Source organism: Haloterrigena sp. H1 (assembly GCF_005938085.1).
In the GTDB taxonomy this organism is placed as follows: Archaea; Halobacteriota; Halobacteria; order Halobacteriales; family Natrialbaceae; genus Natrinema.
On record NZ_SMZK01000003.1, the window covers coordinates 1 to 113,300 of the forward strand.

Here is a 113,300-nt window from a genome sequence, read left to right on the forward strand (position 1 = left end):
CTGGTCCGACTCAGATCGATCCGTGGACGACTGTTCGTCGGCCGGTTGGGCCTCGAGGTCGGTTCCCTCGACGGCGTCGGGATTGCCATGGCAGCTGGGACAGAACGTAGTGCCGTCCATCTGGAACAGCGGGTCGCCACAGGTCCCACAGTGAGTGTTGGTCATCGTCGCACCCTTGAGTAACAGATCGCTCATTCGCTGGGTGGCCTTGCGCTCTTCTTTGTCGCGTTCGTACTTCTCACGGAGTTTCTCGCGCTCTGCTTCCTTGTCGAAGTCGCTCATGTCCAGCTAGAGGTGTCGGAGCGTCGAAAAAGCTGCGACAGCGAGATTCCAGGGCCGTGACAGGGTCGATTACGCCTCAAGTGCGGCTTCGACGGCGTCGACAGCCGCTTCGGGAGTGTCGACAGGCTCGAGGTCGACGCCGGCGTCGGCGACGTCGTGGGCCGCAAGTCCGACGACGAGTCGGTCGTAGATGCCAGCGAAGCCGAGTTCGGAGAGGGTTCCGACGCCGCCAGCGAGCGCGATCACGGCGTCACCGTTCAACGGACGAGCGCGTTTCTGGCGTGACCCAGTCCCGTGGCGATCGGGATATCGACGTAGTCGTTGGCCTGTGCCCGGCGCTCGCTCGGCAGGATGCCGATCGTCGTTCCGCCCTCGGCTTTTGCGCCACGACAGACCGCCTCCATGGTGCCGCCGCGACCGCCACAGACGACTGTGTGGCCGCGCGCGGCGAGTTCGCGGCCCACCGCCTCGGCGCGAGCCGATTGTTCGTCGGTGATCGGTTCCGCCGCCGATGACGCTGACGCGCATAGTCGAACGGGCGCAGGCATCGGCCATGATCGGTTCGGTCTTGAGGAAAGGAAAAGGAACGACAGTCGTCGAACTCTCATATCATCAAACTTGTGTGAGGCTGGAAATTCCGACGGATTTAACGTGTGGGATGGGGAAGCATTACGTGGTATGACGAAAGTTAGTGTGGTCGGCGCGGCTGGCACCGTCGGGGCCGCTGCGGGCTACAACATCGCGCTTCGGGACGTTGCGGACGAGCTCGTGTTCGTCGACATTCCGGACAAGGAAGACGATACGGTCGGACAGGCCGCCGACGCCAACCATGGCGTGGCCTACGACTCGAACACGACGATCCGACAGGGTGGCTACGAGGACACCGCTGGATCGGATGTCGTCGTCATCACGGCCGGCATCCCGCGCCAGCCCGGTCAAACCCGGATCGATCTGGCCGGCGACAACGCACCAATCATGGAGGACATCGGCTCCTCGCTGGCCGAGCACAACGACGACTTCATCACCGTCACCACGTCGAACCCCGTCGACCTCCTCAACCGGCACCTCTACGAGACGGGCGACCGCGCCCGCGAGAAAGTAATCGGCTTCGGCGGTCGCCTCGACTCCGCGCGCTTCCGATACGTGATTTCCGAGCGCTTCGACGCCCCCGTCCAGAACGTCGATGCGACCATCCTGGGCGAACACGGCGATGCGCAGGTCCCCGTCTTCTCCAAAGTGCGAGTCAACGGCCAGGACCCCGAGTTCGACGAGGACGAAAAGGAAGAACTCCTCTCCGAACTCCAGACCTCGGCGATGAACGTCATCGAGAAGAAAGGCGCGACGGAGTGGGGCCCGGCGACCGGCGTCGGCCACATGGTCGAGGCCATCCTCCGCGATACGGGCGCAGTGGTGCCCGGCAGCGTCAAACTCGAGGGCGAGTTCGGCCACGAGGACACCGCTTCGGCGTCCCGGTCAAACTCGGCTCCGACGGCGTCGAAGAGATCGTCGAGTGGGAACTCACCGAGTTCGAGCGAACCAGCTCGGCGAGGCCGCCGAGAAGCTCTCCGAACAGTACGACAAGATCGCGTAATCGACGGTCGGCACGGAACAGTTTTTGCTTATCGTCAGGGGATCAGCTGCTCGCCGTCGTCGTCGTAGACTGTGATCGCGTCGACGGGACAGGTCCGGGCGGCGAACTTCGCATCGAGTTCTGCGTCTTCGGGTACCTCGCGGACGAAAACGCCGTCCTCGACCTCCTCGCTGTCCTCGAGGACGGCCTTGCCCTTCGATTTGTCCTCCTCGAAGGCGTCCCATTCGGCGACACACTGGAACATCCCAATACAGGTGTTCTCGTCGTATTCGATCTTCATGGGCGGTGATTGGCACGGTTGCGGTAAATCGGTAGCGGTCGTCGGTTCGCTCGAGGCAACGCTTTTGCGGCCGGTCACCGAACGAGAGACAAGCCGAAATGGTCGCATTCTCCTTCACTGCCCTCGTCGGAATCGCCGTTCTCACTTGTCTGTTCATGGCGTGGGTGCTCGGTGCGAACAGCAACTCGCCACCCTTTGCCCCCGCGATCGGTGCGAACGCGATTTCGACGATGCAAGCGGCGTTCGTCATCGGACTGCTCGCGGCCGCGGGAGCGCTCATGCAAGGTGGAAGCATCTCCGAGACGATCGGTGCGGACCTCATCAACGGCGTGACGATCACGCCGCTTGCGGCCACCGCAGGACTGCTGACCGCGGCTGGCTTCATGTCGATCGGCATCTACACGCGGTATCCGATCCCCGCGGCGTTCGCCGACGACGGGCGCGATGGTCGGAGTCGGCCTCTCGCTTGGCGGCGACCCGGCGATGGCGACCTACCGCCGGCTCGGCATCTTCTGGCTACTGGTCCCGATCATGTCGGGCGGGCTCGCCTACGCGACGGCGACGATCCTGCGACGTGACGACGTCCCCGAGACGGTCGGCGTCCCGCTGTTGGCCGGTATCGTCGGCGCGATCGTCGCCAACGTCCGCCTCGGTGTGATTCCCGATCCGACCGCCGAGCAGGGCACGCTCGCGGGCTTCGTCGCCCGGCTGTTCGGCGGCGGCCCGACGCTCGCCGCCGGCATCGATCTCGGGACCGTCCTCGTGACGATCGCCGTTGGACTGCTCGCGTTCGCCTGGGTGCGACGGCAGGTCCGCGAGTCAGTCGAAAGCGGGATCCGCTCGTTCCTACTGGTTCTCGGTGGCATCGTCGCGTTCTCCTCTGGCGGCTCACAGGTCGGACTCGCGACCGGCCCGCTCGAGAACCTCTTTCGAACCGAACTCGGCCTGCCGGGGTTCCTGTTGCTCGCGATCGGGGCGGTCGGCATCCTCGCGGGGGCCTGGATGGGTGCACCACGGCTGTTACAGGCCACATCCAGAGAGTACGCCCAGCTCGGCGTACGGCGATCGATCGCGGCGCTGGTCCCGGGATTCATCATTGCCCAGCTGGCGATCGCACTCGGCATCCCGATCTCGCTGAACAACATCATCCTCTCGGGGTCATCGGCGGCGGACTGGCCGGCGGCTCGGCCGGCGTCTCGCGGCGCAAGATCGGCGTCACGATCACCTTCTGGCTACTGACGCTCGGGAGTTCGGTCGTCGTCAGCTACGGTCTGTACCGGCTGTTCGTGACGATAATAGGCGGCTGATTCTCTCGAGGTCACTCGAGGACTGTCACCGGCTGCGTCGTCCGTTCGACGACCGTGGTGGCGATATCGCGACCGAGAAATCGCCTAATGAACCCGTTCGATCGGGTTCTATCGCCGGCCATCACGACGTGGTCGATCCCCGCTTCCGACGCGTACCGGGGAACGACAGTGCCGGGTCGCCCCTCGCCGAGTTCGATCCGAACGCGGTCTCTTGCGTCTGGATCTGCGATCGACGCGAGCAATTCCTCGGCGCTGGCTCGCGTCTGTGCCATCCGCTGCTCGTCGCGCTCCAAGACCCCGCCTTCGCTAAGCGGCGCGTCGAGCGGCGTCACGACCGCCAGCAGCGTGATCTCGGCGTCTGGGAACGTCTCGAGGGCATACGGGAGCGCCTCGTCCTCTCGTGGTCGGCCGAGTGTGGGGACGAGGACGCAGTCGGGATCGGCCATGGGGTGGGCTTCGGGTGCCGGTCCCATCGGTCTATCGCCGTCGACCCCGCTCTCGCCCCAGGGCGGGTCGCGGATGCATCGATACCCAACTAGATAATCAGTCACCGATCCGGATATAAAAGGAATTTCTGACAAACGCTTTTCATCAGTGGCGGCGGAGGGACAATCATGGGCACCGAAACAGGCATGTCGTCGTCGGCACGATCACTCACGATCAGCGACCTGACACGAGCGGGGGTAGTCGCGCTTGCAGTATCGTTGGGCATCAACTTGCTCATCGTGTTCGTGGCCAACGCCGGCGGTATCGCACCACAACTGGAAGCACTGAATTACGGACCAGTAACGTTCTTTACAACTCTTGGCGTCATCGGTGCGACCGTCACGTACGGGCTGCTCGCGCGATTCAGTGCCAGCCCTGATCGACTGTTTCTCATCGTCGCAGCGATCGTCCTCGTGCTCTCGCTCGTGCCGGATTTCACGGTCATCCCCAATCAACCCGGTGGGAGCCTCTTCGCTGGCGCGATCCTCGGGCTGATGCACGTCACGACAGCGGTCGTCTGTGTGGGCGTCCTGACCGACCGCAGTGCTGGCCAGTGAACTGACGCACCGCGCTCGAGAACACATAGTGGCTCCGACCGACGGAGTCCGAAAGACGATACTTTAAACCGCAAACGGGCCAAGGACGGACAATGAATTTCGAGGAGCTGTCGGGGCTCCCACCCGGTGCCATCGACCACTTCCACAGCGAGGGCATCGAGGAGCTCTACCCGCCACAAGCCGAGGCGGTCGACGCCGGCGCGACCGATGGCGAAAACCTCGTCGCCGCCGTCCCGACCGCCAGCGGGAAGACGATGATCGCCGCCCTCGCGATGCTGTCGGCGATCGAACGCGGCGGGAAAGCACTGTACATCGTCCCGCTGCGAGCGCTCGCCAGCGAGAAAAAGGCCGAGTTCGAGGCCTACGAGCGCTTTGGCGTGACCGTCGGCGTGACCACGGGCAACTACGAGTCGACCAGCGACTGGCTCGCAACGAAAGACATCGTCGTCGCAACCAGCGAGAAAGTCGACTCGCTCGTCCGGAACGGCGCAGAGTGGCTCTCCGAGCTCACCTGCGTCGTTTCCGACGAGGTCCACCTCATCGATGATCGGAATCGGGGGCCGACGCTCGAGGTGACGCTGGCGAAACTCCGCCAGCTCAACCCCGGACTGCAGACCGTCGCACTCTCGGCGACGGTCGGCAACGCCGACGAGATCGCCGACTGGCTCGACGCCGCACTCGTCGACACCGACTGGCGGCCGATCGACCTCCAGATGGGCGTCCACTACGGGAACGCGTTGAACTTCGACGATGGGTCGACACGGGAGGTGCCCGTCGAGGGATCGGAAAAGCAGGAGGCCGCGCTCGTTCGCGACATTTTACAGGAGGATGGGTCCTCGCTCGTGTTCGTCAACTCCCGACGAAACGCAGAAGCCGCCGCGAAACGGTTGGGAGGTGTCTCGAGAACGGAACTGACTGCCGAGGAAGAAGCCGCGCTCGCAGAACTGGCCGCCGACATCCGCGACGACAGCGACACCGAGACGAGCAGGGACTTAGCCGACTGCGTCGAACGGGGCGCGGCGTTTCACCACGCCGGTCTCTCGAGCACCCAGCGGAGCCTCGTCGAGGATGCCTTCCGCGACCGCCTGTTGAAGGTAATCTCGGCGACGCCGACGCTGGCCGCGGGCGTCAACACGCCCGCACGCCGCGTGATCGTCCGCGACTGGCGGCGCTTCGATTCCAGCGCCGGCGGGATGGCACCCCTGGATGTCCTCGAGGTCCACCAGATGATGGGCCGGGCTGGTCGCCCGGGGCTCGACCCCTACGGCGAGGCCGTCCTGCTGGCCAAAAGCCACGACGAGAGTCAGGAGCTGTTCGACCGCTATATCTGGGCCGATCCCGAACCGGTCCGCTCGAAACTGGCGGCCGAACCCGCCCTGCGAACGCACGTGCTCGCAACGATCGCATCCGGCTTCGCCCGCACGCGAGCGGGCCTCCTCGAGTTCCTCGAAGCCACCCTCTACGCCAGCCAGTCGACCGAAGCCGGCCGTCTCGAGACGGTGACCGACACGGTCTTGCAGTACCTCGAGTCGAACGACTTCATCGAGCGCGACAGTAGCGACGATTCCAGCACTGCGGATGGCAGTGCGTTCACATCGGCTGCTGATCTCGCCGACGATGACGGCCGCGAGGAGACGCTCGAGGCGACCAGCCTCGGTCACACCGTCTCGCGGCTCTACCTCGATCCGATGAGCGCCGCCGAGATCGTCCACGGGTTAGAGCGTGCGGACGAACGGCCGACCGCACTCGGCCTCTACCAGCTCGTCTCGCGCACGCCCGATATGTACGAACTCTATCTGCGGTCGGGCGAGGACGAGAAGTTCGGCGAACTCTTCTACGAGCGCGAGGCCGAACTGCTGGGCGACACGCCAAGCGAGTTCGAGGAGGAGCGCTTCGAAGACTGGCTGGCCGCGCTCAAGACGGGTAAGCTGCTCGAGGACTGGGCCGACGAAACCGACGAAGAACGGCTGACAGACCGATACAAGATCGGGCCGGGCGACCTGCGTGGCAAAGTCGACACTGCCGAGTGGCTGCTCGGCGCGGCCGAGTCGCTGGCCGCCGAAATCGACAGCGAGTGGACCGTCGCCGTACGGGAAGCCCGCGCCCGCGTCGAACACGGCGTCGGCGAAGACCTCCTCGAGCTCGTCTCGGTCGGCGGCGTCGGCCGCAAGCGCGCTCGCCGGCTCTACGAAGCGGGGATCGAGGAGCCTGCCGACCTGCGAACGGCCGACAAAGGCGTCGTTCTTGGCGCACTCAAAGGCGAGAAGACAGCCGAGAACATCCTCGAGAGCGCCGGTCGCGAGGATCCCTCGATGGACGGCGTCGAGCCGGACTCAGCAAGGTCGGGCGACGGCGGCGTGATAGCCACCTCGAGCGACGGCGACGGGACCGACGACGCGACAGCAACAAACGGAGCAGACGACAGCCAGTCGAGACTGGGTGATTTCGAATGAAGCTGCTCGAATGCCGACTCGAGGTCGACGATATCGATTCGTTCGTCGCCGAACTCGGCGATCTCGGCGACCGCCATGACGTGACGATGCAGGCGTTCGACGCCCGCTACGTCGCCGGCCGCCGGCATCTCGAGCAAGCCGTCGAATTCGCGGATCGCGCGATCGACCGCGGTGAGAACGTCGCTCGTGACCGCGCCGTCGAAATTTTGCTGTACGCCGCCGGCCGTCGACAGATCGATCGTGCGCTCGCGATGGGTGTCGACGACGGCGAGACTCGGGCGGTGGTGCTCGTCGACGGCGATTCAGACGAGGACGAGGCGGCAGCGCTCGAGGCAGTCGAAACGCTGGACGCGTTCGTCGACCGCGAGCCGACGCTCGAGACACAAGACGTCGAAACGCTGTGTGACTTTTTCGACGTTCCTGACGCCGAACGCGAGGCCACCGACGCGCCGCTGTCGGCGCTGGTTCGCGAGCGGGTGGCGCTACTCGAGGTCGAGAAGTAACGCGCAATTCGCGAGCGTCGTCTCCCGCGACGACGGGGCGGGTGCGCTCGAGGCTCTCGAGTCGACCGACGACGTACGCGTCCCGTCGGCGACGAAGACGGAACGGAAGTGTTTAAAATGCGTCACTCTCCTCTGTCGGAAAAGGATCTATGAACCCGAATATCGGTCGGTTGCGATCGCTGGTCGCGCAGTTCGACGACACCGGCGGCTCCGTTGATCGATGGCGCTTCTCGATCTAGCACTCCGGGTCGGCGTCGTCATCGTCGCAGTCGGCGTCGCCGGCGTGTCGCTGCAGTGGACTGCTCGACACGCTCGAACAGCCCTTCGAGCGGCCCGGACAGACATGACAGCCCTCGAGACGCGTCCGGCGGGCGTCGTCGCAGCGACCGGCGTCGCTCGTCCCTCCGCCGATCAGGGGATGCTGGAAGCACCGGTCACCGGAACCCCATGTCTCGCCTACGCTTATCGCGTCTCCCGGGACACGTTCAGGGACGGCCTCAGCGACCTCGCACCGAAGCGGAAGGGTGCCGAGGCCGTTCCGTTCCGCCTCGACGGTGCGACCGGCACTGCGCTCGTCCAGCCGGTCGAACGGGACGGATCGGGCGAGCCGACCGACACGTGGGAGCGGATGCAGGTTCCGGGGATCGAGTGCCCGGCGACGTTCGACGAGGACGTCTACCAGATACTCGGTCAGGAGGTCCCCGAGCGTGTCACGGAGATGGTGCCGGAAGCGATCGAGCAGAAACAGGAAGTCTACATCCGGGAGGAGCGACTCGAGCCCGGTACCGAGGTATACGTCCTCGGATCGGCTGCCCCCGCTCCCGAGAGGGGCGACGAGCCCGTTATCCGGAATCGGGCGGGCGATCCGTTCACCGTCACGGCAGGCGGTCGGAACGCCACGCTCCGGCGGTACGTCCTCGCCGCGGCGGGCAACGCCGCGTTCGGGCTGGCAGCCGCGTTCGTCGCCGTGGTCCTGGCGACGCCAGCGGGGACGGTCCTGCCGCCGCTCTGACGGCGACGTACTATCGACGCCGGCACCACGCTCTTGAAGGGGCCGTGAAAGCGCCGGATCGCACGGCTCAAGGGCGAAAGGGAGGGCCATGGCGACGACAAAGATCGGAACACGACGAAGGTGGTCGATCCCGATACCCTCCGGCTCCACCGCCGTCCCGTCAGTCGTCCGCGCTTCACTCGAGCCGGCCCTCTCGTGCCTCCCGAAGGCCGTCACAGATGCCGCCCTGACTCGACATGTTGACCTGTGCGAGGCGGCCACGTCGGTGGACGAGATCGAACGAGTCGGGATCGATCGGCTCGCCCTCCGGCGTTCGAAACAGGCGGTCGGCCGGGGCCGAGACGAGGCCGATTTCGCGGGCCTTCTCCAGGTAGCGCTCGAGCGGCGCTTCCGGAACGGTGACGGCAAAGGAGCTGTCGCGGACGTAGATCGAGACGGAATCAGCTTCGTCGACGTACTCGAGATCTCGCAGTCGAACGTCGACGATCGCCTCGGCGTCGAGTCCGGCCTCGAGTAGCGCTTCGACCGCGTCGTACTGGCGAGCGACGCGGGCCTTGTCGTCGAGTTCGGCGCGAACCGCAGCGACGTCGCCGTCGGCGTCCGGGAACGCCTCGGCGAACGAGAGGTCCTCGTTGACGCCGCGGTTGATTTCCGTCTCGTGCATGTGCTCGTGGAGCGTGATCCGGACCTCCTCGACCGCCGGCAGCGATTCGATCTCGTCGCGGGCGTCGACGGCCATCATCCACGCGAAGGCCGGCGAACACCACGCGGTCGGGAGCGTGAGGTCGACACTGACGTAGCCACCGTCGATCTCGATCGCGTCGACGTACTCGAGTGCGACGATCGAACGGTCGAGTTCCGGATCGGTGACCCGATCGAGTCGGTCGCGGACGGCCGCTCGCGCGGGCGCAGGGCCGTCGGATGTCTGCGTGCTCATCAGTCGTCTGCGGCTGCGGGTTCTTCGCTCGCGTAGTGGTCCTCGAGCCCGAACTGCTGGCTGATCTCGTCGTCCTGGAGCGTCTGCCGTTTCGCCTCGATGTCGATGTCGTAGAGGTCGGCGATGTTCTCGCCCATGACCTTCTTTTTCGTCTCGAGGTCCCACTCGACGCCGTACTCCGCGCGGTGTTCCTCGGTGAGTTCGGCCTCGAGGACCTCCTCGACGAGCCAGTCGGGGTTCCACAGCGCGTAGTCCGAACCGAAGAGGACGCGATCCTCACCGAGCCACCACAGCAGTTCGGACATGATCTCGGAGAACTTGCCCGGCCGGTTCTGGGCGAACGGTGCGGCGACGGCCAGTCCGCCGTAGACGTTCGTCTCCTGGGCGGCGATCCAGCAGAAGTCGTCCAGCCGTGGCAGGCCGACGTGCTCGACGATGAAGTTGAGTTCCGGGAACGACGAGGCCGCATCGTCGACGTCTTTTACGTCGAACGCGTCGCGGTTGAGGGGGCGGATCGTCGGTCCTTTGTGAGCGTGGATGTTCTCGATCCCGAGTTCCTGACACTTCTCCAAGAACTCGAAGGCGTCCTCGTCGTCGAGTCGCCACCCTTTCGAGTCACCGCGCCACTCGGCGGTATAGAGCTTGACGCCGGGGATATCGTATTTCTCATGGAGTTCCTCGAGGTACTCGAGACCCTCCTCGCCGTCACGGGGATCGAAGGTACCGTTCAGGATGAACCGCTCGGGGTGTTCGGTCGCGAGTTCGGCGTTTTGCTCGGTGGTGTTGAACCCGTCGTCGTAAAAGTCGGTGAGGTACGTCGGCTGGAAAATCGCCATGTCGGCGGCGGCGTTGCCGAACAGGTCCTCGACCATCCGGTCAGCGCCGTACTTGCGGTACTCGTCTATGTCCCACTCGCGCTCCTCGGGTGTGAACGTCGTGTGATAGTCGTAGAAACACTGGATGAACTCTTCCCCTCCCTGGTGTTTGATATTCTCCTCCGTCGCGTCCCACAGGTGTACGTGGCCATCGATGACGAAGATTTCCTCTCCGTTGTGCTGATACATCGCACCATGCACATCGATACCACTACACATTACTCTTTTTCAGGAGGAGATGAATGCTACACTCGGATCGGTTTTCGCGGCCAAAATTAACGGCTGTGGATAGTAGTATCAAATCAAAAATACTCACGCGACACGAGATGCGAGGGGAACGTTATCACGGATGACGATGAACTGTGTGTCAGTCCCATGCAAGCAGCCAGACTCCACGAATACACCGACGACATGAGCAACGCGCTCTCGATCGACGATATCGACCGGCCGGACATCGAGCGATCCGACGGCGTGTTAGTCGAGGTCGAGGGCGCGGGTTGGTGTCAGACAGACAATCACATCATCGAGGGATGTGGGAAGAGTACGCCCCACAGGATCTGCCGATGACGCTGGGCCACGAAAACGCGGGGATCGTCGCCGAAACTGGCGACGAGGTGACGCTGGTCGAAGAAGGCGATCCAGTGATCTGCCATCCCGTCCAGACCTGTGGTATCTGCCGACCCTGCCGGCTCGGCGAGGACATGTACTGCAAAAACAGCGCGTTCAACGGCCTCACGACCAACGGCGGCTTCGCCGAGTACCTCCAGACGAACGAGCGCGCCGTGATTCCGCTGCCCGACGGCGTCGATCCGACCGACATCGCCCCCCACGCAGACGCGGGGATCACGGCCTACCACGCCGTCAAGAAGGCGGTCGACGAACTGAATCCCGGCGACACCAGCGTCGTGATCGGCGTCGGCGGTCTCGGCCACATCGGGCTGCAGTGTCTCGAGGCGATGAGCGCCGCGGACATCGTCGCCGTCGACATCAAAGACGAGGCACTCGAGCTGGCCGAGGACCTGGGTGCGCGCCACACCGTCAACACCGCCGACGAGGACCTTCCGGACGTCATCGCCGATCTGACCGATGACGATGGAGCCCAACAGGTCATCGACTTCGTCGGCGGCGACGAGACGACCAGCTTGGCACCTGAAATCGTCGCTGCCGGCGGCGACCACCACGTCGTCGGCTACGGCGGCCACATCCACGAACCCAGTCAGGCCCTGGTCAACGGCGAGTTCGCCTACCGGGGGACGCTGGTCGGCAAGTACGCCGAACTACAGGAACTCGTCGCCCTTGTCGACCGCGGCGAGGTCGAACTACGTACCGAACGCCACGATCTCGGCGAGATCAACACGGTCGCCGAACGCCTCGAGCACAACGAAATCGAAGGCCGGGCGGTCATCCTCCCGCCCTGAGCCAGCCGGTGGGTGCGACGCTGACGGCTCGTCTCGAACCGGCAGCCGCGAAGCCGACCGGCACTACACTCTTGCCGGAGCACGTGATACGGCACCCATGGCGACGCTCGAGGAACCCATTGAGATCGGCGGTGTGACGGTCTCCAACCGGCTCTATCGCGCACCCTTACTCGAGTGTGCGGGCAACGGTCCCGGCGCGGTCGAGGCGCTGATCGACGACCTCGAACCGGCCGCCGAGTCGGGTGTCGGGCTCATCTGCCAAGGCGCGACGATCGTCCGCGGCGAGGGCGGCTGTGCCGCGCCGGGGATGACCCGCGTTCACGATCCCGACTTCGTCGCCCGGCTCTCCCGGCTGACCGACCGGATTCACGACCACGGAAGCCGGATTTTTATCCAGCTCGAGCACGGGGGCCTGCGAAGCATGGAGACCTGGCACGCCGAGTACCGGACGGAGCATCCGGGCCTCGAACAGCTCGCGGTGTCGGAACCGCCGTGGCAGTTGCAACTGCTGGATCGGATCGGCTTCCTCGAGTACGATCCACACGTCCTCTCGACGGCGGAGGTGTACGACCTCGCCGCTGACTTCGGCCGCGCGGCGGCTCGCGCCGTCGACGCAGGCTACGACGGGATTCACCTCGCCGGGGCAAACATGGGGATCGTCCAGCAGTTTCTCTCGCCGTTTTACAACCGACGAGACGACGAGTTCGGCGGCTCACCCGAGGCTCGTCTCGCGTTCCTCGCGGTCGTCCACGACGAGATCCGCGAGCGGGCGGGCGACGTACCGGTGGTGACCAAGGTACCCGCCGAGACGCCCGCCCCGCCCGCGCCCATCGTTCGGCGGAAACTCTCGCTCGCGGATGGGATCGAAATCGCCCGCCGACTCGAGCGGATCGGCTACGACGCGGTCGTCCCGGTCCAGACGTCGGTCACCTGGGACATGAGCATCGTCCGCGGGGCGTATCCTGCGAGGGCATGGGAGAACGAAGCGTTGTGCGAGGAGTACGACGCCGCGTTCGGCGGCCCGACGCGGCGGCGACTGGTCGCACTGGCCAACCGGATCCAATCGTTGCAGTACGACTTCGAACCCGCGTGGAACGAGGCGTTCTGCCGGCGCGTCCGCGAGCAAGTGTCCATCCCGGTGCTGGCGGAGGGCGGGATCCGCGAGCGGCGACAGATGGGTCGATTACTGGGCGACTCGAGCGAGGATGAACCACCTGCCTGCGACATGGTCGGGATGGCCCGGCCCTTCTACGCCGAGCCGCGGCTGGGGGCGCGACTGCTCGAGGTCGAATCGAGCGGCGAGAACCCGGGCGTCGTCTGCGAGAGTTGCAACAACTGTACAGTGCCACAGGTGACCGGTGCACCGGGGATCTGTCGGACGCCAAGCGTGCTGCGAAAGCGGGGCGACCTCGAGCGAGCGGGGGCGTACGAACGGCCCGAGCAGTAGCCGTTCAGGGCGTCACGGTAGTGCTCGTCAGTTCCTCGAGCGTTCCCTCGACAGTGTACTCGGGTGCGTCGACTCTGAACCGCGAGTCGGTCGCGCCCGCGTAATGGAGTTGCAGAGTGTACGAGCCGTCGTCAGCGATCGGCGCTGCCTCGAGCCGATCCGCGTCGAGTTGCTCGAGTCTGACCAGGCTGCCGGCGTAGGCAGGATCAGACTGACCCTGAATCGTGTAGGTCGCCCGATCTGCAGACACGTTCGCGCCCTCGATCGGATAGTCGCGGTCGAGCCACGCACCGAATCCGTCATCAAGCGCATAGACTTCCTCGTAGCCGTCTTCGATCAGTTTTGCAGCACGCAATCCAGAGAGGTGGTGTGGACAGCCACAGTACGTGACGATTCGCTCGCTTTTGGACCAGTCAGCGACCGGATCGCCATCGGGCGTGTACGGCGGTGCAGTACTCAGGACCGCGCCAGCGATGTGGGATTTCTCGTACTGCGAGGAACCGCGTGCATCGGCGATCCGGGCCTCGTGTCGCTGGTACCAGTAGAAGACATCCTCGATCGGGGCCAGTGGAACCTCGATACCTTCGAAGCCTTCGAACACCTGTGTCTGATACGAACTGGTATCGATCGATTTCGCGTCGGGTTCGGTTCCCGGTTCCGGGCCGTATCCGTTGTCGCCACCAGCGTCGCCGCCGAGACAACCCGCAAGCTCGCCGAGAGCGACCGTCCCGCCGACAGCGAGGAAGATCCGTCGATTCATACTGGCTAGCTACCGACGGCGATGAGATATGATTTCTGGTGGCTGGAAAGTTACCGGCGGACCCCTTCGTTTCGACTGGAAATCGGCAGCGGGGGCTGAGAAGGTGCTCGAGTTGAAACGAGAGAGAAGTAGTCCATCCTGGATTCGAACCAGGGTCGAAGCCCCCAGAAGGCTTCAGGATTGGCCACTACCCCAATGGACTTGACATGTTTCGTCGGTCTCTATTACCGACGACGTACCTGTTTGTAGTCGGGGTTCGTATTAGAGTGTTACGAACTCGGTCGGAACCAATATGAGAAGACACTTCAATCTACCTTCGTCCCTTGTAGCGATTATCACGACGATAGATCGGCGTGTTCCGTGCGGTGGCAGTTCGCACAGAGAACAGAACATCGCTCAATCTCCGTGTGAATTCGCTCTTTCGTTCGGTCATCCGAGACCAATCGTGCGATAGTAGACTCCTTCTCATCTTCTTTGTGATGAAAATCTAAGCAGGCTGGATCCGACTCCCTGCATCGTTCACAGCCTCCGATGGCGCGTTTTCGGTCATGCACCCATCGTCGGCGTTCACATTGCAGTGGCTCGTAGTGTTCTTTGCGGTGACAATTCGCACAGAGAACGATACACCTCTTGATTTCGTCGCGAAGGGCGTCTTTTCCGTAGCCAAACGTGACCATGCGACCGACCGCCATCTCCTTCGTCGTTTCGTCGGTGTGATGGAAATCGAGACACGCCGGAGTACCGACTTCACAACGCGAACACCCCCGTTTCCGTTTCACCTGATTGAGCCACGAACGAAGCCGAGATCGACGGCGTAACGATCGTTCGGTATTCCACTCGACGTTTCGATAGTGCCACCGCTGGTCAACCGAGAGGTCCTCCCAAACGAGATCGGAAGGGAGATCGACATTATCCGGCTTTGGCTTCACGCGAGATCCAGTGGGCGGAGCCGTCTCCAGCCCTGCCTTCTCTTTCGCATCGTTCCAGCCACCACACGTCCGAATAATCGTCGCAGAAGCCGGCGTCAACCCCAACTCCTCGTACTGTGCTTTCGTCGGCGACTCGCCGAGCCGATCGGCGGCCTCCGAAGGGCCTCGAGACACTCGTCGTCCGTCGTCACACTGCCGTTCGCCGCGTTATCACCGATAAACTCTCGCCCGATACTGGCGAATTCGACCGCTCGAGCGCGAACCGACATTCCTTTTCCCCTCTCTCGCGCACCTGCGAGTATGTACGTCGGACGATTCGTCGTCGTCGGCCCCGAGGTCGGCGCATACCGCGTCTCTTCACGCTCGTTCCCCAACCGCGAGATCACCGCTCGAGAGGAAGCACTCACCGTCGGCCCGACCGATGACGCCCCCGAGACGGACAACCCCTACGTCTCCTACAACTGCCTGCGCGTCGTCGAGACGCCGACGGGCGAGACGGCTGCCTTCGGCAACGGCTCGCATGTCGACCCGATCGCGGAGAAACTCGAGCTCGGCTATCCCGCCCGCGACGCGCTCGCGGAGAGCCTGCTGGCGCTGGATTACGAAAAGGACGACTACGACACGCCCCGGATCGCCGCGACGATCGGCGACGACGGCGAGGCCATGATCGGCACGGTTCGCAAGGACGCGCTGCTCGTCGAGACCGTCGACGAGCCGACGCTGGTCGCGACCTACGAGAAAGATGCCCCCGAAGCGTTCGGTCTCGAGGCCGATAGCGCCGCGACAGCCGCAAGCGAGGTCTACGACCACGAGTTCGAACACGCAGTCTGTGCAGCCGGCGTCGCACTGACTGACGACGGATTCGAGACGGCGATCGAGAACGGCAACTGAGCGGCACCGCTCGTTTTGCTCGCTGAAATCACCAGCCCAGCGTAGCTATCGCTCCCGAACGAGTGTCGGCAAACTCTGGGCCATCGACCGCCCACCGCTCTGCCCACCTGCTGGATAACGTACAAATCACTGGCACCTGTTAGCTGTAGGCATGAAGGTCGGACTCATCTCGGACGTCCACGGGAATCGTGTCGCGCTCGAGGCCGTCCTCGAAGACATGCCGCCGGTCGACGAACTGTGCTGTGCGGGGGACGTCGTGGGCTACAACCCCTGGCCGGCCGACTGCGTCGACGCGCTTCGGGAACGGGACGTGCCGACAGTGATGGGCAACCACGACGCCGCCGTCGCCGCGGAGACGCCCTTCCGGTTCAACGGGATGGCACAGGCTGGCGTCGAACACGCGGAAACGCAGCTCTCGGCCGACCAGCTCGAGTGGCTCGCGTCGCTCCCGGACGAACGGCGCGTCTGCGACGGGCGGGTGAAACTCGTCCACGGGCATCCGGACGATCCGGACCGCTACACCCGATACACCTACCCACAGGAGTTCACGTCGCGGCTGCTCGACGATGAAGACGTGCTAGTGCTCGGCCACACCCACGTGCAAGGCGTCGAGCGGTTCGCGGAGGGGATCGTCGTCAACCCCGGCAGCGTCGGCCAGCCCCGCGACGGGGATCCGCGGGCGGGATACGCCGTCGTGGATCTCGAGGCGCTGACCGTCGACACCCACCGCGTCGAGTACGACGTCGAGGCGGTGCAGGAAGCAGTCAGCGAGACCGGGCTGCCCGACCGCATCGGCACGCGGCTGGCTCGTGGCGAGTGAGCCGGCACGCGACTACAGAAATGGTGCCTTTTACACTCCCACCACGGCTACGCTCAGATATGGTATCCACCGGCCCGACTGTATGTACCGATCGGAACCAGCCACGGCACGTCGTGGGCCGGTGTTGTCGCTTGCAGTCTGCTCCACCGGGGGCCGGCTGGCGGTCATCTGTCGGCCGGAGGATGCGTCCAAGCCGCTGGGCATACTGCCGCTTCGAAGCACTTCCCGACAGGATAATCCCCACGTTCGCAGCGGGAACGTCAATCCCCTCGTCGAGCACCTGAGACGTTGCCAGCATCGAGTACTCGCCAGTCCGGAATCGCTCGAGAATCTCGGTGCGCTCGTCCGTCTTCGTTTGATGGGTAATGCAGGGGACGATGAACTCCTGAGAGATTTCGTAGGCAAAGTCATTGTTCGCAGTGAATATTATTGCGCGATCGTCGTGGTGACGTTTGAGCAGGTTATCGAGCGTCTCGAGTTTTTTCTCTGCCGTTCGGGCGATGCGTTCGGCGCGCTGCTTGGCGATGAGTGCCCGCCGTCCCTTCGGATCGTAGGACGTCCGTTTGAGGAACTCCTGATAACCCTCCTCTTTCCAGAGATCAAACTCGTGGCTATCGACGTAGTCGCGATAGATCTGGTACTCCTCGTCGTATGTCTCCCGTTCCTCTGGCGTGAGCTCGACAGACATGTGGATGGTTTCGTACTCGCTGAGGTACTCGCCAGCAAGTTCGTCGACAGCCTCTTCATAAACAACCGGACCGATGAGATCCTCGAGGAGCTCATGCTTTCCGTCAGGCCGTTCGTAGGTAGCAGTCAGTCCCAACCGATACGGTGCAATCGTCATCTCGGGAATCTGCTGGTATGTCGGCGCTGGCAGGTGATGTTCTTCGTCGACGACGAGTAAGCCGAACTGGTCGCCGTATTCGTTGATGTAGCGGTAGGCGCTATCGTAGGTGGTGACGGTAATCGCGGTGACTTCGTGGCTGCCGCCGCCGAGAACGCCGATCGGCTCTGTGAGTTGATCGCCAAAGGCGTTGGTGAGTGTGGCGTGCCACTGATTCATCAGGTCAATCGTCGGTGTCACGACAAGCGCACTCACGCCGGCGTCAGCGATTGCCTGCAGTCCAAGAAAGGTCTTCCCGCTGCCAGTCGGGAGAACAACACTCCCTCGACGGCTGTGGTCGATCCAGGCGTCGAGGGCGGCCTGCTGATAGTCACGCGGTTCGATGTGGAGCGCCGGTGTCAGATCGAGTTCTGGATAACTTCGGGCAGCATCGTGGAGAGACATAGAACGTGGTAACGCATCTTCGAGTGTTGTCTGTCCGTTGCTGTCGGACCAGCCACCAGCCCACTCAAGAAGTTCCCGATACCGATAGGCCTGCACGCGGTACTCATCAATGCGATCGTCCCACTCCGCAAAGGGGACCTCGGCAGGCGCATCTTGGAGCACGAGTGTCCCGTCGTCGAAATCGATCCGCATTCGGTGTGTAGTTCGAAGGGGCCAATCGGGTTGAGTCTATGGATTCCAGGTACCACCTCAAACGCGATGGCTAGGTGCGGTTAGTCGAATAGTTCACTAACTCGGGAATCCTCAGAAAGAGCTTCAGTAACCAGTTCTGGCCGAATTGAAAACTGATATTGGTAATATGATCCGCCTTTCGGCCCTTTGTTCTTTTCTTCAACATCAAGAAACCCTTTTAATGTCAACTGCGAGAGTCGGTCATGGACCGTCCGATCAGTACGAGGGTCAATACCGATCCGATCCGCCGCGATCCGATACCGTTTGTAAATCGCGGAGCGCTTTGCGGGGAGTTTATTTTCGGTCTCAAGCGTCAATAGCGCGTATAATGTGAGCTTCGAGTGCGTCGGTACTCGCAACAACTCTTCCCACACCTTATCGCGTTCAACTGCTCGATCGGCCTCTCGAACATGGCGCTCAGTTACCATTTCTGTACCTTCGTCGCGAGCGATATCCCCTGCTTTATAGAGTCGGAGAAGCGCCTGCCGTGCAGATCCGCTACTCTGGCCGGCGAATGCGGCGGCCAGCGGGATTACGTTCTCGTCGAGGACATCATCGTGAAACGCTTGTTCGGATCGTTGTTCCAGAATTCGCCGAAGCTGGTTTGCGTCGTAAGGAGAAAACAGAATCTCCTCATCGCATAGCGAATCCTTCACTCGAGCCGAGAGATTATCTCGGAAGGTGAAATCATTCGAGATACCGATAACACCGACCTGAGTATTTTCGACGAGATTGTTGTCGTTTGCCCGAGGAACCTGGTAGAGAATGTCGTCGTCGTTACCAATCGAATCAACTTCATCCAATACAATCAAACAGTGGGTTGCCTCGAGATCGTTTAGATGGTCCCAGAGCATTTGATTGATCATACCCGAGGGGTAGCCAGTGGTCTTGATCTTGTCGTCGGGTTCGCGAAATTCATTTACAAGATTTGCAGCGACTTGATAACTCGAGGAAAGAGATTTACAGTTGAGAAAGACGGTGTGTAAATCGACATCATCCATTGGCTCGAGATCGGTGGAAAGACGTTCAAGGACCAACTTCGTTGCGAGCGTTTTCCCAACACCGGTTTGGCCATAGAGGAAGAGGTTCTTTGGTTGAGCTCCGTTCACAACAGGCCGGAGAGCGGATTGATAGGCCATTAACTCATCATCTCGCTCAATTAGCGTCTGCGGGGTGTAACTATCGCGAAGGACATTCTCGTCGCGAAAGATAGTCGAGTCACGAGTGAATGGCTCGAGTCCCATTACAAGCAACATTCAAACTAGGAATAATAAAACCACTAGTTCACGAGTTTCATGAGCTTCATTCGTCTCATTTGTCGGCCGGCATCTCACCCCCCTCCCCCCACTTTTCACGAGTGTTTTTGATCTCAAGCCTATGGCTAAGACTGAGACCGAGAGTATTGAATAGAGAAAATTATAAGTGTCTATGTAAAAAACCAAAACCGCACTAGACATAGAATCTTTCTATTCATTAGACACTTACTCTATGAGAAGCACAGACAATTTCTTTGGCCGTCCCACTTGTTTCGAACTCTCGTGAAAAGTGGGGGGAGGGGGCGTCGAACTCTATATTCTTTGAACGTTATTGATTCACAGTACTAATTTATTTCCTCCAAAATCACGCACTCTCAAACACTCATGAAATATGGGGGGTGTCCGTTCAATCCTCGAGAACCTCACTCGTTCTCGAAACCCCAGCGTTCGAGTTCTTCAGCAACGATTTCTGGCTGCCGCATTGCAGCGACATACGCAGCCTCTCGAACGTCCGTCTTCGAGACGCTGGCCCCGAGTTCGTCTTCGACCGCATCAACGAGCTTCCCCTCGACATCCTGGACGCTGCTGCGAAGATAGAACTGGACCATATCTCGGTCCTGCTTGACGTTGTCCCGCGTATAGACCCAAGGAATGCCGCCATCATCACGGCCTGACTGAGGGAGATCTGGCGCGACTCCGTCGTTAACGGTCTCGACTACTTCCTCGATAGAGGCATCGTCAGAGGGATATTTGTCCTCAGTCTCCTCTTCGAGGCCATCATCGACAACGTTGTCGACATCCTCCTCCACGTTCTGGTCATCCGTGTCGTCGACGTTATCGCCGAACGGATCGCTGCCAGCACCCTTCTTCATCGCTCACCGACCTCCGTAATCTCTGCAGCCAGTTGCTCTAACTTCTCGAGCGTCTCCATCTCATGGTCTCGTTTCCGATCACGGTGGTGCTCAACGTAGTAGCGAGGAGTACACTGCTCTTTCCAGCAGCCTTGGAATAGCGACTCTCGAGTACGAATCGCGACCGGTGCTGGATAGCCCCGGTTACGGATTTCCTCGAGGTACTCTTGTTGGTCACTTGTTCGACCGATGCCGTTCGGGACTCCCGCGAGGACTCCGATCTCGACCTGCTCATCGCCGTTCGAGATGGTGCCTTCAAGGCCGTCGACGAGCTCTTCGAGGCCGTAGATGCTTTGCATCCCTTTCCCTGTCGGCTCGATCGGGATCACCAGCGACCGCGTTGCGTTCACTGCGTTGTAGAGGTGAGGTCCCGCAGTTGCTGGCGGATCGATGATGATTGTGTCATACTCGCTGGGGACGCCAGCTTCGAGGAGGACACGTCGCAGCTGGTCGGTTGGATCAAAAGCCTCGTCGAGATCGGCGGCCATCTGCTCGGCTCGAGTCAGGAGATCACCGAGTCGCTCCATCATGTTGTGGCTTGGGACGACATCGAACCCGAAATCAGTCTCGAGGATGAGTTCGTTGAAGTCTCCTTTCGGCCGGTCGATCAAATGGCGAGCCAAGTTGTCTGCGTCGCCATCGTCGCGTGGGGCATCGACGCCGAGTAAGTGAGTCAGTGATCCGTACTGTGGATCAAGGTCGACTGTCAGGACGTTGCGGCCGACGCGGGTGTGTTCGTCAGCGAGTGATGCAGCAAGTGTTGTCTTTCCAACGCCGCCAGCCTCCGAATACGTGGCATAAGTAAGCATGTATTATCGGATGAACTGATTGATTATAGTTTTTCGCTAGTCCTCCTAGATAGGCTTATTGATTGGCCTAACCGATTGGCCTATCTGGAGAACCATCTAGTACCGTACTTAGCAGAACAGTGAACTGAACGCCACTGGGTTGACTAACCTTCTGAATACTGTCCCAAAGCCGATTCTGCTGCCTTTTCGACTACACAGTAAAACAGCCAACATGCGAAGCTGAGTATTGCGGTTATTCTATAGATAAGAACCATCTGGAAGGTCTATCTAAGTAGCCTAACCGATTAGCCTACTCAAAATAGCTTATTTCTAAACTCCGGCTCTCTAAAAAGTCATGCAATTAGCCTAACGAAATAGCCTAACTAATCGACCTGATTGAGTATAGAAGCCCAAATGAACTCTTGAGATCGTAAACTGTCAGTGGTATTCTAGACCAGTTTGAGACACAACCGATAATTTGCGTCAGATGTACCCTGTCAATGAACCTCATATTGAATGACTGCTAGTTCATATCGATGAACCAGCGCTGACTGGTCGTGTGATTCACCACTGGAGATTGGGCTAAGCAACTCATCGACTCAGAAAACTACCTTAAGTTCTTAACGAACACTTTTATTTATTGGAACTAATGCCACATGAGCAGTTATTAATGCCTTCTGTTAAAACTATCATATTCCCCACATTCGAAAAACTTATTGTAAATATACAAACACCTATGTGGTGTGTCCAGCAGCAGTTCATAAGTGTGCAGTGCTAACGATTCCAGCTCTTATGCGCTCTGTGGACACAAAAATCAGCTATGAGTGGATCAGAAACCAGTAAAACAGAATCTGAGGCAGAGCGCCAAGATGCAGTCGTGTTTGATGAATCAGACCCTCTTGGTGCGGTCGAATGTCTCCCACCGACCGTCTTTCCGGTCACGGTGTCGCTCGAGCTTGGACGGACCACCAGTAGTGATAAAACTCACACACAACTTTCGACACCGAATTATCCGGTTGATGTCCGAGTCCCGCAAGGTCCGTACATTCCGGAGTCGACCGTTCATTTCGACAATCCGGCTGAACGTCCCCCTCGTAATACCGAACCATGGTCTCCGGCTGAGTTTGAGAATGCCCTCGCAGATCTTCTTTCGTCATTAGATGAGGAAGACCACGTCGACACGGACCGACTCTACTTGACAGGACTGACCGTTGCCGAACTTCCGCCCCGGTTCGTCACTCAGGACGAGACCACTGGCCAATCCGTAGCGTCTCCCGACCTCTATACTAATGAGGGTGAGATGACGCTTGGCACATTTTCACGGGACGGTACACTCTCTGCTGCCCGGGTCCGCGAAGATCTCGACACGGCCATGCCTGGACAAAGTCACTCTCCACCACAACTGGTGCAAATAACGGAAGTAACTGCCAAACCCTCCCGGTCAAGTCGGCAGACACAGGGCAGTGCCGGGAGACGACGCTACTATACTGAAAGCGAAGCCGAACGAGCTGGGAAAGTAGATGCTGTCCCCGGCGTGTGGAAGATGGACAGTATCGCATCCTACGGAGAATCGTACCGATCGTTGAACGGTGTGCTATCATCAATCGACCGATTCTTCCCGGCATTGTCAGAGGAAGATGTGCTCCAGTCTTTATCATTCCGGGGCCAACGCGAAACTCGTGAACGGTTCTATGCTGAGGAAGTGATCCAGCGATGACCGACGACACCAATAACCAAGTTGCGTATAAAACGACGACTGCTACCGAATATGCGGAAGACGATGTCCCTCTCGAGGTGGAGCCTGGAGAAGGCACTCCGTTCGTTGTGATACCGCGCGGTGGCGTCCAAGAAGTGGGTCGGAGCTGCTATCAGCTTGAAACCAGGTTTGGGACCTACCTTGTCGATGCCGGTCTCAATCAGGGTGACGGTGGTCAGTTCCCAGACTTCCGTGGAATCGATGAAGGTCAGATCGATGCCGTGTTTCTAACTCACGCCCATATCGATCATGTTGGTGCGCTTCCGGTGATCGAGAGCCGACAGCTCCTCTCGCCGCGAGCGCCGATTATCACTACTCGGCCGACCGAAGCTCTCGCCAGCACCCTCCTCAAAGACTCGCTGAAAATCCACAAAGAGAAGGCCAAAGATCCGGGACGGGAACAGCTCTATACAGATGCCGACGTCAGAAAGGTCCTCGATCGCTTTGAGCCCCGTGGATATATTCGTGGCGACATTCAAGACTATGTCCCTAATCTCTCGGATCAGGAGACTTTGACGTTTGAGTTCGGGAATGCAGGCCACCTGCTGGGAAGTGCTTGGATCGCATTCGAGACGATGGGATCTCGGATCGTATTCTCTGGAGATCTTGGTGGCCGATCAAACCATCTTCCGGACATTGAGGAGCCGCCAAAGGCAGACAGCCTCTTCCTGGAATCAACGTACGGCAGTACAGAGAACCACGACTCTGCAGACGACACTAGAACCGAGATTTACAGCGATGCGATTACTGCGGTCCGGAATCAAGAACCAGTTTTAATTCCCTGCTTCGGCGTCGGTCGCTCACAAGAACTCCTCTACATCTTCAAGAACCGACTTCATCAGCTCGACAATGATACTCGGAGTCGGATCCAATTGATTTACGATGGGATGGCTGTCAGCGCAACAAACACCTACAACCAGCATGCACACGGCGAATTCGCGTCTGAATCCATTCGAAACCTTCGAGTCAATAATGGCGAGGACCAACCCTTCCTCCCAGATCAGGCAGAAGCAGGCTACCATATTGACCGGCAAGAGGCTCTCGACAACGAGCGCATCCCTATTATTATCGCTCCTTCTGGGATGCTATCAGGCGGCTGGGCCCCCTCCTATCTTGTTGAGTTTGCAGAACGCTATGATCATGCCAATATCTTCCTCTGCGGGTTCCAGGCTGAAGGAACTCCGGGCCGACAACTTGAGGAGGCGATTACCGCCGACACTGAAACCATCGAGATAACTCTCCCTGCACTCAGGCTCGGGGAAGGCGTGCCTGACGCTGACGACGGCACTACTGTTGAAATCCCGTCCACATGGATCTCACGGTACAGCGGCCTCTCGGCCCACGGAGCACGAGATACGCTTCGATGGTTCGCGCGGCTAGTGTCTCCCGAAGAGATTACCCTGGTTCATGGCGAACCGGATCAGCAACGCGCCCTTGCCGCTAATCTCGCTGATAAAGTTGAAACCGTCACTGGAATTCGGATCGGTGGTATGATGGATGCGACTCCGGTCCGTCCGCGGACTGACAACAAGACGGACTCCGCGCTTACTGACCGGCCAGCAACGAAACTTCTAGATGAGGCCGAACACGAGTTGACTTTTGATGAAACAGCAACTGCCGCTGATATTGATCACTCTGATCTAGTTGATCGGATGGATGCTCTCGAGATGGCGCTTCGCACAATTGATGCCGAACTCGGTGTTGCCCGCCATGACGACACCCTCTCTGAAGCAGAAATCCGATCCATCGTCCGTGACGAAGTAAAATCACTCCTCACTGAAGAAGGGATTCTTGATTAACAGTCGGGAATAGTCCAAATTCTCGTCCGCTCAAAGATGTGATGATAGCGTACGACGATTGGAAACGAAAGCGACCATGTACCATTGTTAACGCACGTTGGCAGTCGAATTTATGTTTGAGCCGCACTAGCTTAGTGTAGGTAGTTCCCGATTCTGTTTTCGATCTCCTGGGTCCACACCATGATTTGGAGGATGAGTCGATGGTGTGAACAGTTGGGTGAGGGTGAAGCAGACGCTCACGCGCGTGAGCGTCTTTTCGGCTGCTCTGTTGGCGCATTTAGTCGAGAGCTGTTGCTCGGGAAAGGCGGGCCAGCGGCCTGACTTCGGTCAGGCCGTGGCCAAGGCGTAGCCCGGCGGTAGACCAACTCCGTTAGTCTCCCACGTGTACTGCCATCCAAGCTCGGTGCTCAGATGGTCTCTGATCCAGCCGCACACCAGTTCGAACGTGAATTCGGTTGGAAGGTCGCGCCCGCCCCGTCGTGGGCGGGCGACGACCGTCCAGCGCACGACCAGCCAGAGATTCCGCAACAGAAAGCCCACAGCGACGAGTACAAACCGAATCAGCGGGTCTGGTGTAGTGGTGGTTGCTCTCGCTTCGCGGTAGGTTCGGTAGCTGGTTTCGATGGCTGAGCGTTTGCGATAGAGGGTTTCGACCTGTTTGGGCGTGCGATCGGTCAGATCGCACGCCACATATCCACGGACGACTTCGCCGTTCTCGCCGCGGTCGCCGTTGTGGTAGGAGACACAGACCGCGTGCGGGAACTGAAGCTCTCGGTCTTTGCCCTTGTACATCGCATATTCGGTCCAGTAGGAGGCGTGTGTGTCGAGTTGATGGAGAAGCCGTTTTCCCTTTTTGATGACCGGGAGAACCACCGGAGCAGTGGCCCGAGCACGTCGAATGACGCGCTCTTGGTAGTAGCCGCGGTCCGCGAGAATGGCGTCGACCTCGAAGGGTAACTGTTCGACGCGATCGAGGACGCGGCCGACGGCGTCGGCTGCGTCCTCATCGCTCACGACGGGCGTTATCGCGAGTGTGAGCGGTTTCTTCGTATCGAGGACGAACGCGGTACAGTAGCGGTGACAGTCGGTGGTTCCGTCGCGAGGCTTCATCGAACAGACCTCGCGTGGATGGGTGAGATACGATCCGTGATAGGGATTATCGACGAAATCGATGATGACGATCCTCGACCGATCAGGGTCGAGGATCGTCGTAGCATGCTCGGCGAGGAGGTCGTTGACGACATCTTCGAGAGCGTCAGCATCGATAGTGCGGAGCCAATCCATGACCGTTTCGTCGTCGTCAGGCGTCTCGTCAGTGTTTTCGACGACGTGGTGAACAGAGGTGGTGTCGGTGGCAGCTCGTTCGACGGTTTTCCAAATCACGTCGGCGTCGAGGGGCGAGCCCTCGACGCCTTCCATCGGTAACTCCGAGAGATGGTCAAGCGCAAAGGTTTCCATGTCAGCCGCCGAAATCTGCTCGTCTGGGTCAGTGAGTTGGTTGAACACACCTCAACGACCCAGACACATTCTGAAATGAGCACCGGTTGAATTTACAGTAAGAATTACGGTACACACAGTCGGGAACTACCTAGTGTAGCTTCAACAGTGAACGTCTAACATATCTTCTCTGAGCGCGTCTCTTACTGAATGTTGGTACTTCCCTGCGTGAGACGTGCTGAGGCGAACAGATTGAGGATCTGTTCGTCCTCGTAGACTCTGTTGTCGGCTCTAATTGGAGGCGAACTTGACGACTTTGCTCTCGTACTCGCGCGTGCGCGCAAGACACAAATTATTACTCCGTTTGTAGAATTTGAGATCCCGAAGTTGTGGTTCCACACATTCTTGGCGCGCTTATAAGCCTACAAACGAGACTCTCTGATTTCCGAATGAGTAGGCCAAACCAGGGTGCGAAAACCGGATGAAGTCGATTCAGCGACCAGACACGAGTCTACTGGTCAACGAAGGTCGACAAAATGAGCGAAAATCTACAGAGCAGCCGCTACTGAATCCTCAAACCGGAGTGAGAAAAGCGTTACCCGAACTTACGCAGGAAGTCGCCTAACGCTCGCACGAACGTCTTCGCCGTAATTACTGGTGGCGACCTGATCGGCTCGTCGAGCGCGACCTTGATCAAATAGTCCGTCAGCCGCCACAGGTTGTAGATCAGCGTCGACAGCGCGAAGTTACAGAGTCGAAGCCGATAGTCCGTCGACGACGTCTTTGGCATGAAGCTCTTGATCGACTTGTACTGGTTCTCGATGTCCCAGCGCCGACTATACCCGTTCACGACACTCCGAATCTCCGCAGGCTCCACGCGATCCTGGTTCGTCACGAACACCGCGTACTTCCCCTCGGCATCGTCGCTCGTACTCGGCGCATAGAGGAACTCCGCTTCGTGATGGACCTCGCCGTCGATTCCCAATGGTACGTCGTGTTTGACTGCTGCATCCGCCGTCGGATGCTCCTGAATATCCTGAATCGCCGCTAAGTCGTCCTCGTACGTCGGTACTGGTGAAAGGTACGTTAGTCCGCGCTCGTGAACGTCTGCGTACACCTGATTCACGTAGAACCCTCGGTCGAACATCACCGTGTCCAGGTCGACGAACCGCTCGGCACTATCCAGCAGTCGACTCACAAGGTCGGCTTTCGAGTACGATGGCGAGTCGTCGGGTTCCCACGCAGAGTCCTCTTTGACCGGCTCGATACCGAGAACAATCGGTGCGTGGTCTCCGACTAAGGTGATCGTCGCGTACTTGTAACCGTGTTTGTACTCTTTGCCCTCCTTGTACCCACTCACCATCTTCGGGTAGTCCGGCTTCGCGATACCCGCTTCCTTATCCTCCCACGGCCAGACGTGAAACTGCTCGGTCGTGATGTCGATGGCTGCAACGTTCTCACGCGACTCAAAGGGGTCCTGACCGCGAATCGAGTTGATGATGTTGTCTGTCGCGGCGTCGAACGCCGTCATAATCGCGTCTCGAATCCGGTCGATCTCCGGCATCGAGTCGCCGTCCGCGAAGTCCTCGAACGTGAGCTGACTGTTCGACTCGTCGGGCGTCGCAATCTTCTTGATCGCTCGCAGGAACGTCGAGTCGTCGCAGATGAGTTCGTCGTCGGTGAGCCAGCCGTACTCCGATTCCGCGTGAGCACTCCCCTTGTTCGCACAGATGCGCGCGAACATGTCCAGAATTACCTCGTCGGAGTAGGTCTTGTGGGCTGCTCGGTGAGTGTCGAACTCGGGAAGAACGTGTTTTCGAGCGAGCGTCAGCGTCTTCTGGGCTTTCTCCTTCTTGTACTCGCTCTCGCTCTTCGAAGTCGAATTCTCAGGTTCCGTCGGAATGGTTGGAACAAGGCCTTCCGTGAGTACGCTGTGATCAAGTGCGGCCTGTCGAACGCCAGCGACAGTTCTGTTCAGAACCTCTTGTGTGTTCTCACTGAACTGCGCGTGCGTATACGAGAGCTGTTGCTGGGTCGGCGTATTCGAGAGATCGGTGATATCGAGGTGGAAACTCTTGACCAAGCTCGGCTCCCGCCCGAGTCGTTGGGCTAATTCGTTCTGTGAGATACCCCGAATCCCTTTGAACAGGAGCGTGCGGAACATCTCATCGGTTCCAAACGTCACGCGGTTCTGATCGCGAGCATCCTCGAGGTTGTCGACGGAGATCGATAGCTGACGAATCACGTCCCAGAGGTGGTCTTCACGCTCACAGAGCGTCTCCGCGTGGACAATGATTGAGTCAGCAACAGCCGACGGGTCAGTCAGCATTGAACCACCTCGGGGGTGAACTGATCTGCTTCTGAGGTGTGCTCGACCAAATACTGATGTGATTCTGTGTAGAGACATCCGCTATCCAAGAACAGAGATCAGTATAGAATAGAGTGGAAATAGAGTAGAGCATTTTGCGATGGTTGTGTGCTCTGAGCTTATTGTGGGAGATACATCAAGGGGCATGCGCGCTATACTTGGAGAATTAGTTGTGGCCATAATTCGGTATGAGTCAAGAATCAGTATGAGTCAAACTCGGGTTGGGTTTATACTGATGTGTGAGAAGAAGGAGGTACGATGGGCTTGGACGAACTCGAGACATTTCTTCGGAAGAAGGGAGCGGCAGAACTCGTTACGGAGATCGGGACGGGAACAGCGACATTCAACGCGCTCGTCGACTCGGTTGCGGTAAGTGGATCGACGGTGTCTTCACGACTCTCGGAGGGTGTTGAACGCGAAGTGTTTACTGTCAGCCATAGGCCGACCGAGCATGGAACAGAGAAGCGATATGCACTCACGATTCTTGGGCGTCGGATCTACGATTGGGCAGCGCAGACGGAATTCGAACGGAAGGTCAGGGAGCTCCGGCGAGTTCAGCACGAACGTGAGACGGCATTCGAGCGGATGGTTGGGAAGCTCAACCGAGATATGGAGATCCGCAAGATGGTCACCGATTCGGAACCCGTAGAGGGGCAGGAGATTGACCTTCCTGAAGGGGCGTCATTGATACCGAAGATGGCGTCAGAAGAGAAGCTTCGTAAAGCCAAACGCGAACGTATGGAAGCGAATCTCAAGCCACTCGAAGAACTCGAGGACGCCGATGAACCAGGAGAAAACAGCGGATGAGACAAACTATCTATAGTGGATCCGTTACTTCTTGTGAAATTCCCAGCCCAAATGGAATTTTCCGGCTGACAGTTCAGGGGGAGGAAGCACACTAAACGTACTCCCCCATCGTCTCCTATCTCATGATCCACGAGATGGTCTATATTTTAGGTAGCGCTCATGTGTAGCACATTGTTGATGGACTGCAGTCTTGCGATTTGTCGTCGACGGAGGCAAATCGAAACTCCGCGTTAGGGACGCTCAGAAAGTCAACTACTACCTTCGCACTGGCGACCGAGACTGTATCAACAATCTCCTACAGAAGAGCGTTTACAGAATATATGATCTCCAATTATTCAATATTTGAGCGATTTACCGATTGGTGGAAATTCTTTCGCCACATAATGTAATGTTATCGTGTATTAATCATTGATTGTGTCGAAGCAACATGACACAGAAAAATTCCAAATCTGACCGAAGAAAGCTTGCATCGTTTACCCGCCGCAACGCACTGAAAGCCATCGGTGCTGCAACCTTGGTAGGGATTGGTGGAACGGCACCCGTTTCTGCTGCTCCCAAAGAGAAGACTCGAGTCATTCGACTTGAGGGAAGTTACAACAGTCCGATTTCATTCGCGGAAGGACAAGCAACTCTTGAGAAACTCAAGGCTAAAAACCCGAATCTCGACAGGAAATCATCGAGTGAAAAGGCAGTCCCAGAGTTTGACGATGGGTACGAGATCGTCGAATACGTTGCCCGTGTGGGCGCAAATGGTCGAGTGAGCCAGTACTACGGTGCTTCGTCGAAAGAAGAAGAGTCTGCTGCGCATCAAAAAGGCCAAGAGAAAGTCAACGAATTCGAGAGCTTGGAAGTCTCCACCCAATCGACTCCATCACCCGATGTTGGCCCAGACTGGAATTACATCCAAGATGACCAAGCCTCTACCACGGATCATTGGGGCGAGCTAAACCACAATTACGAGTGGTATCGAGTTCGTGACGGTAGTGAAGAACGAAACGCCTTCCGTACTCTCATCGCTAGCTCAGATGGGACAATCAATCCCTACGAACGCAAGATCTATGCGACGCATGATTGGGGAGAGAGTCAACTCGGAAACGAAGCACTCCACAACGCAGGTCCCAGCTCCACTGGAGCTGGCTCGGTCACTGTTGGTATCGGATACCCACCGTCAGCTCAGCTCTCGTACACGTTCGACGTGGATGGGCAGGTCAACCAGAACCTCACTAATAACGGACCAGTCATCGACTGGAACTACAATATCCCCAATAGTGGTACGAGTTGGTTCTATCCTGGAAGCCACGTCGTAGCAGACCGATCTGACTGTGGTGTAGATCAGAAGGTCGTCACTCTCGAGGCATCGACTGACTGGGGCCTTGTCTATGATTCATCCCACAAATGGCACATCACTACAGTTACGTGCTGAAGTAGTGTACTGTCGTTTATAACCAAAATATTTTCTAAAGATTCGACCGATTTGGTTTTACACGGGCTGTATCAGTTGTCGTCCGAACCCTCGCTGACAGTAAACGTTCCGTTATACTCAGAGTGTACTCGTTCGATTTTGGGACCCGCAACAAGCTCCCAAGTGCCAGTAGCGGTTGCAACGAACGGACCGATTCTAAAGAATCTCGCTGCCCCAGAAGGAATGGTATTCTCCCCACCAATCGTGAGAGTGTCCGATTGGCTCGGTTCATCATCAGTTGGCGGAAGGAGTCTGAGGGTGTATTCTCCAGAAAGGGTACCACCACCAGCGTTCCCAATTGCGATAGCAATATCGAACTCATCGCCAAGCACGACACCGTTTGGTGCTTGTTCCTGAGCAGTGAGTAAGATAGGTTCAGCTGGGGTGTTTTGGTTTGCCTCGAATCTGGGTGCATCGACGGCGTTGTCAGAACTGCTATTACTTCCCCCGGATGTTCCTCCTCCGATCACCCCATTTCTGCCAGATAGGCAGCCGGAAACAAGTGTTGTGAATCCTGCTGAAAAACCACCTAGGAGGGCTCGCCGTTTCATATTAGATATTAGACAACGGAACGTAAATATATCCACTGATTGTATAGGTGTTCGGTGAGCGGTGATTTCACCGTTCAGTGGGATAATCGGTGTCGTTAGGTGATGTACACACATATTGGATATGTCACAAATTCCCAATTCTAGCTCTGCCCGTCTCGTGGCTCAAACGCTCCATGACATCCTTGTAATCAACCGCATCCCCGAAACAATCGGGTATAATATTGCGTACTTCGCCATCGGAATTGGACTTACATCACTTCCAACGGCAATTGTCATTGAGGAACACGCTCTACCACTCGTCGTCCTGTTCGCCGCGGTCATGCTCTCAAAAATGTCTGCCTCCATCGCTGACGCCCTCCATGACCAGGACCTCGATGCCGAGAATCCGGAGAAATCGTTCATCGCGAACGCCATCGCCCATCTTGGGAGTGACACCGCATACACGATGCTTGTCGGTGAGGTTGTTGCTGCACTCATCTTTTGGAGCTGGCTCGCTCATTCCACTGGAACTCTATTCTACGTCGTCTGCGGAGCAGCCGTTACGTTCCTCGGCTTCATTTATTCATATCCCCCACGGCTCAAGGAGCGCGGCGTCCTCAACCATCTCACAACGACAGGCGTCGACATCGCTGGTGTCGTCCTCCCTGTGGCTGTCCTCTCGGGGACCACCCTTACCGTTGAGTCGGTAGCCACGCTCGCTGCCGTTTTCTGCTATACGTTCGCCTATCACGTCATGCACCAGGCTGGAGATACATTCTACGACCGCGAGTACGGCGTCTCAACGTTCACCCAGACGCTCGGTGTCGCAGAGAGCGTGGTGTTCGCTTCGGCGCTCACCGTCTTCGCGGGCCTCCTCGTGCTCGTGCAGAGATATATTGGTGGTAGCATGTTGCTCCTGCTTGTAGGCGGAGGATACTGGCTACTCTACAGACAGCTCAATGGTCAGACGCTGCGGGAACAGTCGGACTATGTCTCGCGATGGTTCCACATCGGGTGGGTGGCTACCTTCCTGAATGGAGGACTTGCGATTAGTCTCCAGTTGTAGCACGTGCTACACGCTCATAGAGACCTTTCATCACCCATATATGTAGTCAAATTTATCACGTCGAGATGGATTGTGTATAATATGCCCGAAATGGGATATTGCACCGAACTCCGGGAAACCCTCCACAAACGACACGAAGTCCTCGCTGCTCTCGCGACCGAACCCCAAACGAAACCGCAACTCGTCGAAACCGTTGGCCCATCTCGCTCGACGATAGATCGCGCAATCAGCGCTCTCGAAGATGCGGACTGCATCGAACGAATCAATAGTAACTATCATCTCACCCCGGTCGGACGCATCAGCCACACCGAACACGAACGGTACATAAAGACGATGGACGGGGTATCTAAAGGGAAGGACGTTCTAAACGCCCTCTCCGATGAGGCTCCCATTGACCCCACCTTTCTCAACGGTGTTGACGTGCAGACCGCGAACCCGCATGTGCCCGAATCCGCGCTTCAATCGAGTATCACGCACCTCGAATCAACGGACCGTCTGGTCGGTCTCGCCCCTGTTGTTCTCTCCCTCTACACAGATACCCTCACAGATCTTGTCAAGAACAACGGCCTCCAGACTGAAATCGTCCTCCACGAAAGTACGTTCAACTCTCTTCTCGGGTACTACAAAGACCGCTTCAGCGCGATGGGCGTAACCGACCACTTCACTTTCTATGTCACCGAGCACGACCTCCCCTACGCGCTCTGGATTATGGAACGAGATGAACATCCCCTCGCTGGTATCACCATCCATGAGAAGGGCGGTGTGCGTGGCGTCCTAATGAACGACAGCCCGGACGCAGTTGCGTGGGCACGCAAGGAGTACGAACAGTACCGTGACCAAGCGGGACGCGTCACGGTCGACTTACCTCAATGACCACGCCAGCCGACCCATCATCCGGGGTCGGATCGGACGTGCCCGAACCGCCAAGTCCTCCTAGTCACCCTCTTATCGGACACACGCACCAGTTCTTCCGCGCGAATCCTCTTGAGTGGTTCACCGGCCTCTCGGAGTCCTACGGTGACGTCGTCCGCCTTCGAGTCGCCGGTCAATCGATCGTCCTTCTCTCGAATCCAGCCGATATCGAGCGTGTCCTCGTCACGAACAACCAGAACTACCGGAAGGGTAGCTTTCAGAAGCTCGTGACGAGCTCGCTTCTCGGGAACGGCCTCGTTCTCGCGGAAGGTGATGAGTGGCGGGCTCACCGTCGGGGTCTGGAGCCAGCGTTCCACCCCGACCGAATGCCGGGCTACGCGCGTCGGATTCGCTCGCACACCGAACGCCTCCTGAACAGCTGGTCGTCCGGCGACGTCATCGACCTCGAAGAAGAGATGAAACGACTAACCCTCCGTATCATCGCGGACGCGTTGTTCGGGGTCGATCTCACCGAGGATGCAACTGAACTCGGGACTGCGTTCACACGAATTCTGGAGCACTTTGAGCGGATCAGCCAGACCTACGTCTACCTCCCGGAGTGGATTCCGACGCCGGAGAACGTGAGGTATCGGCGTGCGTTGGACACACTGGAGGCGGCTGTGCAGGAGATTATCGACGCGCACCGGACTGGGGAGATCGGGCGTCGAACTGTCGTTTCTTACCTGCTCGAAAATGAAGGTGGGTGGAGTGAGGACGAGATGCGGGACGAGATCGTGACGTTGCTTGTGGCGGGGCACGAGACGACGGCGCTCGCGCTGACGTTCACGGGGTATCTGCTCGGGCGGAATCCTGGTGTGGCCGGGCGGGTCACGTCGGCGGTTCGCGGGCTCGACAACGACGGCATCGTCGACGGTGTCGCGGAGTGCGTAGAGCTGGACCGAGTCGTGAAAGAGTCACTACGACTGTATCCGCCGGTGTACGGGATTTTCCGAGAGCCGATCGAGGATGACGTCCTCGGAGGGTATCGAATTCCATCGGGTTCGATTCTTGCGCTCAACCAGTGGGTCGTCCATCGTGACGACCGATTCTTCGATCAGCCGGACGAGTTCCGTCCGGATCGGTGGACGGAGGAGTTCGAGGATTCGTTGTCTCCGGGGGCGTATTTCCCGTTTGCGGCGGGGCCGCGTCGATGTCTCGGGGATCGGTTCGCGCTGTTGGAAGCGAAGCTCATCTTGGCGATGATCCTCCGAGAGTATCAGTTTGAGCTAGTTTCGGAGGTGCCACTGGAAGTCGTTCCGTCGCTGACGACCCAACCGAAGCACCCGATTCGTATTCGACTCAATTAAACCCGGTATTGGCAGTTGAGTGTTGATTTTCGGGAGATAGGTGTCCACCGCCGTGGAGGATGGATTTGTCCCGTGACCTCTTTCCGGAGTTGCCTGTGGAGTCCCCAACTTAGCTCGAAGATTGACTGATGCTCATCAACGCGTTTTTGGAAACTCTCCCCATTTGTACTCTGGTGGGAAGTTCGTTCTTTCTAGAAAATACGCTCGTTTCTTGAATTGTACTACGTTTCGTTCTATCGCAGACCTCGATTTAGGTGGTGAGTGTCGCTTCAAGATAGTTGACGACCTGTTGCGTCGCTTCGGCGGTAACTTCCTTGGTGAGCTGCCCCTGATAGCCATCTGCTGGGACGTCGTCATCGGGAATACTGTCGAGGCGAGCGACGAGGTCACCAGTCGTATCCAGAAACCGATGTTGAATCGCGGAAATCGACCACGGCATGATCGACGATCTCTCTGGTGCGCCGCCTTCTACCCAGCTCTCCGCTGAAAGGGGAGTCGACTCATCGTGCCACGTCCGTGTTGTGAGCGTGAGACAGAGGTACTGCTCAGGGTGAAACGGGACAGAATCAGTACTGATGATCAGCCACGGACGTGGCGCGACACCTCCATCGTCACGCGATGACTCGGAGTCCAGATCCGAGTCTTGTTTGAATGGATCGACTCCCCAGACGACATCTCCACGCTCGAATTCGATGATCTCACCCTCGGCATCCCGCTTCATTCGTTGTCCGTCTTCTCGGTATCATCCGTGGCTGGCATATGTTCAACCCACTCAGAGGGATCCTCTTCGCCGTAGAGTTCGTTCAGACTCTCCGTGACGAGTTCATACTGTGTGAGCGAGTGGAGACGGTCGCGGTCGTCCGTAATAGCCCAGTATTCTCCCTTGTGACGAACGAGCGCTCGTTCTTCAAGACGACGCAGGACAGAATTGATGGAATTCTGTGGAATTTCCGTCGCTCCGGCAATTTCGACCGGTCGGAACGCCTGATCAGCGTGCGAGGCAAGGAATGACAGGACGCGCTCCGGCTGCGTGAGTCCACCGCCGAGCGTATCCTCCGAACTTCCTTCAAATGTATCGATGTCGATTGGCATTGTCACTATGTACCTACGTCAGTCTGTACGATAAAACCTTTGTACGTGTACTGTTACCCACGTCAGGAGGACTCGATAGCTACTATCCGAGATCTCGAAGCAGCGACAGAGAAACCGATTTTAAGCCGATTTTTGATCTGTGACGGGCTACGAGTGTTGTCTAATTGGTAGTCTATAGAAATACAAACTCGAATCTCTGGTCAATCACCGACCTTGCAGTGACTGAACGGTCGTGTTTAGTTGCTTGACTTCGCACGTTTATGGCGATCCGCGGCCTAGAGTAACTGATGCTGCCGGTCACGTCGTTTCTCTCCTGCACTACTATGATTGACGAGCCAAAGTGCTTCCTGACGACACGACCGGCGACCGAAGTCAGAGCCGGTTCACACGAACGAGCGGAATAGACGGGGTCGCGAGCTCCGCCGTCAACCCCACCGGCCGGCTCTTCGCAATCACGCTCTCAGGGGAGGTTACTCTTCGACCACCGGTACGCGAAGGTGGGGACGAGCATCACGACGGCGATAAGTAGGAACATGAACCACTGGTCGGCGAAGAGGGCGACGGTGACGCTCCCTCCCTGAGTCATGGTCCATCCGCTGAGGGCAACCGCCCAAGCGAGGACCGCGAGTACGTACAGGTACGCGAAATCACGGAGGACGTCGGTGAAATAAGACATTGTAAGTGGTTGTGTGAGAGGCGAATTAGCGTTTTCGAGTTCTAGAGGCAGTTTCTCGCGACGTACGTACACGCCCCCGAGAGGCCGATGAGCGTGAGATTTGGCGCGCAGAGCGACAGGAGGAGGACGAAACAGCCCAACGCTCCGACACCGGTGAGACCGCACCCGACCGTGGCGAGGGTGCAGTGCGGAACTGCCATGACCACATCCACCGCGCACGTCGCCGCTTTCGAGTCGCACGTCGAGACGAGCGTTGAGAACCCGCCCGTGCTGGCGCCGAGCAGTTCCTCGATGGTCGTCTCTTCGAGCACACGGTTCAACTGTGCGTTGAGTACGTACGTCGCGTCCTCGAACGTGGCGACGTAGGCCCCACTCTCGGGCACGTCAAGTTCTCCGCTTGAGGCTTCTCCCGTCACGTTGACGAGGCCGATCATCTCGACGAACGCGCTCGACTCGTCGACGTGATCCTTCGCACGTTCGATCTCCGAGTCAGTCGTCCCTCGGGAGAAGAGAACCGGGTGATCCGGCCCTTCCGTCATCAGCCTGCCGGACTCGGACTCGGGCCACGGCAATCCGCGCGAGAGTTTACCGCGGACACCCGCTGGCACTTCTGACGGCGAAAGCGAAACACCGGCGTTCGCTATCTCTCCGCCGGGATCGTACGTGACGGCCAGTTTGCCGTACTCGAAGGGCAAGTTCACAGTGTACCCCATCTGCTCATCGTTAAGGTAAACGTCCGTCCGCGTGGCGTCGTCAGTGCGGACTTCGGGACGGACGAGGACGCTGAGCACCCGTTCGGCAGCTTCTGTCTCCGCCGCTGCCGCCGCGGACTCCGAGTCGGCTTCCGATTCCTCCTTTCGAATCTCTATCTCGGTCTCCTCAGACCGGCCCGCGGCGGTTCCTGCCATCCCCGCGACGCCCGCCGCCCCGATGACCCCGAGGAAGCTCCGCCTCCCGACGGAACTCTCGTCTGACTCGCGCCTCTTGGAGAGCGTCTCCCACATCTCCGCACAGCCACCGCCGTCCTCCGCTCGCTCACTTAGGTCCTCTTGATACCGGTCCGCTTGGGGTTCTTCGTTCGACATTCGTGTTCTCCTCGTATCAGCAAGCGTGTGATGTCTATTTTACTTCATTTACCGGGGCAATCTCCGACCATCGGTACTTTCACCGAACTCTGGTGAATCATTGGACTATCTATATATGTGGCATCACACATGGCTGAGAGAACTCGCTCAAAGCCGGGTTGAGGAACTTGTACTACGGTTTTTGTACTTGTTAGTTGGGAGCAAAGAATCATTGGCTACTGAGGATTCCAACAAAACCACCTGAGAATATTCTCTCTATTGGCACTGTCTAGATATTTAACTTCGCACGTTAGATGAACATCACGTCGATCTCCTGCATCAGCTGGTCGATGTTCCAGTTTTCACTGTTGAGTGCCCACGACAGAAGGTTCTGAACGCTTTCGCCGAAAGAACGTTTAACGTCGTTACGAAGCGAACTTGCTTGTGAAATCACCGTTCCTAGAGCGCTGTCGGCAATCCCGAGCTTCAGGTGGCTGTAGGCCAGCATCAGCAGGTGCCAGTGCGACTGGCACCTGCGGCATGTCGGAGCTCGCAGGCTCCCAAACCGAGGTCTTGCTTCGTGTCTCAAAAGAACGTCTCGATCCACCATCTCATCGCGTACAACACGATGAGATGGCTCGCTTTCGCGTCGATTTTGTCGAGACGACGTACTTCACGCTAAGTTCGTCTTCATCTTCGTCTGTCTCATCCTCCGAGGGGTTGCCCGATTCTTTTTCGGTAATCAGGTGCTTCACCTCTCCAAGACGTGCAACGCCGCGTTTCTACGTACAGATGTGGTACGTATCCTCACCAATCGTCCGCTTCATTTAACGAACGCGCTGGGCGAGCGCATCAACACGGATGCACTTGCCCGCGTAGGTGACGCGAGTGTCGCTCTCGACTGCTGAAACCCACTGCTTGCGGTACGATTCGAGGTGCGTGACGAATGCTTCCGAGCAGTAGCTTATGTCAAAGAGATAGGTGCCCGCCGGGACACCTATCTCGACGAGTTCGTCGACGAGGTCGATCGCTAATTCGATCCGCGTCTTCGCGTTTTTCTCGTAGAGGCAGAAGCTGAGTGGGTACGTGGCTTTTTCGTCCGCGTAGAGAGCGTAGATGAGGTTTTGTCCCCAGATGTAGCAGCGTTTGGTGTGGTCGTAGAACTTCCCGACGTTAGGAATCCGTTTGCCAGTCTTGTGAGTGAAGGCGTCGTCATCTCGAAGATACCTTCACGGCTCCATGCGGTTTCGTTGTGTGCTTGGAGGAGCGCGAGCCGTTCTCTGTTCAGCTGACCAGTGTCCCAGTTATACTTGGCGAGGAACTTGTTCAAGGCTCGTTCGCTTTTCGCAGGAAGAACGTGTATTGAGATTCCCTCGACGGTCTTGTTACTGGCCGCAACAAGACCTGTAACGTAGGTTTTCGCATGGTGTTTCTGCCGCGTCGAAAAGCACTCTAGCTCATCAATCGGAGCAGTGCAGGAGAGAAACGACGTGATCGGCAGCATCAGTCTCTCTAGATCGCGGATCGCGATAAACGTGCGAAGTCAAGTAACTAAACACGATTGACTATACCGCTTCAAGGTTCATGAACGCTGAAGCGGTTCAGAAAGAACACTGCATTGTATTCCTGATTACTCTTGAGTCCGGTAAACCGAGGTTCACTCGCTGCCTCCGCGTCGTTCGGCGATTTTACTCTTGAGTATGGGGTGCGCACCACCTCTCGCTACGCACTGGAGTAGCTCGAAATATGATCTAAGTGTTGCCCAGTTGGTGGTTTGTAGAAATCCAAACGCAGAATCTGTGCAAGTAACTAAACACGATTGACTATACCGCTTCAAGGTTCATGAACGCTGAAGCGGTTCAGAAAGAACACTGCATTGTATTCCTGATTACTCTTGAGTCCGGTAAACCGAGGTTCACTCGCTGCCTCCGCGTCGTTCGGCGATTTTACTCTTGAGTATGGGGTGCGCACCACCTCTCGCTACGCACTGGAGTAGCTCGAAATATGATCTAAGTGTTGCCCAGTTGGTGGTTTGTAGAAATCCAAACGCAGAATCTGTGGTTCCAAACGCGAGAAAATCTATACAGCTTTATTTGGTTTATAGAATATAATTCTGCACGCTCGAGTACCCGAGACTGCCGAAATCGCCCTCGAGAGCCGTTTTCGAATGCACTTGTTTAAATACCAGTTTAACCAAGGGACTTTACGAGGGTCGACACTGTACCCCATATACGAATGTCTGGATCGACGGAACGCCGAGCTTCCTCCGGGGGGACGGCCGTCCACGAAGCCATCGAGAGCTACCTTCGGTACAAGATCAACGCCGACGGCTCGAAGACGACCATGCGCTCACCACTGCGTGAGTTCGCCGACCACTGTCGAGACGAGCGTGACCTCGAGTTCGTCGACGACCTCACACCCCACGATGTCCGCAGTTATAGTGAGCACCTCTACGACCGTGTCGTGATCGACGAGGACCTGGCGGCTTCAACCGCGGACAACTACTTCGCCTATGTCCGAGCTTTCCTCTCCTGGTCGGTGCGAGAACAACACCTCGAGTCGAACCCGGCGAATACGAACACCGCGATGGACCCGCTGCCAGAGGACGACGGGAAGCGCAAGCGCCAGTATTGGTCTCAAGAAGACCGCGAGACGTTGCTCGAGTACGCCACCAAGCGTGTGGATATGGCTCTCGAGGGAACCATCCGGACCGACGCCGAGACAGCCTTCCGTGACCGGGCGATCGTTGTCATGCTCGACGGAACAGGGGCGCGTGGTGCTGAGTTGTTCGCCGATCCAAAAGACGACAAGCGTAACGGCCTCCGGTGGAAGGATGTCGATTTCGACGAACGGCTGATCGAAGTCTACGGCAAGTCCCGTGAGTACGAACAGGCCCCGTTTCCTGCGAGTGTCCACGATGTCCTCAAACGATGGTACCGGGTGCAAGAGCCGACGACCGAAGCGTGGCCCGTCTTTCCGACTGGTCACTACGGCTCGAAAAAGCGCACACTCGAGGATGCACTCGGCGAGAAGGCAGTCTCTCGGGCGCTCGAGGATAGGGGTGACGCCGGGAAGACCGAGGTGCTTGACCGTCTACACCGCAAGCACGAGGTTCCGCCGCCGTCGATCTCGAAGGAGGGCGTTCGCCGACTGCTGAAACGGTTCACCGACGAAGCTGGGATTGATCCCGACGGCGAGTACGACTATCTGACGCTGCATGGCGCTCGGCGGGGACTCGGGCGCGACCTCTATACCAGCGGGATGTCCGAAAAGGCTCAGGAAGCGTTACGACACAACTCGATCGAGACTACTCACGAGGCATATGCTGACGTCAAGATGAAGGATGTCTCCGATTCGATTGACGACGTTCGTAGCTGAGAACGAACTCGAGTCGTACATCCGAACACTGTCGCGCTGCCGCAACCTCGTGGACAGCACTGTCGAGACGAAACGCTCACGACTCGCCACCTACGCGCGTCTATATCTATATATGTGGCAGCGCCGGTCTTGCTGATCGCCTCGGCGACCTTGAAAGTGAGGCGTCGAAGTTGCGCTATCTCGGCGACGTCTCGCAGTTCTACGAGTACCTGCAACGTCGGGGAAAGCTGCGTACAATCCCGCTGAGAGGATCGACATGGTGTATGGGTGGGGAACGCTCAGAACCCGACAATCCGGCCCTCTCGAGTGAGCAAGTTCGGCAGCTGTACGACGCCGTCGAGAGTCCCGACGAGGACTGCTGATCCTCGCGCTGTGTGGATGGGGCTTGCGTCGCAACGAGGTTGCGCGGGCTTGCACGTCTCCTAGCTCGTCCTCGAGGGCGATGGTCCACACATTCATTTCGAGGAACGCAAGAACGGCCCTGGTACGGTCGCGTTGCTCTATGGCCGCGAGACGCTTGCCGATCGGATCGACGCGCTTAGAGCGCTGATCGGGACTGGAGTGGGTATCTGTTCCCCTCGCACCAAGCCGAAAGCGGCCATGTCGTCGGCGAGATGATACAGGTGCGATTTCAATGGCTTGCCGAGCGGGCAGACGTCCAGGTGCGTGGTGAGATGCCGACCTCGAAAATGGGCCGGCACTTTTGGTATACGGCGTAGAGGGTGTCTAGCGATCCTACAGAGCAAACAATTGAAACCTGGTGTTCGATAATTGATGCAAATGAGTACCGTTGTAGTGAGTGCGAAGACTCGCTGCTTATGTTCGATAAGTAATTAAAAGAAAAGAACAAACAATAATGGAAACGAAATATATGCTATGAACAACGACAACCGAAAACTCATCGCGATGTATGTCGGGCTGACTTTTGGCTCCGCTTTCCTTCTCGCTATAGGGAGTGTAATCGGAATCGTAGATGTCCGTCTGAACAGAAGCCTGCTTGTGGCTTTTGTTGGAGTTACTACAATACTGTACCTCGGAATGGTCGTTACGTACAAAGCCGCGAGCAAGCACGTACCGTAGAGTGCTTGCTCAGCCGTGCCGCTTAGAGTCGAGGGATCTAGTGAATCACCAGACGATGGCGGGTTCGTCCGTTAATTCGAAGGAGTTGGTCGCGTCGCAAAGCCGTCTCGAGTTTGCCGCTGAGAGTCGCGACGACACCTACTACAGACAGGAGCGTGTCATAGAACTCTCTCCAAGGAGATTGTTTCCACCCAAAACTTCGTCGAATAGGCTGTTAGATAGAGCCTGCGAACTCGCCAAAGCATTTTGCCCCCAACATTTACTATATGGATATTGTCTGCAAATCTGTGAAGCAGTCAACTGATTGGGAGGCCATGCTGACTGCCCTCGCCGACCGGAGCCGTCGTCGTTTATTAATGGACCTAATTGAACACAATCCACAAGAAGATAGGGTAAATATCCCAGAGGACGTTCACATTGGTGAAGAGGAGTTAGAAGTCTTACAAACAGAGTTTGTCCATAACCATCTTCCAAAATTGGAGGCAGAGGGGTATTGGTGTTTCAACCTTCGACTTGTGAGTATCAGCATCCGTGCAGTGGCAGATTTGAGTTGTGAACTGACAGTAATGGCGTGCAAGACTTAGAGTGCGTCTCTTGCAGACTGTCCGGTTTTGAATACGGCCGTACTGCGCTGAATGACGTTGAGGCCCACGTCGAGCCAGCGAATCACAACCCCAACCTGAGTACCGGTCGAGTACTCTTTGTCGACGGGGACAGCCTGCTCATGAGCGTCCTCGCGGGGGAGCGTGCTGTCACAGCTTTTCGAGAAAACCGCCTTCTGGAGCACGGGGACCGGTTTCGGGACCCTCCTCGTTGGCATCCTCACCGAGTGGTTCGGGGAGTCACAGTCAAGTAGCGAGTTCGGAGCCCGACGAAATTTTCATATTGCGAATTTAACAATCGTGGACAACATTCATATCTGCCCTCTGAATGCTTGCAGGTATGGCATTATCGAACCGAGTGTCGACGCAGGAACTGATCGGCGCGGTCGTCGTGGTCGTCGGAATCATACTGTTGCTCGACACGACCGGGGTCGCCGAAACGGGATCGCTCCTTAACTACGTGCCGTCGCTTTTCGTCCTCCTTGGTCTGTACGCGCTGGTCACGAGCGGATTTCGCAACCTGTTCGGCCCTCTCTTGGTGATCGTGCTAGCCGGTGCTTGGCAGATAGCGGCGCTCGACCTCGTTCCAGAGGCTGACCTGGCTTCCTTCTGGCCTGCTCTCATCGTTCTCTTTGGCATCTCACTGCTTCTGGGGCGGATGCGGACGAAAGCGGAGGAGGTCAGCGAGCAGAGCGTGGACGGCATCGCCGTCTTCGGCGGCCGGAACCAGCGCGTGACTTCCTCGCGGTTCACGGGTGCGGATCTGACTGCGCTCTTTGGCGGGTACGAACTCGATTTGCGTGATGCTGAGGTGGCTGATCGTCCGGCGCGGATCAGCGCCATCGCCATGTTCGGAGGTGTCGATATCATCGTTCCCCGGGGCTGGAACGTTCGCCTCGACGTATTACCGATCTTCGGTGGTGTGGAAGACGAGCGCCCGCGCCGCGAAGAGGACCACGAGGAGATCGACCTGATCTTGACTGGCTTCGTCGCTTTCGGCGGGATCAGCGTGAACGACTGAGTTAGCTCTTAAAAAGTTCAGATTGATTATCGCGTTTGTTCCGCACCAATCGCTACTGATTTAGACAGCCTGTTAACCTGAATCTCGTTCTATCACTGCTTGCGGTGGTTAGTGAGTTTTGCCCGAAGCTCCGCGAGAAACCCCAGGATGAGTCCGAAACCGATGATGAAAACGAGTACCTGAAAAATGTATAGGGTGCCTGTGAGTAGGAGTGTGGTAAAAAGATACATCGCCAGTGCAACAATCACTGACAGAAGCCAGAAGCCAACGTCGTAGGCCGGTTTTTCCGTAGTGTCCCGTCCGACAGTGATGAGAAAAGTGGCACTGATGAGAAGATTGATGCTAGCAATTACAGCAGTTATAATAGGCGTGGCTGGTTGAACTACAAGGACTCCCATAGCGATAATCAAAAAGAGGAGTCCAGCCCCAACTCGTCGCTCCGGTTCCATGTCTTCAAAGATGGCCATGGACGAAATAGAGTAAAGCATACTATAAATTATCGCCCCGAATAACCTTCAATTCTACAACATTCGCGCTATGGATTCAGCAGACTCCGTTCGAACTACCGAGGAAATATCAAAAGTGACGTGAAACATGTAGAGGATATATTCACGGACACTGATCTATCGGCGAGTCACCCAGCAACTCCGTCCCTTCGTCACCGCCTTGCAGGCAACTCTGCTTTGCGGCTGGGCCACATACCTACAGTATAAGTGTCGTTCTTGAGTTCACTATCGACGCAGACCAGTTCAAACTCGGTGACGTGCTCACAGGAATCCAAGACACGACCTTTGAACTCGAACGGGTCGTCCCGATGGGCAATCACGTTGTCCCGTTCATCTGGCTCACGACGGACGCCGACATCGACACCGTGCTGGATGCGTTCGAAACGAAACTCATCGACCGTCCTAGTATCTCCGACGTGCAGGCCCTTGATAGAATAGAAAACGGCGCGTTGTACCGACTCACGTGGCAAGCACCTGACGAAGCCGTCATTGATGGAATCGTCCAGACCGATGCAACTGTCCTCGAAGCTCGCTCCCAGAGCGGAGCACGGTGGGAATTCCGCGTTCGATTTTCCGATCACGACGACCTGGGAGATTTTCAAAACATCCTGACCGAGAACAATGTCATGATCCACATCGAGCGCATCTACACTTCGCTGATGAAACTGACCGACAACGCCAGTTCGGGCTCTCGCTCGAACAACGCGAGGCGTTGGTTCTTGCATTTCGGAGGGGTATTTCGCCTCACCAAGTGAGGTGAGTCTCGACGAGTTAGCGGACGAACTCGGCATCACGAAACAGGCGGTTTCAAACCGGATACGACGTGGGAACGAGAAAGTCCTCGAAACGACGTTGCTGTCCACGGCAGTTGCCGGCTAGTCAATAACTCACACGAGAAAAAAGAGTTGACCCGTCAAAAGAGTCGCTTACTCATCGCCGACCAGTATCAGCGAGTGCATGCCAGACGGCCAGCACCCAGCAGAGAGGGACTCGCTTAACACTATGTTCGATGTCTTGAGTCACGGCACCCGGCGACAGATCCTCTTGGAAGTAGCTGATCACAATCCACGGACTGAAGCCGAGTTCGAAGTTGAAGAGTTCGCGGCATCTGTCTTTAGCTAAACCTCAGCCCTCGGCTGTGTAGCGGTAGCAGGTCTCTCTTGGAGTCTCGGTCGTTGTTGATGTCTTTTTGAGCGTCGTCGATCAGTCGCTCCAGTAACGGTGGCTCTCGCACTCGAAAACAACAGGGTTTCTTTGGGTCGCCTACCGATCTTACGACTCCTCGTTCGGTTCCTCCTCTTGATGTCAGGGCGAGTTGACTGATGTCTACAGAGACGATTTCCAGATGACGTTGAGACGGATGGTTAGTTGAATGAGTCTCAGTATGGGTCAAAATCATTATTTGACTTCCATACGAGTAGTCAGAATGTCCATTCATGGTGCGGCCAACGCAGCAGCGCGAACGCGACCAGATGCCGGTAACGGAAGCCGACGAACATGAAAGTGAGAGTGAAGAGCAGACGTGTCCTGAATGCGATTCAGGCGCTCTCGTTGCTAGCAACGATAGTAATGAAATCATTTGTGAGGAGTGCGGCCTCGTTATCGAAGAGCAAAATATCGATCACGGTCCAGAATGGCGCGCGTTCAATCATGCCGAACGGCAGAACAAAAGCCGGGTTGGTGCACCCACGACCCAGACGATGCACGACAAAGGGTTGACCACCCAGATTGATTGGAAAAACAAGGACGCACACGGAAGATCGATCTCCTCAAAGAAACGTAATCAGTTGCATCGACTGCGCAAGTGGCAAGAACGGATTCGAACCAAGGATGCAGGTGAACGAAACCTCCAGTTTGCGCTTTCAGAAATCGATCGCATGGCGTCGGCACTTGGTGTCCCCCGTTCTGTTCGAGAGGTCGCCTCCGTGATCTATCGACAAGCGCTCAGCAATGACTTGATTCGTGGACGGTCTATCGAGGGCGTCGCCACGAGCTGTCTCTACGCTGGCTGTCGCCAAGAGGGGATTCCGCGGAGTCTTGAAGAGGTGACTGAAGTCTCTCGCGTTGGGAAGAAAGAAATCGGGCGTACATATCGTTATATCGCTAAGGAACTTTCCCTCGAGATGAAACCAGCCGATCCTAAAGAGTACGTCCCTCGATTTTGTTCTAATCTCGAGGTGAGTGAAGAAGTGAAGATGAAGGCGATCGAAATTATCGATGAGTCTGCTGAACAGGGTCTGCTTTCAGGGAAGTCGCCAACGGGATTTGCGGCAGCAGCCATTTATGCGGCATCACTCCTCTGTAACGAGAAAAAGACCCAAAAAGAGATTGCTGAGGTTGCGCAGGTGACTGAGGTGACCATTCGGAATCGGTATCAAGAGCAGATCGAAGCGATGGGTCTCAATTGACACTGAGGCTGAGAAGGAGATACATCACTGTCACGGAACAGCTGACTGCTGTCAGACCGGCTACTCGTTGGCCGCGAGCTCGCCGAGAACACGGTCACCGAACGCAAGCACGAATAATGCGCCGACCAGATCAAAGACAATGTCGAAGAACGTGTCTTTTCGGCCGTACGTGACGAGTATCGGCTCGAGATCAAGGCGTTTCGCAGTTGCGTGAATAGCATACTCGATGATTTCCCAGACAAGCCCGAAACTGATGACAGCGGCAACGACCCGTGGGCCAGGGTCGCGACCCTTCCGGCGGCTGGCTACATAGACGATTCCGGCCAGAATCGACGAGGAATGTGCGTGTGTAAGGTGATCCCACCACCAGACGTCGTCATAGGGACCGAGCATGCCGACAGCATGAGTAACCATTGCAGTGTTCACATAAGCTCGCTGCCACGGCTTGAGTTTAACACCATACGCACGCGTGACGAACGTGGGAAGGTATGTGCCGATCGCCGCAACGACAGCATTGACAACTGCGCCTATATTCCGGCGTCGGAGTCCGACGAGGAATACCGTGAGCAGCGTATATCTAGTCTCACGACCCACTCCCTGTTCAGCTGTCGACATCTTTTGTATACGATAGACTGACTACGCGGGCCACATAGCAGTATCGCACCGGAGACGGACCCAGACGCCTCGGACAGTCTCAGTTAGTACTCGTCCATCGTTCTCAGTGACAGTCATAGACTCTCGATGCATGCTGACGACGATCTAGAACTGATTTCATCACGGTTGATACGTGGGCCTGCTTGCGATTACCGTAGCTCGATACTGAGGAAGAGCCGCTAGTGAGGACTCCTAGTTTTAAGTGATATCCATGACTATCAGTGAGGCAAGAAGATCGGAGAATATACCCACCGCTCATCGGTTTGGGTCGCAGGAGAAGGGGGCGTCAATTCGCCCCCTCGAGTTGGCTACTCAATCCTACGACCCGGATCGACATAAAAGTTCGCCTCTCGAGGAGCCATGGCTCTGTCCAACACGATATCTCGTCTCCTTCGAGAGTCGTCTCTCCCCCCAGCAGCATCGCGACTTGACCGACAACCAGCAGTACACGACCACAACGACCCTCCATGACAATTGGAAAAGATCCGGACGCAGTTGACGCAGAAACGCCCACTGACCACGACGTTGCCGCCGCTCTTGGCTTCGACAGCGTTGATACGCACACCAGCACTGAGCCGACGGCCGACGACGGTGATGATGTGCTCCCGAGTCGCGCAGAGATGTGGGCCATCATCCAAGAGCAGTCACAGACGATCGACCGCCTCGAGGAGCGTGTCGACGAACTCCAGCAGGAACAAAACCGCGCCGATCGCAACCGAAAGGAGATCGCCAGTCAACTCCACGAGATCACCGAGTCGGTTGCCGATACCGATGAGACAGCTGACCAAGCAAAGGAAATCGCAAAGACTGCGAACGCAAACGCTGAGCAGGCCAAGTCGATCGCCGAAACCGGTGAGACTGCCTTCGACCGCGAAGATCCAGAGGAACTGCCGGGTGACATCGAGCCCTCGAGCAGTCCATTGGATTTCCTTGCGAACTGCCGCCAGCACCGTGTCAAAAAACATCTCGTTGACCAGGGGACACCGCGGAAGAACCGATTCCGGGCACTCCTTGTGATGAAGCGCTGGGACGAGTTCGCAACCAAGCGCACGAACGGGAGCGGCATTTTCTGGACGCGAGACGATGTCCGGGATGCGCTCACTGCAATCCTCGGAAAGCGTCCCCACGCACAGACACTCAAGCGCGTATGGAACGAGATGATCGCGATCGGGAGTTCGGACGTCGATGTCACTGAACGACGTGTCTCTGCGAAACAGACACCAAAAGAGATCATTGTGATGGATATCGAGACTGCCGAGGGACTGTTTGAGTCTCGTTATCACCACCTCGAGTTGCTCGACTCGGATGGACAGGTCACTGGTGGCGTCACACCCGTTGTGACTCGAACCAACATGGCGGAGGTGTGAGAGAACGGCTGAATCCATCCCGAGAGGGAGAATCTCTCTGACGAGCAAACGAACGGATCTGGTCGTCGTCTTCGTTCGACGACGTCGCCGCTATCGCTAGCTGCAGGTGTAGGAGAAGATCCTCTCTTTCAGAGATAGTGTTTGTCCCTCTAACGCTTGTTCTGCAGAGATAGCTCTGGACCCACTCACAACGGGTGTGATCATGACCGGTCAGTTGTGGTCTGCACGATCGTCTCTTTTCAGGGTGGATGTCAATGACATCGTGTGACTAGTATGATGACACCCTATGCAGCAGAACACAATGAACTATTGTGTAGTATATGATAATTCGGAAAGACTGATATTGATTTAATCCAAACGATGACTTGGGCGGTGGGGAGATAGCGCTCACGCTCGGTCAGAGGCACATCTCAGACACACGGACCGTGTCGAATACTCCTCTCCACACGAGTCATCTGGGCCAAACAGTACGACTTGGAAGGGGTAGCGTTCGGTGGCTCCGTCGGTACCCTTCCTCGAGAAGTGATTTTTCGTTCGATTGTGTTACTCAACGAGCTCTGGCTCCTCTTTGACCGTGATTTCTGGTCCGTTGTCGAATTCGACAATAACCGTATAGCCATTGTATTGAAACTCGATCCGGCCAGATTGGGTCGTCCCGTTCTGACGTCCCGACGCAAAGAGATCGTCGAGCGCATCTGGATCGACCGCATCATACAATGGGGGAAGTTCCAGTGGATCCGTGTGTTCTCTTTTAGCAACGCAATCAACTATCTGCAAAGAAATATTACCATCTTCCCCAAGACTTCTTCCCATAGTGGTGGATAGACCTTTCGAGCACTAATATGTGACGCCAAATGTACCAATTTCTATGATCTCGTGGAGAACTTATTACTGGCTAAGCTGGAGAAATAGAGATCCGAAAGCGGTGTTGTGCACCAAACTTGAACAGCGTTGGTCATGACGAGGCACTGCATGACATTCTAAGACTCACCGCTATGGAATTTCGGAAGGCGGATATCGAGCTCGCTTTTGACTTGAAGCGAATCCAGGTCCTCTCCCACTTGGACTGGGAAATAGTGTCGGCGATGGGGATGGGGGGTAGTGCCTCCGTCAACATGGGGGAGCTGGAGGCAATTGATTGTTATTGGTGATCATTATTAACCATTTACATTCTGATCACTTATCCAACAGATTCATACGTGACATATCCTAAGAGCACACGTGGGGAGGGACAGTGTGGCTCTAATCGATCTCCAGACAGGGAATGCAGTCGATTCGAGACACATGGCTCCTCGCCGCAACTGGGATTGCTCCATCACTGTCTGGTGCCATCAGGATCTCAGATCACCTACCACTGACACACCACCTGGGACATGAGTGTGCCAACGTCGGCCTCTGGCCGGCGTTTTTGCAAGATGCTGAAGTCTATATCTGAAGCGACGGCCAACGGCGATGATGGTACTGACTGATCGACAAGAGAATCTCTTGGTCGCAGTCGAATTGACTGAGTTCTCAATTCATTACGAACAGGCCGATTCCAAACTCGTCGAACACGCTTAGCAGCTGGCCACCGATCATCTCCTCGAGCATGATGTTGAGTCCGCCAAAATCATCGCCGTTTTTGAGAGTGGGTAGGTGGATCAGAAGACAGCAGCAGGAGCAGCGTTGGTTTTACATCGGACCGCAGACAAGTAGGCACTCGCCTTGGTACAGTTGGGGAACAAGTTGATACTCCTATGGGACATATGACGGGTTGGCGCGGACAAGGTGGGTCAACCTACACCCCTGTATTGTTGCCCCTTCCTCGATCACAAGTCAGGGAACACTTGTCCACGCCAGCCGAGATCGGCACGTTCCACAAGATCCACAGCTGGTTTCGTCCTCCGATCTCTGGCTTTCGAGTACCATCCGGCCTTCGAGAACCTCACGCTGGCCTTTGGCCGACATTTCTGTGAACTCGAGGGTGTGTCGCCACTCACTCTCGATATAACGTCCTTCAAGAGGATCCTGACCCGCCCGGATGGGCTCGGGGTGAGAGCCGCCGGGCAGGGTGGGACAAGAGCGGCAGTGTAAGGGGCGTATCCTGTCGCGTGGGGGAAACGCGACAGGCAGATGAATTCAGTGAGTATCCATCAATCTTATCACGATTATCAGACATATAAAATCGTATCTGTTGCTCCCAAACCGCTCACTGCTCTACTAGGCCCGCTCGTCGATGTCTTGAATCGTTTCGCAGGTCGATCGTCATCTCGAGCAGTGTTGTCTCGAGGGAGTCGCAGTGACATTCTCCGTGAAATGCACTTGAACATACTATTATTATAGGGAATTTCCTATGGTCAAGTATGATCTGATAATGGAAACCAAGAACCCATCTCTCCCGTCGATCGTTGATCGTCTGAATGCCGGAGTCACACTACATGAACCAGAGACAGGTGTGATTCTCGACGTGAACAATCGATTAGAGCAACTCTATGGGTATTCCGCAGGCGAACTTCGAGGCATGTCTGTGGGAGATATTACACCCTCTTCACAGAGATACACAGAAGCGGACGCTCTCAATCGAATCCAGGCTGCTGCTGCTGGGAATTCCCAGATCTTCGAATGGAAAATTGAACGCGCAAATGGGGAATCTCGATGGGTACGCGTTCATCTTACACCAACACAACTGGATGGGGAAGTCTACGTCTGTGCTGAAGTAAACGATATTACGAAGTACAAGGCTCGTGAGCAACTTCTTCGGCTCTTGAATCGCGTTATCCGTCACAATCTGCGGAATGAAATGAACATTCTCATGGGCTATGCAGACCGGGTCAAGACCGCCATCGAAAACGATCAACTCGAGGAGGAACTGGAGACGGTTTTAGAGATCGCCTCTGAGGTCGGGCGACTGAGCGATTCGCTCACCGAAATTGAACAAATCGTTGAATCTGAGGCGACACAGCGGGAAGCGACGAACCTTCGGACTGTGGTTCAAACGTGTGCGACAGAGGTCCAGTCAACCTATCCCGCAGTCGATCTGCTGGTTGAGGCACCGGCTGATGTCTGGGTGGTCGGGAATACAGGACTCAAACATGCGATCGAGCATGCGATCGATAATGCAGTGAGACATAACGATCAGGCGACGCCGGAAGTGACGATACTGGTAACTGACAATCCCGAGACCAACCAAGGGATCGTTCGAATCGCAGACAATGGACCGTCTATCCCCGAGATTGAGACTGACGTCTTGGACGACGAGACGGAAATTAGCAGTACGTACCATGGCTCTGGCGTTGGCCTCTGGGTGATGCAGTGGGCTGTAAATGCACTCGGTGGAGACCTCTCTTTCGAGGAGAACTCGCCTCGAGGCAATCTCGTCCAGATTGCGCTCCCAAAAGCTGAATCGCTTTCCAACGATGCGTAGCAGCCACTAATCATTCTTTTTAGCATCTCTTGAGAGTGATAGCGGGTCTTGAGGATTGAAACTCACTCCATTAGTAAGCTCTACCGGAAATTTTTATATAGTATATTCAATAAGTGTTCTGTGTGTTCAACTCTAACGAGAAATGAACCATGGAGAATGCAGACACCATGAGTGGCTTGGTCCAACTGACCGACGCAGTATCAGTCCTCCTGCAGCCCGGGCCACATCCGCCTACCAGGTCCCAAGACGGACTGGTCGAGCAGACGCCCTTCGACGAGACTCGTTCTCGGAGCCCTCGAGGTGAGGTGAGTGACCGAACTGAAGCAGCCCCCGTTAGTGTTGCTCTCGAGGCGCTGTTCGAAATATTCCATGCAGACCGTTACACCAATGAATACCAATTCACCGCGTAAGTCACCAGATGCGTCGACTGAATGCCCTGATTTGCTGGCTGGGTTCCGGCAAGCGTGTAGGCGAGTCGCGCCGGCAGCGACCTCACTCGCAGTTTGGCTGGCCTTTATCGCCCTCGCTTCTGGATCAGTAGCTGCTCAGTCGAATGTGGGTGATGTCTACTGTGGTACCGGTGTCGAGACTGGCATTGGCATCGTTTTCGGAGCTGTTGCTGGTCTCGGTCTTCCAGCAACGGGATTCTACGTCGGTCGAGCTGGCCTCTCGTACATGCGCGCTGGCGGGAATCCCGAAAAGAAGAATCAGGCCAAAGAGAAACTCGTGATGTCGGGTATCGGGTTCGGGATCATCGTCCTTGCGCTGATCTCACCCGAACTGATCGATAAAGTTGGCAGTCAGATGGGATTCGGCTTCTCAGACTGTGTCCAACCATTCTGATTCACTAGAGCAGAGCTTGCGGTTGCCTGAAGCCCAATGACCACGCTACGTGTGATCGACGTCACCCTCATGCTTCTCGTCGCAAGCGGAGGCGCTGTGTTCTTGGCTGTCGGTGTCACTGTTGCTGAGCCGAATTCGAGTCCAGCGATTCCTGCTGATGGGCCCGATTACGGCGTGAACGAGACACGGTTCCCGCTGTTGTGGTCGGATGATCTCGATCAGCAAAACCGCTCGAGCGATGAATTCGAAGACACAATTTCCTCTGCGCCGGAGTTTTCGACCCGGCTTGCAGGGTCGACAGACGTCCCGTTCGAGAAACCGATCGACGATGTCGAGAGGTGGAACAGCGGTGATCTTCAGGACTTTGACCCTGGTGGCGAGAAAACCTCTGTCCATCCCGAACGGGCACACCTCGAGGATGAGCTCTACATTCGGGATGCACACACGAGCATCGTTGCAGTCCAGCCGTCGACGGTGCTGCACTCGGGGAACACCTCGACGCGGTACATCACGCCAGACGGCGAGGTCCTTGTGATAGCCGACTATCGGGTCCGTGTCCCAGACGATGACACGAGCGGCTCGGTTCGCCATCACTGGTCGATTGCTGACACTGCCGTTGACACGGTTGTCTTACAGACAGAGAGCTGGACACTCGATGCCGATCATGGCCATCGGTCCACTCTCGAGTACAGGAGATTGTCGGGAGCGCAGAATCTGACTGTCGAGGCGACAGTCACCGCTCGCCTTCGGCATGAAACCCGGACGTGCACTGATTACAATAGCACGATCGGCTCCTGTGAGAGTTCGTGGGAGACAGAAGTCGACTATCCAACTGAACAGGTAACAGTAACTGATTCACGCCATGCAGTTGTCTCGCAGATTGACGACAGAGGCGGGAAGCGCGTTACGTTCGAAAACGATCCAACACACACTGGTGTCGTCATCCACCCTGGAACTCGGTGGGCTGCAATCGATGTTGGCAGTGATGCGCGCTTGCGTGGAAACTGGCGGTTTTATTCGGCGGGAGTCGACGGCTGGCGGACGATGGTGTCTCGGACGGAAACAGAGACAACTCGGACGAACTCGTCCGTTCGTCCGGCACAACTCCACGCTATCCCCACGCAGAAACGGCCAGATGTGCCGAGCGAGGCAACGGAGGATGCTGAGCAGCCGTTAGTGATCGAAGAAGCGTGGGGGAGCAAACACGCTGGCCCGTCCCTCTCGATCGAGATCGCCATTCCGGTGGTTGACAACTATACGAATGCGACGTCGATCGCCGTCCGATCGGATACGCTTCCAGCAGCCACCTTCGACGAGGTGACCGTTCACGGGATCGTTCGTGGCCAGTCAGAGACGATTTCGGTCACCGACAACGGAACCGTTCGTGACACCACTCTCGAGTTAACGGTTCTCGAGGCAAACTCGTCGGGAACGCTCGTTCAAGCAACCGTCACGGAGACAACGACCGGTGATCCGGTCACGACTGGGCGAGTCGAAATCGGAAGCCAATCAGCTGCGCTGAATGCAAGCGGAATGGCCGTTCTTGAGCTCGAGAAGCGGCCGTCGTCGCTCATCGATGGCCAGTACGTTCCCGCAGACTGGTGGCGTGCCGATCAGTTGTACTCCGCAGCGGAGGATCGGGCGACGGTTCCCCCGAACTACCCTAAGTTCCAGAAGCTTGTCCAGCTGTTCCTCGTAACGCTGCTCTGGTTCTTCCCGGTTGCTCTGGCTGTCTACGGTTTTGACTACCTGACTGGCGGTGCGGTCCTTGGACTACGAGACCATCCATGACAGAAAATACCAATCGAGACGACAGTGGTATCGCTCGCCGAACAGTCCTTGCTAGCCTTGGTGTGAGTACCGCCGCCCTTGCCGGCTGTACGTCGGACACGTCCACAGACCCATCAAACAGCAGTAACAGTACGGATGGCAACGGGATTAGTGCAGAAGGTAGTGACGTCTTCACTTCTGTCGAGATGGATGACACAACCCTCGAGATCGAGGTTGCCGATGATGCGTCAGTTGAGTTCATCAATCTCATTGACCCCAACGGCGAGTTGTTCGACCAACAGCGCCTTGCGACCGGTGAGACCACGACATCGTTCGAAATTCTCGGTCGCTACGAGGACAGTGTGCCCACTGGAGAGTATGAACTGATTGCTCTCGATGGAGACGAGCAGGTTGATACGACAACAATCACGCTCGAGGCGGAGTGTACGATTACGGATGTCCTGTGGGCAGCAGAGAATCTCGACATGGAGTGGGACAAGAATTCGCCTGTCTGGGACAAAAATGCAGCCGTCTTAATTGAGAATAAGGGGAATATCCCGTCGCTGCTCACTGAGATCCAATGGACAGGAGCGCCAATCAATCATCTCCTTTCGACTGAGACCAAATCATACTACCACGAAACGCTCCTGCCGCCCGGTGAGACTACCACTGTATATTCCGGTGGGAGAATTTATCGAACCGAGAGTCCACATAGCTCCGTTGATTGTGGAGAACTTGGGACTGAATCTCTAACTGTGACGGCTATTGTCCAAGTTGGCGAGAATCCTTCATATTCACAACAGATTAGATATGGTGGTACAGAGCAGTCGTGCGATCTCACTATTATCGATAACAGTTCAGACGGCTCCTTGTCAGAGGATGGTGATCTCTGATGGCATGGCTAAGAGAAGAGGTCAAGGGAGCAATCGAAGATGTCGTCGAGGATATGACTGAGATGCTCCTTGGACTCATGAACACCATTTACGAGGGTATCCTATCTCCGATCGTTGGTGTTCCAGCACCGACATCTGATTCGGGATATATGGTTATCGGAACGCCAGATAATGAGCCTTGGGCTAGTATATACCAAGATGTCTATCTGAAGTATGTGATGCCCCTGACTATTATGATTCTAATCGTTGCCTTCGCATTTATTGGGCTTCGGGCAGGCTCGATTAGCGAGTATCGGCGGAAACGACTCCTGCGGCGGCTAGGGCTTGTATTTATGGCGACATTCGTCTGGTTCCCTCTAGCCTCTATTCCGTTGCAATTTATCGACGCAGTCGGAATGACAATTGCTCCAATTGACGACATGACTGCAAATTTCGAGGGGCTGATCAAAGGAGCACTGGGAGGAATCTTCGCCATTCTTGCGATGGTCGTATTGTCCAATGTGGCACTCGTCGTAGCTGGATTTATTGTTGCTTTCCGAGAAATTGGGATCCTTGTCCTGACACCAGTTATGCCATTGTTGGGTGTTCTCTGGGCGCTCGAGATTTGGCCATTCACTCCAGCATCCAACATGGCACGTCGTGTCGCTGGGATCTATCCAGGGCTGGTGCTTGCGGGGCTTCCAGCGGCGGTCTTATTTCGAATCGGCTGGGCAATTGACCTGAACACTACGTTTGAAGGGATTTACTCCGTGTTTGTCGGACTTGCACTGATTCCTGCAGCGATTATCGCGATGGTCATGACGGTCTACTGGAGTAGCCCTGCAATGCGGACAATCGCCCAGAAAGGTGCCACTGCGACGAATCCTGCAGCGGCCAAAGCTGGCGCTGCAAAGGCAAAGCGTACCTCTGGAAAAGCGGTCCGTGGTGCTCGAAACGTCCACCGTGGATACGCAGATAACCGGATTGGATCCGTCACGAAAAGCGGCCAGACGACACTCGGGACCGGCGATTCGAAAGCGTACAAGCTTGGCTCTTCGGCACGCTCAACGAAGGAGCACGCCGGCCGCTACAACAACTTGCGGAAGTCGAGGACTGGGCGGATGCGCGATAAGGCCGCTGATGACGCTCGCAACGCCACACAGAAAGCATCGACTCGAGCCAAGCGTGGGCTCAAAAACACGAAAGAGAAGGTCTCACGGTGGTGAATTCGATGAGTACGAACACCTCTGATCACGACTATACTGCGCGAAAGATTCACCAGTCGCTGGGTGGCACAACGGCCTTCTTCCGGGGCTACACGATGGGCGAGCTCATGTTGTTTCTCGCAGTGGCGTTCGTCACGGTCGTTGCAGCGACGTTCGTCCCAGCAGCACTGACGATCCCGGTGCTGGGATTCGGGCTTATGCTCGTGACGTTGCTGTTCTTGCTCCACAAAGTCAAGCCCCGATATCTGTGGCTGACTGAGTGGCTCGCTGTCCGTCTTAGCTGGGCGATCAAGAACAAGGAGTACACGCACGGTGGCGAGGACAACAGCGAGGTCCGGTATCTGACTCGCCTCCAGCGAGTGTACCCACACGCGATCGAACGAACGGATGGCGCACTCGTTGGGGCGATGAAGGTCGAGCCCGCGAACATGGCCCTCGAGGATGATGATGCGTGGGCGAAGGCTGTCCAGTCGCTCTCGGAGTTCGCCAACTCGACTGTCGACTTTCCAGTGAAGATCTACGTCACCAGTCGTGAGGTCGATGACGACAAGATCGTCCGTGCCCACCAGGATCGACTCGCTGACGCCGACGTCCGCTCACGTCCCGTGTTGAAACGGCTTCTTGAGGAGTACGTTGGAGCGAATACGACTGACAACGGCGAAATCGACTCGGAGACGACCACGATTCGCGAGTACTACCTCATCACTGCGGTGAACGATGATGATATCGAGCACTTCGACACAACCGACGACAGTGTCCTCGCTTATCTTGCTGATCTTCCTGCTCTTGGACGGCTCTTCGGTCGGTTCCAAACCGACGATCTGACCGACGCCGAGCGAGAGCAATTCAAAGAAGAACACCTCGAGTCACGACTCACACAACTCCGCCGTGGTGGGTCGTCGCTCTATCGGTGTTCGGTCAGCCCTGTTGATGCCTACGACCTCGCTCGGATCACGAAGGAGTACTGGACGTGCCGTCCCGAAGAGTACGCCGATATCACGAACGCACTCGGGACGTTCCCAGTCGTCTCCCACGGGATAAGCGACGGTGTCCCAGCAACGCCTGATCCCGATGATGTCCTCGATGCGATGGCCGAGCACGACAGTCCGTCAGATACGGCTTCGAGCGATCGTGGTGAAGATGCTACTGGCGAGGTGGATGCTGTTGACGACTCGTCAGCCGGAACGGGTGACCCGCTGCCAGACACGTCGACGATGCACCAGTCAGTAATTGCGCCGTCGACAGTCGACTGGGAGACAACATACGCCGTAATCAACGACGAGACGTACGTTCGCACGTTCTGGATTGAACAGTTCCCCGAGGAACCGCCAGATGGCCTCCTCGAGCGACTGTTACTCGATACGGAGTTGCAGACCGACATCAGCATCCACCTCGATCCGTTTGACAGCCAGTCGGCCCAGGATATGATGGCTGACTGGATCTCGGATTTGAAGATCAACCAGCACGATTCGAACAGTCTCAAATCCGAGGATCTCCAGGAAGACATCGATCAGGCGAAGTACATGCGATCGCTTGTCCGTGCGAACAAAGCGTCGTTCTATCGCGGTGGTGTGTTCATTCGCCTCGCCGCTGATAGTCAACAGGAACTCGATAATCACACGACGCGCCTGCGGTCGATAATCAAGGATGCGCCAGCGAACTGTACGCTCAAGGTCGCGAGTCGCTGGCAGGAACGTGGACTCGCAACAGTGTCGCCGCTTGGCGCGAACGAACTTGGCCGTGACCGTATGTCGACGCTGACGAACCAAGCCGTCGGCGCGATGTTCCCGTTCTCGTCGAACTACCTAATGATGGACGAGGGTATCGAGTACGGCTATCACGGCCACAACGGCTCTCCGATTCGGATCAACCCGTGGGCGCTCGAGACGGGTCACAGTGAACTCGTCGTCGGGATGCCGGGGGCTGGGAAGACGTTCGGCGACATCATGCGACACCTTCGGATGATGAAACGCCGCACCGACACGATGCTCGTTCTCGTCGATCCAGTTGGTGGCTTCCGCGGGATCGCAGACGCGCTGAACGCAAAGACGATCACCGTCGGTGGCGATACGAAGCTCAACCCACTCGAAATCCGAGAGACGCCCCAGCATGTCCTTGATTCCGGTGACGGGATCTCGCCGTTATCGGCGAAGAAAGACGAGGTCTACGCTGTCCTCGAGAACTTCCTCGACGCTCGTGATATCGAACTCGGAACCGAGACGGGCGTCCTCTCGTATGTCATCGACGAAGCCTACCGGCAAGCAGGGATCGTCGAGGACGACGTCTCGACGCACACGTCGGCAAATTCACCGACGATGCAGGACGTCCATCGGATCCTCTGTGATATCGCCGAGAACCCGGACGAGCACAATATCGCGGAGTCCGAGTCTGCTCGCGAGCGTGCTGCACAGTATGCGGACGAACTCGCGATTGCGTTCCAGCCATTCCGCGAGGGAGGCTCCTACGAGAATCTCTCGCACCACTCCGAGATCGATATCCTCGAGGGCGACAACAAGGTCGTCTATATCGACCTCGGTCAGATCGAAGGGAGTGCATCGGGGATCGATCGCCAGACGTTCCTGATGCAACTGTTGCTGTCGACGATCTACCAGCAGGCGAAAAACACTCAGCGAAACGTCGAACTCGCCATTGACGAAGCCCACTACCTCTTCGAGGACCAGGCCAACCTCGATTTCCTCGAGACAGCGTTCCGGCACCAACGCCACGCGGGACTTCGGATGGTGTTGCTCTCTCAGACAGCCCAGGAGTTCTACGAAACAGAGCAGGCGGAGAAGATCATCGGCATGTGCCCGATCAAGGTCCTCCACAAACTCCCCGAACTAGACGATCGGACAGCCGACAAGATCGGCTTGACCGAAGAGCAGCGTCGGTACGTCAGGGGTGCCGACGCCGGGAACGAAGATCTCGGCTATAGTCAGGCACTCGTTCGCGTCGAAGAACACGGAACGTACCCGCTGCATATCGTCGCTGACGACTTCGAGAAACGGGTTATCGACTACGAGCCCGAGGACCAGGCCTTCATTGAGCAGGCGATTCGTGACGAGCCAGCGGAGTTGTTCGCCTTCGAAGAGTTTGTCGAGAACGAAGCTCAGCGCAACGCGCTTGCAACGCGTCTCGATCTCAGCACAGATGCGGCCAGTCGGCTTCTCGAGGCAGATCTCACGAAAGAGGAGGTTCTCGATGCAGTCGTCGAGCATTCCCTCGAGGCAGACAGTGAGAAATCGTCTGTTCGGCCTGATGGTGGAGGATCAGCTACTGAACAAGATACGACTGAAACGGTGTCTGACCCGCAAGATCATGACTAGAGCCAACCCAATCAAGACAATCCTGGGTTCGTCGCCACAGTATGAGGCGACGCAACTCGACTTCGGAGAGCACGACTCGTTTGTCCAACGGCAAGCGGACACACCAGGGACACTACTGCGAATTCGTCCCTACAAAGAGAACAACGGTATCGCGGACGGGGCTGGAGTCCTCCAGTCAGTCCACGATGTGACGACGAACTTCCGTGGGAAGAACACGAGTGATCATCACTCCTTCGAGGTCTGGTTCGACGAAGGGAAGATCAAGTTCTACATGCACGCTGCCACCGAGGCGGCTGCCGACAAGTTCCGCCGCCGTGTCGGAAACAACTACGCCAACAGCGAGGTCTTCCCCGTTGAGGAGGGCCATGCGTTCCCCGTCATTGACGCCGACCAATATGTCGCTGGTGCGTGGCTTGAGATGGAGAAGATCCCCTACTATCCGATTCGCCATCACAACAGCGAGGGATTCGAGACAGATCCTTACGGCGAAATTACGAGCGAGATGCTGTCGCTTGACGAGAGTACAGTCGTTACGCAGGTCGTCTTCCGACCTGCGAAACAGTCGTGGACTGACGGTGACCAGTTCAAGCACAATAGCGTCGACGAGCTCGCTCATGCACTTCGGCAAGGGACGTCCGTCGGCTGGCTGAATCCTCGTACGCGACCGCCGAGCGAGAAAGACAAACAGGCCGCGAAAACCATCGAACAGCAGCGTGGCCAACAGGCGTTCCACGTGAACATTCGAGTTCTCGCCGCCTCGAGCGAACAGGCCGAAGCCGAGGCCCGTGCTCGTGGCGTCGCGGGGATGTTCAGGAAGTACTACAATGCGATCACTGAGCAGGGCCTTGACGACAAGCCTGTCTGGCATCGCCGAGAGCGGAAACGTGCCACACGGCTTCGGCAGTTTGTCGAGCGAATGCGTGACCGCGAGTGGATCGATCGGCACATGATTATGACCGTCGACGAACTTGCCGGCGTCGCACACATCCCTAATGCAGAGATTGAGACGCCGAATATCGACTGGCGATATACTCGACGTGGTGACCGAGCCCCTGCCGATCTCGGGAAATACGAACAGTCCGCCGATAGCAGCGCTTCTACCGAACACAACGGTTCTTCTGGAGGACACAATGGTGTTTGATCGATTCTTTGGCCGCAGCCGCGGCAAAGAAGCAGCAACGGACGACACGGAGACAGAGCCAGCAACACAAGCTACTGATGACGGTGACTCGCCGCCTGATTCACCACCTGTTCCCCAGTCACGGCTCGGCGAGACGTACGATATTGATGAACAGAAGACGAACTCTGTCGGTGGAAAGCAAGCCATCACTGAAACGGTCCAAGAGGGAACTGTCGCAGGGCCGTTTGTTCGCGAGATGTTCGAGGCAGGTGTTGATACACCGTCTGCACCACTCTGGGTCGGCTACGATAAGGACCCACAGCGCGGCTTCCGTGAAGTGCCGCTCCGCTTTGACTCGCTTTTCCGCCATATCTGGATTACGGGCACCACTGGCTATGGGAAAACCACGGAATTGCTGAATATGATGGTCCAGTGGGCGTACGCTGGCCACGGCTTCACCTACTTCGATCCGAAAGGCCGCGACTCTCGTGAACTCCTGCGGAAACTCCCCGAAAACCGACTCGAGGACGTGGTCTGGATCGAGCCTGGTTCGACCATCCATGAGAAGACGATCGGGATGAACTTCCTCGAGGTGCCCGAGTGTGAGACGACCGAAGAACTCGAGAACGAGATCGAAAATCGGGTCGAGAATTTGAAAGCGGTCTTCGACACCTCCGACTATTGGGGAATCAACATGGAGGCGATCACCGAGTCTATGGCTCGGGCGATGATGAAATCTGAGAAGCCGTTCTCGATCATCGATATGTACTTCACGTTGCTCAACGCCGAGCGGCGCGAAGACTTCGCCCTCGATGTCGAGGACCCTTACATCAGAGAGTTCTGCCTCGAGATCGCGAATATGGAAGAGGAGACGGTTCGGCCACTGCTGAAACGGATCAAGTCGTGGGTCGAGAATTCAGTGATCCGCCGGATCATCGCTCATCGTGAGAGTACGATCGACTTCCGAGACATCATTGAAGACGACCGAATCGTCATCGTTCGAACGCCCGTCGAGAATACGGACATCAAGAAGATGGTCACGCTCGGCGTGATGCGCAATCTCTGGAGTGCCGTTCAACACCGGTCGTATGAACACGATACTGATCCAGATCCCTATTTTGTCGTGTGTGACGAGTTCGACGACATCGCTAGCGACAATCTCGATATCGAGTCGATGCTAGCCCGTGCTCGGTCGATGCGTCTCTCCGTGACGCTTGCCTCTCAGTACCCCTCGCAGTTTGATGAGGATACGCTGAAAGCGATGCAGAACAACTGTGATAACCTCTTTGCCTTCTCGGTCAACGATGTCGACGATGCCCAACTGCTGATGAAGCGGTTCCAGGGCTACACGGCAGAGGATTTGATCTCGACTGATCAGTACAAGGCCTGGACGAAACTCCCGCTCGACGGTGGACGCTACTCTGAGCCGGTCCTCATCAACTCGTTCCCGCCGTATCCACCGCTTCGGTCGACCGAGACTGTCGATGATATCATCGAACAGAGCCTCGAGCGCTACGGAACTGAGCCGCTAACGGACGCGGAGATCCTCCAGAGTCTCCTCTACAGCGACGCCAATGAGGCAGCCAATCCGACGAAAATACTGGATGAGACCATGGCAGAAGCCCTTCGCACTGTCCAAATTCGAGAGGGTGTGCGAGAGGCAAATGGCTGGGTTGATGTAACAGCTGTTGACGAGGAACTCGTGGCTCGCCTCGAGAAGACCGAGCTCGAGATTGACTATGCAGATGAAGACCTGCCGGACGTGCGTGATGCCTCGCGGTTGATCGAGGTCGACCTACAGAACGGCGAGATCGTCGTGCGCCTCACAAACAAGGGTGAAGAGTTTGTCCAGCCCAAGACAGGCACTGTTGGCTCGGCTGGAGGAACTAGCCATGATGCAGTGCTTTTGGATGCTGAGGTGTCACTCACTGAACGCGGGTTCAGTGTCGAGATCCTCGAGCAGGATGGGAGCGAGCAACCTGACGCCGTTGCGACGCACCCAGACCACGATGTTGTGTTTAACATCGAGGCTGAGACAACGACGCCAGACCGCCCAGCGAAGGTTCTGCAGAATCTCAAACGCGCTCACGAGGAAGACCGCATTCCGATCTTCGTTGTCCGTCCTGGTGATCCTGAAACGGAGTGGGCGTCACGAGTCGAGAATATCCTCTCGCCGCCATTCCGAGAGCGAACGGACGGCACTGAACAGTTCTATAATTGCGACGAGGTTGTGACCTTCGGTGGTGGTGCGACGGCTCACGGTGGCGTCACTGCGGTTCGTCCCAAGACATCCAATGCGAATCGGACTGTCTGGATACATGACAACGGAGAACGTGTGCTGTCTGACGGTGAGACAGAGTTCACTCGTGCACCGGATGATGGCCCGCTCACAAAAGATGACGTGCCGGCCTACTACAGTTACGACCATGAGTCTGGTCAGTACACTGTTCATCAACCCGGTGAGACACTGACCTATGACTCGAAAATCGAGTTCGAGGCAGACTGGATGCCGATCAAACGTCCGTTCCTCCCTGACATTGATCTGCCAGATGCGAACTATTCGCGTGACAGCTATCTCATCCTGATACACCCTACAGACGGTAGTCCCGTACTCTTCCAGCAGGGCGACATATACGAATTGTCTGAATCGCCAGACGACGAGGAGCTATGGCCGGATGCTACCTCCGTTGAGCACTCCAAGAGTGGGGAGTCGCCCCAGTCGGCTGAGTCACGTTCATCAGGAGAGCAATCTGTGCAGATCGAGCCAGATAGTGATGGCATTGAGGCGTTCGCAGCGATGTACATCAGAGAAACAGATGGTACGCAGATACCGAAGGCAACATTGTTTCAGGCGTACTCGAGATGGACTGATCAGCACGACATCGATGGGACAAACGCGAGCTGGTTCGGTCGGAAGCTTGCGAACGTCGTTGAGTATGAGGATGATCGTATCAGAGACGGCGACGATCTGGTGACTGTCTACTCTGGTATTGATCTGACCAGAGACGGATCAGAACACCTTGAATGAGGTTCTTATCACAACTATGACTGTATTTCAAGAGAACGAAGAACTGGATACCTCTGCACTAGCACCACTATTCCTATCCGTGCATCTTAGACCATATAACCTCCAATCAAGGGTTTATACCTATGTTTGTTCAGGGCAAAACAACTGTTCGGGTCAAGGTTCTGATGAATGTTCAGGACAAAATCGCAGTACGGGAGCGGTGTTCAGGGCAAATCGAGGGGCAAAACCAACTAGTATAGAACGGGTTACCCCCGTTGGACAGGGTAGCGAACAGCCCACTAGGTTTCGGCTTGTTTATCAACATCTTGATAGTGGATGTACGATGTCTGAATGGACACCTCTTACGAGGTCGATCGATGATATCTGAGAGTGCTACCTCGGTACTTCCCGAGGAGTTACGAGACCGTGACCAGTGGGTCTGCTGGAAAGAAGAACTTCGAGATGGGAAGCCGACGAAGATACCAGTGACACCAAGTAGTGGTGCGTTCGCGTCATCGACGGACCCGGAGACATGGGCGTCGTTCGAGACGGCTCTCGAGTACGCTGACACAGGGAACGCCGATGGCATTGGCTTCGTCTTTACCGACGACGATCCCATCGTCGGCGTGGATCTGGATGACTGTCGAGATCCCGCAAGCGACGATGTCGACGACACAGCACTGGACATCATCGAGCGACTTGATTCCTATACGGAGATCTCTCCGTCGGGTACTGGGTTCCACGTACTCATCAAGGGAGAGCTCCCGGATGGACGGAATCGCCGTGGCAGCATTGAACTGTACGACACCGCTCGGTTTTTCACCGTGACCGGCGACCATCTCGAGGACACACCACCTCGCGTTGCACGCCGGCAGGACGCGCTGGTCGCGATCCATCGTGAGTACGTCCAAGACACTGATCCTGATCCAGAGCACGAATCTGGGGGCCATCGCAGTAGGGACGAGACGGAAACGACGGGCAGTGCAGCCCATACCGATGTCGACCTCGAGGACGAGGAACTGCTCGAGCGAGCGCAGAATGCATCGAACGGTGAGAAATTCGAGCGGCTGTGGCGTGGCTCGACTGCTGGTTACGAGAGTCAGTCAGAGGCGGACATGGCGCTGTGTTGTTTGCTGGCGTTCTGGACTGGCGGTGACCACCAGCAGATAGACCGGATCTTCCGCCAATCGGGACTGCTCCGAGACAAGTGGGACGAAGTCCACTATGCTGACGGCTCTACGTACGGCGAAAAGACTATCCAACGAGCGGTTGCGAGTACCTCTGAGTTCTACGATCCGGACACTCGAGAGACGGCAACCGAATCTGCTCCCAGAACGAGCGAGACATCGACCGCTGCCACCCGTGACAAATCGGAGCGGACTCCGAATCGTGCGTATCTGGTTGAGAAGAATCGACTGTTGACTGACCGTGTCGACGAACTCGAGGCCACGCTCGAACAGAAAACTGAGCGTATCGAGCAACTCGAGGCAACCAATCGAACGCTTCGCGATCAACTGACAACTTGTGAGGAACGACTTGAGATGCACGATCAGCGTTCAGAACGCGAGACAGACGTGGATTCGTCTCCCGATCACGATTCACTCTGGACTCGTACAAAGCAGTTCGTTGGCAGAAGAAAGGAGTAGATCTGATGGTCACACATCTACTACGCAGATCTGTAGCCGAGCTGATAACGTGGATACTGCTTTCGGTAGCTGTATTTCTCGGTTGTACTCTCTATGTCAGATGGACCATTCCGACTGTTGATCTCTCTATGGTTGCCACCCCCTTGGCAGTCGTGAGTATCACGGTATCTGCTCTCGTACACTCTGTCGTTTACCCAGCACAATATGTGCTATCGGAAGTGCAGCGGATTCTCGATGAAGAGAGTTCTCGTATGGGTGCGATTACGCGGATTACAGTCATCGGATTCAGCGTTCTCGCATTACTCGCCGCTAGTGCACTGTTCATCTTTGGAGAATCACTACTCGAGCTTGTTGTTGCGGTGTTCCTTCTTGCAGGGATAGTGGCGATGTCGGGTACATTCATTCGAAATCATGTTGCAACACGACCCTTGAGCGAGCGAGAACGCGCTGCATGTGAGATAGGTGCCGACCAAGACGTTACATTTCGAGTGGCTACTGGCGAGTTCGGACAGACAATCAACGGACTTGCTGCCGGTGTCTTTCCGGCTTACAAACTCATTCTGATCAACGAGCACTCGTTTGAAGCACTTGACGACGAATACATCGCAATGATTGCAGCTCATGAACTGGGTCACGTCGACGAAAACCACGCAGTCGTCTCTCTGGTTGGGGCGGTAGTGCTGACAGCCCCGTCCCTCCTCTCTGTTCGGTATTTTGTGCAGCACCACTGGATGCTGTTTCTGGTTGTCGGTAGCGCAGCGCTCGTTGGACGAATCGTCTTCGCGTGGACCCGACGACAACTCGAGTATCGAGCAGACAGATACGCAGCCAACCTTCTCGAGGATCCACACCAAGTTGCCAATGGGCTACATGCACTCAGAGATGCTCGGATGGCAGAGACAGCTGATAAACAATCCCCCGGAAGGCTATACGAGAGAGCTATACGCCGAATCCGCAACTGCTGGACACGCATAGTGTCTACACATCCTCCGATAGACGATCGAATTAGCCATGTTGAGCGATTGATGGAACGCTGACTGACTAGTGCTGGTACGGTTCGATGGAATGTCCGCAGCGCCTTGCTAACTCGATCAGACTTCTCTCGTTGTACGTATTCGGCTCTGCTGAGACCCTCAGAGAGTGATAGGTTCAGAACCCTCTGCGGTAAGTACAGAGGTAGTAGTTACCAGTTCTTTAATAGCGTAGAAATAAGCATAACCACCGCAAAGACAATTGTAAAGACCATTACTCCGACTCCGAAAACGTAGTACGGGTTCGTGAAATTAGGGCTGTTGAGGAACAAGAAGAGGCTAAAACTCGAACCCATCAACAGAACCACTGCAGACGGAACACTTGGATTATACCAGTCCTCAAGTGCGTCCCGGACAGTTCCATACATATCATTATATTGTCTTCTGTATCGTATAGCATTTGCGGTCGGTGAACTATGGTAAGTTCGCACCTGTAGTGCGCAGTGGTTCCACGGGAATAAATGACTAAAGAATGGGATTTCGACAGAGCTACGTATTCTAAAACGACCCCTCCGGAGTATTTTTTCGCCCCGAGATGGGTGCGGGGCGATCGAACTGTCCCGAGATAGCGAATGACCACTGAGCGACAGCACCCACAAGACCGTGATATTGATCGGACACCAACTTACCGACAGCCCTCCGAGCCACCCTGGTCTGGCCTCGAGTTACGCGTTCCGAACGACCGAAGTCGGGAATCACTCATTTCATTCGTCGAGTGTGTTCTCGTCGAACTCACACATGCAGACGTTGGTGCCGAATATCGATCGTCGAACGTCTGGGGAGTTAAACTGACACAGTACATCGCTGCTGATACGGTTGGCGAGAGATTCAAGAAACTCCATTATGACGAACGGCTCGGCTGGCACAAGCAGATGATGTCTCGGCAGGACGTGCGTGATGAACTGATCAATCGCCTCGCACGGCCTGCGTCACTGGCGACGAATCAGAGTCATTCCCATCCTGTTGAAGAACCAGATACGTTCAGGGTGAAGCCGACGTGGCAACTGCGAACGGACCGACGGCCCGGCGAAAAGTAATCACCAGCCGTTAGTACTCAAGCCCGCTGTTGAATATCGATCACTGACCCCATACACACACGCAATGTCTTCGACTTGACTGAGCTCCTAGAAGCGAGTTTATCGGCGCCGTGAGGCATGAGGCGCGTTCAACAGTGTGCCTCATGTGGTTTCCAATGACTGATCCAAATCCGATTGGCGACACTGCAGACGATTACAGCCGATTCGAGGCCAGACTCGTTGCCCGTGATCAGGATGCAACTCGCGTCGTGACCGCAGATCTCGGCGAGACAACCGCCCGACAGCTCGTTATGGAACTGATCGATAACGGTGTGGTGACGCCGGTACCTGGCAAGCGGGTGTTCGTTCACGAGCCAAGTGGGACCGCCTTTGACTCGAGCACTCAGCTTGCCGTCTTCCATCGAGGCTGGACGGCTGCTCGCAACGCCGACGAGGTGGGCGAGTGATGCAGCAGACGCTCGCTGGCTGTGCCTTCTGCGACGCCCTGCCTGGCACTGAGGTCGGTGAGGCGCATACCTGGGGAAAAGACAAGCGAGTCTCTCACCCTATCTGTGTCGACTGCGCTATTCAGGCGGAGCCGGACCCTGACGAGCGCGATCACTGCACCTGCGATGGTTGTGGGCTCGTCGTCGACGCGCTTGCAGCCCTCACGCGGTTCCGCGTCGAACTCGGCCACCTCGAAGGGACGATACAATTGTGTGCGCGGTGTAGTCCGGATGGGTTAGCTACCTACTGGACGCGCGACCTCGAGGAACACCTCATCGCGACGCCGACAGAGTGAATGACAGAGGCAGACGACCTTTAGACGTGAGTGTACTCCTCCTGTAACAAACACACAAAACAGCTATGCACCCACAGCACCAACAGTAATTTATGTCGAGCGGCACCATCGATATCGACGAGTTCGAGAACGCCGACGACGATGAATTCGAGGAACGAAACGACACTGAGCGTATCGTGCTGTTCCTTGACGAGAACGACGACCGGGCGTGGAAGGCGGCGACGATTGCTGAACAACTCGAACTGGATACGGACGCCGTTAGTGCGATCCTCTCGCGACTGAAGGAACGAGGTCTTGTGCGGCACAAGCGCCCGTACTGGGCGATCACAGACAACGAGGACCGGCTTCGAGCCGCCTACCGACTCCACCAGCACCACCAGACTGCAGACGAGCAGTATGGCGAGGAAGATCTCGAGGAGTTGAAAACTGACGAGATGGAGGAAGTGCGGTGACTGCGTTCGATGAACTAGAACGCGGCGACATTATTTGGGGGACCGATCCACTCTCGGACAAAGGCCGTCCGATGCTTGTTCTGGGAACACCTCGGTTCCCGAACCACGGCGTACAGCTGATCACCGTCCTGATCTCCACGAAAGGTTATCATGAAGAATCTCTCACACTCCGCGACGACGACTACGAAGGCGAACCGCTTGGGGAACGAAGTCACGTCCTTCCGTGGTCGCTCGCGACCCTCAACAGTGCGACAGAGGTGGAATTCCATATGACTTCTCTCGTCGACGAACGCACCGAGAACGTGGCCACACAGGTAATCAGCTACATTTCCTCCTGAGCGACCCGTGCTATCGTTAACGGCGACACCGGGAAACCGGCATCGAAGCCAGTAACACGAATGCGTGGTAGTAGGACAACAGAGTCTTCCACTGATCTGTGACGACGGTGCCATCCAGCCGTACCCGAATCCCAATAAGATTGACTACTACGCCTACGACGGCTGTGGGCACATTGTCGACGCGCTTGCAGCTTTCATGCGGTTCCGCGTCGAACTCGACCATCTCGAAGGCCCGTTGCAGTTGTGCGAGCGGTGGTAGCCATGGGGTCGCAACGTACTGGACGCGCTATCTCAAGGAGCATCTCGTGTCCGGCTGATGGCTGCCGAGTGATCGTCGACATGAGGCGAGCGTGGCTTACATTGTACACACGATAACTGCTAAGTGGACTGGCTCACAATGTACACATAATGAGTAGCGACAAAAAGCGCGTCCAGTTCCGGGCGCCCCACCGACTTATCGACCGGGCCGACGCCCTTGCAGACGTCCTCGGGGAAGACCGGACGGATGTCCTTGTGACTGCGCTGCGAGAGTACCTCCAAGAGGCGGCCCATGACGACGCGCTCACGCAGGAAATCGCAGCTGCCTACTACGACGACGAGATCTCCTTCGAGCAACTCAAAGCGCTCGTCGGTGCCGAAGAGGCGGCGAACCTCCGAGTGTTGAAACAGCAACTGGACGAGGACTTCATCGACGAGGTCGCCGACGCATAAATGTCGACGCTCGTCGCTGACGCCTCTGCCCTCGTGAGTCTCGGGGTCGTTGCTGACGACGACCCCAATCCACTCGATCTCTGTCTGTCCTGCTATGAGGTCATCGTCCCAACAGTGGTCATCGAGGAACTCCGAGAGATTGCCTCGTATGATGACGTACACGGTCGGGCTGCAACGACTGTCCTCGACCGAACTGAGACGCTCGAGGCACGATTGGTCGATCTTGACGCCGAATTTCCGCTCGATGACGGCGAAAACGCTGCTGTCACCCTTGCAAATGACCTTGACGCCACACTGTTACTCTGTGATGAGTTCAACCAACTCGGCTTGGTCCACGCCTCGCTCGTCGATACGCGGCTCGTGACGACGCCGACGCTGCTTTCGGTGCTCGTTCGCACCGAACAGCTGTCAGCTGCCAATGCTCGTGCTCTTCTCGACGAGATCAGCGATGCCCGTAGCTGGGATGCAAACAGCTACGTGCAACGGGCCCGGTCGTTGCTCGAAGCACCCTGATACCGACGTTGCCGCCAATCCACTCTCAGTCACTGCCTGAAGAATACCCGCCCCTATCTATCCCTTTTCGGCGCAGACCATGCGCGAGTCTGTCTCGTCGTTCCCACATCTTCAACATACGAGCGCCCCTCGAGACGACTATGGATTGCCCTGCATGCGACTCACCGATTACACTCGAAGTGGGCCCGGAGCAACCACTTTCGACATCACTTCCCGATGCGCTCCTTACGGCCGAGGAAGACGAGTGTATTGAGATTACCCGAAATTGTTGGACCTGTGGCTGGCACGAAGACCGACAGATTCGCGTCGAGTCAATCGAGACGACCGAGGGAGACGAGGCCGCTGTCGAGCGAGCCGTGCTCCTCAACGAGATCACCGACGAACTTTCGGCCATCGACAGTTTGGCAACGCTCAAAGATACTCTTGCCGAGGTCCGCCGGCAGCGTCAGCTTGATCCAACGACCACGGATACAAACAGAGACACCACGGGTGAATAGCGATGCCCGATGGCGACGCCCTGTACGACGTTCGTGAACGAACCGGAAATCCCGAGCACGCATCGGTTGACGAGGTAGTTGAGCTCGTGTTCGAGCGCGCACAGAACCCTCGAGAGGATCACCAGGATGCGCATTTCGACGCGGCGATGGCGACCGCCGTGGACAGATACGGGACAGAACCCGTCCGTACGGTCATCCATCGCGTCCTCGTCGACCACTATCCGTTCCGTACCGCCACGACTGACCTCAAGATGCGCAACATCGACGGCATTCGTATTGGGACGACGGCCGGCTGGTTCCTTGACGAGCTGAACGCGCAGCAAGGCGACTGAGATGAGTCTCATGAAATCCCGCGACCGCTGCTACGCTTCGGTATCAAATCGATGAGTCGCCAAGGCTAGCGATATTCTACAGGCGTTTATTTCAAGTAGATCGACACGAGGGCGGATAACTGATACCTTATCGAAAATGGTTATCCGGAAGCATGAGAAAACCAAGACTGTGACTGACGACGTCGCGTATCCCTCTGTTGACTTGGTCCTTGACCTTCACGAGCAGATTGTCGAGGAAGGCGACAACACGGAATCAGGGGTTCGATCAGAAGATGCAGTTGCATCTGCGTTGCAGTACGTTTCGGAGGGATTTTTCGGGGAGGTCCCACAGACGATCCATGAGAAGGCAGTCCACCTGATGAGGCTGCTTGTTGCAGATCATCCGTTTGTCGACGGGAACAAGCGAACTGCACTCCGAACGGTAGTCGTCTTTTATATGCTGAATGGATACACATTCGAATACGGCGATGAAATTCGTGCCTTATTGCACCGATTTGCGACCGACGAAGCCGCTGTTGACACCGATACCGCAGTGATTTACTTCCGAGCGTGCGCTCGTCGCAACTGATAAAGGGACACAACGAGTAGATTCAATATAGAGATGGCGTCCAGCACCGATTCCTCGGCGACGGTCGACGAAGAAGCCCGCCGACTCTATGAGCGATATCAGTCGGCTGAGAGTGATGAGGAACGCCACGAAATCGCCCTCGAGATGGGGAAGCTTGACGGACGCCGACACGCGGAGATTTACGCAGCACTCGAAGACGAGTGAGCGGTTTTTCTTCCAGAGATCTGTGTGTACGGAGTCGTTCAATATCCGCGACTGGTTACTGTTCACTGTGAGAATCCGCATTTCGGAGATATCGTGAATTGCCGCCGGTGGCGATCCACTGATTGTTGAGTTCAGAAATTCCACCCAGCGTTTAACTTTTGAGAGTACTGATAGTTAACTAATCGATGGAGCGGTTAAACCGACAGCAAGAGACCGAAGCTCAGTCGGGGCAAGAAGCAACCAAACAAAAGGGCGAGCAGACCTGTCCTGAATGTGAGTCAAGTGCGCTCACGAGAAGTGCGGACGAGAGTGAGATTAGCTGTGCGGAGTGCGGGTTGGTTCTCGAAGAGGAAGCTATCGATCGAGGGCCTGAATGGCGGGCGTTCAACGCGGCAGAACGGGACAGCAAATCTCGAGTGGGTGCACCGACAACCCAAACAATGCACGACAAGGGCTTGACGACCACTATTGGATGGCGAAACAAAGATGCCGCTGGTCGCTCGCTGTCCTCAGAGAAGCGCCTTCAGCTCAGCCGGATGCGGAAATGGCAAGAGAGGATTCGAACAAAAGACGCTGGCGAACGGAATCTCCAACTTGCTCTCTCCGAAACCGATCGGATGGCGTCCGCGCTGGGTGTTCCCCGATCTGTTCGAGAGGTCGCGAGTGTGCTCTATCGGCGTGCACTTGATGAAGATCTTATCCGCGGGCGTTCCATTGAGGGCGTTGCCACAAGTACATTATACGCGGCCTGCCGGATGGAGGGAATTCCCCGGTCGCTAGACGAAATTTCGGCAGTCTCTCGTGTTGAACGCATGGAAATCGCGCGTACGTATCGGTATATCGCGCAAGAACTCTCCCTCGAAATGGAGCCCGTTGATCCAAAAAAGTACGTTCCTCGCTTCTGCTCTGAACTCGAGGTTTCCGAAGAAGTGCAGGCGAAAGCGACTGAAATTATCGAGACAACTGCGGAGAAGGGACTGTTATCAGGAAAATCGCCAACTGGCTATGCTGCGGCAGCAATCTATGCGAGTTCTTTGTTGTGCAATGAGAAACGAACACAGAAAGCCGTCGCTGACGTTGCTTGCGTGACTTCTGTCACTATTCGAAACCGATATCAAGAGCAGATCAATGCTCTGGGACTTCAGAACTAACGTCTCCTCTGGGGTGATCCAAAATTAGAGCCGCTGTTGGCGATTCCAAAGGATTTCGATGATTACTCTGTTTCCATCTCTGATTGAGAGCTATCAACCGCACTATCCCGCAGCACTTGCTGAATATGGAAATCTTTCTCCAATGGGTTATCACTCTGTAACGCTTCTTCAAGGTGGGCCCTACTCTTCTCGCTCAACCCCCTCATGCTATGTATCTGTATGGATAGTAACACTAAATAATAACTGAATACCAATCGCGATGTCTTACCGACATCACCTTCAGCAAAAATTACACTAGGTGTGTTCGTGTAACTCTTGTCCAGTGGTTTATCAACCAATAGGCAGGAGTACCAATATGTACGATCTCACTAAATTCCAGCGTGACATCTTGTACGTGATCGCCGGTCAGGATGAGCCACATGGCCTTGCAATCAAAGACGAACTCGAGGAGTACTACGAGAACGAGATCCACCACGGGCGACTGTATCCGAATCTCGACGATGTCGTCGACAAAGGGCTTGTTGAGAAGGGGAAGGTCGATCGTCGGACGAACTCCTACACGATCACAGCGCGTGGCCGACGCGAACTCGAGGCCCGTCGCGAGTGGGAAGATCAGTACGTCGGTGTACTACTCACGAATTCGGAGTGAGACGGCCGTAACCGCTGATCGTGCATACAGAGTCGGATTCCCCGAGTGTTGTTCTATTACGATCACAGTGTCAGGATGGCGTGAATGAAATGAGAGTCAGCTAGTGGTATAAAGAACCGACTAGTTTGATTACCTTACATCTACGTACGTGTAGAATAACAAATATCATCTCGCCTGAATGGCTGGGCTATGGACGACCTCACTGGATTCCAACGAGACCTGCTGTACGTGATCGCGGGCGCTGACCAGCCATCTGGACAGGATATCAAAGATGAGATCGAGCAGTACTACAGTTCAGAGATCAATCATGGTCGGCTGTACCCGAATCTCGATACGGTCGTGAATAAGGGCCTTGTCGAGAAAGGACAACTCGACAGGCGCACAAACTATTACGCGATTACAGACGAGGGAGAGCAAGCAATTGAGGATCGGCGTGAGTGGAAATCCCAGTACACCGGTTAGGATACGAAACCTATCACCAAGATGTCGTCTAGTTCTACGAAAATCCAGTATGTATGATTAGCACAGCGGTATTTTCCTCGACATTCAGTGATAGTCTTCAAATTTTCAGATATACTGAAGTTAGCTAGCGGCCTACGACAATACTACGACATGTCTATACTAATATCATACCGGTCACGCCAACTTGCACGAATTAGTTTACTGGGTATCATTGCTCTCTTCACAGGAACACGTGTCATTGAGTACGAATCAAGTCCATGGGGGTGGGTCGCAGTATTTGCTATCGTGACAGCTCTCATTTTTGGCCCAGCCACGTGGATTATTCGCGATCGTGTTTCCAAAGCACAGCGTGAACGTCTCAGTTACGTTGTGACTGGTTTCGTTTTACTCTGCGTACCATTCGTCATTGGACTTGGACTCGTTGTTGATGGCTTACTATTCTTCATCAATGTCGGTGTACTTGGCAGTGTTATCGGCCTTGCAGTCACGTTTCTCGTCGAGCGAACAGTTGTTCCCGAACGGTTTGGTGGTACAGCCCAATAGCATCCCCCTGATGTGAACAGCAAGGGAGTGAAGATCTCTTGACCAAGCGGGCGAAGCTCGACAATGCCGAGGTCTCCCACGCGTTGGGCAGTTCTGTTTACAGTCAGCAGCCTGTTCTCTCGGTGTGGACCCTCTACAGATCAGATATCTGATCGCACATATCTGAGAAACACGAACATATATTGAGCATGACCACGTACAGTTGGATATGACTGAGTTCGATCCGGCCCCAGAATCCGACGCTGCTCAGCGACGGTGGCAAGAGGGCACGGACACGTTTGGTCGTGTCTACGATGTTGCCCTTGGAGTGACATCGCCCACCGCGTACACTGAGATTGCGGAGCTTGCCGACTGCTCTCCAAACGCTGCCAAAAAGCATCTCGAGCGTCTGACCGAGATGGGTATCGTTCGAGCAGACCGTGATAGTCGCCCTGCGCAGTACGAACGGAACGATGGGTATCTCGAGTGGCAGGAGGCCAGCCAAATTGCAGATGAACTCTCCATCGACGAGATAATCGACCGTGTGGCAGCACTCGAAGAACAGCTCACAGAGTATGAGGATCAGTTCGGAACCACTGACCCGACAGCGGTCTCGGTTGTCGAGCATGACGACCACGAGATGGTCCATGAACGGATGACTGCGATCAGTGAGTGGCAAGGCATTATTCGAGAGATTCGGCTGTATGAGCTTGCTCGACAGCTCTCCCAGAACGATGGGCACCTGATCTCTGCCTGAATGAGTCGGCCACCATCGGATTCACACCCTGACTCCACAGGGCCACCGGATCGGCAGACACTACGATTGCTCGAGCGACATCTCACAACGGATTCACTCGTCGCCGAGACAGCATTCGATCCAGATTCCTACGAGCCGCGACTCCTCAAGGCGGTCTTCGATATGGAGCAATATCCAGAATCAGTCTCAGCAGCCCGGCTCGACATTCGGTGGTTCACGACTGGGGATTTCACATTTCACTACGTCGAAGACCACGACGATAGCAGCCAGTGGGAATGCCGTTGGGACAGGCACCCAAACACGCACAATGCCCGGTTGCACTTTCACCAGCCACCGACTGCGAACGACATCACTGATCTTGAACTCCCGTCGCTCCACCCACTCGAGGTGTACTCGACGGTACTTACTGCGATCGAGCAGCGTCTTGAGACTCTTTGGTCTCAGTGAAGGTATGTGAGTCTCATTGGCCTCTCGCACACAGTATTTGCGAGGATGTCAGCGGGGTTCTTCCACTGGACGGAACACTCAAACGCGTCTCGTGAGATGACCCGTGTATGAACCGAGTGATCCTCGTCGTTTCCGTGGCGCTCCTCGTCGTTCTTGCGGGATGTGCGGGCGACACCGGGAGCCCCGAGAATGCGATTGACGACTCTCAGACCGTTGGGAACGCTCTCGAGGTCGTTGACATGAACGTCGAAGACGTGTCGCCCGACGAGGAGTACATCGTCCTCGAGAATACCGCCGATGAGCCCGTTGATTTGTCCGGGTTTGAACTCCGAGACCGAGAGGGTGGACAGGTCGATGGCGGCCTCTCTCCGTTTTCGTTTCCAAGTGAGTTCGTTCTGGAGTCTGGGGAGACGGTGAAGATAACGACCGGTGAAGGCGATCCAACGGACAACGAACTGTACTGGGGATACAACGTGAATATCTGGCGAGACGATGGCGACGTGGTTCGGCTTGTCGACGCCAATGGCCAGGTCGTACTCGAGCACGCCTACGGCGATATCGAACTCGATGAGTCTGAGTCGGACGGCGATGGAGAGAGCGGCACTGATGACGAGAGCGATGGACTCGACGGGAGCACTGTCGAGGGAGAACTCGAGATTCACCACATCGACGTCGGACAAGGCGATTCGACTCTCATCGTCACGCCAGCCAATGAGACGATCCTGATCGATACTGGCGACTGGCGAGAGGACGGCAGTGAGGTCATCGCCTATCTCGAGGCCCAGGGGATCGATCGGATCGACCATCTCGTCGCGACACACGCTGATGCCGACCACATCGGTGGTCACGCTGCTGTGATCGAGCACTTCGAGACGACTGGTGAGGGTATTGGAACCGCATACGATTCGGGTGTCCCATCGGATTCTGCGACCTATGGGAACTACCTCGATACCGTCGACGAGTATGATGTCGAATTTCTCATCGTCGAAAGCGATGATGAACTGCCGCTTGAGGGCGATGTCTCTGCCCAGGTGATGAACCCGCCTGCTGGGGACGCTGGGAGTGACGTTAACGATAACAGTGTGGTACTGGCGCTCGAGTTTGGTGACTTCCAGTATTTGGCACCCGGTGATGTCGATACTGGCGTTGAGCAGCGCTTGGTCGACGAGTGGGGAAGCGACCTCGAGAGCGATGTCTACAAGGCTGGCCATCACGGGTCATCGACCTCCTCGAGTGACGCCTTCGTGGATGCCGTAGATCCGGAGATGGCTATCATTTCGAGTGCCTACGACTCACAGTACGGGCACCCAAGCGATGAGGTCCTCGAACGGTTTGCCGAGCGAGAGATCGAAACGTACTGGACGGGAGTCCACGGCGATATTGTGGTTCGCACTGACGGCACGTCGGTCGACGTAGAGACGAGAGAGTCGTTCTCGACGGACGCCGAGGATATCCTTGCGGAGACACCTGATTCCGACGACGAGACGAATTCCCTGATATCTCCTCAGCTTACCGCAGATAGTGTCGCCAGTGGAATTGATGGAGCTGTCGCTCCTGCTATGGGGTGAGAAAGATGGATGGGACTTACACTGGCGTTGTCGATCGAATTGAAGACGGTGAGATTGCCGTCATCTTGCTCGAGGAGAATGAGCAGGTGATCGAGCAAGTCGATGTCCCTGTGGGTCGATTGCCTGAGCCCGCTCAAACGGACGGTGGCGTGCTTTCGGTGATGCTTGAGGATGGTGAAATCACGTCGATGGAGTACCGACCGGACGCCACTTGCGACCGGCGTGAGTCTGCGCAGGAGAAACTGGATCGGTTGTCGGAGAAGTTATCTGATCGCGAGGAGTGAGTCGACGCTGGCGGTGATGAAGAGCGGCTCTCGAGGAAAAGTCCGTAGTGGACACTTGGTTCTGTTCCGAAGCTCCCTCTGATAAGGTAAGAATCGTGGATTGTCAAACGAACAGTACAGGCGAAGCACGTATCCTTCAATACCAGAAAACATTTGCCGAGACTAATGGGATACCACTTAATGAAATCAATCACTAAATATGACATACCTGCGGCCATATTCGCGCTGCTTGGTCTTATCATTGCGCTACTTGGAGCGGGGTTGGGAATAGACACTGGTGTAACCATACTTACTATACCGAACCATAGTGGCTGGGTGGCCCTGACTCTATTAATCGCCGGAGGAGCGGTATTCTTTGGCACAATCATCACACTGCTTGGTATTTTATTCGTGAAAAATAATGATTTTAAACTTCCAACTGCCATACTCTTTGGAGCTCTTGCTCTCGGTTTCCTCAGATTGATTGCAGTGTTAGAACTCATTGAAAAGCCGAATGCAGGATATGATGGTGCACTACTGCTGTCGATAACCCTCGTGCCAGTACTGGTTTGGGTGCTTCTCTGGGGCATCGAGCGGCACTGGAATATGAGCTTTTCTCAGTGACTGGCGTGGTGACGGACTAGAACAATGGAAGTTCCGTCTACTACATTCGCATCTGTAGTGTGCAGATGGGTCACTGAAACAGCTATCATGAAGTAAATCTCAGTGAACGGCTTGCAATCACTGCTTTCGATAATAGGGTGAAAGCCCCTGACTCGCTCGAGTCCCGCGCCTGTCGAGACGCAGGCGTCTCGCTGCCCGTCGCTCGTTTTACTCGCGAAGACCTCGCTGCGCTCCTCACAGGCTGTGGTGCTTGCGTCGGCGGGGTTCCTCGAGCGCGCCAGCCCCTTTTGATCCCACCCCTGTGGATTGATCGGGAGGCTATAGCGTTGGTTGCTCGCTCTTGAGTATCGGCCCACCCCGCTCGCCGCGTGCCGCCCTCCGCGTCGCTCGCGACCGACCATTCCGGGCTGCGGTTCGCTCCTGGCGTCGCTCACCGTTCCGGGCTAAAATGAATCTGGTCTCGACGCCAGCATTAAGCGCGTTTTCGGTTGCGCCCCTCGCGGGCTTTCGCGTTCCAGCGCTTGGTGCCGCCTGCGCTGTCGCGCGCCACACTGCGGCGCGCGTTCTCGACGACAGTCGTGCTGGACGCGGACCCGCAGTTCGGGCCGGACACGAGAAACGGCTTAAAGCTGGCCGCTTGCTTCGGGCGGGACGCCGCGCGGTGCTGGTTGGGTTACCTCATTCAGGCGCGCTCTCGCTCGCGCCCAGATGGGCGCTCACGAAGGCGCGAGCGCGAGCGCGCAGATAGATCTAGTCGGTCAGTGTCGTCGGAAAACCGCGATGTCCTAGCATCGCGGTGGCAGGCGCGCATGAGCGCCTTCAGAGTTGAACTCCAATGTCTAGTAACAACTCGAGTAGCAAGGTCGTTACGGTCGATGAACAGGCACTCAAACAGGCGGACGAGCAGGCAGTCGATGAAGACGGCTTCCCGGTCGTCGGCGAGACGCCGGAGTTCGAGGCAACAGTCGAGCAAGAGGTCCAAGCAAAGGTGGATGCGAACCACCCAGACGGAATCGTCGATACAAATGATGAGCGGATCTATGGCGCGACCCTCGAGCAGGAAGAGCGGATTCGAGCACGAGAGGATGAACTCGAGCGGATCAGTGCCCAGGCCGAGATAGGAACGCAGGAGGGTCGTGAGAGACGGACGCGAACGATCGCTGCGAACCAGAACAAAGCGCGGCGTGTGGAATTCCAGAAACGGGCGGCGAGCGTGGACCCAATGGCAGACCCGGAACGAGCGGATCCTCGTACAGAGCTCTCTCGAGAGCAGTTGGCGGCCGTGAACAAGCAGTCGATGCGACTCGCAAAGCAGTTGGATGGCTGGTCTCGAGCGGCGATTAGCCGGCGGTTGAGTGAGGCCGTCGTCGGTGGCCAGGACCTGACGAGTGCGGTTGTCAACGTGTTCGAGGAACTGCAGACGGCGCCTGGACACGTCATCCCCATTGGAAAACTCGAGGAGGTCTCTCGGAAGGAGGTGAGCATCCAAGGGCGTGTCGAAACCTTGTGGGATCCCTCGCATCCGAGTATCGCACAGGTCGGGCTCATCGCAGACGACAGTGGACAGACACGCGTGACGATCTGGAAGTCATCAGACGCGCCGTGGATCGAGGAAGGCGAGCAGGTGCGAATTCACAAGGCTGCCCGGAACTGGCACGAAGGCCGTGTTTCACTGGCCGTGACCGGGTGGTCGATGATCCACTTCCCGGAGCGCGGCTGCTGGTGGGAATAGCCGTGGCGAAGCCCCTTTTTTGCTGGTGTGAACGCGGTCACCGCCACCTCCCACCACCTCCACGGTCCGGGCTGCTCACGGCCGATGGCCGTTGCGCTGCCTGGCTTTCGCCACCGCATGAATCCGTCCCACGACTTCTTCATTCAGAAGTATGCCTGAAACCGAGTCGAGCAATTCGGTAACTACAGATGCTTACTGTTCGATTTCAATTTCGACAAGCGATTTGGTTCCACACTGACAATGCGGATACCTTCCCTTCCGTCTTATTTTCCCATCAGGAAGCCGAATAGCAGGATAAACGGCATCACAGTTAGGACAGATGGCGACTATCTCTTGTCCAGTCCGAGTGTTGCTCATTCGAGATAATCGGGCCGACAACGCCCACACAGATATATCAGTGCGTAGTGACTCATAAAGAGAAATTGGCTGTGTTGAATCACTAGACGGCGGCGGAATGGTTCGCTAAATCGAAGGTCTTGAAGCGGGAGACTTCAGTTGTTCATGACCCAAATCTCCCGCTTCATTGAGGCAGTTGTGCCGATTGCTCAAAACGTTACTGGCGATGGAGACGAATCCGCCGCCCCAAAAGGTGGCGGCGGATTCGCCGACTATGCCCTTGTTTCCCTGCATTGTCTGCGGATTTACCTCGATACGTCCTACCGAATGACGATTGACCTGCTCAAGGAGATGCCACAAATAACCGGGGAGATCGGCCTCAGCGCGGCCGATCTCCCCTCGCCATCCACGTTGTGTAAGGCGTTCGACCGGATCAGCATGAGCGTCTGTCGAGTGTTGCTGCGCCAGTCGGCGCAGCTACACGATCCATCCGAACACGCTGCTATCGACGCAACATTCTACGAACGAGATCGTGCGAGCCGCCACTACTGCCAGCGAACGAATTATCGCGTCCAGACGCTCAAAGTCACAAAGCTCGTCGATACAGCAACGCAGGCTGTACTCGACCTTCACTGTTCGACGACGTTAGAAGGCAGTGACGCGGATCTTTGTGAGCAGATCGCCCGCCGGAACGCGGGCGATCTGCAGTCACTGGCTGCTGATAAGGGCTATGACAAGCAACAACTCCGAGAACGACTCCGTGAACTCGACATTCGACCGCTGATCAAACACCGGATCTTCGCGCCGTACGATCACGCGCACAACGCTCGTATTGATGAAGATCGGTATGCTCAGCGGTCAATGACCGAAACCGTCAACTCAGCCGTCAAGCGCTCGCTCGGCTACGCCGTGCGAGCGCGTACCTGGTATCGAGAGTTCCGTGAAATCGCCCTGATGTGTGTCGTCTATAACATCAAGCAGGCCGTCAAACAGTGAAATCCAACGCCGTATGGCGATTCAACACAGCCGAGAAATTACAATTATTGTCTTAAGACCTGCATCCTATTGTCCATATGTAAGGTTTTTCACCCCAGAAGCCGTATGCAGACATGACATGGATGAAATACCTGAAAACGCCCCTCCAACCGACACTTCGGATCAAAATGAACTTATCCATGTCTTGATTGAAGACCCAGGAGAAGCTGACAAGTGTGTGTTTTTCCCAGGAAATGCAAGATGTGATGAGCTACATACAAAGTGGATCCTTGCGCTCGAGGATTCGTATGTCCACCTAAAAGACGCTCAATAGTTCGCCTGTACTTATGGCGAGTTTCACAAAGAACTCTGCTACTGTCTCCTGAGAGAGGTTTCTGTGCCCCACGAGTGGGTGAGGGGCAGTCGGAGTTACTCATTGCCCCTCGTGAACACCATGACTCTCAGAGAGATCTACCAGACAACATTCGACGAAGATGTCCAGCCCAACTCGAGCGCCAGTCCGTGCCCCAACTGCAACGGACGGGTGACCACCAACGCAGTCGAAACTCGTTGTGAAGACTGTGGATTCCTTCTCGAACCGCAACAATACCAGACCCAGAAAAGAGTCAATCCCACTTAGATAGAATGCCATTAGTAAAAATCACACAAGTATTGGAACAAGATATTTACTGGAGTAACAACATAGATTTGAATAATGCCAGAATGTGATGGCTGTGGCTCTCATGTCACGGAGAACTACTACCGGGTTTTCGCTGTTGATGGTGATCTGCCAGCGTGTATTCATTGTGCCAGCAACCGTGAAGCTCGAGAAGCAGGACTCCGTCAGCAATAGCGTCTCAGTGATCTCATTTCCAGATCTTCTCTCTCGAACTGGTGCCTGCATCGAGACGTGAGACAACACGATCCACTACCCAGCCAATGACTGACCGAGATTCTGACTTTGAGGAGCTTCGTCCGACCGGCGAAGCGTCGCATATCCCAGATGAAACACTCAGCGAGGATGATGACGGCGAACCTGATCGACAGCGGAGTGCGACGGCGACAACTGGATATCCGGATACTCCAGCAGAAGCAGATACCGAGTGTCGCTCCTGTGGCGCACCGACCCCACCTGACCAGACCAAGTGCCTGTTCTGTCTCACCAACCATCTCGAGGACTGTTCTTCTGAGACAGACACACCAGCAACAGAGTGGATGCTGCTTGGCGTCGTCCACATGCTTGTCGAATCGTCGACGTTCTACGGCGCCGTCGCGAAAGGTGCGGCGGCTGCGACGCTTCTTGCGTCGAATGCGACCGAACAGACTGTCGACGACTGCACGATCATCTACGATCTCGAGGACGAGCCCGCAGCCCAACTGGCTGATCGGTGGCCCGTGCTTCCTGCTACAGTACGAATCTCGTCCACTGACGGTGAGCAACTTCTCGCGGCCGCCCGTGATCGAACAACATGGAGTGACCAACTCCACCCAGTCGCAGATAGTGACCACGAGCTGACAACGTATCTCTACGATGAAAGTGGATCCGGCATTCGCGACAAGCAGCGACTTGCGACGTTGCTCGACAACGCCGGCAATGATGCGTGGCTAGTTCCTGCAATTGCCCTCCAACAGGCACCTAAAGAACGTGAACCTGAGCACCAAGACAGTGGCATTCCGACCAAAGACCGCCTCGAGTGTCACCAGTGCGGACGCACAACCGATCATCGATTCAGCGATCATGATTCGGTTCCCGACGAAACCTGGACCGGTCACGCAATCTGGGAGTGCCAGGTCTGCGAGATGCCGCGCCATGGGCCGACTCCAGAATGAAACTGAGAGACAGATATACCGAGTTAAATCGTATCAAACGACCTGATCACGTCGCTCGTTGAGTACGTCTCGACTAGGTTTTGTTCGTCGAAGTCAGAATCGTCACTCCAGATAGCAGCATCACTGGCAATCGCACACGCGAGGTACAACACATCGTCAGGATCGGTATCTCCGATTTCCGCTTCTGCTGTTTCGATAGCCGGATAGAAGTCGTCAGCAGGAACGACCTCAATGTACTGGAACAAGAGGTCGATGAGTTGTGCTACTCGTTCCGGCTCCATTCCGGATTTCTCTACGATCAGTTCTTCATAATTCTCGATTTCGTCATAAACAAAGGCAGGTGTCAAGAGCTCTGGTTCGAGTGTGACGATGAGTTCCCGTGTTCTCGAATTAGCAATGAGTGCAGAAATAACGACGTTGGCGTCAATGACCAGCTTCATTCGTCAAGTCTACGCCGACTCTTCTTCGACGCGCTTACGTCCTTGTTCGTTGATCTTATTGGCGATTTCCAGAACGTCGCGCTCAGTGAGCTGACTTTCACTAGTGAGTTCGTCCATCATTTCGAGTGCTTCAATCTTCTCTTGGATGGCTTGGCGCGTAACCTCACTCCAGTTGATCTCCGGATGGTTTTCCATTCGGTCTTTGAGATCGTCATCTACGTTGACCGTGATACTGGGCATACAGAAGCCTATGGACACACAGAATAATGTGTCTTCCGGTCAAATCACAGCCATGTATTCAGGAGTCTCACGCGGAAAAGAACGGTGCCCGTTAGACAATTAAACTGGTAGTTGGATAGCGGCCTGCCGTTAACTGGTAACAGGTCAGTCCCTCCATGACTGTCGTATCACGTCGTGTTTATCCGCGCCGCGATCGGCTGAGGCGCATTCAATGGACCCACGAAACACACCAGGGTACAGACTGCATCGTGCACTCAGTCAACTCAATAATCACGAGGGCGATCAACTGACTGACGCAGACAGAGAACGTGTCGAGACTGCTCTGTTGAATAGATGCTGAGTCACGGTTACAGCGGCTCACACAGTGATTCTATGTTGACGAGGGCGAACGTCAAGACAATTTCACGGAACTGCCGGTACCGGCCGAGCGCTCGCACGGCATCGCCGAGCGAGCACTTCGACGGTTCGTGACCCACTCATTCCATCGAACGTCGCAACCCGAAGGTAGGCACCGCGTTCGGTACCAACGCTTATTACGGAAAAATTTAATTGTTGGACTGCTATGGTATTAGGCCGACGTTCCCTGCTCGAGTGCGCCGCCGTCCTATCGATTCCGGTCCTCTCGGGATGTGCCAGTTTCCGGGAGACGCAGGGCGACGAACCCGCTCCGACGCAGTCGAGTGCACAGGGTGCTTCGGACGTCTCCGTGCACAACCTCCATGACGAGTCGATCACCGTCTCGATTCGCGTCGAGAACGTCGAGGAGAATCGAAATCAGGAGGAGAAGATTCCGATCGACGAGACGGTGACACTCAAGTCCGCGGCGACGCACAAGATCAACAACAGAACGCGGTTCGGGTCGGAGTACGCGGTGTCTGTGTCCTTAGAAAGCGGGTACGCAAAGGAGGCGAACTGGACGCCCGATAGTGGTGGCGGCCTGCACGTCATTTACGACGGGTCCGACAGTCTCGTCTTCGCCGACGAGTTCGCCTGAGTCGAGGCGACACTCGAACTCGAGTTCGACTCTCGCGGCGATTCGTGTGACGGAGCCGCGGTGGCGAACAGTCGATCGGGTTCCGTTCCGTCCCGTCCGCCGGAACGCGGACGACCTGCTGACCGTGCTGCGGACAACGACTTCTAACACTGGCACACGTAGTACGAGATTTCAGCACTTGACGTCGAGCACCTTGTTCACTACCGTGGCTCATCACCGAAAGCAGTCGTGAACAACGCTCTCATCCGGGCAAAAGGCTACTCTCAGCGCTGGATGGCCGAGACTTCGTATTCGACAACGAAGCGCTCGGTCGGCGATGCCGTGCGAGCGTTCGGCTGGTGTCGGCAGTTCCGTGAAATTGTCCTGATGTTCGCCTTCGTCAACATAGAATCAGTGTGTAAGCTGCTGTAACCGTAACTCAGCATCTATTCAACAGAGCAGTCGAGACAGCAACGGCGCTCTTGGAAGAAGTGAGTCTTCTCACTTGACCAGAGCGCGGTGAATCTACTGATACCCACATTGATTCCTAACCGAGCGGGTCATAGGATCGGTCACGGACCCATTTGACGCTGTAGTGAACAGTCAGTACAGGGCAAGCAGGTGCCGAAGTGGCTATCGATCTATCCGAGCTGTGCTAAAAGCCGCCTGCTGAATACTGGATGCGAATGTCACATGAGGTCGGGTTCGACCTGCGACGGTGATGATCGCTCAGTACAGAGCGTCTCTCTATCGTGACTGGTACGTATCAGAGAATGTCCGACCTGAACCTTCTACTCGTTCGACAGCGTGTACAGCGTATGGACGACGAACCACTCAACCATATCGACCGCCGAATCCTCCACTTATTGCAGGTGGACGCACGGAGCAAGCGTGATACGGATATCGCTGAGCAAACGGACGTGACTGGCACGACCGTTGGGAATCGCATTGAGCGCCTCGAAGACCGGGGTATCATTCAGGGCTACCACCCCGACATTGACTACGAACAGGCCGGGTACCCACTCGTCATCCAGTTCGTTGGCACTGTCTCCGTCACGGATCGGAAATCCACCGCCGAGCAAGCCCTCGACGTGCTGGGTGTCGTGGATGTGAAACAGTTGCTCGCCGGGGAACGAAACATTCAGGTTCAGGCCGTGGCCGAATCGACCGACCGCATCGAACAAATCACCGAGGAGCTCGACGACATCGGACTGCAGATTCATCGAAGCGACATTATTTCCGAGCAAACCACCCAACCGTGGAACCACTTCCATATCGAGCTCGCCGAAGACGAAGAGTAGCTCGACCACACATAGGTCACTTGTAATCTTTAACTGTGTCTACCTGTGCTGCGATAATTTCCATATCTAATTTGGGAATATAATCCGGACAGGAGGTCTGGCTTGGGAAGGTCAATTTCCTACAATTAACATATAAATAACACTTATGCGATTCGCGTGCATGCATTCATTTGTGACTGGACGACTCGATACCGGAGACGTAAATCAGTTGTTCGACTTGCTCCGGAATCCACGGCGGCGATACGTCCTGTACTACTTAACCAACCACGCCGATCCAGTGGAATTTGATACTCTTGCCTCCGAACTCGCCGCATGGGAAGCCAACGACACTGGTATGACCGCCACCGACGAGACTGTCGAGAGCATTCGGACCACGCTCCATCATATACACCTTCCCAAACTCGCAGACACGGGTGTCGTCACGGTCGATTCTGAGTCAGAGACTGTCGAACTCTGTGAAATAGATGGGCTCGATACCTTCTTGACCGACACTGCAGAGATTGAGTGGAACAACCAGATTGCCGCTGACGATTGAACACCGCTGATTTTGCGGTAGGCTGAATTCGGAGTCTCGGAGACGACAATCTCTTAGCGTCTGTGCCGGATGTTACCCCACGTTACTGCTCGCAACGCTCCCCGGAAGCCGAGATACCTACCAAAAAAGTCGATCAAAGAAGCGCAACGAGATTCCCCTCAGAAATAATTCAATACTGTTCACGATAGATACGTATACCTACTTATCTGCCAATTCACCGTGGAAGTGGCTGTAATCAACACCGTGAGAAGACTTCAGACAGTCTCGTTAGACGATTATCTTCCACTCATGCCCGTACTCAGGGCATTCGAAGGAATATATTACCCCTCCGAGATTGCCGCGCTTACGCGAAACCGCTCCCCGTGTGCCTCCTTGCAATTCAGATAGAGCGCCTTCATCTCTCCTCACCGCTCGCCATCTCGTGCGTCGTCGGATCAACCTCCACTACTCCGTAACTGTTGAGAGCCACAGTGTAGCCGTGAAACTCGAACGTGACTCGAGCATCTCCTTCGTGACGCCCCTGTGTCAGAGAAGCGCACAGGCTATCGAGGGCGTCTGGATCAATGACCGAGTAAAGAGGTTCGAGGTCTGTGGGGAAGGTATTCGAAACCGCGGCGACTGCATGAATAATGACCTCACTTGGGAAGTCTTGCCCGTGGTCGTATGTAGCTCGGTATCGGCCGGTCCTCTCATCGTATTCTAACGTCCCGATCGAATTGAGACCATCTACAGAAATCGATTTTCGAGCGGGAAGTGAAGAATCACATTCTTGTGCAGCGGATGCATCTGCGGCGTGATCATCTCCTGCGTTCATACGTCCACAAGTTATCTACGGAATGGCCTTACAGTTATTTCTTATCTCGAAGGGCGTTTAAATACAACCGAGTATCTCTATCATTCGATAAGAGTACTTCGAATGAGGCGTTTATTTCCACGCCGGAGTCGAGAGCCGAGTGACTGAGCGGTAATACCGAACTCCTCTGCGATTTCAGCTAACGTGATTTCACGCGGGCTGTCGAAATAACCCCGTTCATACGCGAGCACTAATGCCTCTCGTTGTCCTTCAGTCAGGTCGTATTCAGTTCCCGACCGAAGCTTTGCAAGAGCGTGCAAGCTAGTAAGCTCAGCGGACATCTCGTGTTTGCGTAAGTACTGCTGAAAATCAGCAATCTCCTCTTGATTCTCGCTCCGCACCTCTAACTTCCAGTTCTCTGCCGTCCCTGCCCCGGAAATCAGGACGACGTCATGTTCGGCAATTGCTTTGAGAATGCCCTGATACCCTGGCTTCCACTTGGCCTGCATTAGATACTCTCCGTCCACTTCATCAATCATGTGAACGCTCTGTACATCTGTATGCCTACGGAACGCCTCCTCGATCTTGTGTTCCGTCTCGGCGCTCACGCCACGGACCCAAAAGTAGGGGATTATCGCTTTGTTCGTGGGGACGACTCGCTCCAATTCAACTTCGACGCCGGGGAAATCATTGAACACGCTGCCCAAGGGAAATCCCTCCGCCGGTATCGTGAACTCAGCAACGGTAGCCATGAACAGACATGATCGACTCGCGATGATAAGAGGTGGTGATGTACATTCTGGTGAAGTGAACTACCCTGTCTACTCGCTCCCTTCTGTCGCTCGTTAAGCACGGGGGCTCAGTGTCCTCTCTTTCCTGCTAAACAAAAAGTCTCTTGTGCGACACAAATCGCTGAGCTGGATAGGCGGTAGCGCTATTCAACCGTTCTGACTGAGTGTCAGCGTTAGATTCGCGCATCTACTTACCGGCTGATTCAATAAAAGAGAGTTGAAAGAAACAATTCACGAGTCTTCTATGATGTGCTCCACTCGAGGCAGTGCAAGTTTCCAAAGGCACCCGTGGTCTTTTCGAAGCTACCGACGAGTCGAGCGACCTGATAATCGCTGTCGATGCTACTACCGGTTCGGATCGTTCTCCTCCGTGAGACAGGTGCGTTCCAGTAGTGATTTTGTGCGCCGGTGATGGCTGCCGGCGCTCTGAGCAGAATCAAGCGAACTCTGACCAGAGCGTCGGCGCAGTGAGGTATCCCAGATGCATATGATCATTTACGCACTGGTAGAGGCATCGACAGCAGACGAGGCACTGTCAACCGGAAGGACCGTGTTCGACCGACTGGTTGGCGCGGAGCCGCATTCCTGTGCAGTGTTCGACTACTACGTCACCTTCGACGAAGAGGAGACAACAGTGGCTGGAAAAGCACGGTGGGGCGACCTGCCGACGGCTGCGCCCGTTACGTCCGACGACGGCGAAGAACTCCTCGAGCGGGCCTGGGAGACTACGACGGAAACATTCCAACGCAATCTGAATCGGGTGAAGACGGCACTCGAGGAACACAACGACGACGAGATCATGCGCGATGAGGGCCTTGCTCGGCACGCCTTCCAGCAGGTCGGTGCCTCCCGTGGCCCGTCGATCTGCCTGTATAATCAACACGCGGCAGGCATCCGCCATCGCAGACACCTCGATCGCCTCCTCGAGGAGACTGACGAGCGCGAGACGTGCTGGATCGTGCCGGCAGATGTCCATTTCTGAGTACTCATGCCCCGAATTACGAACTGGACACGAGAGAGTCGAACACCCACGCTGGCATATCGAAATACGGAGACAGGTGCGCGAGCCGTCCTGCATCGTGCCCCTGACTCCTATGCGTACAAGTGGCGGGCAGCGATTCTCGTCGACGGCTATCCGGTGTGGTCACGAGGCTTCGAGTCAAAAGAAGCGACCAGCGTTCGGGATGAACTTTGGAACCGACCAGCCCCCGAACTCGCTTGTCCTGAGTGTCCGAACAACGACGTTATTGTCGGCCAGAAATCTGCTGCTGGTGCAAAAGTCAAACGATGGTTCGACTGTCCTGACTGTGGCTACGAAGCCCCCTCGAAAATCGTCTATGGCGCAGAACGCTAGCAGCAGGTGAGAGCGCAAGCCATCTATAGAAGTGCAAGGCAGGTGCCTCGGGGCTTGACCCCGAGGTGATTCACCAAGTTCGTAGCGTCATACGGCATACAAGGCGTATTTCAGTGTAAATTGGAGAGGATGTGTTTGGCATGAAATACTATAGGGCAAGCCACGATCCCCTCGCCCTGTTCAGCCTAGAGAAAACGGTATCTGACTGTGCGAAAGGTATAATTGTCTAAGCAGGGAATTTAGAGGTAAGAAGATGGCCCTGAAGGACATTCCCACTGTAGATGAACTGGCCGAAACGACTGGCCAGTCTAAGGAACAACTTCTGAAGGACCGCGAGGCAGCAGCGAAGATGTCGAGCGACTCTGAAGACGAGTAGCGGTAGATCAAATGGGCAACTGTGGTTCGACGAATACGGTAGACCAGTTACTGGGCCATACAAAAGGGCCGGCAGAGCCGGTTACTGATCGTGATTTGGCGCGAGCGCGATCATCAGCCTATATTGTTCACGGAAACTTCCACGAGCTGGCTCAGATGTGTGACAACATTTCAACCACAGGAACGGTCATCGTTGAGCAAGGAGCTGATGAAACAGATGTGGAAAATGAGGTCTACCGACGTGTACACAATTATGTTTCATCGCTGTACTCCTATAACGAACAGATTCGCTCAATCCTAAACAAGCGCTTAAACCAGCATATCAGGAAGGGACAGTTCCTCCCAGCACGAGATGACAAGGCTGCACCAGACTATGCTCGCCGGGGTACGTTTCTCTGGGGACTACGGAACGATTTCCAACATGGCGACTACTGGTGCCTCAAGGTCAAATATGAGGGGACACAAGATGGAAGTGATTGCTATCAATTGTACTTCCAGAAACAAGACTTTGAAGCAACGCCAAAAGGCGATCTCGATAGCGCTGGCGACTACTTAGCGCATGCTCCGGATGAGGATCAGCGATATCCACTTCCGTACATCGGTGACTTTCATCGGAACCTATTCAGCGAATTTGAGAACGCGTTCGAAGAGTGGTGTAGCAAAAACCGAGCCTGAGTTTGCGACTCGTTTTTCGTGCCTCGACAGGGGTAGAGGCAACATCCAATGAGCAACACGCCAGAGCACTCTCAAGACTCGAGCGAACTCTCACCAGCTCAGCGGCTCGAGGCACCGAACACACGACTGATTGACGCCAGCATCGCGACGATCAACGATATGGAGACGCTTCGAGCCTGCATCGCCTACGAAAACCAGCACCAACAACGTGTTCCGATCCTCCGCCTGCTCGAGAAGCGGGCTATCGAACTCTGATCACAGGACGACGATGACTAACTCGATACTGCCAGTGTCAGATTGCAGGACGACCGGGAGGAACCCTGCTGATTCCTTGTCTGTACGTGATGCCACAAAAGCCGTCAGTAGTCATCCCTGTACCTCCGTCCCTGCTCGGAAACTCGTGAGGTCATCGATACGCTCTTCGAGTGCTTCAATTTCCTGTCGCAATTCCTCGGCTTCTGTCTCCTCGCTGGCGGCGAGTCGATCCTTCAATCCCTGAAGGCGCGACTCCTTGACGTCGTCGTCGACCTCCGCCTTGCGAACGTACTCGCTCTCATCGATCTCGTAGACATCGGACTCAGTGAGCGTCGTCACCTCGAGTGCTTCGTCGACCTTCTGGCGGTCAACGCTCATGACGCGCTCACGGTCGATCCCTTCTGCCTCGAGCATCGAGAGGACGTCTTCGTCATCTTTGAGCGATCGGTTGCGGCGACTCGTACGCTGGACGGAGCCGTACTGACCGGCAACAGGCCGGTCGTGATGGAGCCGTGAGAGAAGCACATCGGCGACTTCCTGTCGAAAGTCGTTAGCGTCACGCTGGACATCCGACAGCAGTGTGTAGAGATTTACGAGGGTGGCCGTCTCCAAGTCAGGTAGGTCGGTTACGTCGTGGCGCTCGAGTGCATCGATTAGGAGCAGGGCATCCGAGTAGACGTCCAGACCGTCTGGTTCGGTGCGGTCATCGTCGGTATCTGGTTCGTGTGCTGTGTCGGCCAGTTGGGTCGTCGTCGGCCCGTCTGTCTCAGCGATCACACCCGCATCCTCGTCAATCTCGAAGCGGGGATGGACGCTCAACACCGCTGGATACGGGTCAGCATCTGGCGGCAGCCGGTCGAGATCGAACCCATCGTGCGCGGTCTGTATCTGATGATACAGCGACTCGAACTGATCGCGTTGGAGCGGGCGCTTCTCGCTGGACTCGTCGAACTGGACGATAATGCGGTGTTCCTGGATATCTGTGATGTGGATGTGGGAGTGCGACAATGGTGTGATCAGTGTCGCGTCCGCCGGCAGGTCATCAAGATGCTCGAGAAGCGTGTGCCAACTGACGCTGAATGGCATAGGGGTAGTTACGTACCGTCCCGACTAAACCTTGCTCTCGACGGGTGTCAGAGCATTCTCCAACTGGTTTGATCCACCGAATGCTGCGGTGAATTGGCCGGGAAGTAGGTGTACAACTATATTCGTTTCACACACCAAAATACTATACTCAAACACGAGAAATATTCCATATGGTAGCTGACACACTGACCGCACTTTCCCAACGCAATGAGGCATTCTGGATAGGCCTAGGCTTACTGTTCACAGGCGCGCTCGTTTCCTCATTCGTCCAGATTAGCAATCCGCCAGTTGGAGAGATACTTGGAATACTCGGAGTGACTGTTCTCGCGGTCAGACTTCTTGTAGGCCTCTATAAGATACTCCGAACGTCGGCCAAAGCAGGACGAACAGGGTATCAAGAAAGCAAACAAGATAACTGATATAACGCTTCTCTTTACTGTTCACGCTCGAGGTCTGAGAGCGTCTTGATTCGCTCATCGGTTGGTGGATGTGTTCCAAAGAGGTAGCGTTTGAGTCGGTGTGTCCACGTCACGAGCCACCAATACGACGGTTCAGTGTCGCCGTCCGGCCCGAGCATGACTTTCGCTGGCTCGTCGGGCTCGAGTGGCAGCACTGAAAGCGACGAGATGCCGGAGGCCTCACGCAGATCTCGAGTCGGTGTGTCGGCTATTTCCTCGTCGAGTTGCCGGAGGACAGTCGCAAGCACAGCAGGTGATCCGGTCAGCTCCGCAGCCGCCCGATCCGCTGCTCGTTCTCTGGCTCGAGACAGGCGAGCCGTGAGTGTTCGCCCGACAACCCACACGCCGGTCGAAACATATGCAAGTGGCACGGTCACGATCCCAATCGGTCCATGATCGTCTGTCTGTGTGATCCGCGATCGTAAGCCATCGGCGAGCACAACAGGAAGCGACGCAACCGTCATTACCATCGCGTCTCGGTTTTTGACGTGTGCGAGTTCGTGTGCAATCACTGCTGCCAGTTCATCCTGCCCGTCGAGCGCATCGATCGTTCCAAGAGAGAGTACCAGATGCATGTGTTCCGGTCGAAACCCGACAACCAGCGCTTCAGGTGTGTCGCGGTCTGAGATCGCAATCGTTGGTACAGGGACATTGAGTTGGGCAGCAACTCGCGTCACTATTTGATACAATTCCGGTGCCGTCTCCCGATCCACTGGATAGGCATCTGCACGTCGTTCAATCGTTTCGAGCTGCCTGTACTCGAGATAACCGATCGTCACAAGCGTTGCAACAGTAACAATACCCGCTATCTGAGTGGCATGCGCACTCTCAAAAAAGACGAGTACACCGTAGAAGACAACCCACACTCCCACAAGAAATCCAACTGAGACAAGAGCGAGTCCAAGAAGGACAGCGACCATCCGTAATTGAAGAGTGGTTGGTCTGGAGAGCATTATGGCTGAATTTTGAGCGATTATTCAAAGATTTTATCATGTCAGTGGTTGGTGAGGGTGTACGCCTTCTTTATTCGTAGCGAAACTGGAACGCTCGATTCGGTAACTACACTTGTTCATACACTGATTCAATCGCGCTTATTCCACCAAGAATTATTGCGCCGAATATTAGTTCATTTTGACTGCCAGACAACGCTAAAAAGAGCGCAACTCCTCCTAAGCCAATTATTCCGACTTGAAGAAAATTGTCTGACATCCCAGATATAGTGGCAAACCATTGGTCTTTAGTTAGGCCCCAGTCCTCGGTTGTGTAGCGGTAGCGAGCCTCTCTTGGAGTATCGGTCGTTGTTGGTGTATCTTCTGAGCGTCGTCGATCAACCGTTCCAGCAACGGTGGCGGAGAGTAGCCGAGGTGTTCACCGAGTTCGTGAAGGATGAGCTGGGCGTGCGACCGGAAGGTCGCCGCCCAGCGTTCTGGTGGAAACACGAGCTCATCATCTGCCTGCTCGGTGACCAGATCCAACAGATCACGGCTGACCAGCAGTGACAGCAACGCCGCGTACAGCAGTATCTCAACGACGTGCTTCTTGCTCGTGGAAAACTCGTCCAACGAGTACTGCGTCTTGAGTTCGCGGAACAACAACTCAACTTCCCATCTGCAGCGGTAGATCGTCGCTATGTCTGCCGGTAAGAATTCTTCTCGCGGGAGATTCGTGATATACAGATGGTAGTCGTCGGCGTCCTTGTTGCGGACGCCGACGACGCGGAACGTCTTCGTGTCCCACGACTGCGTCCCTGCATACTCTCTGCGCTGGAATTCTGCTTCGACCTCAACATCGATATACTGCCGATAGAGGTCATCAACCACGTCGTGGACTTTCTCACCCTCCAAGGGAATGGCGTCGCCACGCCATTCCCGTAATTCTCCGGTTATCACCGGGTTCACGTTTGATTTGAGCCGACTCACGAAGTAGCCGTCATTCTCGTCGATCAGTGCGAAACGGCGGTACTTGAAGTACGCTTGATCGAACAGTACCAACCGGTCTTTGAGCCACGGTCCCGTGTCAAACTCCGTGCTGTCGTGTGCTTTTTCGTCAGTGACGCTGAACCGGTCGATCGTCTGATCAGTGACGTTGTGGAGCAGGTGGAGCCGCGCTCCACCCTGCTCCCCTTTCCGTGGTTCGTATGCATCAGCGAGAAACCGATGTAACCGCAGGATTGTCCCGTCAGCGACCATCACATCACGGAATCGGTCAAAATCTGCATCGACTGTATCCGGAACAGCGACCTCGTCGAGTGCGACTTCGACGAGGTCGCGGAGATACTCCGCGAGCGAGGGCGTTAACCGGTTATAGAAACCGCCTGGAGAGATCGGCTCGTCAGCGGTGGCGTTGTAGCTTCGTCTGAAGCCAGCGAGTGTTCGGCTTTCGCCTGCGGCGAAGCCGAACACGAACGCCCAGACGAAGGCAGGGATCTGGAGCTTGCGATCACGTTCGACCACGCCGAGTTCCTCGGCGTGCTCTTTGAGGAACTCAGAGGGAAACAATGTAGTGAGCCGACGCATAATCCGAGATGAGGAGGCGTCTTGGTGCACACTTGCCGCCTCCTCGTTCCTTCCGCAAACATACCTCGATAAGCCGCCGCTGTCACGCGATTCGTCTCCTAACTAAAGACGGATGGTGGCAAACAAATGACCCAAAAAGACCAAACAGACGCCACCAATCATCACCATACCAGATGTTTCAATTCCCATATATAGTGCATATACAAAGAGAATCCCGGATAGAATGCTAACTGTTGCGGATACAATCAATTGTCTTGACAGACCCATATGTTGTTATGTATGGGTATTCCACTATCAAAACACCACTTCTGAACTCGTCGAACATGGCGCATCTCGAGCAACCGCTGTTCCTGCTCGGCCACGGCGTTGAAGATCCTGCCACCGGCATTCACGGTGACGAAGAGTATCTCTACGTCGTCGAACTGCCAACGCGAACCCCATTCGATGAACCGGCAGAATGGACCGTCAAGGTGAGCGACCACGCCGGCTTTCCGCGGTGGGATGGGCCGACAGACGAGGCGTTCGAGCAAGCCTCGTGGCAGTTTCATGGACCGCTGGAAACTGCTCTCAAGGCGTTGCAAGTCGAGTCCGTGTAACGACCTCGGTTCAGATCCTGTTGCCAACAGCGAGGGGTTCAACAACGGTGAGAACACCAGTATCAGTGTTCCCGGAATTTAACCTCTCGACTGGCCAAGCTATATCCACCACGTGTTTCGGTCACACAATTTTTCAAATAGATACCACGTACAGATACTAGCCCACGCATGAATGAACAACGAAATCGTCAACTGAGTGCCATCGTTGGTACGTTTCTTGTCCTCATCGCCGGTGGTGTCGTCCTACTTGTTGAGAATCTGCTTAAAACACCACTCCTACTCAGCCAGGTAACGTTGCTAGGACTAGCAGGCATCTTCGATATCGTGGCAGCGACCGACACGCGACTAACTGACCGCTGGGCATGGTATCAATGGAGCGGCCTTGGAAACATCCTTCTCGGACTGTCACTCCCACTCGGATTCGTGGGAAGTGAAAACAGTCTCTTTTTCGTTCTAGTGGCCGCCATCGGTGGACTTTCGCTAGCGGCAATGGGTATTGACATGCTCGTCTATCATGGACAGTATACCCGTAGTGAAAGACTCGATCGAAATAGCACATAAAGTGAACGACCACTCCAGCTTGCTTCGGTAGGGCGGTCCAACGGACACCGTGTTCGAGCAAGCATCCTGACAGTTCAATAACCTGCTCCCGAGACGCTGTCGATTGAGTCTGCGGGACGACTGTCAATTCAGATCACCAGCAGGTTTTGCGAACAGCCCTGTAACCGTGCACTATGAGCCACACCACTGACGACTTCGCCAAATTCATGGCCGGTGATCCAGAGGACAACGAAGAAGTTCCCCTCGGTGATGCGTTACAGGAACTGGCTATCGACATTGAGGTTGATGCTGTCGAAGAGATCCGTGACGTCCGCGAACGGCCATGAAACTGCTGTATATAGGATATATCTCTGTGTAGTGTGGCGACACACTAGGTTTTTCAGGACCACTCTCATAGTGATAGATATGAGTAGTGAGCGGATCGACGCCGAAAGCAAGGTGTCAGGAAATCAAGCGAACATCCCGGCTCGGATTCGGCGTGAACTCGATATCGACGACGGGGATCAGCTTCGGTGGTATATCGAAGATGATGGGAGCATTCGCGTTCAGGTCATCCAACAGCAAACAGGCACGTTCACCGATTTCGATGGCTACGAGGGAGAGACGGCCACTAACGTCACGACCGATCATGACGCTTGGGGCGTCGATGTGAAGTAAATGCCACGCGCTCTCATCGATACAACGGTCCTCTTCGCAGCAGCATACCGACGAGACAGTTCCCACGAAGCCGCGCTCCCGATACTCCATGGCATCGACAGTGGGTCCCTTCCAGAAGCAGTGGTCCTTGATTACGTCCTCGCAGAAACGCTCAACGGCCTCGTTACCCACGCGGGCCACGACGCAGCTGTCGACCTCCTCGACCGTATTGAGGAAAACGCTCGCTTCCATATCGACTCGCTCACTGCCAACGCCCTTGCGACGGGAAAAGCACTGTTCCGACAGCACGAACCACTGTCCTTTGTCGATAGCTGCATTATTGCGTATATGCAGACCGAGGGGCTCGGTTATCTGTATGCGTTCGACGATGACTTCGATGCAGCAGAGGATGTCTATCGACTTGACACAGCTACGAACCCCTACGATCCCGACTGACGCCGACGGGCGGTGATGAATTGCTACCAGTCACTGTCTTCAGAAGAAACGAGACGCCGGTGTCCACTGACTAACAACTCTCCAACTGCTCGAGTCTGGCGTATTTTTGAGACCCCCTGAGGGGTGGAGGTCTTCTCGAGTTCAGTTCGATTCGACTCGACTCGGGAAGCAGTAATCGAATATGGCTACGAGCAGCAGCTCCCGGGAAACGTTCGACGATTCGGACACCCGGCACGACGAGATGCACAGTACGATCGAGGCATGGATCCAGGACCTCGTCGACGAAGTCGATGACGCCGTCTCGAGCGAGCAGTTCACAGAGTGGTTGGACGTTCAGAGCCGCTTCCACGACTACTCCCACCGAAACACGCTGTTGATCAAACTCCAGTGTCCACACGCGACACGCGTTGCCGGCTATCGAACATGGCAAAACGAGTTCGACCGGCACGTGAAGGAAGGAGAGACAGCGATCTGGATCTGGGCACCCATCATTGCAAAGCAGTGCCCTGACTGTGGGAACTCCCCGTCGTACCACGAGCGCAGTGACTGTGAATACGATGAAACCCCTCCGGACAGCTGGGAAAAAGGACTCGTGGGCTTTCGGCCAGCACCCGTCTTCGATATCTCACAGACTGACGGCGAGCCACTGCCCGACCTCGAGACCGAAGCAAAGGGACAGGCTGACGATTTGGTCCCCGCACTTCTCGAGGCAGCAGATCCCCTCGAGGTGGACGTAGAGGTCGTGCCACCCCAGGACTGGTCGCATGGGAGTGCCAAGGGAATCTGTGAGTACCACCCTCAAGAGCAGCCACGCGTCGCCGTCCGAGATCGTGAGAACGACGCTGATCTTGCCGTCACGCTCATTCATGAGTACGCCCACGCGCTGTTACACAGTGGCGTCGACGACGAGGGTGAGCGATCGAAACGTGAACTCGAGGGTCACCCGCGAGCCCAACCACTACGACTGGGCACCCGAAGACTTCGTCATCACCGACCTCCCCGGCTTCGGCTTCATGAGCGGCGTCGACGAGGACCTCCGCGAGGAGATCAAGACCGAAATCGTCCACTATCTCGAGGCGTACGCCGACAACATCCTCGTCGCGGTCCTCGTCGTCGACGGCAAGAGCGTCGTCGACATCATCGACCGCCACTCCGGCCCCGACGAGATTCCCTACGACGTCGAGATGTTTCACTTCCTGCGGGAACTGGACATCCCGACCGTCGTCGCCGTCAACAAGATGGACAAAGTCGACGACGAAGACGAGCGGCTGAACGAACTCTGTGACCGGCTCGGCCTGTATCCGCCGTGGAAACAGTGGCAGGAGATCATCGCGCCGATCAGCGCGAAGAAGGGCCAGCTCGAGCCGCTGCATGAGGCCGTTCGAGAGCATCTCCACGAGCAGAACCGCGACGATCTGTTCAAATTCTTCTAAACCACCCTTTTACGCTGCAGTCTGTCACGCTGGCGGCTTCGCCGCACGGCGTGACGTCCCTCGGTAGACGGTTGATCAAAAGCACTCCTCCCTCCCCTACGAGTCGGTCGTCGGCCCGCTCACTCCCTGCGGTCGCTCGCGGTTGATTGCTGTGAAAGGCCTGCCCTTCCCCGGGTTACACGGCTCTCGTAATACTCGAGCCGTGTGCCCGGTCAGTGAGCCCAGAACCGTCGCGCAGCTTGTGCGGTTCTCCCTATTATAGGTTCCCAACTGGTGTCAGACCACGCGATTGGTAAACTCCGCTCCCGTCTCGAGGCGCGCGACGTTCTCGCGGACGATCTCGCCCACGTCACGGTAGTAGTCCCGCGTGTAGGCCGCAGCGTGGGGCGAAACGATGACCTCGTCCATCCCCCACAGCGGCGATGAGTCGGGCAAGGGTTCCTCCTCGAAGACGTCCAGCGCCGCCCCAGCAAGCTCGTCGGCCTCGAGTGCGTCGATCAAAGCCGGTTCGTCGACGATCGATCCGCGGGCGACGTTCACGAAGTAGGCATCATCGCGCATGGCATCGAACGCGTCCGCATCGAACAGATGGTGGGTCTCGTCGGTCAACGGGACGGTGACAATCACGAACTCGGCGTCGCCGATCACCTCGAGCAATCGATCGTTCGCATACACCTCGTCGAAGCCGGGAACGGGGTCGCCAGAGCGCCGAACCCCTGTCACGCGAACCCCGAGCGCGCCCAGCGTCTCCGCGACGCCGCTCCCGAGGGTTCCGGTTCCGACGACACAGGCCGTCGACCCCGGGAGCGTAACGGCCTCGTCCCACTCGGGGCGCTCCCAGCGGCGCTGTTGCTGGTTCGCGACGTAGTCGTGGAGTCGCCGGGAGAACATGAGCACGTAACCCGCGACCGTCTCGCCGACGGTCCGGTCGTGGATGCCAGAACTATTCGTGAGGATCACGTCGTTGTCCTCGAGGACGGCACGCGGAAATCGATCGAACCCTGCCTGAATCGAGTGAATCCAGTCCAACTCGAGGAACGCCTCGCGGTAGACGAGGGTGACGACCGCGTCGCAGTCGTCGATGCCATCGTCGTCGACGACCGCAGCCTCGATCGGCAGGTCGGCGAGGAAGTCCGCGAGTTCCGCCGGCGGGAACACCGCCTCGACTGATTCGTGGACGCCGAGTCGCTCGAGTTCAAATGCCATGGGCGTCGCTACGCCCGAATTGGGGTTGAAACTTCGTGTCCAAGCAACACAGCCCATTGAGAGTGGTCGTGCAAGCAGTGTTGGATCAGACAGTCAGTGACAGTGATCGCTGCCCATCGTTGTCTGTCACTCCGACCGAGAGTCCATGCGATACAGGTCGGTTCTCGGACGGACTGCTTCCTGCAGTTACTATCACACATCACTGACATAACTATTTACAGCCGATCGTGATACGGGGGGACATGGATCCGAACGTAGCGCGACGGTGTCACGTTCTGTTCGGCGTCTCGTTGCTGTTACTGACGATTGGGGTCGGCTACTGCGTCATCGTTGGAACGTGTCTGGCGGATTTCGGAGTGGTGGTCGCGGGACTCTTCGTCGGCTGGGTCGCGTTGTTCTACTGTGTCGGGAACGCCACGGTCTGGGGATAGAGAGGCCGTCTCGCGCGAACGTCACACACGACAGACTGCCGACGGTGACCAAGACGGTTCACGAAGAATGGCGGCTCGGGGAAAATCCCTCGTCACAAGGGGCTCGGTGGGGGTAACACTTCGTCACGGCCGCCATGCGCCGCTACTCCCTCTGGGGGTTTCGATCTGTCGCTTCTGGATCCGTCGGCTCCCCGCCGTCACGCCAGGCCTCGAGGTCGCGCAGTTCCTCAGCCACGTTCTCGATGTCCCCGGGCTCGAGCGCCCCACGTTCAGTACTGACCTCGGTCACGCAGTCGGCGGGTGTCACGTCGAAAGTCGGATTCAGCACGTCGACGGCTGCGTCACCATCGTAAACCGCGGTTCGATCGCCGGACTCGAGGTTGACGTCCTCGCGGGTCGAGACCTTATCCGTGGCCGCGACGACCGTGACCGGAACCCCCTCACGGGCAGCAGCAATCGCCATCACGCGCGTGCCGGTCTTGTTCACCACGGCACCGTCGGGCAAGACGGTATCCGCGCCGACGACCACTCGTTCGATGTCCTCGCGTGCGAGCGCGTGTGCGATCGCCGCGTCGGTGTGGACCGTGACGGTGCTGTCGGTCGTCTCGGCCACCTCCTCCGCGACGGCGATCCCTTCACAGGCCGGTCGCGATTCCGCGACGAACACCCGCGCGGGGTCGCCCTGCCCGAGCGCCTCGAGAACCGTCCCCGACCGCGAGAGCGTCGCGACGCTGCCATCGATGCGCTCGGCGGCGGTTGCCGCAGCGTCCGTATCGGCCGCGAGCGCGCGGTCGATCCCCGACAGCGCCGCGTCGTGGACGGCCGGTGCGCTCCCGTCTCCACCATCCGCGTCGGCCATCACCCGGTTCACTCGATTGCGGAGCACGGCCATCGACGGCCGTGCCTCGAGCAATCGACCAGCGAGTTCAGCGAGTTCGTCCCACTCGCCGTCGGGATCAGCGCCAAACTCACGTCGCTCGGCGACGAGCAACCCCGCTCGATCGCGCAGCACCTCGAGTGTACGCACCGACAGGTATGCAGCGCCGTGGTCGTCGTCGGCCGCGATCGATCGGACGGTGGGGGCGACGCGCTCGTAGGCGGCCCACAGCTTCGGCACCGTCTCGCGTTCGTCGCCGACTCCCTCGAGGATCGTCGTCGGAGGGACCCACTCAGCGGTGTCGTGTTCCTCGCTGAGTTCGATCTCGCGGGTCTCGCAGTCGAACAGATAGGGGTGGACGATCCACGCGCGCTCGAGGTCGGGGTCCTCGAATTCGACTGGCCGTCCGGAGCGGACGAGCGAGACAGCATCGGGCTCGAGACCCGTTTCCTCGCGGATCTCGACGGAGACCTGGTCGTCGGGTTGGCCCTCCGCGAATCCGGAGACGCCACCCCACTGGCCGGTGTAGGTGCCGACCGTATCGCTCCGACGGAGCAACAGGATCTCGCCGCGGTGTCGGAGAAACGCGGTGACGACGTGGCTCGCGGTCGAATCGTCATCGGCGTCGCTCCCTCTGTGTTCGGTCATACGCGGGGAGACGAGCGCGCGGGGGGAATCGCTTTCGGGGCTGGCCGTCGGAGGTCTACTATGCCACGAGTTGCGATCGTCTCCGACACGCACGTCCCCTCCCGCGAGCGCGCCGTCCCCGACTGGGTCGGCGACGAACTCGAGCGGGCCGACCACGTGATCCATGCGGGCGATTTCGACTCCCAACGGGCCTACGACCGGATCACAGCCCTCGCGAACGGCAACCTGACCGCCGTTCGCGGGAACACCGATCCGCCAACGCTCGAGGTCCCCCACACCGACACGCTCGAGATCGGCGGGGTGACGTTCGCAGTGACCCACGGGGCCGGCTCGCCGGCGAGCTGGCGGCAACGAGTCGTCGAGACCGCACGCATCGAAGCGACCACTGCCGACCCGGTCGCCGTCGCAGGCCATACCCACGAGGTCGTCGACACGACCGTCGACGGCCTGCGGGTGCTCAACCCCGGCAGCGCGACCGGCGCGGCACCAGCCGACCGCGCGACGATGTACGTTGCGACCGTCGTGGACGGGGATCTGACGGTCGAAGTACGGACCGAGTGAGCCCCGGCGGCACCCGGCACCCGAGATACCGAGTGCGTGAACGATATCCGTCTCGGGTACCCCTGTGTGACTATGACACAGCGAGTGACGGTATCGCTTGATGACGACTCGGCGGCGGCCCTCGAGACGCTCGTGGCGGAGACGGGGAACGGACAAAGCGAAGTAGTGCGGCGTGCTCTGACGTTCTACGCGGCGAACTTCGAGGCGGCCGACGGGGGGCCAAGCGACAACTTGGAACAGTACTATCGAATGCTCTCCTCCGGTGAACACGTCCTGCTGGACATCGACTTCCTGCACGCGTTCCTCGAGTACTGCTACAACGGTGGCGATCCCGATCCAGCGTTCGTCGAGGCCGCCGACCGCGTCTCCGACTACCATGCCCACGAGTACGCGACCCGGTTCGAGGAGGTCGGCGACCTCCTCGAGTGGCTGTCGTTCTGTGGCTTTCTCGACGCCCGGCAAGAAGGCGAGGGCGTCTATCACCTCGTCTTTCCCTCGGAGGCGGTTCGCTGGTTCATGACGCGATTCATCGAACGCAGCACCGTCGAGTTACCGACGGAGATCAGACTCGAGCAAGGCGTCTCGAAAGTGATCGTCACCGAGGGAGAAGGGAACGGAGACTAACGGTGGCGGGTCACTCGGCGGGCGACGTCCACGTTTCGAAGACGTAGTTTCGCAGGCCGTATCGTTCGGCGAGCGTCTGCGAGAGCGTGTCGCCGCGGTAGTCGATGACGCCGTCTTCCAGCACCGTCACCGTATCGGCGACGGTGAGCCCGAAGCCGACGTCGTGGGTCGCGATGATCGGCGTGATACCGGCGTCAGTAAGCGACTCGACGAATCGGACGATCGTCCGGCACCCATCACCGTCCAGCCCGGCGGTCGGTTCGTCGAGCAGCACGTACTCCGGTTCCATCGCGAGGACACCCGCCAGCGAGACGCGTTTTTTCTCGCCACCGCTCAACGTGTTACACAGACGGTCGGTCTGCCCATCGAGGTCGAACTCCGAGAGGACGCGCTCGATTTTGTCGGGCTCGTCGATCCCGGCGTTCTGCGGGCCGAACTCGACGTCCTGTTCGACCGTCGGCGCGACGATCTGGTCGTCGGGATTTTGAAAGACGAGTCCGACGCGCATGCGCAGGTCAGCAAGCGAAGCGTCGTCGTATTCGACGGGGTCGCCCCCGACGAACACGGTCCCCGAATCGGGTTCGAACAGGCCATTGAAGTGGCGCAGCAGCGTCGACTTCCCGGCACCGTTGCGACCGAAAATGACCGTCACCTCACCCGTGTGTGCCTCGAAGTTCACGCCCTCGAGGACGGGGTCGTCGCCGTGTCGAAAGCGCAAGTCGTGGGTTTCGATCATACGGCCCACCCGGCGGTGGCGATCAGTGTGAGCACGGCAGCGACGTAACCGTGGCCCCGACTGGTGGTCCGTGCCATCGGCATCTCGCCGTTGTAGTTCCGCGCCAGCATCGCATCGTTGAGGGTTTCGGCCCGTGACATCGACTTCAAGAACACTGAAAACGCCAGCAACTTAGATGTTCGAAACGTCGTTCGGCGCGTCCGGAAGCCGAGACGCCCGCTCGCCGCGAGCTCGAGGCGACGGAGTTCGTCGAGCAGGATCTGGATGACGCGGTAGGTGAGCAGCGAGATCTCGATGACGAACTGTGGACACCGCAGCGATCGCAACGCGACAAACAGTTGCGGGACCGTCGTCGTCACGACCAGATAGCTCAAAATCGTCATCGATCCGAACGAGCGTAACCCCGTCGTTATCGATCGGTCGATTCCGGTCGAAGAGATCGAAAGCGGGCCCATCGAGACGACGGTCGGCCCGCTGGTAAACAGCGCGATGAGGATCAGACTCGGGAGCAGAAAATACACCGGGAGACGGACCACCTGCAGATAGTCGTGGCCTGTCGCATCGATACCGAGTGTCACGAAGCAGGCGAGTGCACAGATGTACGCGAGCCGACTGGGAGCGACGAGGAGCAACACCAGTGCGGCAAAGACGAAGTACGCGTTCAAGCGTCCTTCGATTCGCGAGTTCGAGGTTATCTGAATCTGTTCGAGGCTCGTGTGGTGCATGCTCACTACGGCGTCTCGGACGTGGATTTCCACGGCGACGTTCGTCCGAGATAGTAGCCGATCAGGAGGCCGCCGATCGCTGCCTGAAGACTGAACAGTAAACTCTCGATCTCACCGCTTGGGGGTGTCCAGAGACTCTCGAACCACGGCTCGTAGTCCGGGTCGATAGAATCGACTTTCTCGCCTGCAGCGCCGTCGGCCCCGCCCCACGCACCCGCAGTGGTGAACGAAAAGAGGATGAGACCGATCATGAGGAGGCCGCCCGCGACGAGCCATCGGTTCATGCAGCCACCCCGAGCCGGTTTCGGACCGACTCACTCGACATGGAGATGTATCCGATCAAGCCAGCCGCGAGCGCGCCCTCGACGACCCCGATCGGGAGCTGGGTCACGGCGAAGACGCCCAAAAACGTGATCGTGGAATCGATCACGCCACTGAGTCCGGGTTCCGCCGGGAACGCGAGGGCGAGCTGAGTGGACGTGACGACGTACGTCGTCCAGTCGGCGACGAGGGCTGCAGCGAACGTCGCTTTCTGGAGGTCCGTGTGGGGCTTGACCGAGCGGTAGACGACCCAACCAAAGAGCGGGCCGATGATCCCCATCGATGTGACGTTTGCACCGAGGGTCGTGAGACCGCCGTGGCCGAGCAACAACGTCTGATACAGCAGGACGATCGTCGAGAGGAAGGCAGTGACGGCCGGCCCGAAGAGGACGACCGAAATACCGGTGCCCGTCGGGTGTGATGTACTCCCGGTGACAGAGGGGAGTTTCAGCGCCGACAGGACGAAAATGAACGCCGCAGCGACGGCGATGTGCGCTTTGTTGACGTCCCGATCTTTCACCAGACGTGCCGTCTTCAGCGTCCCGTAGGCGACGACGGGAACCGCGATCGCGTACCACACGAGTGCCCAGAAGCCGGGCAGGAACCCTTCCATGATGTGCATCTGTGATCGTTGTACTCGGAGGTATCTCACTTCCCCATTAAAACAATTTTGTTTGATCTAATACAAGCAGGATTTCCCTGCGATGGCCGTTCGAATCGCGCAAATTGAGATGTCCACTATCTCCAGGACAGGTGTCGACATCATACGGTTTCATACGCGATCATACAATTGATACAACTTCTCAGCACCACACATACCCGTATGTTCGACTCTTAACAACCCTTTTGACCGATACGGAGAGTGGTGTATGTGAATACGCATCATGGGGATTATCGACCGACTGAAAGCGATCGGCCCGGGGGCGCTCGTCGCGGCGGCGTTCGTTGGCCCGGGAACGGTAACGACTGCGAGCGTGATCGGCGCGGAGTACGCGTACGTGCTCGTGTGGACGATTGCGTTTTCGATTCTGGCGACGATCGTCCTCCAGGAGATGAGCGCACGGCTCGGGCTGATCTCCAAAGAAGGGCTAGTGTACTGTCAGCCGTGAGTTGAAAGGCTCATATTGTCGTGGATAGTAGGTTGGTGGCAATGACCCAGTCGACGTATCCAATCGAGTTGACCGAAGAAGAGCGAGATACACTGAACAGCATTACATCGCACGGCGTCCACCGGGCGCAGAAGATTACTCGCGCACGTATCCTCCTCCAAGCCGACGACGGTAAGAGTGACTCGGCGATCGCCGAGTCACTCGGCTGTAGCCCGAGTACTCCGTGGCGAACACGGAAGAAGTTCCACGAACGTGACCGGCTCGAAGCCATCGAACGCAAGGATCCTGACCGCACCTACGAACGCAAACTCGACGGTGAGGACGAAGCTCACCTTATCGCCCTCGCGACCAGCGAACCGCCCGAAGGCTACTCCCAGTGGTCGCTCCGGCTTCTTGCCGACGAACTCGTTGTCCTCGAGGAGATCGACCACGAGTCGATCTCCCACGAGACCATTCGTCAAGTCCTCAAAAAAACGAACTCCAGCCTCACCGATCCAAACAGTGGGTGATTCCGCCGGGTCAAGACTCCGAGTTCGTCTATCACATGGAGGACATCCTCTCGCTCTACCGCGAACCATACGATCCAGACCGACCTCTCGTCTGTTTCGACGAGCACCCGACACAGTTGATCAAGCACGTCAAGCAACCGCGCCCGGCAGAGCCGGGCACGGTTGCCCGTGAGGATTACCACTACGAGCGCAACGGCACCAAGAACCTGTTTCTGGCCTCCGAACCGCTCGCCGGCTGGCGAGCGGTAAGGGTCAAAGACCGACGAACCACCGAAGACTGGGTGCATTTCATCCAGCATCTCGTGGATCAGCACTACCCGGATGCGGACTGCATCCGGGTGGTGCTGGACAATCTCAACACGCACAACCCAGCTGCCTTCTACGAATATTTCGAACCGGCTGAAGCACGTCGGTTACTCGACAAGCTCGAATTCCACTTCACGCCAGTCCATGGCAGTTGGCTCAACATGGCGGAAATCGAGTTCAATACGCTGCAACAGCAGTGTCTCGACCGACGTATTCCCGATGCGGCGACACTCCGTCAGGAGGTCGCCGCATGGAAAAAGGAACGAAACAGCGGTGAAACGGATATTGACTGGCGATTTACGACCGACGATGCTCGCATCAAATTGAAACGCCTATATCCTTCAATTGACGCCTGACAGAGCACTAGGTGAAGCGTTCCGAAACGAGTTCGAGAACCCGCTTCCGCGGACGATCTCCGTCGCACTCGTGGTGAGCGCGATCGGAATCGGAACGGCCGCGTTCCAGACAGGGAACATCGTCGGCGGTGCTGCCGGCCTGGCGACGATCACCGGCGTCAGCGAGAACATCTGGGGTCCGATTATGGGCCTGATCGCCGCCGGACTGCTGTGGACGGGGAACTACAAACTAATCGAACGGGTCTTCATCGGCCTCGTCGGGGTCATGGGCGCGGCGTTCCTGCTCAACGCCCTCATGGTCCGGCCGGACATCGGCGCGCTGGCTGGCGGACTCGTCCCGACGATTCCCGACGGGTCTGCATACCTCATCGCCGGCCTCATCGGAACCACCGTCGTCGGCTACAACCTGTTCCTGCACGCGAGTACCGTCCAGGAACGGTGGGACGGCGCGAGCGATCTCGCAGAGTGTCGCACGGACACGATCGGGATGGTCATCGTTGGCGGCCTCATCACGACGGCGATCGTCGTCACGGCCGCCGCGGTGTTCCCCGCGGGGACCGAGATCGAAAACGTCGGCGAGATGGGCGACCAGCTCGAGCCCGTCTTCGGCGGCTACGCGCTGACGTTCTTCTCGATCGGCCTGTTCGCGGCCGGCTTTACCAGCGCGATGAGTGCGCCGCTTGCCGGTGCCTACGCCACCGCCGGCGCGCTCGGCTGGGACCGTGACCTGACCTCGACGCGGTTCCGGGCGATCTGGATGACCATCCTCAGCGTCGGCATCGTCTTTTCGGCGCTCGACTACAATCCCATCCAGGTGATCGTCTTCGCACAGGTGGCCAACGGACTCCTGCTCCCGATTCTGGCCGTCTTCCTCATCTACGCGATGAACAACAGCGACCTGCTCGGCGAGTACACGAACACCACCCTCCAGAACGTTCTCGGTGGGCTCGTGACGCTCGTCGTCGTCGGCATCGGCCTGCGAACGCTCTACGACGTGCTGCTCGTCTAATGAAATTCAAATGACGGAATCAACAAACCAGGACACGAATTCGGACGCAATGACGCACAACGACTCGAGCGACGACGAGACACGGATCGGCGTCGACGTCGGCGGCACGTTTACCGACGTGGCGCTGTCGGTCGACGACCGGCTCGTCACCGCGAAGGTGCCCTCGACCGAGCCCCAGCACGTCGGCGTGCTCGAGGGCATCGAAAAGGCGTGTGACGACGCCGACATCGCACCCGGCGATATCGACGGCTTCGCCCACGCGATGACCGTCTCGGTCAACGCTTTGCTCGAACGCGGCGGCGCGCGGACAGCGCTGGTGACCACTGAAGGGTTCCGGGACGTCCTCGAGATCGGACGGCAGGACCGGCCCGATCTATACGATCTCGAGGCCGAAAAACCCGATCCACTGGTGCCTCGAGAGCGGCGGTTCGAGGTCGACGAACGGACGACCAAAGACGGCGTCGAACAACCAGTCGACGCCGCGGAGGTCCGCGAGCTGGCGGCGACGCTACGCGACAGCGATGTCGAGGCGGTCGCGGTCTCCCTGCTGCACGCCTACGCGGATCCCGAAAACGAGCGGATCGTCGCCGAGACGCTCCGCGAAGAACTAGACGTGCCCGTCTCTGCGTCCCACGAAGTGCTCGCGGAGTTCCGCGAGTTCGAGCGAACGTCGACGACGGCCGTCGACGCCTACGTCCGGCCGGCGATCGATACCTACGTCGGCCAACTGGTCGACGAAGCCAGCGAGGCGGGAATTCCGGCACCACGGATCATGCAGGCCAACGGTGGCATCGCCGATCCCGAAACCGTGCGCGAACACGCCGTGACGACGACGCTGTCGGGACCTGCCGCCGGCGTCGTGGGCGCCGCAGCGACCGTCGACGACGACGATGTCGAGGGACTCGTGACCTTCGACATGGGCGGCACCTCGAGCGACGTGAGCCTCGTCCGGGACGGACAGGCCGAACGGACGACCGACGCGGAAATCGACGGGTTGCCGATCCGAACGCCGATGGTCGACGTCAACACCGTCGGCGCAGGTGGCGGCTCGATCGCCTGGGTCGACGCCGGCGGCGCGCTCCGGGTCGGTCCGGAGTCCTCGGGCTCCCAGCCCGGCCCTGCCTGCTACGGCCGCGGTGGGACCAAGCCGACTGTCACGGACGCCAACGTCGTGCTGGGTTACATCGGTCCCGAGACTGCACTCGGCGGCGAGATGACCCTCGATATCGAGGCGGCCCGCGACGCGCTCGGTCGACTGGCCGACGAAGCCGGCCTCGAGGGGCCGCTCGAGGCGGCACAGGGCGTCTACCGTGTGGCGAATGCGACGATGACGCGGACGATCCGCTCGGTGACCGTCGAGCGCGGCCACGACCCTCGTGAGTTCGCACTCGTCGCCTTCGGCGGTGCGGGCCCGATGCACGCCGCGGCACTGGCCGACTCGCTGTCGGTCGATCGCGTCGTCGTTCCGCGACCGGGTGGGGTCCTCTCGGCGTTTGGCCTGCTCGCAGCCGACGAGAGCTACGACGCCGTGCGAACGGTGGGCGTTGACCTCGACGGCGCAGACCGGACGACGCTCGAGAACGTCTACGACGACCTTGTGGGCGACGTGCTCGCGGATGCATCCGACCGGGACCCGGCACAGGTCGAACGAGCAGCCGACTGCCGGTATGCGGGTCAGAGCTTCGAACTAACTGTCCCTGTCGACGAAGCGTTTGACGCAGCGGCGGTCGAAACGCGCTTCCACGACGCCCACGAGCGGACCTACGGCTACGCGATGGACGAATCGATCGAGGTCGTCAACCTCCGCGCGACGGCGACAGTCCCGGGCTCGGAGCCGGGGATCAGCCACGAGGGAACTGGCGACGCCGTCGTCGGCACCCGGGAGGCACATTTCCCCGAGGCCGGCGCGCGGGAGACGACGGTCTACGATTGGGATCGACTCGAGACAGGCTCGTCGGTCGCGGGACCGGCAGTGCTCGAACAGGCAGAGAGTACGACGGTCGTCCCGCCGGCCTGGACCGGCGAAATCCTCGCCGATGGGACGCTCGTCATGACGCGAACGGAGGAGGAAGGACGATGACAGGGGATTCGACAGCCGAGATGACAGACAGCATCGATCCAGTGACCCTCGAGGTCCTGCGCAACCAGCTCGAGAGCGTCGCCGAGGAGATGGGCCAGACCCTGATCCGCGGGGCCTACTCGCCGAACATCAAGGAGCGCCGCGACTGTTCGACGGCGCTGTTCGACGCCGAGGGGCAGATGATCGCCCAGGCCGAGCACATTCCGGTCCACCTCGGCGCGATGCCGGCCGCCGTCGAGGCCGTCCGCGAACACGACCCACAGCCGGGCGACGTGTTCGTGCTCAACGACCCCTTCACCGGCGGGACGCACCTGCCGGACGTGACGATGGTCTCGCCGATCGCCCCCGACGAGGACATCGTCGGCTACGCGGTCTCCCGCGCTCATCACGCCGACGTCGGCGGGATGACCCCCGGCAGCATGCCCGCGGGCGCACAGGAGATCTATCAGGAAGGGCTTCGCCTGCCGCCGACCCGCCTCGTCGAGGCCGGCGAGACTCGTGAGGACGTCCGCGCGCTCGTGCTCGCGAACGTCCGCAACGCCCGCGAGCGCCGGGCCGACCTCCGGGCACAGCAGGCAGCCAACGAACGCGCCGAGGAACGCCTCGCCGCGCTATTCGAAGAACACGGCCGCGAGACCGTCCTCACCGGGTTTGACGCCGTGATCGACTACTCGCGCGAACGGATCACCGACGAAATCGCAGCGCTGCCCGACGGCACCTACGAGGCCACCGACGTCCTCGAGGGCGACGGCGTGACCGACGAGGACATCGAGATCAGCGTCACGGTGACGGTCGACGGCGAGGCGATCGACGTCGATTTCTCGGGGACCGCCGACCAGCTCGAGGGCAACCTCAACGCCCCGCTGGCGGTCGCGACGAGCGCCGTCTACTTCGTCGTGCGCTCGATCACCGATCCCGAGATCCCGCCGAATCACGGCTGTTACGAACCTGTAAGCGTCAATGCGCCCGAAGGGACGCTCCTGAATCCGGAGCCCCCGGCCGCCGTGGTCGGCGGCAACGTCGAGACCAGCCAGCGTGTCACCGACGTCGTCTTCACCGCGCTCGCGCAGGCGGCACCCGATCGCGTCCCCGCACAGGGCCAGGGGACGATGAACAACCTCACCATCGGGGCCCGGGACGGTTCGTTTACCTACTACGAGACGATCGCTGGCGGCTTCGGTGCCCGCGCCGAGCGCGACGGCATGGACGGCGTCCAGGTCGGCATGACCAACACGCTCAACACGCCGATCGAATCCCTCGAGACCGAGTATCCGCTGCGTGTCGAGCGCTACGCGCTCCGTGAGGGCAGCGGCGGCCGCGGCCGCCATCGCGGCGGACTGGGCCTCGAGCGCTCGGTCACCGTCGAGAAAGCGTCGACGGTGTCGCTGCTGACCGAGCGCCGTCGCCACGCGCCGAAAGGCGTCGCCGGCGGTGAGGACGGCGCGACCGGCGAAAACCTGATCGACGGTGAGCCGGCACCCGCGAAAACGACAGTCGACGTCGACGCCGGGACGACGGTCACCGTCAAAACGCCCGGCGGCGGCGGCCACGGCAAACCGGTCGATGACGGTGGCGACAATGTCTGAGCCGAGCGAGCGCTCCGAACGAGTTGGGCTGGTCGTTCCCTCGTCGAACACGACGGCCGAACCCGAGTTTCGGGCGCATCTCCCGGCGTCGGTCACCGTCCATGGCGCGCGCATGGCCCTCGAGTCGGTCACTGTCGACGAACTCGACGCGATGAGCGACGACGCGGCCCGCGCCGCCGAACTGCTCGGCCACGCCGACTTGGACGCGGTCGCCTACGCCTGTACCACCGGTAGCTTACTCCACGGGCCGGGATTCGACGCCGAGCTCGAGGAGCGACTGACCGAGGCGGCCGGCGTCCCAGCAGTGGCAACGGCCCGCTCGGTCGTCCGCGGGCTCGAGGCGCTCGACGCCGAGCGCATCGCGGTCGTGACACCCTATACCAGCGACCTCGACGAAAAAGAGCAGGACTTCCTCGAAGCAGCGGGGTTCGAGGTCGCATCGATCGACGGCCGGGGACTCGAAGCGAACACGGCCATCGGCGCGCTGACGCCCGACGACGCGTCTCAGCAGGTGCGTGAGCACGTCGATCCCGCCGCCCTCGACGCTGTCTTCGTCTCCTGTACGAACTACCGCTCGCTCGCCGCAGTCGAGGACCTCGAGGCGACGCTCGGAGTCCCGGTCGTCACCAGCAACGGCGCGACGCTGTGGGATCTCTGTGGAGCGGCGGATATCGCAGTCGACGGCCCGGGAACGCTGTTCGAGCGCGACGGCCAGTGATCACGGTCTAGGGTCATCGAGCGACTTGGCGTTCGGACTCGAGGCAACAATCGGCGACTCCATTCTCCGGTGACGGTGCGCTTTTGACGGCGCTGCCCTACGCTTCGGTATGAAGCTCAACGGCGTGGCGGACCTGCCCGAGATCCGCCCCGGCGACGACATCGCCGCGCTCGTCGCGGAGCGGGCCGCCCTCGAGCCCGGCGACGTACTCACCGTCGCGAGTACGATCGTCTCGAAAGCCGAGGGCCGGACGGCCGATCTCGCCGACTACCCCGTCAGCGGCCGCGCCCGGGAGATCGCCGACCGCATCGAAACCGTGGCCGGCGAGGAGAAGGATCCGCGGTTCGCACAGGCAGTCTTAGAGGAGAGCACGGAACTGCTGATCGACTGTCCGTTCCTGCTGGCCGAAACCCGCTTCGGGCACATCGCGCCGAACGCGGGGATCGATCGCTCGAACGTGCCCGACCACGACCTGTTGTTGCTACCGAAGCGACCGAGCGAGAGCGCCGAGCGGATCCGTGCGGGGCTCGCACAGCGGGGCATCGAGGACGTCGCGGTGATCGTCACGGACACCTGCGGGCGATCGTTTCGCCACGGTCAACAGGGCGTCGCGATCGGCTGGGCCGGCATGCCGGCGAGCCGGGACTGGCGCGGCGAACGCGACCGGGACGGCCACGAACTCGGCGTCACGGTCCAGTCCGTGGTCGACGAACTCGC

General features: G+C 57.2%; 107 protein-coding genes, 1 tRNA gene and 14 pseudogenes (1 of these 122 running past the window's edge). 84 read left to right on the forward strand and 38 right to left on the reverse strand.

Annotated features, from left to right (window positions below):
- Positions 1-282, reverse strand: a 282-nt coding sequence (locus E2L06_RS18210) for an Sjogren's syndrome/scleroderma autoantigen 1 family protein (protein ID WP_283241372.1), incomplete at its 3' end; no start/stop codon positions are given.
- 69 nt (positions 283-351) lie between these two features.
- Positions 352-810, reverse strand: a pseudogene (locus E2L06_RS18215) (TIGR00725 family protein).
- A 150-nt stretch (positions 811-960) separates the two neighbouring features.
- Here E2L06_RS18215 and mdh point away from each other — a divergent pair.
- A pseudogene (mdh, locus tag E2L06_RS18220) lies at positions 961-1,873 on the forward strand (malate dehydrogenase).
- A 34-nt stretch (positions 1,874-1,907) separates the two neighbouring features.
- Here mdh and E2L06_RS18225 read toward each other — a convergent pair.
- On the reverse strand, positions 1,908-2,153 hold the full coding sequence (locus E2L06_RS18225) for a ferredoxin (protein WP_138777435.1): 246 nt from the start codon (positions 2,151-2,153) through the stop codon (positions 1,908-1,910).
- A 98-nt stretch (positions 2,154-2,251) separates the two neighbouring features.
- On the opposite strand from E2L06_RS18225, the pseudogene E2L06_RS18230 reads away from it, so the two are divergent.
- A pseudogene (locus E2L06_RS18230) lies at positions 2,252-3,460 on the forward strand (inorganic phosphate transporter).
- An 11-nt stretch (positions 3,461-3,471) separates the two neighbouring features.
- Here the strand turns inward: E2L06_RS18230 and E2L06_RS18235 are convergent.
- Positions 3,472-3,933 (reverse strand): universal stress protein, encoded by a 462-nt coding sequence (locus E2L06_RS18235; RefSeq protein ID WP_394348725.1) that lies wholly within the window; start codon positions 3,931-3,933, stop codon positions 3,472-3,474.
- Positions 3,934-4,074: 141 nt separating this feature from the next.
- Here E2L06_RS18235 and E2L06_RS18240 point away from each other — a divergent pair, with 141 nt between their 5' ends.
- The 4 genes from E2L06_RS18240 to E2L06_RS18255 all read left to right on the forward strand — a co-directional run bounded on the left by E2L06_RS18240 (position 4,075) and on the right by E2L06_RS18255 (position 8,471).
- A complete protein-coding gene (locus tag E2L06_RS18240; protein ID WP_138777439.1) occupies positions 4,075-4,503 on the forward strand; it encodes a DUF6069 family protein in 429 nt (142 codons plus the stop codon).
- Positions 4,504-4,595: 92 nt separating this feature from the next.
- Positions 4,596-6,956, forward strand: coding sequence for an ATP-dependent DNA helicase (locus tag E2L06_RS18245; RefSeq protein ID WP_138777441.1), 2,361 nt, complete (start codon positions 4,596-4,598; stop codon positions 6,954-6,956).
- Positions 6,953-7,459, forward strand: a complete 507-nt coding sequence (cgi121, locus tag E2L06_RS18250; protein ID WP_138777443.1) for a KEOPS complex subunit Cgi121 — start codon at positions 6,953-6,955, stop codon at positions 7,457-7,459. Before E2L06_RS18245 ends, cgi121 begins: the two co-directional genes overlap by 4 nt.
- 220 nt (positions 7,460-7,679) lie before the next feature.
- On the forward strand, positions 7,680-8,471 hold the full coding sequence (locus tag E2L06_RS18255) for a hypothetical protein (RefSeq protein ID WP_138777445.1): 792 nt from the start codon (positions 7,680-7,682) through the stop codon (positions 8,469-8,471).
- A gap of 175 nt (positions 8,472-8,646) precedes the next feature.
- Here the strand turns inward: E2L06_RS18255 and E2L06_RS18260 are convergent, their stop codons facing one another.
- Both E2L06_RS18260 and E2L06_RS18265 read right to left on the reverse strand, forming a co-directional pair.
- Positions 8,647-9,408: an iron-sulfur cluster assembly protein gene (locus tag E2L06_RS18260; RefSeq protein ID WP_138777447.1), complete on the reverse strand. Its 762-nt coding sequence runs from the start codon at positions 9,406-9,408 to the stop codon at positions 8,647-8,649.
- A complete protein-coding gene (locus E2L06_RS18265) occupies positions 9,408-10,472 on the reverse strand; it encodes an amidohydrolase family protein (RefSeq protein ID WP_138777449.1) in 1,065 nt (354 codons plus the stop codon). The genes E2L06_RS18260 and E2L06_RS18265 overlap by 1 nt, the downstream gene beginning before the upstream one ends.
- A gap of 186 nt (positions 10,473-10,658) precedes the next feature.
- Here E2L06_RS18265 and E2L06_RS18270 point away from each other — a divergent pair.
- Positions 10,659-11,701, forward strand: a pseudogene (locus E2L06_RS18270) (NAD(P)-dependent alcohol dehydrogenase).
- A 97-nt stretch (positions 11,702-11,798) separates the two neighbouring features.
- Positions 11,799-13,148, forward strand: coding sequence for an NADH:flavin oxidoreductase (locus E2L06_RS18275; protein ID WP_138777453.1), 1,350 nt, complete (start codon positions 11,799-11,801; stop codon positions 13,146-13,148).
- A 4-nt stretch (positions 13,149-13,152) separates the two neighbouring features.
- Here the strand turns inward: E2L06_RS18275 and E2L06_RS18280 are convergent, their stop codons facing one another.
- From E2L06_RS18280 to E2L06_RS22570, 3 genes and pseudogenes are all read right to left on the reverse strand, one after another.
- On the reverse strand, positions 13,153-13,908 hold the full coding sequence (locus E2L06_RS18280) for a rhodanese-like domain-containing protein (RefSeq protein WP_138777455.1): 756 nt from the start codon (positions 13,906-13,908) through the stop codon (positions 13,153-13,155).
- A 129-nt stretch (positions 13,909-14,037) separates the two neighbouring features.
- Positions 14,038-14,110 (reverse strand) — tRNA-Gln (locus E2L06_RS18285).
- A 133-nt stretch (positions 14,111-14,243) separates the two neighbouring features.
- Positions 14,244-15,028 (reverse strand): annotated as a pseudogene (locus tag E2L06_RS22570) (homing endonuclease associated repeat-containing protein).
- A 109-nt stretch (positions 15,029-15,137) separates the two neighbouring features.
- On the opposite strand from E2L06_RS22570, the gene E2L06_RS18295 reads away from it, so the two are divergent.
- Together E2L06_RS18295 and E2L06_RS18300 are read left to right on the forward strand one after the other, a co-directional pair.
- Positions 15,138-15,728, forward strand: coding sequence for an IMP cyclohydrolase (locus E2L06_RS18295; RefSeq protein WP_138777457.1), 591 nt, complete (start codon positions 15,138-15,140; stop codon positions 15,726-15,728).
- Positions 15,729-15,879: 151 nt separating this feature from the next.
- Positions 15,880-16,548, forward strand: coding sequence for a metallophosphoesterase (locus E2L06_RS18300; RefSeq protein ID WP_138777459.1), 669 nt, complete (start codon positions 15,880-15,882; stop codon positions 16,546-16,548).
- 151 nt (positions 16,549-16,699) lie between these two features.
- On the opposite strand, the pseudogene E2L06_RS18305 reads toward E2L06_RS18300, so the two are convergent.
- The 4 genes and pseudogenes from E2L06_RS18305 to E2L06_RS18320 all read right to left on the reverse strand — a co-directional run.
- A pseudogene (locus E2L06_RS18305) lies at positions 16,700-18,028 on the reverse strand (DEAD/DEAH box helicase family protein); the annotation flags it as partial.
- A gap of 80 nt (positions 18,029-18,108) precedes the next feature.
- Positions 18,109-19,311 (reverse strand): Cdc6/Cdc18 family protein, encoded by a 1,203-nt coding sequence (locus E2L06_RS18310; RefSeq protein WP_138783039.1) that lies wholly within the window; start codon positions 19,309-19,311, stop codon positions 18,109-18,111.
- 434 nt (positions 19,312-19,745) lie between these two features.
- Positions 19,746-20,195, reverse strand: coding sequence for a hypothetical protein (locus E2L06_RS18315; protein WP_138783040.1), 450 nt, complete (start codon positions 20,193-20,195; stop codon positions 19,746-19,748).
- On the reverse strand, positions 20,192-21,043 hold the full coding sequence (locus E2L06_RS18320) for a ParA family protein (protein ID WP_138783041.1): 852 nt from the start codon (positions 21,041-21,043) through the stop codon (positions 20,192-20,194). The genes E2L06_RS18315 and E2L06_RS18320 overlap by 4 nt, the downstream gene beginning before the upstream one ends.
- Positions 21,044-21,842: 799 nt before the next feature.
- Here E2L06_RS18320 and E2L06_RS18325 point away from each other — a divergent pair.
- Both E2L06_RS18325 and E2L06_RS18330 read left to right on the forward strand, forming a co-directional pair.
- Entirely contained in the window at positions 21,843-22,739 is an 897-nt protein-coding gene (locus tag E2L06_RS18325; protein ID WP_138783042.1) for a hypothetical protein, read from the forward strand.
- Positions 22,736-24,577 (forward strand): MBL fold metallo-hydrolase, encoded by a 1,842-nt coding sequence (locus E2L06_RS18330; protein ID WP_138783043.1) that lies wholly within the window; start codon positions 22,736-22,738, stop codon positions 24,575-24,577. Before E2L06_RS18325 ends, E2L06_RS18330 begins: the two co-directional genes overlap by 4 nt.
- A gap of 327 nt (positions 24,578-24,904) precedes the next feature.
- Here E2L06_RS18330 and E2L06_RS18335 read toward each other — a convergent pair whose 3' ends face one another.
- Together E2L06_RS18335 and E2L06_RS18340 are read right to left on the reverse strand one after the other, a co-directional pair.
- Positions 24,905-26,035: an ISH3 family transposase gene (locus E2L06_RS18335; RefSeq protein ID WP_138783226.1), complete on the reverse strand. Its 1,131-nt coding sequence runs from the start codon at positions 26,033-26,035 to the stop codon at positions 24,905-24,907.
- Between the two features lie 574 nt (positions 26,036-26,609).
- Positions 26,610-28,343, reverse strand: a complete 1,734-nt coding sequence (locus E2L06_RS18340; RefSeq protein WP_138783044.1) for a transposase — start codon at positions 28,341-28,343, stop codon at positions 26,610-26,612.
- A 297-nt stretch (positions 28,344-28,640) separates the two neighbouring features.
- Here E2L06_RS18340 and E2L06_RS18345 point away from each other — a divergent pair, with 297 nt between their 5' ends.
- On the forward strand, positions 28,641-29,189 hold the full coding sequence (locus tag E2L06_RS18345) for a hypothetical protein (protein ID WP_138783045.1): 549 nt from the start codon (positions 28,641-28,643) through the stop codon (positions 29,187-29,189).
- A 427-nt stretch (positions 29,190-29,616) separates the two neighbouring features.
- Positions 29,617-30,612, forward strand: a complete 996-nt coding sequence (locus E2L06_RS18350; RefSeq protein ID WP_138783046.1) for a hypothetical protein — start codon at positions 29,617-29,619, stop codon at positions 30,610-30,612.
- A 71-nt stretch (positions 30,613-30,683) separates the two neighbouring features.
- Here the strand turns inward: E2L06_RS18350 and E2L06_RS18355 are convergent, their stop codons facing one another.
- Complete coding sequence (locus E2L06_RS18355; protein ID WP_138783047.1) at positions 30,684-31,202, reverse strand: hypothetical protein; 519 nt, start codon at positions 31,200-31,202, stop codon at positions 30,684-30,686.
- 157 nt (positions 31,203-31,359) lie between these two features.
- On the opposite strand from E2L06_RS18355, the gene E2L06_RS18360 reads away from it, so the two are divergent.
- The 3 genes from E2L06_RS18360 to E2L06_RS18370 all read left to right on the forward strand — a co-directional run bounded on the left by E2L06_RS18360 (position 31,360) and on the right by E2L06_RS18370 (position 34,466).
- Positions 31,360-32,247 (forward strand): UbiA family prenyltransferase, encoded by an 888-nt coding sequence (locus E2L06_RS18360; protein ID WP_212750813.1) that lies wholly within the window; start codon positions 31,360-31,362, stop codon positions 32,245-32,247.
- An 81-nt stretch (positions 32,248-32,328) separates the two neighbouring features.
- Positions 32,329-33,120 carry a winged helix-turn-helix domain-containing protein gene (locus E2L06_RS18365; protein WP_249361519.1) on the forward strand — a complete coding sequence of 264 codons (792 nt, stop codon included), beginning with the start codon at positions 32,329-32,331 and terminating at the stop codon, positions 33,118-33,120.
- The gene (locus E2L06_RS18370) at positions 33,117-34,466 is read left to right on the forward strand and encodes a cytochrome P450 (protein WP_138783049.1); all 1,350 of its coding nucleotides are present in this window, start codon (positions 33,117-33,119) and stop codon (positions 34,464-34,466) included. Before E2L06_RS18365 ends, E2L06_RS18370 begins: the two co-directional genes overlap by 4 nt.
- A 250-nt stretch (positions 34,467-34,716) precedes the next feature.
- Here the strand turns inward: E2L06_RS18370 and E2L06_RS18375 are convergent, their stop codons facing one another.
- The 5 genes and pseudogenes from E2L06_RS18375 to E2L06_RS18395 form a co-directional block, all read right to left on the reverse strand.
- Positions 34,717-35,187: a hypothetical protein gene (locus E2L06_RS18375; RefSeq protein WP_249361520.1), complete on the reverse strand. Its 471-nt coding sequence runs from the start codon at positions 35,185-35,187 to the stop codon at positions 34,717-34,719.
- The gene (locus E2L06_RS18380; protein ID WP_138783229.1) at positions 35,184-35,558 is read right to left on the reverse strand and encodes a TrmB family transcriptional regulator; all 375 of its coding nucleotides are present in this window, start codon (positions 35,556-35,558) and stop codon (positions 35,184-35,186) included. The genes E2L06_RS18375 and E2L06_RS18380 overlap by 4 nt, the downstream gene beginning before the upstream one ends.
- Positions 35,559-36,018: 460 nt before the next feature.
- The gene (locus tag E2L06_RS18385; protein WP_138783050.1) at positions 36,019-36,234 is read right to left on the reverse strand and encodes a hypothetical protein; all 216 of its coding nucleotides are present in this window, start codon (positions 36,232-36,234) and stop codon (positions 36,019-36,021) included.
- A gap of 41 nt (positions 36,235-36,275) precedes the next feature.
- On the reverse strand, positions 36,276-37,238 hold the full coding sequence (locus tag E2L06_RS18390; RefSeq protein WP_171052430.1) for a hypothetical protein: 963 nt from the start codon (positions 37,236-37,238) through the stop codon (positions 36,276-36,278).
- A 370-nt stretch (positions 37,239-37,608) separates the two neighbouring features.
- Positions 37,609-38,802, reverse strand: a pseudogene (locus E2L06_RS18395) (IS701 family transposase).
- 731 nt (positions 38,803-39,533) lie between these two features.
- Between E2L06_RS18395 and E2L06_RS18400 the strand changes: the two are divergent.
- From E2L06_RS18400 to E2L06_RS18415, 3 genes are all read left to right on the forward strand, one after another.
- Positions 39,534-40,676: a tyrosine-type recombinase/integrase gene (locus E2L06_RS18400; protein ID WP_138783052.1), complete on the forward strand. Its 1,143-nt coding sequence runs from the start codon at positions 39,534-39,536 to the stop codon at positions 40,674-40,676.
- Between the two features lie 876 nt (positions 40,677-41,552).
- Complete coding sequence (locus E2L06_RS18410; protein ID WP_138783053.1) at positions 41,553-41,756, forward strand: hypothetical protein; 204 nt, start codon at positions 41,553-41,555, stop codon at positions 41,754-41,756.
- A gap of 942 nt (positions 41,757-42,698) precedes the next feature.
- A complete protein-coding gene (locus E2L06_RS18415; RefSeq protein WP_138783054.1) occupies positions 42,699-43,379 on the forward strand; it encodes a LiaF domain-containing protein in 681 nt (226 codons plus the stop codon).
- 92 nt (positions 43,380-43,471) lie between these two features.
- Here the strand turns inward: E2L06_RS18415 and E2L06_RS18420 are convergent, their stop codons facing one another.
- Complete coding sequence (locus E2L06_RS18420; RefSeq protein ID WP_138783055.1) at positions 43,472-43,846, reverse strand: hypothetical protein; 375 nt, start codon at positions 43,844-43,846, stop codon at positions 43,472-43,474.
- A 296-nt stretch (positions 43,847-44,142) separates the two neighbouring features.
- Here E2L06_RS18420 and E2L06_RS18425 point away from each other — a divergent pair, with 296 nt between their 5' ends.
- The 3 genes from E2L06_RS18425 (at position 44,143) to E2L06_RS18430 (ending at position 46,293) form a co-directional block, all read left to right on the forward strand.
- Positions 44,143-44,640 (forward strand): bacterio-opsin activator domain-containing protein, encoded by a 498-nt coding sequence (locus E2L06_RS18425; protein ID WP_249361521.1) that lies wholly within the window; start codon positions 44,143-44,145, stop codon positions 44,638-44,640.
- Position 44,641: 1 nt separating this feature from the next.
- A complete protein-coding gene (locus tag E2L06_RS22580; RefSeq protein ID WP_249361522.1) occupies positions 44,642-44,764 on the forward strand; it encodes a helix-turn-helix domain-containing protein in 123 nt (40 codons plus the stop codon).
- Positions 44,765-45,321: 557 nt separating this feature from the next.
- The gene (locus E2L06_RS18430) at positions 45,322-46,293 is read left to right on the forward strand and encodes a transcription initiation factor IIB family protein (RefSeq protein ID WP_138783056.1); all 972 of its coding nucleotides are present in this window, start codon (positions 45,322-45,324) and stop codon (positions 46,291-46,293) included.
- A gap of 60 nt (positions 46,294-46,353) precedes the next feature.
- On the opposite strand, the gene E2L06_RS18435 is transcribed toward E2L06_RS18430, so the two are convergent.
- Entirely contained in the window at positions 46,354-46,908 is a 555-nt protein-coding gene (locus tag E2L06_RS18435; RefSeq protein WP_138783057.1) for a hypothetical protein, read from the reverse strand.
- Positions 46,909-47,414: 506 nt separating this feature from the next.
- Here E2L06_RS18435 and E2L06_RS18440 point away from each other — a divergent pair.
- Complete coding sequence (locus tag E2L06_RS18440) at positions 47,415-48,314, forward strand: methyl-accepting chemotaxis protein (RefSeq protein ID WP_138783058.1); 900 nt, start codon at positions 47,415-47,417, stop codon at positions 48,312-48,314.
- Positions 48,315-48,857: 543 nt separating this feature from the next.
- Here the strand turns inward: E2L06_RS18440 and E2L06_RS18445 are convergent.
- Positions 48,858-49,127 carry a HalOD1 output domain-containing protein gene (locus E2L06_RS18445; RefSeq protein ID WP_138783059.1) on the reverse strand — a complete coding sequence of 90 codons (270 nt, stop codon included), beginning with the start codon at positions 49,125-49,127 and terminating at the stop codon, positions 48,858-48,860.
- A gap of 1,540 nt (positions 49,128-50,667) precedes the next feature.
- Between E2L06_RS18445 and E2L06_RS18450 the strand changes: the two genes are divergently transcribed.
- The 34 genes and pseudogenes from E2L06_RS18450 (at position 50,668) to E2L06_RS18625 (ending at position 83,307) form a co-directional block, all read left to right on the forward strand.
- Positions 50,668-51,717 carry a PAS domain S-box protein gene (locus E2L06_RS18450; RefSeq protein WP_138783060.1) on the forward strand — a complete coding sequence of 350 codons (1,050 nt, stop codon included), beginning with the start codon at positions 50,668-50,670 and terminating at the stop codon, positions 51,715-51,717.
- Between the two features lie 387 nt (positions 51,718-52,104).
- Entirely contained in the window at positions 52,105-52,560 is a 456-nt protein-coding gene (locus E2L06_RS23050) for a pilin (protein WP_394348753.1), read from the forward strand.
- A 36-nt stretch (positions 52,561-52,596) separates the two neighbouring features.
- Positions 52,597-54,351, forward strand: coding sequence for a hypothetical protein (locus tag E2L06_RS18465; RefSeq protein WP_138783062.1), 1,755 nt, complete (start codon positions 52,597-52,599; stop codon positions 54,349-54,351).
- Positions 54,348-55,223 (forward strand): hypothetical protein, encoded by an 876-nt coding sequence (locus E2L06_RS18470; protein WP_249361524.1) that lies wholly within the window; start codon positions 54,348-54,350, stop codon positions 55,221-55,223. Before E2L06_RS18465 ends, E2L06_RS18470 begins: the two co-directional genes overlap by 4 nt.
- On the forward strand, positions 55,223-56,428 hold the full coding sequence (locus E2L06_RS18475; RefSeq protein WP_138783063.1) for a hypothetical protein: 1,206 nt from the start codon (positions 55,223-55,225) through the stop codon (positions 56,426-56,428). The genes E2L06_RS18470 and E2L06_RS18475 overlap by 1 nt, the downstream gene beginning before the upstream one ends.
- 5 nt (positions 56,429-56,433) lie before the next feature.
- On the forward strand, positions 56,434-59,754 hold the full coding sequence (locus E2L06_RS18480) for a VirB4 family type IV secretion system protein (RefSeq protein WP_138783064.1): 3,321 nt from the start codon (positions 56,434-56,436) through the stop codon (positions 59,752-59,754).
- A complete protein-coding gene (locus E2L06_RS18485) occupies positions 59,747-60,895 on the forward strand; it encodes a hypothetical protein (RefSeq protein WP_138783065.1) in 1,149 nt (382 codons plus the stop codon). The genes E2L06_RS18480 and E2L06_RS18485 overlap by 8 nt, the downstream gene beginning before the upstream one ends.
- Complete coding sequence (locus tag E2L06_RS18490; RefSeq protein WP_171052432.1) at positions 60,885-63,902, forward strand: type IV secretory system conjugative DNA transfer family protein; 3,018 nt, start codon at positions 60,885-60,887, stop codon at positions 63,900-63,902. Before E2L06_RS18485 ends, E2L06_RS18490 begins: the two co-directional genes overlap by 11 nt.
- Positions 63,903-64,258: 356 nt before the next feature.
- Positions 64,259-65,527 carry a hypothetical protein gene (locus tag E2L06_RS18495; RefSeq protein ID WP_138783066.1) on the forward strand — a complete coding sequence of 423 codons (1,269 nt, stop codon included), beginning with the start codon at positions 64,259-64,261 and terminating at the stop codon, positions 65,525-65,527.
- A 251-nt stretch (positions 65,528-65,778) separates the two neighbouring features.
- On the forward strand, positions 65,779-66,564 hold the full coding sequence (locus E2L06_RS18500; protein WP_171052433.1) for a M48 family metallopeptidase: 786 nt from the start codon (positions 65,779-65,781) through the stop codon (positions 66,562-66,564).
- 566 nt (positions 66,565-67,130) lie between these two features.
- The gene (locus tag E2L06_RS18510) at positions 67,131-67,595 is read left to right on the forward strand and encodes a hypothetical protein (protein ID WP_138783069.1); all 465 of its coding nucleotides are present in this window, start codon (positions 67,131-67,133) and stop codon (positions 67,593-67,595) included.
- A 155-nt stretch (positions 67,596-67,750) separates the two neighbouring features.
- The gene (locus E2L06_RS18515; RefSeq protein ID WP_138783070.1) at positions 67,751-68,041 is read left to right on the forward strand and encodes a hypothetical protein; all 291 of its coding nucleotides are present in this window, start codon (positions 67,751-67,753) and stop codon (positions 68,039-68,041) included.
- Entirely contained in the window at positions 68,041-68,376 is a 336-nt protein-coding gene (locus tag E2L06_RS18520; protein WP_138783071.1) for a hypothetical protein, read from the forward strand. The genes E2L06_RS18515 and E2L06_RS18520 overlap by 1 nt, the downstream gene beginning before the upstream one ends.
- Positions 68,377-68,468: 92 nt before the next feature.
- Positions 68,469-68,828, forward strand: coding sequence for a helix-turn-helix domain-containing protein (locus E2L06_RS18525; protein ID WP_138783072.1), 360 nt, complete (start codon positions 68,469-68,471; stop codon positions 68,826-68,828).
- Positions 68,825-69,166 carry a PemK-like protein gene (locus tag E2L06_RS18530; protein WP_138783073.1) on the forward strand — a complete coding sequence of 114 codons (342 nt, stop codon included), beginning with the start codon at positions 68,825-68,827 and terminating at the stop codon, positions 69,164-69,166. Before E2L06_RS18525 ends, E2L06_RS18530 begins: the two co-directional genes overlap by 4 nt.
- A gap of 94 nt (positions 69,167-69,260) precedes the next feature.
- Positions 69,261-69,483, forward strand: a pseudogene (locus E2L06_RS18535) (hypothetical protein); the annotation flags it as partial.
- A gap of 91 nt (positions 69,484-69,574) precedes the next feature.
- A complete protein-coding gene (locus tag E2L06_RS18540; protein ID WP_138783075.1) occupies positions 69,575-69,877 on the forward strand; it encodes a hypothetical protein in 303 nt (100 codons plus the stop codon).
- Positions 69,878-70,390, forward strand: coding sequence for a hypothetical protein (locus E2L06_RS18545; RefSeq protein ID WP_138783076.1), 513 nt, complete (start codon positions 69,878-69,880; stop codon positions 70,388-70,390).
- A gap of 140 nt (positions 70,391-70,530) precedes the next feature.
- Positions 70,531-70,887 carry a hypothetical protein gene (locus E2L06_RS18550; protein ID WP_138783077.1) on the forward strand — a complete coding sequence of 119 codons (357 nt, stop codon included), beginning with the start codon at positions 70,531-70,533 and terminating at the stop codon, positions 70,885-70,887.
- A 2-nt stretch (positions 70,888-70,889) separates the two neighbouring features.
- Positions 70,890-71,219, forward strand: coding sequence for a hypothetical protein (locus E2L06_RS18555; RefSeq protein WP_138783078.1), 330 nt, complete (start codon positions 70,890-70,892; stop codon positions 71,217-71,219).
- Between the two features lie 169 nt (positions 71,220-71,388).
- Complete coding sequence (locus E2L06_RS18560) at positions 71,389-71,787, forward strand: type II toxin-antitoxin system death-on-curing family toxin (protein ID WP_138783079.1); 399 nt, start codon at positions 71,389-71,391, stop codon at positions 71,785-71,787.
- Positions 71,788-71,820: 33 nt separating this feature from the next.
- Positions 71,821-71,991 (forward strand): hypothetical protein, encoded by a 171-nt coding sequence (locus E2L06_RS22090; RefSeq protein WP_008015348.1) that lies wholly within the window; start codon positions 71,821-71,823, stop codon positions 71,989-71,991.
- A gap of 185 nt (positions 71,992-72,176) precedes the next feature.
- Positions 72,177-73,142 carry a transcription initiation factor IIB family protein gene (locus E2L06_RS18565; RefSeq protein WP_138783080.1) on the forward strand — a complete coding sequence of 322 codons (966 nt, stop codon included), beginning with the start codon at positions 72,177-72,179 and terminating at the stop codon, positions 73,140-73,142.
- A 355-nt stretch (positions 73,143-73,497) separates the two neighbouring features.
- Positions 73,498-73,791, forward strand: a complete 294-nt coding sequence (locus E2L06_RS18570; RefSeq protein ID WP_138783081.1) for a PadR family transcriptional regulator — start codon at positions 73,498-73,500, stop codon at positions 73,789-73,791.
- Between the two features lie 189 nt (positions 73,792-73,980).
- Positions 73,981-74,253, forward strand: coding sequence for a PadR family transcriptional regulator (locus tag E2L06_RS18575; RefSeq protein ID WP_138783082.1), 273 nt, complete (start codon positions 73,981-73,983; stop codon positions 74,251-74,253).
- 751 nt (positions 74,254-75,004) lie between these two features.
- Positions 75,005-75,532, forward strand: coding sequence for a winged helix-turn-helix domain-containing protein (locus E2L06_RS18580; RefSeq protein ID WP_138783083.1), 528 nt, complete (start codon positions 75,005-75,007; stop codon positions 75,530-75,532).
- Positions 75,533-75,979 (forward strand): hypothetical protein, encoded by a 447-nt coding sequence (locus E2L06_RS23055; protein WP_138783084.1) that lies wholly within the window; start codon positions 75,533-75,535, stop codon positions 75,977-75,979. It begins immediately after the preceding gene.
- A 107-nt stretch (positions 75,980-76,086) separates the two neighbouring features.
- Positions 76,087-77,547, forward strand: a complete 1,461-nt coding sequence (locus E2L06_RS18590) for a lamin tail domain-containing protein (protein WP_138783085.1) — start codon at positions 76,087-76,089, stop codon at positions 77,545-77,547.
- Positions 77,548-77,552: 5 nt separating this feature from the next.
- Positions 77,553-77,831 (forward strand): DUF3006 domain-containing protein, encoded by a 279-nt coding sequence (locus tag E2L06_RS18595; RefSeq protein WP_138783086.1) that lies wholly within the window; start codon positions 77,553-77,555, stop codon positions 77,829-77,831.
- A gap of 180 nt (positions 77,832-78,011) precedes the next feature.
- Positions 78,012-78,434, forward strand: a complete 423-nt coding sequence (locus E2L06_RS18600) for a hypothetical protein (protein WP_138783087.1) — start codon at positions 78,012-78,014, stop codon at positions 78,432-78,434.
- A gap of 835 nt (positions 78,435-79,269) precedes the next feature.
- On the forward strand, positions 79,270-80,166 hold the full coding sequence (locus tag E2L06_RS18605) for a replication factor A (RefSeq protein ID WP_138783088.1): 897 nt from the start codon (positions 79,270-79,272) through the stop codon (positions 80,164-80,166).
- Positions 80,167-80,667: 501 nt separating this feature from the next.
- A complete protein-coding gene (locus E2L06_RS18610; RefSeq protein WP_138783089.1) occupies positions 80,668-81,498 on the forward strand; it encodes an IS5 family transposase in 831 nt (276 codons plus the stop codon).
- 118 nt (positions 81,499-81,616) lie between these two features.
- Positions 81,617-81,811, forward strand: coding sequence for a hypothetical protein (locus tag E2L06_RS18615; RefSeq protein ID WP_138783090.1), 195 nt, complete (start codon positions 81,617-81,619; stop codon positions 81,809-81,811).
- A 605-nt stretch (positions 81,812-82,416) separates the two neighbouring features.
- Complete coding sequence (locus E2L06_RS18625; protein ID WP_138783092.1) at positions 82,417-83,307, forward strand: hypothetical protein; 891 nt, start codon at positions 82,417-82,419, stop codon at positions 83,305-83,307.
- Positions 83,308-83,330: 23 nt separating this feature from the next.
- Here E2L06_RS18625 and E2L06_RS18630 read toward each other — a convergent pair whose 3' ends face one another.
- The 3 genes and pseudogenes from E2L06_RS18630 to E2L06_RS18640 all read right to left on the reverse strand — a co-directional run.
- Positions 83,331-83,747 carry a PIN domain-containing protein gene (locus tag E2L06_RS18630; protein ID WP_138783093.1) on the reverse strand — a complete coding sequence of 139 codons (417 nt, stop codon included), beginning with the start codon at positions 83,745-83,747 and terminating at the stop codon, positions 83,331-83,333.
- A 9-nt stretch (positions 83,748-83,756) separates the two neighbouring features.
- On the reverse strand, positions 83,757-83,987 hold the full coding sequence (locus E2L06_RS18635; protein WP_138783094.1) for a hypothetical protein: 231 nt from the start codon (positions 83,985-83,987) through the stop codon (positions 83,757-83,759).
- A 347-nt stretch (positions 83,988-84,334) separates the two neighbouring features.
- Positions 84,335-84,445, reverse strand: a pseudogene (locus tag E2L06_RS18640) (IS5/IS1182 family transposase); the annotation flags it as partial.
- 104 nt (positions 84,446-84,549) lie between these two features.
- Here E2L06_RS18640 and E2L06_RS18645 point away from each other — a divergent pair.
- The 4 genes and pseudogenes from E2L06_RS18645 (at position 84,550) to E2L06_RS18660 (ending at position 86,796) form a co-directional block, all read left to right on the forward strand.
- Entirely contained in the window at positions 84,550-84,981 is a 432-nt protein-coding gene (locus E2L06_RS18645; protein WP_138783095.1) for a hypothetical protein, read from the forward strand.
- A 91-nt stretch (positions 84,982-85,072) separates the two neighbouring features.
- A pseudogene (locus E2L06_RS18650) lies at positions 85,073-85,392 on the forward strand (IS5/IS1182 family transposase); the annotation flags it as partial.
- Positions 85,393-85,778: 386 nt separating this feature from the next.
- The gene (locus E2L06_RS18655; RefSeq protein WP_138783096.1) at positions 85,779-86,261 is read left to right on the forward strand and encodes an Lrp/AsnC family transcriptional regulator; all 483 of its coding nucleotides are present in this window, start codon (positions 85,779-85,781) and stop codon (positions 86,259-86,261) included.
- A 172-nt stretch (positions 86,262-86,433) separates the two neighbouring features.
- A complete protein-coding gene (locus E2L06_RS18660) occupies positions 86,434-86,796 on the forward strand; it encodes an ArsR family transcriptional regulator (RefSeq protein ID WP_138783097.1) in 363 nt (120 codons plus the stop codon).
- A 394-nt stretch (positions 86,797-87,190) separates the two neighbouring features.
- On the opposite strand, the gene E2L06_RS18665 is transcribed toward E2L06_RS18660, so the two are convergent.
- On the reverse strand, positions 87,191-87,610 hold the full coding sequence (locus E2L06_RS18665; protein ID WP_138783098.1) for a HalOD1 output domain-containing protein: 420 nt from the start codon (positions 87,608-87,610) through the stop codon (positions 87,191-87,193).
- A gap of 80 nt (positions 87,611-87,690) precedes the next feature.
- The gene (locus E2L06_RS18670) at positions 87,691-88,341 is read right to left on the reverse strand and encodes a helix-turn-helix domain-containing protein (protein WP_138783099.1); all 651 of its coding nucleotides are present in this window, start codon (positions 88,339-88,341) and stop codon (positions 87,691-87,693) included.
- A 520-nt stretch (positions 88,342-88,861) separates the two neighbouring features.
- On the opposite strand from E2L06_RS18670, the gene E2L06_RS18675 reads away from it, so the two are divergent.
- From E2L06_RS18675 to E2L06_RS18690, 5 genes are all read left to right on the forward strand, one after another.
- A complete protein-coding gene (locus tag E2L06_RS18675; RefSeq protein ID WP_138783100.1) occupies positions 88,862-89,362 on the forward strand; it encodes a hypothetical protein in 501 nt (166 codons plus the stop codon).
- Between the two features lie 6 nt (positions 89,363-89,368).
- Positions 89,369-89,734 (forward strand): hypothetical protein, encoded by a 366-nt coding sequence (locus tag E2L06_RS18680; protein WP_138783101.1) that lies wholly within the window; start codon positions 89,369-89,371, stop codon positions 89,732-89,734.
- Between the two features lie 253 nt (positions 89,735-89,987).
- Positions 89,988-90,110, forward strand: coding sequence for a hypothetical protein (locus E2L06_RS22845; RefSeq protein ID WP_262488537.1), 123 nt, complete (start codon positions 89,988-89,990; stop codon positions 90,108-90,110).
- Positions 90,111-90,121: 11 nt separating this feature from the next.
- On the forward strand, positions 90,122-90,784 hold the full coding sequence (locus tag E2L06_RS18685; RefSeq protein WP_092935479.1) for a hypothetical protein: 663 nt from the start codon (positions 90,122-90,124) through the stop codon (positions 90,782-90,784).
- A gap of 48 nt (positions 90,785-90,832) precedes the next feature.
- On the forward strand, positions 90,833-91,039 hold the full coding sequence (locus tag E2L06_RS18690) for a hypothetical protein (RefSeq protein WP_138783102.1): 207 nt from the start codon (positions 90,833-90,835) through the stop codon (positions 91,037-91,039).
- Between the two features lie 111 nt (positions 91,040-91,150).
- Here the strand turns inward: E2L06_RS18690 and E2L06_RS18695 are convergent, their stop codons facing one another.
- The 3 genes from E2L06_RS18695 to E2L06_RS18705 all read right to left on the reverse strand — a co-directional run bounded on the left by E2L06_RS18695 (position 91,151) and on the right by E2L06_RS18705 (position 95,099).
- Complete coding sequence (locus tag E2L06_RS18695) at positions 91,151-92,125, reverse strand: hypothetical protein (RefSeq protein ID WP_138783103.1); 975 nt, start codon at positions 92,123-92,125, stop codon at positions 91,151-91,153.
- A 433-nt stretch (positions 92,126-92,558) separates the two neighbouring features.
- Positions 92,559-93,536: a M48 family metalloprotease gene (locus E2L06_RS18700; protein ID WP_138783104.1), complete on the reverse strand. Its 978-nt coding sequence runs from the start codon at positions 93,534-93,536 to the stop codon at positions 92,559-92,561.
- Positions 93,537-93,824: 288 nt separating this feature from the next.
- Positions 93,825-95,099 carry an IS4 family transposase gene (locus E2L06_RS18705; RefSeq protein ID WP_138783233.1) on the reverse strand — a complete coding sequence of 425 codons (1,275 nt, stop codon included), beginning with the start codon at positions 95,097-95,099 and terminating at the stop codon, positions 93,825-93,827.
- A 305-nt stretch (positions 95,100-95,404) separates the two neighbouring features.
- Here E2L06_RS18705 and E2L06_RS18710 point away from each other — a divergent pair.
- From E2L06_RS18710 to engB, 7 genes and pseudogenes are all read left to right on the forward strand, one after another.
- A pseudogene (locus E2L06_RS18710) lies at positions 95,405-95,695 on the forward strand (hypothetical protein); the annotation flags it as partial.
- Positions 95,696-95,863: 168 nt separating this feature from the next.
- Positions 95,864-96,256, forward strand: a complete 393-nt coding sequence (locus tag E2L06_RS18715; RefSeq protein WP_092935473.1) for a hypothetical protein — start codon at positions 95,864-95,866, stop codon at positions 96,254-96,256.
- A 173-nt stretch (positions 96,257-96,429) separates the two neighbouring features.
- On the forward strand, positions 96,430-96,582 hold the full coding sequence (locus E2L06_RS22095) for a hypothetical protein (RefSeq protein WP_171052434.1): 153 nt from the start codon (positions 96,430-96,432) through the stop codon (positions 96,580-96,582).
- Between the two features lie 79 nt (positions 96,583-96,661).
- Positions 96,662-96,913: an AbrB/MazE/SpoVT family DNA-binding domain-containing protein gene (locus E2L06_RS18720; protein WP_092935471.1), complete on the forward strand. Its 252-nt coding sequence runs from the start codon at positions 96,662-96,664 to the stop codon at positions 96,911-96,913.
- Positions 96,914-97,348: a PIN domain-containing protein gene (locus E2L06_RS18725; RefSeq protein WP_092935469.1), complete on the forward strand. Its 435-nt coding sequence runs from the start codon at positions 96,914-96,916 to the stop codon at positions 97,346-97,348.
- 181 nt (positions 97,349-97,529) lie between these two features.
- Positions 97,530-98,285: pseudogene (locus E2L06_RS22590) on the forward strand (ArdC-like ssDNA-binding domain-containing protein); the annotation flags it as partial.
- A 1-nt stretch (position 98,286) separates the two neighbouring features.
- Positions 98,287-98,781: pseudogene (gene engB, locus E2L06_RS18735) on the forward strand (GTP-binding protein EngB); the annotation flags it as partial.
- A 276-nt stretch (positions 98,782-99,057) separates the two neighbouring features.
- Here engB and ddh read toward each other — a convergent pair.
- Positions 99,058-99,987, reverse strand: a complete 930-nt coding sequence (ddh, locus tag E2L06_RS18740; protein WP_138782443.1) for a D-2-hydroxyacid dehydrogenase — start codon at positions 99,985-99,987, stop codon at positions 99,058-99,060.
- A 242-nt stretch (positions 99,988-100,229) separates the two neighbouring features.
- Between ddh and E2L06_RS18745 the strand changes: the two genes are divergently transcribed.
- On the forward strand, positions 100,230-100,418 hold the full coding sequence (locus E2L06_RS18745; RefSeq protein ID WP_138782444.1) for a hypothetical protein: 189 nt from the start codon (positions 100,230-100,232) through the stop codon (positions 100,416-100,418).
- 142 nt (positions 100,419-100,560) lie between these two features.
- On the opposite strand, the gene E2L06_RS18750 is transcribed toward E2L06_RS18745, so the two are convergent.
- The gene (locus tag E2L06_RS18750) at positions 100,561-101,943 is read right to left on the reverse strand and encodes an NUDIX domain-containing protein (RefSeq protein ID WP_138782445.1); all 1,383 of its coding nucleotides are present in this window, start codon (positions 101,941-101,943) and stop codon (positions 100,561-100,563) included.
- 60 nt (positions 101,944-102,003) lie between these two features.
- Here E2L06_RS18750 and E2L06_RS18755 point away from each other — a divergent pair, with 60 nt between their 5' ends.
- On the forward strand, positions 102,004-102,504 hold the full coding sequence (locus E2L06_RS18755; RefSeq protein WP_138782446.1) for a metallophosphoesterase family protein: 501 nt from the start codon (positions 102,004-102,006) through the stop codon (positions 102,502-102,504).
- 72 nt (positions 102,505-102,576) lie between these two features.
- Positions 102,577-103,128 (forward strand): ribbon-helix-helix protein, CopG family, encoded by a 552-nt coding sequence (locus tag E2L06_RS18760; protein ID WP_138782447.1) that lies wholly within the window; start codon positions 102,577-102,579, stop codon positions 103,126-103,128.
- Positions 103,129-103,138: 10 nt separating this feature from the next.
- Here the strand turns inward: E2L06_RS18760 and E2L06_RS18765 are convergent, their stop codons facing one another.
- The 4 genes from E2L06_RS18765 to E2L06_RS18780 are packed head-to-tail and all read right to left on the reverse strand — an operon-like array spanning position 103,139 to position 105,532.
- Positions 103,139-103,864, reverse strand: a complete 726-nt coding sequence (locus E2L06_RS18765) for an energy-coupling factor ABC transporter ATP-binding protein (RefSeq protein ID WP_138782448.1) — start codon at positions 103,862-103,864, stop codon at positions 103,139-103,141.
- Complete coding sequence (cbiQ, locus tag E2L06_RS18770; protein ID WP_138782575.1) at positions 103,861-104,589, reverse strand: cobalt ECF transporter T component CbiQ; 729 nt, start codon at positions 104,587-104,589, stop codon at positions 103,861-103,863. Before cbiQ ends, E2L06_RS18765 begins: the two co-directional genes overlap by 4 nt.
- Positions 104,590-104,594: 5 nt before the next feature.
- Complete coding sequence (locus E2L06_RS18775) at positions 104,595-104,873, reverse strand: energy-coupling factor ABC transporter substrate-binding protein (RefSeq protein ID WP_138782449.1); 279 nt, start codon at positions 104,871-104,873, stop codon at positions 104,595-104,597.
- Complete coding sequence (locus E2L06_RS18780) at positions 104,870-105,532, reverse strand: energy-coupling factor ABC transporter permease (protein WP_138782450.1); 663 nt, start codon at positions 105,530-105,532, stop codon at positions 104,870-104,872. Before E2L06_RS18780 ends, E2L06_RS18775 begins: the two co-directional genes overlap by 4 nt.
- 262 nt (positions 105,533-105,794) lie before the next feature.
- On the opposite strand from E2L06_RS18780, the pseudogene E2L06_RS18785 reads away from it, so the two are divergent.
- From E2L06_RS18785 to E2L06_RS18815, 7 genes and pseudogenes are all read left to right on the forward strand, one after another.
- Positions 105,795-106,001, forward strand: a pseudogene (locus E2L06_RS18785) (divalent metal cation transporter); the annotation flags it as partial.
- Positions 106,002-106,060: 59 nt separating this feature from the next.
- Positions 106,061-107,190 (forward strand): IS630 family transposase gene (locus E2L06_RS18790; RefSeq protein WP_138778477.1). Its coding sequence is split into 2 segments (ribosomal slippage): positions 106,061-106,487 and positions 106,487-107,190, totalling 1,131 coding nucleotides; the frame shifts between segments, so codons are not numbered across the junction.
- On the forward strand, positions 107,180-108,199 hold the full coding sequence (locus E2L06_RS18795; RefSeq protein ID WP_249361447.1) for an NRAMP family divalent metal transporter: 1,020 nt from the start codon (positions 107,180-107,182) through the stop codon (positions 108,197-108,199). Before E2L06_RS18790 ends, E2L06_RS18795 begins: the two co-directional genes overlap by 11 nt.
- A gap of 49 nt (positions 108,200-108,248) precedes the next feature.
- On the forward strand, positions 108,249-110,279 hold the full coding sequence (locus E2L06_RS18800; RefSeq protein WP_138782576.1) for a hydantoinase/oxoprolinase family protein: 2,031 nt from the start codon (positions 108,249-108,251) through the stop codon (positions 110,277-110,279).
- Entirely contained in the window at positions 110,276-111,865 is a 1,590-nt protein-coding gene (locus E2L06_RS18805) for a hydantoinase B/oxoprolinase family protein (protein ID WP_171052389.1), read from the forward strand. The genes E2L06_RS18800 and E2L06_RS18805 overlap by 4 nt, the downstream gene beginning before the upstream one ends.
- Entirely contained in the window at positions 111,858-112,583 is a 726-nt protein-coding gene (locus E2L06_RS18810; protein WP_138782451.1) for an aspartate/glutamate racemase family protein, read from the forward strand. Before E2L06_RS18805 ends, E2L06_RS18810 begins: the two co-directional genes overlap by 8 nt.
- 109 nt (positions 112,584-112,692) lie before the next feature.
- A protein-coding gene (locus E2L06_RS18815; protein ID WP_138782452.1) for a coenzyme F420-0:L-glutamate ligase crosses the window boundary here: on the forward strand, positions 112,693-113,300 show its 5' portion. Its footprint extends 166 nt past the window's final position; only the first 608 of its 774 coding nucleotides appear in the window; it begins with the start codon at positions 112,693-112,695; its stop codon lies beyond the right edge, outside the window.

What these genes read in the sequence shown, in the direction of transcription:
- E2L06_RS18540 (WP_138783075.1), top strand. Translation starts at nt 69,575, where the DNA reads ATGAGTAGCGACAAAAAGCGCGTCCAGTTCCGGGCGCCCCACCGACTT.
- E2L06_RS18675 (WP_138783100.1), top strand. Translation starts at nt 88,862, where the DNA reads ATGCATATGATCATTTACGCACTGGTAGAGGCATCGACAGCAGACGAG.
- E2L06_RS18335 (WP_138783226.1), bottom strand. Translation starts at nt 26,035, where the DNA reads ATGGAAACCTTTGCGCTTGACCATCTCTCGGAGTTACCGATGGAAGGC.
- E2L06_RS18430 (WP_138783056.1), top strand. Translation starts at nt 45,322, where the DNA reads ATGGTGCGGCCAACGCAGCAGCGCGAACGCGACCAGATGCCGGTAACG.
- E2L06_RS18470 (WP_249361524.1), top strand. Translation starts at nt 54,348, where the DNA reads ATGACAGAAAATACCAATCGAGACGACAGTGGTATCGCTCGCCGAACA.
- E2L06_RS18555 (WP_138783078.1), top strand. Translation starts at nt 70,890, where the DNA reads ATGCCCGATGGCGACGCCCTGTACGACGTTCGTGAACGAACCGGAAAT.
- E2L06_RS18680 (WP_138783101.1), top strand. Translation starts at nt 89,369, where the DNA reads ATGCCCCGAATTACGAACTGGACACGAGAGAGTCGAACACCCACGCTG.
- E2L06_RS18765 (WP_138782448.1), bottom strand. Translation starts at nt 103,864, where the DNA reads ATGATCGAAACCCACGACTTGCGCTTTCGACACGGCGACGACCCCGTC.
- E2L06_RS18610 (WP_138783089.1), top strand. Translation starts at nt 80,668, where the DNA reads ATGACCCAAATCTCCCGCTTCATTGAGGCAGTTGTGCCGATTGCTCAA.
- E2L06_RS18500 (WP_171052433.1), top strand. Translation starts at nt 65,779, where the DNA reads ATGGGTGCGATTACGCGGATTACAGTCATCGGATTCAGCGTTCTCGCA.
- E2L06_RS18265 (WP_138777449.1), bottom strand. Translation starts at nt 10,472, where the DNA reads ATGTATCAGCACAACGGAGAGGAAATCTTCGTCATCGATGGCCACGTA.
- E2L06_RS18570 (WP_138783081.1), top strand. Translation starts at nt 73,498, where the DNA reads ATGTACGATCTCACTAAATTCCAGCGTGACATCTTGTACGTGATCGCC.
- E2L06_RS18420 (WP_138783055.1), bottom strand. Translation starts at nt 43,846, where the DNA reads ATGGCCATCTTTGAAGACATGGAACCGGAGCGACGAGTTGGGGCTGGA.
- E2L06_RS18490 (WP_171052432.1), top strand. Translation starts at nt 60,885, where the DNA reads ATGGTGTTTGATCGATTCTTTGGCCGCAGCCGCGGCAAAGAAGCAGCA.
- E2L06_RS18435 (WP_138783057.1), bottom strand. Translation starts at nt 46,908, where the DNA reads ATGTCGACAGCTGAACAGGGAGTGGGTCGTGAGACTAGATATACGCTG.
- E2L06_RS18635 (WP_138783094.1), bottom strand. Translation starts at nt 83,987, where the DNA reads ATGCCCAGTATCACGGTCAACGTAGATGACGATCTCAAAGACCGAATG.
- E2L06_RS18580 (WP_138783083.1), top strand. Translation starts at nt 75,005, where the DNA reads ATGACTGAGTTCGATCCGGCCCCAGAATCCGACGCTGCTCAGCGACGG.
- E2L06_RS18695 (WP_138783103.1), bottom strand. Translation starts at nt 92,125, where the DNA reads ATGCCATTCAGCGTCAGTTGGCACACGCTTCTCGAGCATCTTGATGAC.
- E2L06_RS18235 (WP_394348725.1), bottom strand. Translation starts at nt 3,933, where the DNA reads ATGGGACCGGCACCCGAAGCCCACCCCATGGCCGATCCCGACTGCGTC.
- E2L06_RS18415 (WP_138783054.1), top strand. Translation starts at nt 42,699, where the DNA reads ATGGCATTATCGAACCGAGTGTCGACGCAGGAACTGATCGGCGCGGTC.
- E2L06_RS18690 (WP_138783102.1), top strand. Translation starts at nt 90,833, where the DNA reads ATGAGCAACACGCCAGAGCACTCTCAAGACTCGAGCGAACTCTCACCA.
- E2L06_RS18745 (WP_138782444.1), top strand. Translation starts at nt 100,230, where the DNA reads ATGGATCCGAACGTAGCGCGACGGTGTCACGTTCTGTTCGGCGTCTCG.
- E2L06_RS18450 (WP_138783060.1), top strand. Translation starts at nt 50,668, where the DNA reads ATGGAAACCAAGAACCCATCTCTCCCGTCGATCGTTGATCGTCTGAAT.
- E2L06_RS18390 (WP_171052430.1), bottom strand. Translation starts at nt 37,238, where the DNA reads ATGTGGGAGACGCTCTCCAAGAGGCGCGAGTCAGACGAGAGTTCCGTC.
- E2L06_RS18375 (WP_249361520.1), bottom strand. Translation starts at nt 35,187, where the DNA reads ATGAAGCGGGATGCCGAGGGTGAGATCATCGAATTCGAGCGTGGAGAT.
- E2L06_RS18340 (WP_138783044.1), bottom strand. Translation starts at nt 28,343, where the DNA reads ATGCTGACTGACCCGTCGGCTGTTGCTGACTCAATCATTGTCCACGCG.
- E2L06_RS18630 (WP_138783093.1), bottom strand. Translation starts at nt 83,747, where the DNA reads ATGAAGCTGGTCATTGACGCCAACGTCGTTATTTCTGCACTCATTGCT.
- E2L06_RS18355 (WP_138783047.1), bottom strand. Translation starts at nt 31,202, where the DNA reads ATGAAACGGCGAGCCCTCCTAGGTGGTTTTTCAGCAGGATTCACAACA.
- E2L06_RS18645 (WP_138783095.1), top strand. Translation starts at nt 84,550, where the DNA reads ATGGTATTAGGCCGACGTTCCCTGCTCGAGTGCGCCGCCGTCCTATCG.
- E2L06_RS18565 (WP_138783080.1), top strand. Translation starts at nt 72,177, where the DNA reads ATGGAGCGGTTAAACCGACAGCAAGAGACCGAAGCTCAGTCGGGGCAA.
- E2L06_RS18605 (WP_138783088.1), top strand. Translation starts at nt 79,270, where the DNA reads ATGTCTAGTAACAACTCGAGTAGCAAGGTCGTTACGGTCGATGAACAG.
- E2L06_RS18315 (WP_138783040.1), bottom strand. Translation starts at nt 20,195, where the DNA reads ATGAAGAAGGGTGCTGGCAGCGATCCGTTCGGCGATAACGTCGACGAC.
- E2L06_RS18310 (WP_138783039.1), bottom strand. Translation starts at nt 19,311, where the DNA reads ATGGGACTCGAGCCATTCACTCGTGACTCGACTATCTTTCGCGACGAG.
- E2L06_RS18385 (WP_138783050.1), bottom strand. Translation starts at nt 36,234, where the DNA reads ATGTCTTATTTCACCGACGTCCTCCGTGATTTCGCGTACCTGTACGTA.
- E2L06_RS18725 (WP_092935469.1), top strand. Translation starts at nt 96,914, where the DNA reads ATGCCACGCGCTCTCATCGATACAACGGTCCTCTTCGCAGCAGCATAC.
- E2L06_RS22090 (WP_008015348.1), top strand. Translation starts at nt 71,821, where the DNA reads ATGGCGTCCAGCACCGATTCCTCGGCGACGGTCGACGAAGAAGCCCGC.
- E2L06_RS18775 (WP_138782449.1), bottom strand. Translation starts at nt 104,873, where the DNA reads ATGAACCGATGGCTCGTCGCGGGCGGCCTCCTCATGATCGGTCTCATC.
- E2L06_RS18400 (WP_138783052.1), top strand. Translation starts at nt 39,534, where the DNA reads ATGTCTGGATCGACGGAACGCCGAGCTTCCTCCGGGGGGACGGCCGTC.
- E2L06_RS18800 (WP_138782576.1), top strand. Translation starts at nt 108,249, where the DNA reads ATGACGCACAACGACTCGAGCGACGACGAGACACGGATCGGCGTCGAC.
- E2L06_RS18485 (WP_138783065.1), top strand. Translation starts at nt 59,747, where the DNA reads ATGACTAGAGCCAACCCAATCAAGACAATCCTGGGTTCGTCGCCACAG.
- E2L06_RS18750 (WP_138782445.1), bottom strand. Translation starts at nt 101,943, where the DNA reads ATGACCGAACACAGAGGGAGCGACGCCGATGACGATTCGACCGCGAGC.
- E2L06_RS18350 (WP_138783046.1), top strand. Translation starts at nt 29,617, where the DNA reads ATGACACAGAAAAATTCCAAATCTGACCGAAGAAAGCTTGCATCGTTT.
- E2L06_RS18320 (WP_138783041.1), bottom strand. Translation starts at nt 21,043, where the DNA reads ATGCTTACTTATGCCACGTATTCGGAGGCTGGCGGCGTTGGAAAGACA.
- E2L06_RS18245 (WP_138777441.1), top strand. Translation starts at nt 4,596, where the DNA reads ATGAATTTCGAGGAGCTGTCGGGGCTCCCACCCGGTGCCATCGACCAC.
- E2L06_RS18510 (WP_138783069.1), top strand. Translation starts at nt 67,131, where the DNA reads ATGACCACTGAGCGACAGCACCCACAAGACCGTGATATTGATCGGACA.
- E2L06_RS18410 (WP_138783053.1), top strand. Translation starts at nt 41,553, where the DNA reads ATGAACAACGACAACCGAAAACTCATCGCGATGTATGTCGGGCTGACT.
- E2L06_RS18240 (WP_138777439.1), top strand. Translation starts at nt 4,075, where the DNA reads ATGGGCACCGAAACAGGCATGTCGTCGTCGGCACGATCACTCACGATC.
- E2L06_RS18655 (WP_138783096.1), top strand. Translation starts at nt 85,779, where the DNA reads ATGGACGACGAACCACTCAACCATATCGACCGCCGAATCCTCCACTTA.
- E2L06_RS18280 (WP_138777455.1), bottom strand. Translation starts at nt 13,908, where the DNA reads ATGAATCGACGGATCTTCCTCGCTGTCGGCGGGACGGTCGCTCTCGGC.
- E2L06_RS18600 (WP_138783087.1), top strand. Translation starts at nt 78,012, where the DNA reads ATGAAATCAATCACTAAATATGACATACCTGCGGCCATATTCGCGCTG.
- E2L06_RS18345 (WP_138783045.1), top strand. Translation starts at nt 28,641, where the DNA reads ATGGGCTTGGACGAACTCGAGACATTTCTTCGGAAGAAGGGAGCGGCA.
- E2L06_RS18465 (WP_138783062.1), top strand. Translation starts at nt 52,597, where the DNA reads ATGACCACGCTACGTGTGATCGACGTCACCCTCATGCTTCTCGTCGCA.
- E2L06_RS18810 (WP_138782451.1), top strand. Translation starts at nt 111,858, where the DNA reads ATGTCTGAGCCGAGCGAGCGCTCCGAACGAGTTGGGCTGGTCGTTCCC.
- cbiQ (WP_138782575.1), bottom strand. Translation starts at nt 104,589, where the DNA reads ATGCACCACACGAGCCTCGAACAGATTCAGATAACCTCGAACTCGCGA.
- E2L06_RS18325 (WP_138783042.1), top strand. Translation starts at nt 21,843, where the DNA reads ATGAGTGGATCAGAAACCAGTAAAACAGAATCTGAGGCAGAGCGCCAA.
- E2L06_RS18300 (WP_138777459.1), top strand. Translation starts at nt 15,880, where the DNA reads ATGAAGGTCGGACTCATCTCGGACGTCCACGGGAATCGTGTCGCGCTC.
- E2L06_RS18665 (WP_138783098.1), bottom strand. Translation starts at nt 87,610, where the DNA reads ATGAACGCAGGAGATGATCACGCCGCAGATGCATCCGCTGCACAAGAA.
- E2L06_RS18780 (WP_138782450.1), bottom strand. Translation starts at nt 105,532, where the DNA reads ATGCACATCATGGAAGGGTTCCTGCCCGGCTTCTGGGCACTCGTGTGG.
- E2L06_RS18365 (WP_249361519.1), top strand. Translation starts at nt 32,329, where the DNA reads ATGCCCGAAATGGGATATTGCACCGAACTCCGGGAAACCCTCCACAAA.
- E2L06_RS18685 (WP_092935479.1), top strand. Translation starts at nt 90,122, where the DNA reads ATGGGCAACTGTGGTTCGACGAATACGGTAGACCAGTTACTGGGCCAT.
- E2L06_RS18295 (WP_138777457.1), top strand. Translation starts at nt 15,138, where the DNA reads ATGTACGTCGGACGATTCGTCGTCGTCGGCCCCGAGGTCGGCGCATAC.
- ddh (WP_138782443.1), bottom strand. Translation starts at nt 99,987, where the DNA reads ATGGCATTTGAACTCGAGCGACTCGGCGTCCACGAATCAGTCGAGGCG.
- E2L06_RS18625 (WP_138783092.1), top strand. Translation starts at nt 82,417, where the DNA reads ATGACTGACCGAGATTCTGACTTTGAGGAGCTTCGTCCGACCGGCGAA.
- E2L06_RS18260 (WP_138777447.1), bottom strand. Translation starts at nt 9,408, where the DNA reads ATGAGCACGCAGACATCCGACGGCCCTGCGCCCGCGCGAGCGGCCGTC.
- E2L06_RS18515 (WP_138783070.1), top strand. Translation starts at nt 67,751, where the DNA reads ATGACTGATCCAAATCCGATTGGCGACACTGCAGACGATTACAGCCGA.
- E2L06_RS18700 (WP_138783104.1), bottom strand. Translation starts at nt 93,536, where the DNA reads ATGCTCTCCAGACCAACCACTCTTCAATTACGGATGGTCGCTGTCCTT.
- cgi121 (WP_138777443.1), top strand. Translation starts at nt 6,953, where the DNA reads ATGAAGCTGCTCGAATGCCGACTCGAGGTCGACGATATCGATTCGTTC.
- E2L06_RS18590 (WP_138783085.1), top strand. Translation starts at nt 76,087, where the DNA reads ATGAACCGAGTGATCCTCGTCGTTTCCGTGGCGCTCCTCGTCGTTCTT.
- E2L06_RS18595 (WP_138783086.1), top strand. Translation starts at nt 77,553, where the DNA reads ATGGATGGGACTTACACTGGCGTTGTCGATCGAATTGAAGACGGTGAG.
- E2L06_RS18445 (WP_138783059.1), bottom strand. Translation starts at nt 49,127, where the DNA reads ATGGGAAGAAGTCTTGGGGAAGATGGTAATATTTCTTTGCAGATAGTT.
- E2L06_RS18480 (WP_138783064.1), top strand. Translation starts at nt 56,434, where the DNA reads ATGAGTACGAACACCTCTGATCACGACTATACTGCGCGAAAGATTCAC.
- E2L06_RS18760 (WP_138782447.1), top strand. Translation starts at nt 102,577, where the DNA reads ATGACACAGCGAGTGACGGTATCGCTTGATGACGACTCGGCGGCGGCC.
- E2L06_RS18705 (WP_138783233.1), bottom strand. Translation starts at nt 95,099, where the DNA reads ATGCGTCGGCTCACTACATTGTTTCCCTCTGAGTTCCTCAAAGAGCAC.
- E2L06_RS18520 (WP_138783071.1), top strand. Translation starts at nt 68,041, where the DNA reads ATGCAGCAGACGCTCGCTGGCTGTGCCTTCTGCGACGCCCTGCCTGGC.
- E2L06_RS18475 (WP_138783063.1), top strand. Translation starts at nt 55,223, where the DNA reads ATGGCATGGCTAAGAGAAGAGGTCAAGGGAGCAATCGAAGATGTCGTC.
- E2L06_RS22845 (WP_262488537.1), top strand. Translation starts at nt 89,988, where the DNA reads ATGGCCCTGAAGGACATTCCCACTGTAGATGAACTGGCCGAAACGACT.
- E2L06_RS18715 (WP_092935473.1), top strand. Translation starts at nt 95,864, where the DNA reads ATGAATGAACAACGAAATCGTCAACTGAGTGCCATCGTTGGTACGTTT.
- E2L06_RS18575 (WP_138783082.1), top strand. Translation starts at nt 73,981, where the DNA reads ATGGACGACCTCACTGGATTCCAACGAGACCTGCTGTACGTGATCGCG.
- E2L06_RS23055 (WP_138783084.1), top strand. Translation starts at nt 75,533, where the DNA reads ATGAGTCGGCCACCATCGGATTCACACCCTGACTCCACAGGGCCACCG.
- E2L06_RS18550 (WP_138783077.1), top strand. Translation starts at nt 70,531, where the DNA reads ATGGATTGCCCTGCATGCGACTCACCGATTACACTCGAAGTGGGCCCG.
- E2L06_RS23050 (WP_394348753.1), top strand. Translation starts at nt 52,105, where the DNA reads ATGAATACCAATTCACCGCGTAAGTCACCAGATGCGTCGACTGAATGC.
- E2L06_RS18755 (WP_138782446.1), top strand. Translation starts at nt 102,004, where the DNA reads ATGCCACGAGTTGCGATCGTCTCCGACACGCACGTCCCCTCCCGCGAG.
- E2L06_RS18225 (WP_138777435.1), bottom strand. Translation starts at nt 2,153, where the DNA reads ATGAAGATCGAATACGACGAGAACACCTGTATTGGGATGTTCCAGTGT.
- E2L06_RS18525 (WP_138783072.1), top strand. Translation starts at nt 68,469, where the DNA reads ATGTCGAGCGGCACCATCGATATCGACGAGTTCGAGAACGCCGACGAC.
- E2L06_RS18545 (WP_138783076.1), top strand. Translation starts at nt 69,878, where the DNA reads ATGTCGACGCTCGTCGCTGACGCCTCTGCCCTCGTGAGTCTCGGGGTC.
- E2L06_RS18495 (WP_138783066.1), top strand. Translation starts at nt 64,259, where the DNA reads ATGATATCTGAGAGTGCTACCTCGGTACTTCCCGAGGAGTTACGAGAC.
- E2L06_RS18255 (WP_138777445.1), top strand. Translation starts at nt 7,680, where the DNA reads ATGGCGCTTCTCGATCTAGCACTCCGGGTCGGCGTCGTCATCGTCGCA.
- E2L06_RS18330 (WP_138783043.1), top strand. Translation starts at nt 22,736, where the DNA reads ATGACCGACGACACCAATAACCAAGTTGCGTATAAAACGACGACTGCT.
- E2L06_RS18370 (WP_138783049.1), top strand. Translation starts at nt 33,117, where the DNA reads ATGACCACGCCAGCCGACCCATCATCCGGGGTCGGATCGGACGTGCCC.
- E2L06_RS18275 (WP_138777453.1), top strand. Translation starts at nt 11,799, where the DNA reads ATGGCGACGCTCGAGGAACCCATTGAGATCGGCGGTGTGACGGTCTCC.
- E2L06_RS18615 (WP_138783090.1), top strand. Translation starts at nt 81,617, where the DNA reads ATGGATGAAATACCTGAAAACGCCCCTCCAACCGACACTTCGGATCAA.
- E2L06_RS18720 (WP_092935471.1), top strand. Translation starts at nt 96,662, where the DNA reads ATGAGTAGTGAGCGGATCGACGCCGAAAGCAAGGTGTCAGGAAATCAA.
- E2L06_RS18805 (WP_171052389.1), top strand. Translation starts at nt 110,276, where the DNA reads ATGACAGGGGATTCGACAGCCGAGATGACAGACAGCATCGATCCAGTG.
- E2L06_RS18670 (WP_138783099.1), bottom strand. Translation starts at nt 88,341, where the DNA reads ATGGCTACCGTTGCTGAGTTCACGATACCGGCGGAGGGATTTCCCTTG.
- E2L06_RS18440 (WP_138783058.1), top strand. Translation starts at nt 47,415, where the DNA reads ATGACAATTGGAAAAGATCCGGACGCAGTTGACGCAGAAACGCCCACT.
- E2L06_RS22095 (WP_171052434.1), top strand. Translation starts at nt 96,430, where the DNA reads ATGAGCCACACCACTGACGACTTCGCCAAATTCATGGCCGGTGATCCA.
- E2L06_RS18380 (WP_138783229.1), bottom strand. Translation starts at nt 35,558, where the DNA reads ATGCCAATCGACATCGATACATTTGAAGGAAGTTCGGAGGATACGCTC.